102 protein-coding genes and 1 tRNA gene (2 of these 103 only partly in view) are annotated in these 114,516 nt (G+C 59.2%); 52 read left to right on the top strand and 51 right to left on the bottom strand.

Features of this window, described 5'->3' with window-relative positions; translation table 11 throughout:
- Positions 1-466, top strand: partial view of a GNAT family N-acetyltransferase gene (locus Q4481_RS07485; protein WP_304375707.1) — the 3' portion only. Its footprint begins 707 nt before the window's first position; the window shows 466 of its 1,173 coding nt (coding positions 708-1,173); its start codon lies beyond the left edge, outside the window; its stop codon occupies positions 464-466.
- Positions 467-473: 7 nt separating this feature from the next.
- Here Q4481_RS07485 and Q4481_RS07480 read toward each other — a convergent pair whose 3' ends face one another.
- Positions 474-2,684, bottom strand: a complete 2,211-nt coding sequence (locus Q4481_RS07480; protein WP_438269959.1) for a GumC family protein — start codon at positions 2,682-2,684, stop codon at positions 474-476.
- Positions 2,685-2,987: 303 nt separating this feature from the next.
- Here Q4481_RS07480 and Q4481_RS07475 point away from each other — a divergent pair, with 303 nt between their 5' ends.
- The 5 genes from Q4481_RS07475 (at position 2,988) to Q4481_RS07455 (ending at position 8,786) form a co-directional block, all read left to right on the top strand.
- Positions 2,988-3,524 carry a polysaccharide biosynthesis/export family protein gene (locus Q4481_RS07475; RefSeq protein ID WP_377353594.1) on the top strand — a complete coding sequence of 179 codons (537 nt, stop codon included), beginning with the start codon at positions 2,988-2,990 and terminating at the stop codon, positions 3,522-3,524.
- A 3-nt stretch (positions 3,525-3,527) separates the two neighbouring features.
- Positions 3,528-4,670, top strand: coding sequence for a glycosyltransferase family 4 protein (locus Q4481_RS07470; protein ID WP_304375704.1), 1,143 nt, complete (start codon positions 3,528-3,530; stop codon positions 4,668-4,670).
- Between the two features lie 152 nt (positions 4,671-4,822).
- Positions 4,823-6,391: an undecaprenyl-phosphate glucose phosphotransferase gene (locus tag Q4481_RS07465; protein ID WP_304375703.1), complete on the top strand. Its 1,569-nt coding sequence runs from the start codon at positions 4,823-4,825 to the stop codon at positions 6,389-6,391.
- Complete coding sequence (locus Q4481_RS07460) at positions 6,388-7,638, top strand: O-antigen ligase family protein (protein WP_304375702.1); 1,251 nt, start codon at positions 6,388-6,390, stop codon at positions 7,636-7,638. Before Q4481_RS07465 ends, Q4481_RS07460 begins: the two co-directional genes overlap by 4 nt.
- A complete protein-coding gene (locus Q4481_RS07455) occupies positions 7,635-8,786 on the top strand; it encodes a glycosyltransferase family 4 protein (protein ID WP_304375701.1) in 1,152 nt (383 codons plus the stop codon). The genes Q4481_RS07460 and Q4481_RS07455 overlap by 4 nt, the downstream gene beginning before the upstream one ends.
- Before the next feature lie 82 nt (positions 8,787-8,868).
- Here the strand turns inward: Q4481_RS07455 and Q4481_RS07450 are convergent.
- From Q4481_RS07450 to Q4481_RS07420, 7 genes are all read right to left on the bottom strand, one after another.
- Positions 8,869-8,945: transfer RNA gene (locus tag Q4481_RS07450), tRNA-Pro, on the bottom strand.
- A gap of 110 nt (positions 8,946-9,055) precedes the next feature.
- Positions 9,056-9,604, bottom strand: a complete 549-nt coding sequence (locus tag Q4481_RS07445) for a MerR family transcriptional regulator (RefSeq protein WP_304375700.1) — start codon at positions 9,602-9,604, stop codon at positions 9,056-9,058.
- 169 nt (positions 9,605-9,773) lie between these two features.
- Entirely contained in the window at positions 9,774-10,097 is a 324-nt protein-coding gene (locus tag Q4481_RS07440) for an integration host factor subunit alpha (RefSeq protein ID WP_304375699.1), read from the bottom strand.
- A 125-nt stretch (positions 10,098-10,222) separates the two neighbouring features.
- Positions 10,223-11,194, bottom strand: coding sequence for a beta-ketoacyl-ACP synthase III (locus tag Q4481_RS07435; protein ID WP_304375698.1), 972 nt, complete (start codon positions 11,192-11,194; stop codon positions 10,223-10,225).
- Positions 11,195-11,200: 6 nt separating this feature from the next.
- Complete coding sequence (gene plsX / locus Q4481_RS07430; protein ID WP_304375697.1) at positions 11,201-12,259, bottom strand: phosphate acyltransferase PlsX; 1,059 nt, start codon at positions 12,257-12,259, stop codon at positions 11,201-11,203.
- Between the two features lie 85 nt (positions 12,260-12,344).
- Entirely contained in the window at positions 12,345-12,902 is a 558-nt protein-coding gene (locus Q4481_RS07425; RefSeq protein ID WP_304375696.1) for a YceD family protein, read from the bottom strand.
- Positions 12,899-13,450, bottom strand: coding sequence for a ubiquinol-cytochrome C chaperone family protein (locus Q4481_RS07420; RefSeq protein WP_304375695.1), 552 nt, complete (start codon positions 13,448-13,450; stop codon positions 12,899-12,901). The genes Q4481_RS07425 and Q4481_RS07420 overlap by 4 nt, the downstream gene beginning before the upstream one ends.
- A gap of 215 nt (positions 13,451-13,665) precedes the next feature.
- Between Q4481_RS07420 and Q4481_RS07415 the strand changes: the two genes are divergently transcribed.
- On the top strand, positions 13,666-14,139 hold the full coding sequence (locus Q4481_RS07415; protein ID WP_304375694.1) for an outer membrane protein assembly factor BamE: 474 nt from the start codon (positions 13,666-13,668) through the stop codon (positions 14,137-14,139).
- A 118-nt stretch (positions 14,140-14,257) separates the two neighbouring features.
- Here the strand turns inward: Q4481_RS07415 and Q4481_RS07410 are convergent, their stop codons facing one another.
- From Q4481_RS07410 to Q4481_RS07395, 4 genes are all read right to left on the bottom strand, one after another.
- Positions 14,258-16,393, bottom strand: coding sequence for a sodium-translocating pyrophosphatase (locus Q4481_RS07410; RefSeq protein ID WP_304375693.1), 2,136 nt, complete (start codon positions 16,391-16,393; stop codon positions 14,258-14,260).
- Positions 16,394-16,595: 202 nt separating this feature from the next.
- Positions 16,596-17,816, bottom strand: a complete 1,221-nt coding sequence (locus tag Q4481_RS07405) for an MFS transporter (RefSeq protein WP_304375692.1) — start codon at positions 17,814-17,816, stop codon at positions 16,596-16,598.
- Between the two features lie 11 nt (positions 17,817-17,827).
- Entirely contained in the window at positions 17,828-18,307 is a 480-nt protein-coding gene (nusB, locus tag Q4481_RS07400; protein ID WP_304375691.1) for a transcription antitermination factor NusB, read from the bottom strand.
- A 3-nt stretch (positions 18,308-18,310) separates the two neighbouring features.
- The gene (locus Q4481_RS07395) at positions 18,311-18,769 is read right to left on the bottom strand and encodes a 6,7-dimethyl-8-ribityllumazine synthase (protein ID WP_304375690.1); all 459 of its coding nucleotides are present in this window, start codon (positions 18,767-18,769) and stop codon (positions 18,311-18,313) included.
- Between the two features lie 555 nt (positions 18,770-19,324).
- On the opposite strand from Q4481_RS07395, the gene Q4481_RS07390 reads away from it, so the two are divergent.
- Positions 19,325-19,762 (top strand): hypothetical protein, encoded by a 438-nt coding sequence (locus tag Q4481_RS07390; RefSeq protein ID WP_304375689.1) that lies wholly within the window; start codon positions 19,325-19,327, stop codon positions 19,760-19,762.
- 66 nt (positions 19,763-19,828) lie between these two features.
- Here Q4481_RS07390 and Q4481_RS07385 read toward each other — a convergent pair whose 3' ends face one another.
- Genes Q4481_RS07385 through nrdR form a run of 3 tightly spaced genes read right to left on the bottom strand, consistent with a single transcriptional unit; the run spans position 19,829 to position 22,037 of the window.
- Complete coding sequence (locus Q4481_RS07385) at positions 19,829-20,434, bottom strand: riboflavin synthase (protein ID WP_304375688.1); 606 nt, start codon at positions 20,432-20,434, stop codon at positions 19,829-19,831.
- Between the two features lie 4 nt (positions 20,435-20,438).
- Positions 20,439-21,554, bottom strand: coding sequence for a bifunctional diaminohydroxyphosphoribosylaminopyrimidine deaminase/5-amino-6-(5-phosphoribosylamino)uracil reductase RibD (ribD, locus tag Q4481_RS07380; protein WP_304375687.1), 1,116 nt, complete (start codon positions 21,552-21,554; stop codon positions 20,439-20,441).
- A 3-nt stretch (positions 21,555-21,557) separates the two neighbouring features.
- On the bottom strand, positions 21,558-22,037 hold the full coding sequence (gene nrdR / locus Q4481_RS07375) for a transcriptional regulator NrdR (RefSeq protein ID WP_304375686.1): 480 nt from the start codon (positions 22,035-22,037) through the stop codon (positions 21,558-21,560).
- A gap of 225 nt (positions 22,038-22,262) precedes the next feature.
- On the opposite strand from nrdR, the gene Q4481_RS07370 reads away from it, so the two are divergent.
- On the top strand, positions 22,263-24,110 hold the full coding sequence (locus Q4481_RS07370; RefSeq protein ID WP_304376073.1) for a methyl-accepting chemotaxis protein: 1,848 nt from the start codon (positions 22,263-22,265) through the stop codon (positions 24,108-24,110).
- A 74-nt stretch (positions 24,111-24,184) separates the two neighbouring features.
- On the opposite strand, the gene Q4481_RS07365 is transcribed toward Q4481_RS07370, so the two are convergent.
- Together Q4481_RS07365 and Q4481_RS07360 are read right to left on the bottom strand one after the other, a co-directional pair.
- A complete protein-coding gene (locus tag Q4481_RS07365) occupies positions 24,185-25,261 on the bottom strand; it encodes a D-alanine--D-alanine ligase family protein (protein WP_304375685.1) in 1,077 nt (358 codons plus the stop codon).
- Between the two features lie 11 nt (positions 25,262-25,272).
- The gene (locus Q4481_RS07360) at positions 25,273-26,136 is read right to left on the bottom strand and encodes a DMT family transporter (RefSeq protein WP_304375684.1); all 864 of its coding nucleotides are present in this window, start codon (positions 26,134-26,136) and stop codon (positions 25,273-25,275) included.
- 109 nt (positions 26,137-26,245) lie between these two features.
- Between Q4481_RS07360 and Q4481_RS07355 the strand changes: the two genes are divergently transcribed.
- Positions 26,246-27,697 carry an aminotransferase-like domain-containing protein gene (locus Q4481_RS07355; RefSeq protein ID WP_304375683.1) on the top strand — a complete coding sequence of 484 codons (1,452 nt, stop codon included), beginning with the start codon at positions 26,246-26,248 and terminating at the stop codon, positions 27,695-27,697.
- Between the two features lie 50 nt (positions 27,698-27,747).
- Here Q4481_RS07355 and glyA read toward each other — a convergent pair whose 3' ends face one another.
- Both glyA and Q4481_RS07345 read right to left on the bottom strand, forming a co-directional pair.
- Entirely contained in the window at positions 27,748-29,037 is a 1,290-nt protein-coding gene (glyA, locus tag Q4481_RS07350; RefSeq protein WP_304375682.1) for a serine hydroxymethyltransferase, read from the bottom strand.
- Positions 29,038-29,204: 167 nt separating this feature from the next.
- Entirely contained in the window at positions 29,205-30,038 is an 834-nt protein-coding gene (locus Q4481_RS07345) for a calcium-binding protein (protein ID WP_304375681.1), read from the bottom strand.
- Between the two features lie 205 nt (positions 30,039-30,243).
- On the opposite strand from Q4481_RS07345, the gene Q4481_RS07340 reads away from it, so the two are divergent.
- Positions 30,244-31,551 carry a glycosyltransferase gene (locus Q4481_RS07340; protein WP_304375680.1) on the top strand — a complete coding sequence of 436 codons (1,308 nt, stop codon included), beginning with the start codon at positions 30,244-30,246 and terminating at the stop codon, positions 31,549-31,551.
- Positions 31,552-31,578: 27 nt separating this feature from the next.
- Here Q4481_RS07340 and Q4481_RS07335 read toward each other — a convergent pair whose 3' ends face one another.
- From Q4481_RS07335 to gcvA, 3 genes are all read right to left on the bottom strand, one after another.
- Positions 31,579-32,547, bottom strand: coding sequence for a calcium-binding protein (locus Q4481_RS07335; RefSeq protein WP_304375679.1), 969 nt, complete (start codon positions 32,545-32,547; stop codon positions 31,579-31,581).
- A 131-nt stretch (positions 32,548-32,678) separates the two neighbouring features.
- A complete protein-coding gene (locus tag Q4481_RS07330; protein WP_304375678.1) occupies positions 32,679-33,986 on the bottom strand; it encodes a L,D-transpeptidase family protein in 1,308 nt (435 codons plus the stop codon).
- 277 nt (positions 33,987-34,263) lie between these two features.
- On the bottom strand, positions 34,264-35,181 hold the full coding sequence (gene gcvA / locus Q4481_RS07325) for a transcriptional regulator GcvA (protein ID WP_304375677.1): 918 nt from the start codon (positions 35,179-35,181) through the stop codon (positions 34,264-34,266).
- Positions 35,182-35,304: 123 nt separating this feature from the next.
- Between gcvA and Q4481_RS07320 the strand changes: the two genes are divergently transcribed.
- On the top strand, positions 35,305-35,529 hold the full coding sequence (locus Q4481_RS07320) for a YjiS-like domain-containing protein (RefSeq protein ID WP_304375676.1): 225 nt from the start codon (positions 35,305-35,307) through the stop codon (positions 35,527-35,529).
- Between the two features lie 127 nt (positions 35,530-35,656).
- Here Q4481_RS07320 and ldtR read toward each other — a convergent pair whose 3' ends face one another.
- Positions 35,657-36,169, bottom strand: a complete 513-nt coding sequence (gene ldtR, locus Q4481_RS07315) for a transcriptional regulator LdtR (protein ID WP_304375675.1) — start codon at positions 36,167-36,169, stop codon at positions 35,657-35,659.
- 147 nt (positions 36,170-36,316) lie between these two features.
- Positions 36,317-36,751: a DUF6163 family protein gene (locus tag Q4481_RS07310; RefSeq protein ID WP_304375674.1), complete on the bottom strand. Its 435-nt coding sequence runs from the start codon at positions 36,749-36,751 to the stop codon at positions 36,317-36,319.
- 130 nt (positions 36,752-36,881) lie between these two features.
- On the opposite strand from Q4481_RS07310, the gene hemB reads away from it, so the two are divergent.
- The 5 genes from hemB to Q4481_RS07285 all read left to right on the top strand — a co-directional run bounded on the left by hemB (position 36,882) and on the right by Q4481_RS07285 (position 42,942).
- Entirely contained in the window at positions 36,882-37,892 is a 1,011-nt protein-coding gene (gene hemB, locus Q4481_RS07305; RefSeq protein WP_304375673.1) for a porphobilinogen synthase, read from the top strand.
- A gap of 406 nt (positions 37,893-38,298) precedes the next feature.
- On the top strand, positions 38,299-40,551 hold the full coding sequence (locus tag Q4481_RS07300; protein ID WP_304375672.1) for an Ig-like domain-containing protein: 2,253 nt from the start codon (positions 38,299-38,301) through the stop codon (positions 40,549-40,551).
- A gap of 168 nt (positions 40,552-40,719) precedes the next feature.
- Positions 40,720-41,193: an RDD family protein gene (locus Q4481_RS07295; protein WP_304375671.1), complete on the top strand. Its 474-nt coding sequence runs from the start codon at positions 40,720-40,722 to the stop codon at positions 41,191-41,193.
- 88 nt (positions 41,194-41,281) lie between these two features.
- Positions 41,282-42,043: an arginyltransferase gene (locus Q4481_RS07290; protein ID WP_304375670.1), complete on the top strand. Its 762-nt coding sequence runs from the start codon at positions 41,282-41,284 to the stop codon at positions 42,041-42,043.
- A gap of 5 nt (positions 42,044-42,048) precedes the next feature.
- Positions 42,049-42,942: a DMT family transporter gene (locus Q4481_RS07285; RefSeq protein ID WP_304375669.1), complete on the top strand. Its 894-nt coding sequence runs from the start codon at positions 42,049-42,051 to the stop codon at positions 42,940-42,942.
- Positions 42,943-42,991: 49 nt separating this feature from the next.
- Here the strand turns inward: Q4481_RS07285 and Q4481_RS07280 are convergent, their stop codons facing one another.
- Positions 42,992-45,304 carry a methyl-accepting chemotaxis protein gene (locus Q4481_RS07280; RefSeq protein WP_304375668.1) on the bottom strand — a complete coding sequence of 771 codons (2,313 nt, stop codon included), beginning with the start codon at positions 45,302-45,304 and terminating at the stop codon, positions 42,992-42,994.
- Between the two features lie 187 nt (positions 45,305-45,491).
- Between Q4481_RS07280 and Q4481_RS07275 the strand changes: the two genes are divergently transcribed.
- Together Q4481_RS07275 and Q4481_RS07270 are read left to right on the top strand one after the other, a co-directional pair.
- Positions 45,492-45,713 carry an AbrB/MazE/SpoVT family DNA-binding domain-containing protein gene (locus tag Q4481_RS07275; protein WP_304375667.1) on the top strand — a complete coding sequence of 74 codons (222 nt, stop codon included), beginning with the start codon at positions 45,492-45,494 and terminating at the stop codon, positions 45,711-45,713.
- Positions 45,710-46,093: a type II toxin-antitoxin system death-on-curing family toxin gene (locus Q4481_RS07270; protein ID WP_304375666.1), complete on the top strand. Its 384-nt coding sequence runs from the start codon at positions 45,710-45,712 to the stop codon at positions 46,091-46,093. Before Q4481_RS07275 ends, Q4481_RS07270 begins: the two co-directional genes overlap by 4 nt.
- A 5-nt stretch (positions 46,094-46,098) precedes the next feature.
- On the opposite strand, the gene parC is transcribed toward Q4481_RS07270, so the two are convergent.
- Entirely contained in the window at positions 46,099-48,348 is a 2,250-nt protein-coding gene (gene parC / locus Q4481_RS07265; RefSeq protein WP_304375665.1) for a DNA topoisomerase IV subunit A, read from the bottom strand.
- A 178-nt stretch (positions 48,349-48,526) separates the two neighbouring features.
- Between parC and Q4481_RS07260 the strand changes: the two genes are divergently transcribed.
- Together Q4481_RS07260 and Q4481_RS07255 are read left to right on the top strand one after the other, a co-directional pair.
- Positions 48,527-48,931 carry a hypothetical protein gene (locus Q4481_RS07260; RefSeq protein ID WP_304375664.1) on the top strand — a complete coding sequence of 135 codons (405 nt, stop codon included), beginning with the start codon at positions 48,527-48,529 and terminating at the stop codon, positions 48,929-48,931.
- 192 nt (positions 48,932-49,123) lie between these two features.
- The gene (locus tag Q4481_RS07255) at positions 49,124-50,311 is read left to right on the top strand and encodes an aq_1923 C-terminal domain (protein WP_304375663.1); all 1,188 of its coding nucleotides are present in this window, start codon (positions 49,124-49,126) and stop codon (positions 50,309-50,311) included.
- Positions 50,312-50,398: 87 nt separating this feature from the next.
- On the opposite strand, the gene Q4481_RS07250 is transcribed toward Q4481_RS07255, so the two are convergent.
- The 3 genes from Q4481_RS07250 to creD all read right to left on the bottom strand — a co-directional run bounded on the left by Q4481_RS07250 (position 50,399) and on the right by creD (position 55,495).
- The gene (locus Q4481_RS07250; protein WP_304375662.1) at positions 50,399-52,645 is read right to left on the bottom strand and encodes a calcium-binding protein; all 2,247 of its coding nucleotides are present in this window, start codon (positions 52,643-52,645) and stop codon (positions 50,399-50,401) included.
- A gap of 161 nt (positions 52,646-52,806) precedes the next feature.
- Entirely contained in the window at positions 52,807-53,913 is a 1,107-nt protein-coding gene (locus Q4481_RS07245; protein WP_304375661.1) for a helix-turn-helix transcriptional regulator, read from the bottom strand.
- Between the two features lie 157 nt (positions 53,914-54,070).
- Positions 54,071-55,495: a cell envelope integrity protein CreD gene (creD, locus tag Q4481_RS07240; RefSeq protein WP_304375660.1), complete on the bottom strand. Its 1,425-nt coding sequence runs from the start codon at positions 55,493-55,495 to the stop codon at positions 54,071-54,073.
- 248 nt (positions 55,496-55,743) lie between these two features.
- Here creD and Q4481_RS07235 point away from each other — a divergent pair, with 248 nt between their 5' ends.
- Positions 55,744-56,937 carry an acyltransferase family protein gene (locus Q4481_RS07235; RefSeq protein WP_304375659.1) on the top strand — a complete coding sequence of 398 codons (1,194 nt, stop codon included), beginning with the start codon at positions 55,744-55,746 and terminating at the stop codon, positions 56,935-56,937.
- A 50-nt stretch (positions 56,938-56,987) separates the two neighbouring features.
- Here the strand turns inward: Q4481_RS07235 and aspS are convergent, their stop codons facing one another.
- Positions 56,988-58,778 carry an aspartate--tRNA ligase gene (gene aspS / locus Q4481_RS07230; protein WP_304375658.1) on the bottom strand — a complete coding sequence of 597 codons (1,791 nt, stop codon included), beginning with the start codon at positions 58,776-58,778 and terminating at the stop codon, positions 56,988-56,990.
- Between the two features lie 273 nt (positions 58,779-59,051).
- Here aspS and Q4481_RS07225 point away from each other — a divergent pair, with 273 nt between their 5' ends.
- From Q4481_RS07225 to rnd, 6 genes are all read left to right on the top strand, one after another.
- Positions 59,052-59,690 carry a TetR/AcrR family transcriptional regulator gene (locus Q4481_RS07225; protein ID WP_304375657.1) on the top strand — a complete coding sequence of 213 codons (639 nt, stop codon included), beginning with the start codon at positions 59,052-59,054 and terminating at the stop codon, positions 59,688-59,690.
- Positions 59,691-59,702: 12 nt separating this feature from the next.
- Positions 59,703-60,161, top strand: coding sequence for a cupin domain-containing protein (locus Q4481_RS07220; protein WP_304375656.1), 459 nt, complete (start codon positions 59,703-59,705; stop codon positions 60,159-60,161).
- A 54-nt stretch (positions 60,162-60,215) separates the two neighbouring features.
- A complete protein-coding gene (locus Q4481_RS07215; RefSeq protein WP_304375655.1) occupies positions 60,216-60,590 on the top strand; it encodes a hypothetical protein in 375 nt (124 codons plus the stop codon).
- Positions 60,591-60,752: 162 nt separating this feature from the next.
- Positions 60,753-62,588, top strand: coding sequence for a calcium-binding protein (locus Q4481_RS07210; RefSeq protein WP_304375654.1), 1,836 nt, complete (start codon positions 60,753-60,755; stop codon positions 62,586-62,588).
- Positions 62,589-62,706: 118 nt separating this feature from the next.
- Positions 62,707-63,846 carry an MFS transporter gene (locus Q4481_RS07205; protein ID WP_304375653.1) on the top strand — a complete coding sequence of 380 codons (1,140 nt, stop codon included), beginning with the start codon at positions 62,707-62,709 and terminating at the stop codon, positions 63,844-63,846.
- 154 nt (positions 63,847-64,000) lie between these two features.
- Positions 64,001-65,146 carry a ribonuclease D gene (rnd, locus tag Q4481_RS07200; RefSeq protein WP_304376072.1) on the top strand — a complete coding sequence of 382 codons (1,146 nt, stop codon included), beginning with the start codon at positions 64,001-64,003 and terminating at the stop codon, positions 65,144-65,146.
- Between the two features lie 95 nt (positions 65,147-65,241).
- On the opposite strand, the gene Q4481_RS07195 is transcribed toward rnd, so the two are convergent.
- Positions 65,242-66,735 carry a calcium-binding protein gene (locus Q4481_RS07195; protein ID WP_304375652.1) on the bottom strand — a complete coding sequence of 498 codons (1,494 nt, stop codon included), beginning with the start codon at positions 66,733-66,735 and terminating at the stop codon, positions 65,242-65,244.
- A gap of 223 nt (positions 66,736-66,958) precedes the next feature.
- Between Q4481_RS07195 and Q4481_RS07190 the strand changes: the two genes are divergently transcribed.
- Positions 66,959-67,858, top strand: coding sequence for a calcium-binding protein (locus tag Q4481_RS07190; RefSeq protein WP_304375651.1), 900 nt, complete (start codon positions 66,959-66,961; stop codon positions 67,856-67,858).
- A 46-nt stretch (positions 67,859-67,904) separates the two neighbouring features.
- Here the strand turns inward: Q4481_RS07190 and ppx are convergent, their stop codons facing one another.
- The 6 genes from ppx to Q4481_RS07160 all read right to left on the bottom strand — a co-directional run bounded on the left by ppx (position 67,905) and on the right by Q4481_RS07160 (position 75,536).
- A complete protein-coding gene (gene ppx, locus Q4481_RS07185; protein ID WP_304375650.1) occupies positions 67,905-69,431 on the bottom strand; it encodes an exopolyphosphatase in 1,527 nt (508 codons plus the stop codon).
- Positions 69,432-69,442: 11 nt separating this feature from the next.
- The gene (locus tag Q4481_RS07180; RefSeq protein ID WP_304375649.1) at positions 69,443-71,638 is read right to left on the bottom strand and encodes an RNA degradosome polyphosphate kinase; all 2,196 of its coding nucleotides are present in this window, start codon (positions 71,636-71,638) and stop codon (positions 69,443-69,445) included.
- An 81-nt stretch (positions 71,639-71,719) separates the two neighbouring features.
- On the bottom strand, positions 71,720-72,424 hold the full coding sequence (gene hdaA, locus Q4481_RS07175; protein WP_304375648.1) for a DnaA regulatory inactivator HdaA: 705 nt from the start codon (positions 72,422-72,424) through the stop codon (positions 71,720-71,722).
- 25 nt (positions 72,425-72,449) lie between these two features.
- Positions 72,450-73,577, bottom strand: a complete 1,128-nt coding sequence (locus Q4481_RS07170) for an AI-2E family transporter (RefSeq protein WP_304375647.1) — start codon at positions 73,575-73,577, stop codon at positions 72,450-72,452.
- 126 nt (positions 73,578-73,703) lie between these two features.
- Positions 73,704-75,098 (bottom strand): calcium-binding protein, encoded by a 1,395-nt coding sequence (locus Q4481_RS07165; protein ID WP_304375646.1) that lies wholly within the window; start codon positions 75,096-75,098, stop codon positions 73,704-73,706.
- Positions 75,099-75,221: 123 nt separating this feature from the next.
- Complete coding sequence (locus tag Q4481_RS07160; protein ID WP_304375645.1) at positions 75,222-75,536, bottom strand: hypothetical protein; 315 nt, start codon at positions 75,534-75,536, stop codon at positions 75,222-75,224.
- A gap of 35 nt (positions 75,537-75,571) precedes the next feature.
- Here Q4481_RS07160 and purM point away from each other — a divergent pair, with 35 nt between their 5' ends.
- The 4 genes from purM to Q4481_RS07140 all read left to right on the top strand — a co-directional run bounded on the left by purM (position 75,572) and on the right by Q4481_RS07140 (position 79,215).
- Positions 75,572-76,645, top strand: a complete 1,074-nt coding sequence (purM, locus tag Q4481_RS07155) for a phosphoribosylformylglycinamidine cyclo-ligase (RefSeq protein WP_304375644.1) — start codon at positions 75,572-75,574, stop codon at positions 76,643-76,645.
- The gene (gene purN / locus Q4481_RS07150) at positions 76,642-77,259 is read left to right on the top strand and encodes a phosphoribosylglycinamide formyltransferase (RefSeq protein WP_304375643.1); all 618 of its coding nucleotides are present in this window, start codon (positions 76,642-76,644) and stop codon (positions 77,257-77,259) included. The genes purM and purN overlap by 4 nt, the downstream gene beginning before the upstream one ends.
- A 150-nt stretch (positions 77,260-77,409) precedes the next feature.
- Positions 77,410-78,231, top strand: a complete 822-nt coding sequence (locus Q4481_RS07145) for a hypothetical protein (protein ID WP_304375642.1) — start codon at positions 77,410-77,412, stop codon at positions 78,229-78,231.
- A gap of 51 nt (positions 78,232-78,282) precedes the next feature.
- Positions 78,283-79,215 carry an omptin family outer membrane protease gene (locus tag Q4481_RS07140; RefSeq protein ID WP_304375641.1) on the top strand — a complete coding sequence of 311 codons (933 nt, stop codon included), beginning with the start codon at positions 78,283-78,285 and terminating at the stop codon, positions 79,213-79,215.
- Between the two features lie 30 nt (positions 79,216-79,245).
- On the opposite strand, the gene Q4481_RS07135 is transcribed toward Q4481_RS07140, so the two are convergent.
- Together Q4481_RS07135 and Q4481_RS07130 are read right to left on the bottom strand one after the other, a co-directional pair.
- Positions 79,246-79,839: an NUDIX domain-containing protein gene (locus Q4481_RS07135; protein ID WP_304375640.1), complete on the bottom strand. Its 594-nt coding sequence runs from the start codon at positions 79,837-79,839 to the stop codon at positions 79,246-79,248.
- A gap of 64 nt (positions 79,840-79,903) precedes the next feature.
- Positions 79,904-82,018, bottom strand: a complete 2,115-nt coding sequence (locus tag Q4481_RS07130; RefSeq protein ID WP_304375639.1) for a molybdopterin-containing oxidoreductase family protein — start codon at positions 82,016-82,018, stop codon at positions 79,904-79,906.
- Positions 82,019-82,102: 84 nt separating this feature from the next.
- Here Q4481_RS07130 and Q4481_RS07125 point away from each other — a divergent pair, with 84 nt between their 5' ends.
- Positions 82,103-82,954 (top strand): 23S rRNA (adenine(2030)-N(6))-methyltransferase RlmJ, encoded by an 852-nt coding sequence (locus Q4481_RS07125; protein ID WP_304375638.1) that lies wholly within the window; start codon positions 82,103-82,105, stop codon positions 82,952-82,954.
- 3 nt (positions 82,955-82,957) lie between these two features.
- Here the strand turns inward: Q4481_RS07125 and Q4481_RS07120 are convergent, their stop codons facing one another.
- Entirely contained in the window at positions 82,958-83,764 is an 807-nt protein-coding gene (locus Q4481_RS07120) for a metallophosphoesterase (RefSeq protein WP_304375637.1), read from the bottom strand.
- 230 nt (positions 83,765-83,994) lie between these two features.
- On the opposite strand from Q4481_RS07120, the gene Q4481_RS07115 reads away from it, so the two are divergent.
- From Q4481_RS07115 to Q4481_RS07105, 3 genes are read left to right on the top strand one after another with little or no spacing between them, the layout of a single operon-like run.
- Positions 83,995-84,417 carry a hypothetical protein gene (locus tag Q4481_RS07115; protein WP_304375636.1) on the top strand — a complete coding sequence of 141 codons (423 nt, stop codon included), beginning with the start codon at positions 83,995-83,997 and terminating at the stop codon, positions 84,415-84,417.
- Entirely contained in the window at positions 84,389-85,072 is a 684-nt protein-coding gene (locus Q4481_RS07110; RefSeq protein WP_304375635.1) for a ribonuclease T2 family protein, read from the top strand. The genes Q4481_RS07115 and Q4481_RS07110 overlap by 29 nt, the downstream gene beginning before the upstream one ends.
- Before the next feature lie 7 nt (positions 85,073-85,079).
- Positions 85,080-85,676, top strand: a complete 597-nt coding sequence (locus tag Q4481_RS07105; protein ID WP_304375634.1) for a glutathione S-transferase family protein — start codon at positions 85,080-85,082, stop codon at positions 85,674-85,676.
- A 69-nt stretch (positions 85,677-85,745) separates the two neighbouring features.
- Here Q4481_RS07105 and Q4481_RS07100 read toward each other — a convergent pair whose 3' ends face one another.
- Complete coding sequence (locus Q4481_RS07100; RefSeq protein ID WP_304375633.1) at positions 85,746-86,384, bottom strand: outer membrane protein; 639 nt, start codon at positions 86,382-86,384, stop codon at positions 85,746-85,748.
- Between the two features lie 354 nt (positions 86,385-86,738).
- Here Q4481_RS07100 and Q4481_RS07095 point away from each other — a divergent pair, with 354 nt between their 5' ends.
- Together Q4481_RS07095 and uvrC are read left to right on the top strand one after the other, a co-directional pair.
- The gene (locus Q4481_RS07095; RefSeq protein ID WP_304375632.1) at positions 86,739-87,506 is read left to right on the top strand and encodes an SDR family oxidoreductase; all 768 of its coding nucleotides are present in this window, start codon (positions 86,739-86,741) and stop codon (positions 87,504-87,506) included.
- A complete protein-coding gene (uvrC, locus tag Q4481_RS07090; protein ID WP_304375631.1) occupies positions 87,503-89,527 on the top strand; it encodes an excinuclease ABC subunit UvrC in 2,025 nt (674 codons plus the stop codon). The genes Q4481_RS07095 and uvrC overlap by 4 nt, the downstream gene beginning before the upstream one ends.
- 663 nt (positions 89,528-90,190) lie before the next feature.
- Here the strand turns inward: uvrC and Q4481_RS07085 are convergent.
- Entirely contained in the window at positions 90,191-91,564 is a 1,374-nt protein-coding gene (locus Q4481_RS07085; RefSeq protein ID WP_304375630.1) for a PleD family two-component system response regulator, read from the bottom strand.
- A gap of 11 nt (positions 91,565-91,575) precedes the next feature.
- Entirely contained in the window at positions 91,576-91,947 is a 372-nt protein-coding gene (locus tag Q4481_RS07080) for a response regulator (RefSeq protein ID WP_304375629.1), read from the bottom strand.
- Positions 91,948-92,068: 121 nt separating this feature from the next.
- Between Q4481_RS07080 and Q4481_RS07075 the strand changes: the two genes are divergently transcribed.
- The 6 genes from Q4481_RS07075 to Q4481_RS07050 all read left to right on the top strand — a co-directional run bounded on the left by Q4481_RS07075 (position 92,069) and on the right by Q4481_RS07050 (position 98,096).
- On the top strand, positions 92,069-92,386 hold the full coding sequence (locus Q4481_RS07075; protein ID WP_304375628.1) for a DUF3572 domain-containing protein: 318 nt from the start codon (positions 92,069-92,071) through the stop codon (positions 92,384-92,386).
- Positions 92,383-93,033 (top strand): HAD family hydrolase, encoded by a 651-nt coding sequence (locus Q4481_RS07070; RefSeq protein ID WP_304375627.1) that lies wholly within the window; start codon positions 92,383-92,385, stop codon positions 93,031-93,033. The genes Q4481_RS07075 and Q4481_RS07070 overlap by 4 nt, the downstream gene beginning before the upstream one ends.
- Before the next feature lie 98 nt (positions 93,034-93,131).
- A complete protein-coding gene (locus Q4481_RS07065; protein WP_304375626.1) occupies positions 93,132-94,436 on the top strand; it encodes a DNA polymerase IV in 1,305 nt (434 codons plus the stop codon).
- A gap of 101 nt (positions 94,437-94,537) precedes the next feature.
- Positions 94,538-95,347, top strand: coding sequence for an SDR family oxidoreductase (locus Q4481_RS07060; protein ID WP_304375625.1), 810 nt, complete (start codon positions 94,538-94,540; stop codon positions 95,345-95,347).
- Between the two features lie 133 nt (positions 95,348-95,480).
- The gene (locus Q4481_RS07055; RefSeq protein ID WP_304375624.1) at positions 95,481-96,584 is read left to right on the top strand and encodes a tocopherol cyclase family protein; all 1,104 of its coding nucleotides are present in this window, start codon (positions 95,481-95,483) and stop codon (positions 96,582-96,584) included.
- A 267-nt stretch (positions 96,585-96,851) separates the two neighbouring features.
- Complete coding sequence (locus Q4481_RS07050; RefSeq protein ID WP_304375623.1) at positions 96,852-98,096, top strand: L,D-transpeptidase family protein; 1,245 nt, start codon at positions 96,852-96,854, stop codon at positions 98,094-98,096.
- A 65-nt stretch (positions 98,097-98,161) separates the two neighbouring features.
- Here Q4481_RS07050 and Q4481_RS07045 read toward each other — a convergent pair whose 3' ends face one another.
- From Q4481_RS07045 to Q4481_RS07035, 3 genes are all read right to left on the bottom strand, one after another.
- Positions 98,162-99,136, bottom strand: coding sequence for a magnesium transporter CorA family protein (locus Q4481_RS07045; RefSeq protein ID WP_304375622.1), 975 nt, complete (start codon positions 99,134-99,136; stop codon positions 98,162-98,164).
- Positions 99,137-99,630: 494 nt separating this feature from the next.
- Positions 99,631-103,125 carry a DNA polymerase III subunit alpha gene (gene dnaE / locus Q4481_RS07040; RefSeq protein ID WP_304375621.1) on the bottom strand — a complete coding sequence of 1,165 codons (3,495 nt, stop codon included), beginning with the start codon at positions 103,123-103,125 and terminating at the stop codon, positions 99,631-99,633.
- 370 nt (positions 103,126-103,495) lie between these two features.
- The gene (locus tag Q4481_RS07035) at positions 103,496-104,170 is read right to left on the bottom strand and encodes a hypothetical protein (protein ID WP_304375620.1); all 675 of its coding nucleotides are present in this window, start codon (positions 104,168-104,170) and stop codon (positions 103,496-103,498) included.
- A 286-nt stretch (positions 104,171-104,456) separates the two neighbouring features.
- On the opposite strand from Q4481_RS07035, the gene pgsA reads away from it, so the two are divergent.
- The 3 genes from pgsA to Q4481_RS07020 are packed head-to-tail and all read left to right on the top strand — an operon-like array spanning position 104,457 to position 105,778.
- On the top strand, positions 104,457-105,044 hold the full coding sequence (gene pgsA / locus Q4481_RS07030; RefSeq protein WP_304375619.1) for a CDP-diacylglycerol--glycerol-3-phosphate 3-phosphatidyltransferase: 588 nt from the start codon (positions 104,457-104,459) through the stop codon (positions 105,042-105,044).
- Entirely contained in the window at positions 105,041-105,298 is a 258-nt protein-coding gene (gene moaD / locus Q4481_RS07025) for a molybdopterin converting factor subunit 1 (RefSeq protein WP_304375618.1), read from the top strand. Before pgsA ends, moaD begins: the two co-directional genes overlap by 4 nt.
- Before the next feature lie 3 nt (positions 105,299-105,301).
- Entirely contained in the window at positions 105,302-105,778 is a 477-nt protein-coding gene (locus tag Q4481_RS07020) for a molybdenum cofactor biosynthesis protein MoaE (RefSeq protein WP_304375617.1), read from the top strand.
- Here Q4481_RS07020 and Q4481_RS07015 read toward each other — a convergent pair whose 3' ends face one another.
- A complete protein-coding gene (locus Q4481_RS07015) occupies positions 105,779-106,528 on the bottom strand; it encodes a class I SAM-dependent methyltransferase (protein WP_304375616.1) in 750 nt (249 codons plus the stop codon).
- Between the two features lie 113 nt (positions 106,529-106,641).
- Entirely contained in the window at positions 106,642-107,538 is an 897-nt protein-coding gene (locus Q4481_RS07010) for a branched-chain amino acid ABC transporter permease (protein ID WP_304376071.1), read from the bottom strand.
- 57 nt (positions 107,539-107,595) lie between these two features.
- Here Q4481_RS07010 and Q4481_RS07005 point away from each other — a divergent pair, with 57 nt between their 5' ends.
- Together Q4481_RS07005 and Q4481_RS07000 are read left to right on the top strand one after the other, a co-directional pair.
- Positions 107,596-108,153 carry a CGNR zinc finger domain-containing protein gene (locus Q4481_RS07005; protein ID WP_304375615.1) on the top strand — a complete coding sequence of 186 codons (558 nt, stop codon included), beginning with the start codon at positions 107,596-107,598 and terminating at the stop codon, positions 108,151-108,153.
- The gene (locus Q4481_RS07000) at positions 108,150-108,644 is read left to right on the top strand and encodes a hypothetical protein (protein WP_304375614.1); all 495 of its coding nucleotides are present in this window, start codon (positions 108,150-108,152) and stop codon (positions 108,642-108,644) included. Before Q4481_RS07005 ends, Q4481_RS07000 begins: the two co-directional genes overlap by 4 nt.
- A gap of 95 nt (positions 108,645-108,739) precedes the next feature.
- On the opposite strand, the gene ndk is transcribed toward Q4481_RS07000, so the two are convergent.
- The 3 genes from ndk to Q4481_RS06985 form a co-directional block, all read right to left on the bottom strand.
- On the bottom strand, positions 108,740-109,162 hold the full coding sequence (ndk, locus tag Q4481_RS06995) for a nucleoside-diphosphate kinase (protein WP_304375613.1): 423 nt from the start codon (positions 109,160-109,162) through the stop codon (positions 108,740-108,742).
- Positions 109,163-109,330: 168 nt separating this feature from the next.
- Positions 109,331-110,548 (bottom strand): hypothetical protein, encoded by a 1,218-nt coding sequence (locus Q4481_RS06990; RefSeq protein ID WP_304375612.1) that lies wholly within the window; start codon positions 110,546-110,548, stop codon positions 109,331-109,333.
- A 159-nt stretch (positions 110,549-110,707) separates the two neighbouring features.
- A complete protein-coding gene (locus Q4481_RS06985; RefSeq protein ID WP_304375611.1) occupies positions 110,708-111,388 on the bottom strand; it encodes a glutathione S-transferase family protein in 681 nt (226 codons plus the stop codon).
- Positions 111,389-111,719: 331 nt separating this feature from the next.
- Between Q4481_RS06985 and Q4481_RS06980 the strand changes: the two genes are divergently transcribed.
- A complete protein-coding gene (locus Q4481_RS06980) occupies positions 111,720-114,134 on the top strand; it encodes a methyl-accepting chemotaxis protein (RefSeq protein WP_304375610.1) in 2,415 nt (804 codons plus the stop codon).
- 177 nt (positions 114,135-114,311) lie between these two features.
- Positions 114,312-114,516 carry the 5' portion of a DinB family protein gene (locus Q4481_RS06975; RefSeq protein ID WP_304375609.1) on the top strand. It continues 311 nt past the right edge of the window, so the window shows 205 of its 516 coding nt (coding positions 1-205); its start codon is at positions 114,312-114,314; its stop codon lies off the right edge, out of view.

Genomic DNA, 114,516 nt, shown 5'->3' with positions numbered 1-114,516 from the left:
GCAACTGCCGCAAAGCGAGGGGCGTTTTGCGCTCAAGCTGCACTATCTCGAAATGACCGGCGGCGATCACAAGGGATCGATCCCGGCGATTGCCGGCCTGTCACGCAAGGGCGATCACGTCATCGTGCAATTCTGCTCGATCGGCGAGGATGCGCTGCTCTCGGCGAGCCCCGGCGAGTTGCTGTTCCATCTGATGATCGAGGATTACAACAGCCGCAACATCAAGCTGTTCGATTTCGGCATCGGCGACATGCCGTTCAAGCGCTCCTGGTGCAACATCGAGACGATCCAGATCAACGTCGCCCTGCCCCTGACGTCACTCGGCCGGCTCGCCGTGCTCAAGGAGGAAGCGGCCACGCGGCTCAAATCGACGATCAAGCAGAATCCGGCGCTTTACGGCTTCCTGCAGAAGATCCGCTCCCGCAACAGCCATGGCCGCACCGAAGAGACGGAAGACGCCGACTGATCGGATATCAGGCGGCGTGGCGGCCATTGCGCGGCTGGTCAGGACGATCCGACCCGAGAAGCAGGACGACATCCTCATATCCCGCCTCGATGAAGGCGTTGGCCACCGCTTCGATCTGCGCGTCGGAGGCAGTCCCGGCCGAAAGCACGATTTCAGCACGACCATTGCGCGCGAGGCGACGCACCCCATCGACATTGGCCGGACCGCATTCCACGATCACATGATCATAGGCCTCGGCGAGCGCATCAACGATCATCGACAGGCGATCGGCGCCGCGCATCGCGCGTTTGGCATCGGCATTGCCCTGCGGCAGGATATGGGCATCGGAATAACGATCCCCATGCAGCGTTTCCGCAATCGAAGCATCGCCGCTCAGGAGATCGGTGATGCCGGGCAGTCGGGCACTTTCGGCCATCATTCCCGTGGGAAGTGCCGAACCGGTCATGTCGATCAAGAGCGTGCGAAGGCCATGTTCCGCAATGGCGCGGGCAAGCGCAACGGTCGCATTCGAACCCTCGTCACCAGTCGGTGAAATGGCAAGCGCGACGCCGACATTGTTGTCGATCAGATGCCTGGCCACAGCCTCAACGGAGAATTCCTCTCCCGAAAGTTCGGATGCTGGCTCGGCATCCGTCGCCATAGCCTGATCGTTATCCTCGAAGGCCATCGAAAGGAGGCTGGCAACCGGCTTTTCAGCCTTTGCTTCCTCAGCTGCGGGTGCGTTGACGACAGCAGGCACGGCAACGGTGCGAACAGCCGGCTCGCTCACCGGAACCTCTTCGCCTTCAGCATCTTCATCCTGCCCGTAATCGACCGGGCGCAGGGCGCGGCCAGAGAAAAGTTCGGCCAGCATGACGAACACCGAACTCATGAGAAAACCGGCAAGTGCCGCGACAATGGTAATCGGCAGGACCTTCGGAAAATAGGGTTCGGACGCAACGGTTGCCTGCGAGACGACGCGTGCATCGGCGGGCGTGGCATTCATGTCCTGCTTGGACACGGCCTCGCGATAGCGCGCCAGATAGGTTTCGAGAAGCTGGCGCTGGGCTGTGGCTTCGCGCTCGAGCGCCTTTAGCCCCACTTCCTTTTCTTCACCATTGGCATTGTCGGCCTTCACGGAATTGAGTTGCTGCAGCAACTGCTGCTCGCGCAGCTTGGCGACATTGGCCTCGCTTTCGAGGCTCGCAAGAATTTTCTGCGTCTCGCGGCGGATCTGTTCGGCAATACCCTGCCGCTGCGAACGCAGCGCCTTCAGTTTCGGATGCCCGTCGAGAAGCGAGGTCGACAGATCGGCGATCTGCCCCTCGATGCCGGACTGGGTTTCCTTCAGCCGCTGGATCATCGGCGAACCGACCACTTCGGCGATCGTCTCGACATCGCGGCCCGATTTCAGGGCCGAACGAACGCTCTCGGCCCGCGCTTCCGCATTGGCGCGCTCGCCGCGAACCCGCGCCAGCTCTTGCGAAATGTCATTCAGCTGGGTTTCGGAGAAAGTATTCTGTTCGCCGGTGCGGAAGATGTTCGAAGAGGCGCGATAGCTCGCAACCTTGGCTTCCGCCTCCCTCACCTTCTCGCGCAGATTGGCAATCTCGGGTTCAAGCCATTTGGCAGCTTCCGACGTCGTGTCGAGTTTGGCGCCAGCCTGCAGCGAAAGATAGACCTTCGCCATCGCATTGGGGATTTCGGCAGCCAGCCGCGCATCCTTCGACGAGAACTGGATGGCGATGACGCGCGACTTCTCGACCTGATAGACCTGCAGCTTGCGGACGAATTCGTTGAGCACCCGTTCCTCGGGCGGCACATCAAGCGGGTTCTTCATCAACCCCACCATCACCATCAGGCGTGTGACGATCGAAGGATCGCCATAGGGGTCAAATTCACGCAACTCATCGAGCTTGAGGTCGCGGGCCACCTGCTTGATGAGGTCGGCCGATTGCAGGAGCGCCACCTGGGAAGCAACGCCAGCCTCATCGAGCAGCGGCTCGGCCTGCGGTGTCGCATTCTGGTTGCGGGCAAAATCCGGCGTCCTCGTTTCGATCAGAATGCGGGATTCACTCTGATATTTGGGCGAAACGACACTCGCACCGGCAAAGGCCAGACCACCGAGAACCACTGTGGACAATAGGATGAGGCGCTTGCGGCGCCAAAGCGCGGAAATCAGGCCCGCCAGATCGATATCTGCGTCCCGCTCGTCCAAATGTCCGCCTGCCATACCCATTACTCCACAAAGATGAACGACGAAAAACTAAACAAACAAGGTAAGAGAAGAGTTAATTCCCAGCCTATTCATGCCAACCGTCAAAATTGGCTTCAAAATCCGTCAAACATCTCCGGCACTTTACCAGCTGTTAACCTTAATCGTTCGATAACAGCAGCATGCGGTCGGCCTGTTCGCGAGACTGGCGCGACTTTTCATTAAGGAATTTCGGTGGCTGGCCACATCCATGGCGCGTCACCCAACCCGCGGAGATCAAAATCGATGGCCACCGTCAGAAAGCGGCGTTTCGTTTCGATTGCGCTCATGGTCGCGGCTACTTCCGCCCTCGCCTCCTGCACATCCTACCGCCCTGCCCCGAAGGCATTCAGCGAGGCCACGATCCAGCCCTATCGCGTCGATAGCGGTGACCGGCTGCGCCTGACGGTGTTCGACCAGAAGGATCTGACCAACACCTATTCGGTCGACCAGGCCGGCTATATCGCTGTCCCCCTGATCGGAGCCGTTGCGGCGCGCGGCCGTACCGTTCAGGAACTGGAAGGTCAGGTCGCGGCCAAGTTGCGCCAGGGCTATCTGCGTGATCCGGACGTGACGATCGAGATCGATCGTTACCGCTCGATCTTCGTCATGGGCGAAGTGGGTCAGCCGGGCCAGTATGCCTATGTTCCGGGCATGACCGTTCAGAATGCCATCGCCGTCGCCGGCGGTTACAGCCCGCGCGCCAACCAGGCCAATGCCGACATTACCCGCAAGATCAATGGCGAGGTGATGACCGGCCGCGTGGTCATTTCCGATCCCGTGCTTGCAGGAGACACGATCTACATTCGCGAACGGCTGTTTTAAGCGATGGCCGATGATCGACCCTTGCGCATTCTCCATTGCTTCCGGTCGCCGGTCGGCGGGATCTTCCGCCATGTCCGCGACCTTGCAGTCGAGCAAAGCCGCGCCGGTCATTCCGTCGGCATCCTTTGCGACAGTTCCACGGGCGGTGCCCATGAGGACAAGCTGTTCCAGTCCATCATGCCCCATCTCAAACTCGGCCTCACGCGCATGCCGATCGATCGCTCGATCTCATTGCGCGACGCGCCGGTTTTCTGGCGGGGTTACAAAGAAATCAGAAGTTTGCGGCCGGATGTGTTGCACGGTCATGGCGCCAAGGGTGGCGCGATGGCCAGGCTCGCCGGCACAGCCTTGCGGGTGAACAGGTATCGCGTATCCCGCCTTTATTCGCCGCATGGCGGCAGTCTGCACTTCTCGCCGAACGCGCTGTCCGGGAAGGCCGTTTTCTGGCTCGAATGGATGCAGATGGCGCTGAGTGATGCGTTGGTCTTCGTCTGCGCCTTCGAGCGCAACACGTTCGCCGCCAAGGTCGGGCGTATCCGGGTCAGGAACGAAGTGATCTACAACGGTGTCGGCGAGGCGGATTTCGAACCGCTGCAAACCGACCCCGAAGCGGTCGATTTTCTCTATGTCGGCATGTTGCGCGACCTCAAGGGGCCGGACGTCTTCATCGAAGCTTTTGCCAAGACCGAACGGCGGCTCGGCCGCCCCCTTCGCGGCATGATGATCGGCGATGGTCCGCAAGAGCAGAAATATCTCGACATGATGACGCGCCTGGGGCTCGGCCGGCGTATCAGCATGTTTCCCGCCATGAACATCCGCGACGCCTTTCAGCTGACCCGGGCCGTGGTCGTGCCATCGCGTGCGGAATCCATGCCCTATATCGTTCTGGAGGCGCTCGCGGCCCGCAAGACGGTCATCGCCTCCGATGTGGGTGGCATTTCCGAAGTTCTCGGCAGCGACAGCCAGGCGCTGGTGCCTGCCGGCGACAGCGACCGGATGTCGAAGGCCATGGCAGACAGCATGACCGAGCCCGGCTGGGCGGCGGCCAACCTGCCCGAGCCCGGACATTTTCATGACCGCTTCAGTGCCGTAACCATGGCACGCAGGATCACGGCTCTCTATCAGGAAACCCTCGCCAAGGGTTGATCTGCTCGTCCGGACGCTTTGCCCCGTCGCCGTAAGCGTTTCTTTATCCATTTGGAGTATCGGTGGACCCAGGGTCAAAACCCAATCAGGTCTCGCGCCACGCCCGAAACCTGATTGCGTCTTGACCCGAAACCGCTGACCGGAAGAATGGCATGGAACAGGCAGATAGAAACGAAGAATTCGATATCGAGCGTCTCAGGCGCCAGGTATCCGAAATCCGCACGATTTCGGAAGACGAAAGCTCCGAGGGTCGTCGCCCGAGTGAAAGCGTCGAGCTCAATCCGTTTGCCAAGCGCGTTGCTGCGCAGTTCCGTGAGGAAAAGTTCTCGCCCTCGATCATGACGGGCATGATCCGGCTGATCGATTTCCTGGCACTCTTTGCCATCGGCCAGCTGATTAATGTCTATTATGTGCAGGATATTGGGCTCGCCGCATTCTACATGATCATTTTGAGCAGCGGTTCCGCGCTCGCGGTCCTGTTCCTGCAGGTCTCGGATTGCTACCAGATCCCGATGCTGCGCACCCCTCGCCGGGCGCTTCTGCGCATCCTCGGCGCCTGGCTGGGTGCCTTTGCCGTCATGGCGCTCGCGCTGTTCTTCTTCAAGACCTCCCAGACCTATTCGCGCGTCTGGTTTGCGGCCTGGCTCGCCATCGGCTGCATCTATTTCATCGCCGAACGGTATCTGCTCGCCTGGGGCCTGCGGCACTGGCTGCGCAATGGCGTGCTTGAGCGCCGCGCCGTCATCGTATGTGGCGGCAAGCCGGCACAGGACCTGATCCGTTCGCTCGAAAGCCAGCCGGACAACGATATCCGCATTCTGGGCGTGTTCGACGATCGTCTCGACCGCCGCTCGCCGGACCTCATTGCCGGTTATCCGAAACTCGGCACAGTCAGCGAGCTGGTCGAATTCGTCCGCGCTGCCCGCGTCGACATGCTGATCATCTCGCTGCCGATGACGGCCGAAAAGCGCATTCTCGATCTCTTGCGCAAGCTCTGGGTGCTGCCGGTTGATATCCGGATTGCGGCCCATGCCAGCAAGCTCAAGTTCCGGCCGCGCGCCTATTCGCATGTCGGCCGCATGGCGATGCTCGACGTGTTCGACAAACCGATCACGGACTGGGATTCGGTTGCCAAGCGCGCCTTCGACCTGTTCTTCGCGACAATGGCGCTCTTGACGCTGTGGCCGATCATGCTCGGGGCGGCGCTCGCCGTGAAACTGACCTCCAAGGGTCCGGTCTTCTTCGTGCAGAAGCGGCATGGCTTCAACAACGAGATCATCAACGTCTTCAAGTTCCGTTCGATGTATACCGACAAGCAGGACCTGACGGCCGCCAAGGCGGTGACCAAGGGCGATCCGCGCGTAACCCCCGTCGGTCGCTTCCTGCGCAAGAGCTCGATCGACGAATTGCCGCAGCTCTTCAACGTGCTGCGCGGCGATCTCTCGCTCGTCGGCCCGCGTCCGCATGCGGTTCTCGCCCAGAGCCACAACCGCATCTATGCCGATGTGGTCGAAGGCTATTTCGCCCGCCATCGCGTCAAGCCGGGTGTCACCGGCTGGGCGCAGATCAATGGCTGGCGTGGCGAGATCGACAGCGACGACAAGATCAAGTTCCGCACGGCCTACGACCTCTATTACATCGAGAACTGGTCACTATGGTTTGACCTCAAGATCCTGTTCCTCACGCCGATACGCCTTCTGAATACGGAAAACGCCTATTGACCGCGATTGAGACCCTACCGGCTCAGCCTTTCAAGCCTGGACGCGTGATCGTTCGCAAGACCAGCGCCGGGCTTGTGGCTTTCGGGGTGTTTCTCTCGGGTTTCGTGATTGCCGAACCGGCGCCGTTCGATCTCTTCATGGCGCTCCTGATCGCGCTCTGGTTTCTCTTCGGCCTCAAGCTGTCGCGCACCACCGGCATTCTGCTCGCCTTCATGCTCGTCTATATGGTCGGCGGCTTTCTCTCCATCACCCAGATGGAAAAGATCGGCGATGCGCCGATGTATCTCGCCATCACGCTCTTTCTGGCGCTGGCGGCCGTCTTCTTCGCCGCCATCATCGAGGATGACTGGCATCGCTTGCCGCTGATGTTCAATGCCTGGGCGGCTTCCGCCGTTATTACGGCCATGCTCGGCATCCTCGGCTATTTCAAGGCCTTTCCGGGTGCCGAAATCTTCACACGCTATGACCGCGCCATGGGCGTGTTCCAGGATCCGAACGTCTTCGGCCCCTTTCTGATCGCGCCGGCACTCTATCTCATCCATGGCATCCTGACCGGCCAGTTGCGGCACCTGCCTATAAGGGCAGGAGCGCTTGGCGTCATCACCATCGGCGTACTGCTATCCTTTTCGCGCGCCGCCTGGGCGCTCTATCTTTTCTCGGCCATGATGATGGTCCTCATCATGTTCATCAAGGAACGGTCGGGCGCCTTCCGGCTGAAGATCCTGGTCATCACGCTTGCCGGCATCCTGTTCGGCGTGGTCACCATCATCGTGGCGCTGCAGTTCGATCAGGTCTCGGAGCTTCTGACCAGCCGAACCAAGCTTGTGCAGGAATATGACGGCGCCCGCCTCGGCCGCTTCGAGCGCCACAAGCTCGGCTATCTCAGCGCCATGAGCCAGCCGCTCGGCATCGGGCCGATGGTCTTCTCGACCATCTATCCGGAAGACGAACATAATATCTGGCTGAAATCACTCACCACCTATGGCTGGCTCGGTTTCGTCACCTATATCGGCCTGGTCTGGACCTCGATCTGGTTCGGCCTGCGCTATCTGCTGCGCGACCGGCCCTGGCAGCCCTATCTGCTCATCGGCTGGATCACGCTCTGCGGCCATGAACTGATCGGCAATGTCATCGATACCGACCATTGGCGGCATCATTTCATGCTGTTCGGCATTGTCTGGGGCTGTGCGGCCCTCGAACATCGCTACCTGAAAGGCCGGATCAAATCCGCGCGCCCCTTGCCATGACCCTCCCCGCCACGACCGCCGATCGCCGCCTGACGATTCTGGAAATTCTCGAACCGAGCGGCGGCGGCTCCGGTCGCCATTTTGTCGATCTCTGCGGCGCGCTTGCCGCGCGCGGCCACAAGGTGGTAGCGATCTATTCGCCGGTGCGCGCCGAAGCCCGCTTCGTACAGGAACTCAAGGCGCTGCCGCTGGCGGGCATCCATGCCGTCTCGATGTCGCGCGCGCCCTCCTCCTCCGACATCGCCGCCTATCGAGAAATCCACAGGATCATCGCCGATGAAGGCCCGTTTGATATCGTCCATGGCCATAGTTCCAAAGCTGGCGCACTGGCCCGTATCGGTCTGCCGGGACAGAAGCCCGCCCGGATCTATACGCCGCATGCCTTCCGCACCATGGATCCGACCCTCGGCCGCATCGGCCGGCTGATCTATGGTGGCATCGAAGCAGTTCTCGGGCGTTTTTTCAGCGATGCCGTAATCTGCGTCTCCGACGACGAGAAGATCCATGCTGAGCGGTCGCTTCATATTCCAGAGCGCCTGCTCCACACCGTGGTCAATGGCGTCGTGACACCGCCATCCGGCAACCGCGATGGCATTCGTCAGAAATTGGGTGTCGACCCGGACCGGTTCCTGTTCGGCTTTGTCGGCCGGCTTTCAGCCCAGAAGGCGCCCGAGCGGCTGATCGAGGCCTTTGCGCGGATCACGTCGACCGATGCGGCGCTTGCCATCATTGGCAGCGGTGAGTTGGAAGCAGAGATGCGCACCCTTGTCTCGGCGAAAGGCTTGCAGAACCGCGTCCATTTCGCGCCCGAAATTCCCGGCGCCGAAGCGATGCAGGCCTTCGATTGCCTCGTCATGCCGTCACGCTACGAGGCGATGTCCTATGTGATGCTGGAGGCTGCCGCAGCCGGTCTGCCGATGATTCTCACGACTGTCGGTGGCGCGTCCACCGTGCTCGACGATGGACGCAACGGGATCCTCGTTGAGAATGCGGACGATCCGGCAGCGCTCGCCGCCGCCATGGATCGGATGCTCGACAAGAGCGCTTTCGCAGCCTTCAGGACCGTGGCCTCTGCGCGCCGTGATCGCTATTCGCTTGACCGGATGGTCGAAGCAACCGAAGCCGTCTATCGCATGGTTTTGCGCTAAATCCCGCAAGCGACGCACAATGGACGCGGACGCGTCCGAATACCAAATTCTCACATATCTCGATAAAAGCGGGGGAAGAAAATGGTCGGAGTGGCGGGATTCGAACCCACGACCCCTTGACCCCCAGTCAAGTGCGCTACCAGGCTGCGCTACACTCCGACCCATGCCCGAAGGCCTGCTCCGATTAGTCGTTTCGCCTATTCAGCGCAAGCGCTTTTTTGCGAAAAGTGGCGGTTCCCGCAAACGTCTTCCGCGCGGTGCGTCTCCCCTCACCGCACCTGATCGAGCAGGCGCTTGCATTCCAGAAGATCGAACAGTGCCTCCTGCAGCAGGGCGCGATCCTCCTTGCCGATACCACCACCGGACATCGTGGGTTCGCGCGCCTCCTCCCCCGGACCGATGAGTCCGAAAAAGCGACGGGTCGATGGCGCCTTCGGGCGACCGACCAGTTCGTCCTCGTCGATCGATGGCGGAGCGACTTTGGAGGTGACCGGTGCGACCGGTTCCTCCTCGGCCTGCGCGGCCAGCGCTTCCATGGTCGCGAGATCGCCGCTGGCGGCAGCCTGGACGAACTTGTTGCCGTTGGTCTTCAGGAGCTTCTGCACGCCCTTGATCGTATAGCCATGATCGTAGAGCAGATGACGGATGCCCTTCAGCAGTTCGACATCGTCCGGACGATAGTAGCGCCGGCCACCGCCACGCTTCATCGGCTTGATCTGCGGAAATCGCGTCTCCCAGAAGCGCAGCACATGTTGCGGCAGGTCGAGATCGTCGGCCACCTCACTGATGGTGCGAAATGCGTCCGGACTTTTTTCCATTGCAAGAAACTCCACCCTCACGGGACCGAACAAGGCGAGCGTCCGGCACGCCCTGTCGGGCGCCGGATTGCGGCTCTATCTATCAAAGGCCATTCGAATCAAAACGATAGTTCACGTTTTTAACGTGGACAAGCGTCTCTATGGGAAAATTGGAAGAGAGAGGTTACCCTCAGGCCTTGGCTTTCAGCTTGCGCGCGACGTGGCTCTTGAGAATGCGGCTCTTGAGCACGTTGGATGCCTTGAACGTCATGACCCGACGCGGCGAAATCGGAACTTCCTCGCCGGTCTTGGGGTTGCGGCCGATACGTTCATTCTTCGAACGCACCTGAAACGTGGCGAAGGACGAAAGCTTGACGCTTTCGCCACGCACGATCGCGTTACAGATTTCGTCGATCACGGTTTCGACCAGCTGCGCAGATTCCGTCCTCGAAAGACCGACCTTACGGAACACTGCTTCCGCCAGATCTGCACGCGTCACTGTTTTGCCGCTCATGATCCCCGCCTGTTTTGTTTTGCCAACAGATTGCTCGCAAAGACTATTTGGGTTGTCAGCGCCGGTCAAGCATATCAAGGCCTTGCGGCCAACCTTTTATGCATCCCCTATAGGTGAGGCTGCTGTTACCAGCGCAGAAGAACCGATCCCCAGGTGAAACCGCCGCCCATGGCTTCCAGCATCACCAGGTCGCCCTTCTTGATGCGACCGTCAGCGACTGCCACCGAGAGAGCGAGCGGAATGGAGGCTGCCGAAGTGTTGCCGTGCTGATCGACGGTCACCACCACCTTTTCAAGCGGCATGCCGATCTTCTTGGCGGACCCTTCGATGATTCGAATATTGGCCTGGTGCGGCACCAGCCAGTCGAGATCGTCGACCGTGATGTCGGCAGCCTTGAAGGCATCGTAAATGACATCGGTGATCATGCCGACCGCGTGCTTGAACACTTCGCGGCCTTCCATTCTCAGATGACCGACCGTGCCGGTCGATGACGGACCGCCATCGACATAGAGTTTTTCCTTGTGGCAGCCATCCGAGCGCAGATGCGAGGTCAGAACCCCGCGATCGGCCTTGGTCCCCTCGCCTTCGGCTGCTTCCAGAACGAGCGCGCCGGCGCCATCGCCGAAGAGGACGCAGGTCGTACGATCGTTCCAGTCGAGAATGCGCGAAAAGGTTTCGGCACCGATGACCAGAACGCGCTTGGCCATACCGCCGCGGATATAGAGATCGGCAGTTGCCATGGCATAGACGAAACCGGAGCACACGGCCTGCAGATCGAAGGCGGCGCCACGGGTGATGCCGAGCCGCTTCTGGATGCTGACGGCGGAGGCCGGGAATGTGTTATCCGGTGTCGATGTCGCCAGAATGATGAGATCGATGTCGGACGGTTCGAGACCGGCATTGGCAATGGCTGCACGTGCCGCCGCCTCGCCGAGCGATGCCGTCGTTTCGCCTTCGCCGGCAATGTAGCGCTGGCGAATGCCGGTACGCTGCACGATCCATTCGTCCGTTGTATCGACGAGCGTTTCCATTTCGCGATTGGTGACCACTCGGTTCGGGAGCGATGCCCCGATGCCGCGAACGATAGACCGGATCATATGCGATTACCCCGTCGCTTTGTCGTCCTGCGTTGCCTGTTCTTCCAGGTGCAGGTCCTTATATTTTTTCAAATCGGCTTCGATTTTTTCGAGCAGCCCGTTTCGGACCATGTCATAGCCGACCTTGATGGCGGCGGCATAGCCCTCGCCGTCGGTTCCGCCATGACTTTTTATGACAATACCGGTCAATCCGAGAAACACGCCGCCATTGACCTTGCGCGGATCCATCTTCTCGCGAATCCGGTCGAAAGCGCCCTTGGCGAGAATATAGCCGAGCTTGGACAGCCAAGAACGCGACATCGCCATCTTGAGATATTCGGCAATCTGACGCGCTGTCCCCTCGGCGGCCTTGAGCGCGATATTGCCGGTAAAGCCCTCGGTGACCACGACATCGACGGTACCCTTGCCGAGATCGTCGCCCTCAACGAAGCCGAAATAATCGATCGTGTCGAGATTGGCCTCACGCAGCAGGCGACCCGCCTCCTTGACCTCTTCCTGGCCCTTGATCTCCTCGACGCCGACATTGAGGAGACCGACGGTGGGGCGTGCCACTTCAAACAGCGCCCGCGCCATCGCGCCACCCATCAGCGAGAAATCGAGCAACTGGTTGGCGTCGGCGCCAATGGTTGCGCCGATATCGAGAACGATGCTCTCCCCTTTCAGCGTCGGCCATATGCCGGCGATCGCCGGACGTTCGACGCCGGCCATCATGCGCAGGCAGAATTTCGACATCGCCATCAGCGCGCCGGTATTGCCGGCCGAGACGGCAGCATGCGCTTCGCCGGTCTTCACTGCCTCGATGGCGAGCCACATCGACGAGGTGGAGCGGCCCCGGCGCAGCGCCTGGCTCGGCTTTTCATCCATGCGGATGGCCACATCGCAATGATGGAAGACCGATTTGTCCTTCAGCCTCGGATATTTCTCGAGGACCGGGCGGCAAATTTCTTCCTGGCCATAGAGCAGAAAATAGATATCGGGCTGACGCTCCAGCGCCTTGTCGGCGCCGGCCAAAGTCACTTCCGGCCCGAAATCGCCGCCCATAGCGTCGACTGCAATTTTGATCACGCGGTCCTGATCCTCGTCTTCGGGGGAAAGGTTGGCGTCAAAATAGCTTTTTTACTGCTACTGACAAGATTTTTCCCCGCCATGCTCATTTTTCGACCTTCAGACCCTTCAGAACAGCGAAGGGCGAAGGCTTGCGGTCATCCGCGGCTGTCGTCTCGATATGATCGGAAAAGGCGGCATCCTTGCGGCGCGGATAGGGATTGAGGCCGAGTGCAGCAAATTCTGCAGCGATCGCACCCGCATCGATCGAATCGCCGCTGAAGATATCGGGCAGATCCGGACCTTCGGGATCGATCACCATCTCGCCTTCGTCATTGGCGGGAATCCGTGCCAGCGCCGAGCCTTCGGGAACGAGAATATGATCGATCTCCTCCTCGATGACATCTTCGACCGGCTCCAGCGTCACGACACAGCTCTGGGTCACCTTCGCGGAGACATGGCCGATGACCTTGACGCCATCCTTCTTGTAGCGCCGGATCTTGAGATCGGCGGTCAGGGCTTCGACGCTCACGATATCCCAAAGACGCGCCAATCCCTTTCTTTGTTCGGCATCGGCCTCGATATGGAGTTCGATCGGCACATGCGAGATCGTCCCCACCTTCACCGGGTAGCTAAAGGGCACATCATCACTTGCGTTGCTCATCCCTGGCTCTCCTCTTTCGGTGCGGTGATCGTGACTTCACCACGAGCCACGACGTCATCCGGAACCGTCTTCAGGTTCGCTTCGATCTCCAGCATATAATGTGCGAGTTTTTGCATAGAAAGCGCGGGATCGGCGTTTTCCGGATGAAAATTGCGCCGAAGGGCGGCTTCAAGTTCGACAAGATCACCGGAATCGAGCGCGCGGCCATAAGAATCACCGCGACCATAGAACATGGAAGCGAATTTCTTCATCCGCTTCGGAACACCGTGATCGCTGATTCCGAGCTCGCGCATGGAATGGTCGATATCTTCGAAGAAGGCCTCGACAATGCTCTGCGCCAGCGCCTTAGAACTATCGGAAGCGCTCTGCGTGCGGCGAAAATAGAGAATGAGCACCGTCGAGAGCATCTCGAAACGGCCGATGACCGTGTCGGGCACGGCATAGCTGCGATAAAGCTCCGGCTCGCGTGCTGCGGCGGTCAGGACCGCATATTGCCGCTCGACGATTTCCTGATTGCGGCTATTTTTGCGGAACAATCCAAATATCATCAATTCGCCCTGATTTCGCGATTTGAAATGACAAGCAATTCAAGCCGCCGTGTTGCATCCTATTTAAAGCTGGTTTACCGAAGCAGGGATGAAATGCAATGGCGCGCTGTCAATTGCGTCAGGGCAACCACATATCGCCGGGTTCCGGCATCGATTCCCGTCGTCAGACTGGAACTGGGGAGACTTCGTTGAGCATGCAATATCGGTATTCCCGTATGAGAAGCGGTGCAGTCATCGCCGTGCTTCTTTCCTCGATGGCGTTGTCCTCCTGCACGACAAGCGAAGTGATCCAGAACGGCTATGTCGTTGACGAGCAGACCCTGGCGCTGGCGCCGGTCGGCTCCAGCCGCGAGCAGATCATGCTTTCGCTGGGCACCCCTTCTGCAACTGCGACCTTCGACACCGAAGTGTTCTATTACATCTCGCAGAAACGGAAGCGCGTTGCCGCCTTCATGAAGCCTTCCATTGTCGAGCAGAGCGTTCTGGCGGTCTATTTCAACAAGGATGGCGAAGTCGAGCGGTTGGCCAATTACAAGCTGCAGGATGGCCGCGTCTTCGACATGATTTCGCGGACCACCCCGACCGGCGGCGTCGAAAAGACCTTCCTCATGCGCCTGCTCAGCGGCGGCGTGAACCCGGCAGCAGCGGCCCAGTCGCTGCTTGGCCGTGGCGGACCGGGCAACAACTGATCCCGCAGCAATTCCGATGAAAACGAACAAAGGCGCGCTGGAACCCGGCGCGCCTTTTCTGTTGGGCAGTTTTGGTGATGAAGGGCAAGGCGCGCGCCCTGCCCTTCCCGATATCTGATCAGGCAAGGACCGCCAGCAGCAGCAAGGCCACGATGTTGGTGATCTTAATTGCCGGATTGACCGCCGGGCCGGCCGTATCCTTGTAAGGATCGCCGACCGTATCGCCGGTGACAGATGCCTTGTGCGCATCCGAGCCCTTCATGTGACGCACACCGTCCTTGTCGACAAAGCCGTCCTCGAAGCTCTTCTTGGCATTATCCCAGGCACCACCACCCGAGGTCATGGAGATGGCCACGAACAGGCCGTTGACGATGACACCCAGAAGAGACGCACCGAGCGCGGCGAAGGCAGACGCCTTCGACCCCGACACCAGCAGGACGCCGAAATAGACGACCAGCGGTGCGAGCACCGGCAGAAGCGATGGCACGATCATTTCCCGGATCGCGGCCTTGGTCAGAATATCGACCGCGCGACCGTAATCGGGTTTGTCCTTGCCTTCCATGATGCCCGGCATTGCCTTGAACTGGCGGCGCACTTCCTCGACGATCGAGCCGGCGGCACGACCGACGGCGGTCATTGCGATGCCGCCGAAGAGGTAGGGAATGAGACCGCCGAAGATCAGGCCGGCAACGACATAGGGGTTGGAGAGATCGAACGAGATCGCGCCCATATCCTTGAAATAGGGATATTTGTCGCCATTGGCGGCGAAATAGGCCAGATCGTTCGAATAGGCTGCAAACAGAACCAGCGCGCCGAGACCGGCAGAGCCGATGGCATAGCCCTTGGTGACGGCCTTGGTCGTGTTGCCGACAGCATCGAGCGCATCGGTAACCTTGCGCACTTCCGGCGGCAGATGGCTCATTTCGGCAATGCCACCGGCATTGTCGGTGACCGGACCGAAAGCATCGAGCGCCACGATCATGCCGGCAAGGCCAAGCATGGCAGTAACGGCAATGCCGGTGCCGAACAGGCCAGCCAGCTGGTAGGTGGCGATGATACCGCCAACGATCACGATCGCCGGCAGCGCTGTCGATTCGAGCGACACGGCCAGGCCCTGGATGACGTTGGTGCCGTGGCCGGTAACCGAAGCCTGAGCAATCGAATTGACCGGACGCTTGTTGGTGCCGGTATAGTATTCGGTAATCACGACGATCAGCGCCGTGACGACGAGACCGATCAGGGCGCAAAGGAACAGGTTGGTTCCCGTGATTTCCATGCCGTTGACGGTGCCGAGCGAACCCCAGCCGACGGTCAGCGAGGTTGCGCCGCCAATGGCCAGGATCGACAGCAGAGCGGTAACGATCAGGCCCTTGTAGAGCGCGCCCATGATATTGTTATCCGAGCCGAGCTTGACGAAGAAGGTGCCGATGATGGAGGTGATGATCGAACCGCCGCAGATCGCCAGCGGATAAAGCATCGCGCTTTCGAGAATCGGCGCACCGGCAAAGAAGATCGCCGCCAGCACCATGGTCGCGACCACCGTCACGGCATAGGTCTCGAACAGGTCTGCCGCCATGCCGGCGCAGTCACCGACATTGTCACCGACATTGTCTGCGATTGTGGCCGGATTGCGCGGATCATCTTCCGGAATGCCGGCTTCGACCTTGCCGACGAGGTCGCCACCAACATCGGCGCCCTTGGTGAAGATGCCGCCGCCGAGGCGGGCGAAAATGGAAATGAGCGAGGCACCGAATCCGAGCGACACCAGCGCGTCGATGACGTCGCGACCGCCACGGTCAAGGCCGAGCACATCGGTGAGCACCCAGTAGTAGACCGCCACGCCGAGGAGTGCCAGGCCAGCCACCAGAAGGCCGGTGATCGCACCGGACTTGAAGGCGATATCAAGACCGGCAGACAGGCTCTTGGAGGCTGCCTGCGCCGTGCGCACGTTGGCGCGCACCGACACGTGCATGCCGATGAAGCCCGCTGCACCGGACAGAACCGCGCCGATGAGGAAACCGAATGCCGCCTCTTTCGACAGCAGGAAGAATGCGAGGATGAAAACGACCACCCCGACGGCCGCAATCGTCTTGTATTGCCGCGTCAGGTAAGCCTGCGCGCCTTCGCGAATATAACCGGCAATTTCTTGCATGCGGGCATTTCCCTGGTCGGCGGCAAGCACCGTCTGGGTTGCCCAGATCGCATAGGCCACGGACAGCAGTCCGCAGACTATAACGCCAAACATTATGCTCATTCCAATCCCTCCACATGAAAACCGGCGGGCCAGAACGGTCCACCAAGAGGCTCATCGTGGCGGAAAGGCATCTCTCCTCCTGCCTTTCAACCACGGACAATCGAGCCGAAGGCGAGATTGATCGTGGACTCACGCGACGTCAAGGGTTCAGCGGCAGGAATGATCGCTGGCAACCGAAAGATTTAACGAAATTTGAACTCTTTTAACTCTGGGCAGATTTCCGTCCAAAAAGCGCCAACAGCACCAGGCCGAGAATGGCGAGCGGCCAGACCGGAAGGATCATCGCATCCCAGCCGAAGGCGCTGTAGATCTGCCCCGAAGCGAAGGAGGATAGCGCGACCAGTGTGAACAGAATGATGTCGTGGTAGCCCTGCACCTTGTCGGCTTCGTTGGGACGATAGCTGGAGGCGACGATGGCCGTCGATCCGATGAAGCCGAAGTTCCAGCCCAGTCCGAGCAGAACCAGCGCACCCCAGAAATTCCAGAGTTCAATGCCGAGATGGGCAATGAACGCGCAGGACATCAGGATCACGAGACCCGCTGCAACGATCTTCTCGGCGCCGAAACGGGCAATCAGCCGGCCGGTGAAGAAGCTGGGGGCGAACATGGCCAGCACATGGAACTGGATGCCACGGGTGGAAAGATCCGAGGAATAGCCGCAGCCATAGACCATCGCGAGCGGTGCACCCGTCATCATGAAGGTCATCAGCGCATAAGAGGAGATGCCGCAATACATGCCGGTGAGAAACCGCGGACGCAATACGATGGCGCTCAGCGGCCGCGGCGGTTCAACAGCAGTGCCGCCGTGATCGCCTAGCGCCGGCAGACGCAGGAAGGCCAGAATGAGCGCCGCGATGATCCCCATCGGCACGAATGCAACAAAGGCGCCGGCAAACATGACAGGCGTGAAGAGATCACGGGTATAGATGGCAATCTGCGGACCCAGGACGGCGGAAACGATGCCGCCCGCCAGAATCCAGGAAATCGCCGTTCCCTTGTAGAAGGACGGCGACGCATCGGCTGCGGCGAAGCGGAACTTCTGGGTGAAGCCACTCGAAATGCCGGTGAGCAGCAGACCGCCGACCAGCATCCAGAAATTGTTCTGGAACAGGGCGATTGCCGCAATCGTGCCGCCGATCGTCGACAGAAGCGCACCGATGATAAAGCTCGTGCGGCGCTGGAGCAGACGCGACAGGATCGCAACGATCACGGCACCGGCCGAGACACCGACATTGAAGCCGGTCAGCGGTGCGGTTGCCAGCGACTTGTCGTCGCCCAGCATCTGATAGGCTGCCAGTGCACCGACGGAAAAGGCGATCGGCGGCGCGCAACCGAGAATTGCCTGCGCGCATGTCAGCAGCGCCACATTCAGGCGCGCCGTTTTCAGTTGCGCCTCAAGCCCTTCCACCGTGCCTGCCGACATGCCTAACGATCCTATTTCCTGTCGCCGCGCACCTTGCGGGCAACGGCATCGAGCACGGCATTGACGAGTTTCGGCTCGTCATCGGAGAAGAAGGCGTGTGCGATCTCGACATATTCGTTGACGATCACCGCCACCGGCACGTCCTTGCGTTCGCGCAGCTCGAAAACGCCGGCGCGCAGGATGGCACGGATCGTGGCATCGAGGCGCGAGAACGGCCATCCTTCGATGAGGCTGTCGGCGATCAGAGGATCAAGTGCGGTCTGGTCGCGCACCACGCCGGCGACGATCGAGCGGAACCAGGACGGATCCGCCTTCAGATACTGGTCGCCGTCGAGTTCCTGACCCAGGCGGTAGTTCTCGTACTCGCTGACGATCTCGAGCACACCGGTTCCGGACAGCTCCATCTGATAGAGCGCCTGAACGGCGGCGAGGCGCGCAACGCCGCGCTGGTTCGCCGGCTTGACTTCCTGGTTACGGTCTTCCTTCGACATGGTTCAGGCGCCGAATTTCTGCTTGAGTTCGATCATGCTCAAAGCGGCGCGGGCGGCAAAACCGCCCTTGTCGAGCTCGGAGCGACGCGCGCGGGCCCAGGCCTGCTCGTCGGTTTCGCAAGTCAGGATGCCGTTGCCGATCGGCAGCGATTCACTGACCGCCAGATCCATGAGCGCGCGCGAGGATTCGTTGGCGACGATGTCGAAATGATAGGTCTCGCCACGAATGACGATGCCGAGCGCGACGAAACCGTCATATTCGGTTCCTTCATCATCGGCAGCATCGAGCGCCATGGCAATGGCGGCCGGGATCTCGAGCGCGCCCGGAACCGTCACGACATCGTAGCTGGCACCGGCCTGCTTGAGCGCCTCGGTGGCACCATCGAGCAGTGCATCCGACATATCATCGTAAAATCGTGCCTCGACGATCAGCAGGTGAGGCTTGGGAGCAGACTTGGACATGGTATCCTCTGGGAATTCTTTGGCACCCGCATCGGGGGGCATGACATGGGCCGGTCAAACCACGGACGGGCCAGAATGGCAAGCGAATTTTCCCGCCTTTGCCCAATCACGCTCGGAGGTGGTCGACCGCGAGATTTCCGGGCCGTGCAGCGATGCATCCTCAAAACCGGAGCCCTCTGGGTCCGAATTGACAAAAACCAGGGAGCGAACGCCCGTAAAAAGGCAAATTCCGGACAGGGAAACCTAAATTATTCTTAATGTTTTTCAATGGCTTATTGGCATTATTTTGCCGCAATCGCGGCCCAGACCAAGCCTCGTAAGCGACGGTGGACCGGACATGATACCAAGCGTTGATGATAGGAGCCAATTGCGCCGGAGCGATTTTGGTTTCCGGCGCGGAGAAAACCACAGTCGGACCAAAAGGTCCGGCGCGTATTTTCGACGACGTCCGGAGGGCAAAAGCGCCCGGCCCCACGCAATCGGTTTCTATCATTGACGCTTGGTATCCGCTCCTCGCCGCAAGTAATGGCTTCCATTTGAGAAAGGAGAAAAGCCATGAACCGCTTCCTCAAAATCACCCTCGCCACTACTCTGTCGGCCGCCATGCTGGCCGGCGCCGTACTCAGTGCCGATGCCCAGCCCAAGGGCTCGCCCCTCGGTCGACATGACACAATGACATCCGATCAGGCAGTTGGCAGCGGCAATGCCATCGATCTCGTGGCCTACAAGGTGAAGGACGAACAACAGCTCCTCAAGGGCTGGCAGGGCGGGCCGATGAACGTTATGCCGCTCGGCGAGCTCGATCGCGGCGACGTCAAGCAGGCGCTGTCCTCACGCAAGACCGACGAGCCGAAGGTGGTCGCACAGCTGCAGCAGGCGGTGCGCGGCAACGAGAAGCTCAGCCATGCCCTTGGAAAACAGGGCGTCGAGATCGACAATATCATCGGCGCCGAACAGGCTGCGGATGGCGGACTGACGATTTACATCCAGTAGCGCAACAGGACCGACGTAACCCCGAAGACCTCCAGCGAGCCCCCGCTTTCCCCGGCGGGGGTTTCGCTATTCGAATTCGCGCAAGCGCGCGGCATAACGCGCCATCGTATCGGCCTCGAAATTCACCTTGTCGCCCACCGAACGACGGCCCCAGGTCGTCACTTCGAGCGTATGGCGGATCAGCAGAACATCGAACAGATCTCCATCCACCTTGTTGACGGTGAGCGAGGTGCCATCGAGCGCAACCGATCCTTTCTGGGCCACGAATTTCGCGTGACCGGCGGGCGCCTGCAGGGTGAAGCGCGTCGCATCGCCCTCCTGCCCGATCTTGACGATCTCGGCCATGCCATCGACATGACCGGAAACGATATGGCCGCCGAGTTCATCGCCGATCTTGAGCGACCGTTCCAGATTGACCGGCGTGCCTTCGGTCCAGCTGCCGATCGTCGTCAACCGCAGGGCCTCTTCCCAGGCCTCGACCTCATGCCAGCGTTCGCCACTTGCAGGATCGGGAAGCGCCGTCACCGTCAGGCAAACGCCGGAATGAGCAATCGAGGCGCCGATATCGATCGTTGCCGGATCATAATGGGTCTCAACCCGCAGGCGGATTCCTTCGTTGAGTTTCGTGATGCTGGTGATCTTGCCGATATCGGTAACGATGCCTGTAAACATGAGACTATCCTGACTGGGCCGGCACACCGGCAATTTCGCTTCCGCTCGTCCGTATATAGTCAAGGCAACGGTCCTTGCCATAGACATGACGGCTTGTGAGGCGATAGGCTTCGGGAACGGTCTGTTCGGTAATCGGCGCTGGGATGCCATCGGTGCCGACCACGATATCGGATTGAAAGAGCATGATGCGGTCGACAAGGCCTTCATCGAGAAAGCGGCTCGCGACACCGGCGCCACCCTCGACGATCAGGGACGAAATGCCGCGTTCAGCGAGTGCGCGCAGAAGTGCATCGAGCCCCCCAGCTTCAAGCACTTCGGCACCGGCGGCGACAAGCGCCTCCTTTCGGGCCGCATCGGCCCTGGGACCGGCCACGACCAGCAGGCCGAAACCATCCGCAATCGTTTGCACCAGCCGGCTCGACAGCGGCAGCGCGAGATCGCGATCGAGCACGATGCGCAAAGGCGACCGCGATTGCATGCCGGGTAGACGGCAGCTGAGTTCCGGATCATCGGCAAGAACAGTGCCAATGCCAACGAGGATGGCATCGCTTTCGGCGCGCAGAATATGGCTCTGCGCCCGGGCCTGAGGCCCCGTGATTGCCAGTTGCCCCTCCCCCTTGCGACCCACCATGCCATCGGCGGAAACGGCAAGTTTCAGAATCACTTGCGGCGTCTTCCTGCGTTGGCGATTCAGGTAGGCTTGAAGTTCTGATTCCGCTTCTTCGCGCAGAACATCAACATCCACTTCAATTCCCGCCGCATTAAGCATGGCAATGCCGCGGCCCGAGACGCGCGGATCCGGATCCGGGCAGCCGACGACCACGCGCGCGATGCCGCTTGCGATCAGCGCGTCCGCGCAGGGCGGTGTCTTGCCGTGATGAGAGCAGGGTTCGAGCGTCACGTAGGCGGTGGCGCCGCTTGCGAGCGCGCCCGCTTCGGCCAGCGCCTGGGTTTCTGCATGCGGACGGCCCGACTTCGCCGTCACCCCGCGTCCGACGATCACACCATCACGGACGATCAGGCAGCCAACGGAGGGGTTGGAACCGGTCAGGCCGAGATGCCAGCGCGACAGGCGGATGGCGGCGGCCATATACCGATCATCGATGCGCCGCCCGGGCATCGGTCAAACGTCTCCCACCGACTCGCGTGAGAGTTTGGCGTTGATCTGAGCGATCGCCTCGGCAAAATCCTCGATATGGGTGAAGTCGCGATAGACGGAGGCATAACGGACGAAGGCCACGTCATCGAGCGCCTTCAGCGCTTCGAGAACCTGCAAGCCGATATCTTCGGACGTGATTTCGGTTTCACCCGAGCTCTCGAGGCGACGGATGATGCCGGAGACGGCGCGATCGACGCGGTCGCGGTCGATATTGCGCTTGCGGAGCGCAATCATGAAGGACTGCATGAGCTTTTCGCGATCGAACAGTACCTTGCGGCCCGACTTCTTGATCACCATCAGCTCGCGCAGCTGTACGCGCTCGAAGGTCGTGAAGCGGCCCCCGCAATCGGGGCAGATGCGACGCCGACGGATCGAGGTGCCGTCTTCGGCCGGGCGCGAATCCTTGACCTGGGTATCTTCGGAACTACAGAAGGGGCAACGCATGAAAGACCTTCGCAATTGGCGTCTGAACGATGCAATATCCGTCCAGAAGCTTGCGAACAAGCAAAAACATATCGCCGTTGAAATCAGTAGCCACGCTGGTGTGCACCTCTTAGGTAAAGCGTCACGCAACGGAAAAGCGAATATTTAAATTTCACACTTCACTTAATCATTATTCAACTTTTAAGTTTAATTATGATTCACATGCACCACGGAGGGCTGCTTGTGATGTCCCTGATACCATTTCTGCATAATGATGCCCGCGATACGCTGTTCGCCTTGAGTAGATCGCAAGCGATCATCGAATTCGATCTCAACGGCAAGATACTGGCAGCAAATGAGAATTTTTGCGCCACGATGGGCTATTCGGCGGCGGAATTGATCGGCCAGCATCATTCGATGTTCGTTGATAAAGAGTACGCCGGCTCCAGCGCCTATCAGGAATTCTGGGCGAACCTCAGGGCCGGAAAATTCGATCGCAGACAATATCGACGTTTTGCAAAAGGCGGTCGCGAGGTCTGGATCGAGGCATCCTACAATCCCGTCTGTAGCGGGGGGAAGCCGTACAAGGTCGTAAAGGTAGCGGTCGACATCACCGAGGATAAGAAGCGGAACATCGACTTCGCGGGAAAGATCACGGCTGTTACACGGGCACAGGCCGTCATTGAGTTCGACACCAACGGCACGATCATCGACGCGAATGAGAACTTTCTCAACGTGACCGGATATCAGTTGAAAGAAATCATCGGGCGGCCGCATTCAATATTCTGCGAGCCGGCCTATGCCAAATCGGAAGAGTATCAGCAGTTCTGGAAAACGCTCCGGGCTGGGCAACTCGTATCGAGCGAATTCACCCGCATCGACAAGTCCGGTGCGAAATTCTATATTCAGGCGTCCTACAATCCGATCTTCGATGAAGAAGGTCGTGTCATCAAGGTTGTCAAGTTCGCAACAAACGTGACCGGTCGTGTCAAGGCCGTCGAGGCCCTTGCCGGCGGGCTTGAACGGTTGGCGCAATGCAATATCCGCATCACGCTCGATGAACCCTTCACCCCGGAACTCGAACGGCTCAGACGCGATTTCAACACCGCCCTCTCGGAGTTTCAAAGGACCCTGGTCAGTGTCCTTGGTGAAACTTCAGCACTAACGGAAAAAAGCCAGACACTCAGTGACGACGCAAAATCCCTTGGCCAGCGAACCGAACAGCAGGCGGCAGCGCTTGAACAGGCGTCGGCAGCACTTGAGCAGATTACCGCCACCGTAAAGGAGGCATCCTTACGGGCGACAGACACCCGCGACCTTGTTCGTGACGCGCGCAAAGCCACAAATGACTCAGTGAGCGTGGTCAAAAATGCCATCGAATCCATCGGCAGGATCGCCGGCGCATCGAAGGAAATCAGTAGCATCAGCGACGTGATCGATCAGATTGCCTTCCAGACCAATCTGCTCGCGCTTAATGCAGGTGTTGAAGCCGCACGAGCTGGTGAAGCGGGCAAGGGCTTTGCCGTCGTCGCTCAGGAAGTCCGCGAACTGGCCCAGCGTTCGGCCGGAGCCGCGCGCGAGATCTCGGCGCTCATCACCAAATCGGCGCGCGAAGTCGATGACGGTGTCAGACTGGTGAGCGATACCGGCCAGGCCCTATCCAACATCGAAACCTTTGTCGACTCGATCAGCGTCAACATCGAGGCAATTGCGACCGGAGCGAGGGAGCAAGCCACAAGCCTGAGCGAAATCAACATGGCGGTCAACCAGCTCGACCAAACGACCCAGCAAAATGCATCGCTTGTCTCGAGCATCAGTGACGCTGGGTTTGTGCTGCGCGATGGCGCTGGCCGAATGCAGGAACTGGTGGAACTGTTCAAGCTCAACCGTCGTTCGGCGATCCGCGAGCCGGGTTCGCAGGCAGCAGTAGGCGGTCCCCATATGCGCCGCCCGCAGGGACGACAGGAGCCGCATGCGATCAGCCAGCCCGTTGAAAGATCAACAAGGGAAAGGCCTCTGCCGGCGCACAAAATGAGTGCACCCGCACCTGTTGTCCGCGCGGCAGTTGCAGGTGGATCCTGGGAAGAATTCTGAGCGCTAAAGACAAGTGATCCGGTCAAAACCCGAGAACCGTATTGGAGGAGGCAGAGGCATCTCGCCTCCTTCACCTATTGTGGCAAGGGATGCCGCTTCTTTGCATGGCGAATGAGGCGCGCGATGAGTTCGGACATGTCGATGCCACTGGCCGCAATCGCCATCGGATACATGCTGATATCGGTAAAGCCCGGAATGGTGTTGACCTCGTTGACGAGAAAGCTGCCGTCCGGTTTGAGGAAAAAGTCCACCCGCGCCATGCCATTGCAACCGAGCGCCCGGAAAGCCCGTTCGGCCATCACGCAGATTGCGGCTTCGGTTTCTGGCGTAAGATCGGCCGGCACCTTGAGGGTGGCGCCGTGTTCGTCGATATATTTGGCGTCAAAACTATAGAAGCCGTGGCTTTCGGCCGGGATGATCTCGCCGGGGTGCGAGACGAACAGGCTGCCATCACCATCCTCGATCACCGCGCATTCGATCTCGCGTCCGTTGATCGCCTCTTCGGCAAGAAGCCTGGCATCATGGCAAAAGCCCTCCTCTAGCGCCGGGCCGAATTCCTGACTGCCCGAGACCCGACGCACCCCGACCGAGGAGCCGGACCGTGCCGGTTTGACGAAGAATGGCAACCCGAATTCGGCGTCCAATTCGGCAAACGAAGAAGACCGCTCCTCCGTCAGAAGCCGCCAGCGCGCCACCGGAACGCCAGCCGCCAGCATCAGCCGCTTGGCGACGTCCTTGTCGAGCGCTGCCGCAGAACCCTGAATGCCGCATCCGAGATAGGGCACCAACGCAGCCTCGCAGAGGCCCTGGATGGAACCATCTTCGCCGCCGAGCCCATGCAGGACAGGAAAAGCGAAATCGATCTTCGGCACCTCGTAAGGCGTCCCCTCTTCCGGCGATGCCAACAGACGACCACAGCCGCCAGGCAGAAGGCAGAGGCTTGGCCCGGCCAGTGGCGTTTCAAGATGGGTGCCATCGAACGTCGCCGGCAGCCAGTGCCCTTTATGGGTCACATAGACCGGAACCGGCTCGTATTTCGCCGGGTCGATGGCGCGCAAAACGTTGGTGGCGGATTTGATCGACACATCATGCTCGGAGGAACGACCACCGAAAAGCACCAAGATCCGCGGCCGGGACGTTTGAAATGGCATGAGAGGCTCCTTCAGCGGGAAAAGCGGCGCGCACCGGCGACGCAGAGAATGACGCCGGCCGTCACGGCCAGCATGCTCCAGCTGACGGTTTCTCCAAGCAGTAGCGCAGCAAGCGCGAGACCGAAGAACGGCTGCAGAAGCTGCAACTGCCCAACTGCCGCAATGCCGCCCTGAGCCAGGCCGCGATACCAGAAGATGAAGCCGATCAGCATCGAAAACAGCGACACATAAGCGAGTGCGATGAGGGCCGGCGCTTCGACAGAGGCAAAGGAAACCGGCCTTGTTGCCAGCGCAGCTACCAGCATGAGCGGCAAGGACAAGACGAGCGCCCAGGAAATCACCTGCCAGCCACCGAGCCGCCGCGACAGGCGCGCACCTTCAGCGTAGCCAAGCCCGCACACGATGATTGCGGCCAACATCATGAGATCGCCTACCATGGATGCCGCTGCTCCCTGCTTCCATGCGAATCCCGCCACCAGAAGGCTGCCGAGGACAGAAAACAGCCAGAAGGCCGGCCTTGGCCGTTCGCCCGCCAGAAGCACGCCGAAGATGGCGGTCGCGAGCGGCAGCAATCCGATGAAAACGATCGAATGGGCGGAGGAGACATGTTTGAGGGCAAAGGCCGTAAGCAGCGGAAAGCCCACCACCACGCCAAGCGCAACGACACCGAGTGACAAAAGATCGCGCGGTGCAGGGCGCTTTTCGCGGAACAGAAGCAGCAGGGCTGCAGCCAGTATCCCCGCGACCGTTGCACGGGTGACCGTGACGAACAACGGATCGAGCTGCAGCACGGCCAGACGCGTGGCAGGCAGCGATCCGCTGAAAATGATGACGCCGATCAATCCGTTGATCCAGCCCGCCGTTGCTTTTTCCATGGTGCCCTCCGGCGTTCGCCGCTCCGTCTCTGGCAATCGATTTGCCTCTTATCAACCGGAGGCCCTTGGCTGGGCCAGACACAGCGTGATACAGTTTGACAAAACTGTTATGGTGCAAAGATCAGTACAGATGGATCAACCCGTTGAAAATCCAGCAACGCGTGTTGCTGCGGTCATGAGTGCGATCCGCAACAGGATCGCCAATCGCACCCTCACGCCGGGCGCCCGCCTGCCATCGGTGCGGCAAGCGGCAACGCTCTTCAAGGTCTCGACATCGACGGTGGTGACAGCCTATGAGCGGCTGGTGGCGGAAGGTGCGGTGCTGTCGCGTCCCGGTTCGGGCTTCTATGTCGCCAATCAGGCTGCCCCTTTCACGCTGTCAGAGGTCGGACCGCGGCTCGATCGCGCCGTTGATCCGTTCTGGGTGTCGCGACAGTCGCTGGAAGCCGGCGACAGCGGTCTCAAGCCCGGCTGCGGCTGGCTGCCGCCTTCCTGGTTGCCGGAGGATGCCATCCGTCGCGCCATCCGCCAGCTGACACGCTCCGAGGCACCGGTTCTCGTCGCCTATGCGTCACCGCTCGGACTGCCGCAACTACGGCAACTGATCGCCCGGCGCATGGCCGATCGCGGTATCGAGGTCTCGCCCGAGCAGATCATGCTCACCGAATCCGGCATCCAGGCGATCGATTTTCTATGCCGCTTCCTGCTCGAACCCGGTGACACGGTGCTGGTGGACGATCCGTGTTACTTCAATTTTCATGCGCTCTTGCGGGCGCACCGGGCCAATATCGTCAGCGTTCCCTATACGCCGACCGGGCCCGACATGGAGCGTTTCGCCACCGTTGTGGCAGAGCAGAGGCCGCGACTCTACATCACCAACTGCGGCATCCATAACCCGACCGGTGCCGTGCTGTCGCCGGTTGCTGCGCATCGCATCCTCAAGCTCGCCGAACAGCATGACATGATTATCATCGAAGACGATATCTTCGCCGATTTCGAACATGTGCCGGCCCCTCGCCTCGCCGCCTTCGATGGTCTCGATCGCGTCGTCCATATCGGCAGCTTTTCCAAGACCCTGTCGGCTTCCGTCCGTTGCGGTTTCATCGCGGCCCGGCCCGATTGGCTCGATGGGTTGACCGACCTCAAGATCGCCACCTCCTTTGGCGGTGGGCGACTTGCGACGGAACTGGTCTGGACGGTGTTGAGCGATGGCAGCTACCGCAAGCATCTCGACAGTCTGAAAGTGCGGCTGTCCCAGGCAATGATCACCGTCGCCGGGCAATTGCGGTCCCTCGGTATCGTTCCCTGGTTCGAACCGCAGGCCGGCATCTTTCTCTGGTGCCAGTTGCCGGACGGCATCGATGCCGCCGATGTGGCACGCTTTGCGCTCGATCGCGGCATCGTGCTGGCGCCTGGCAATGCCTTCAGCCTGTCGCAGAGCGCCACCCAGATGATGCGTTTCAATGTCTCGCAGATGCAGGACCAGACGATCCTGCCGGTCCTGAAACAGGCTCTCGACCATGCACGACAGTTAAACCGGGCGAGCAGCCAGGCAAAATAAAACCCTCCCCGTTTCCGGGAAGGGTCCAGATCTCTGCGATGACGCCGATCTTAGAGGTAGGAATACATCGGGAAACGGTCGGTCAGCTTGACCACCTTCTCGCGAACTGCTGCCTCGACGGACGCGTTGCCTTCATCCGAGTTGGCAACCTTGAGACCATCGAGAACTTCGACGATGAGATTGCCGATTTCCTTGAACTCGGCTTCCTTGAAGCCGCGCGTCGTGCCAGCCGGAGTGCCGAGGCGGATGCCCGAGGTGACGAAGGGCTTTTCCGGGTCGAAGGGAATGCCGTTCTTGTTGCAGGTCACATAGGCGCGGCCGAGCGCTGCTTCGGCGCGCTTGCCGGTGGCGTTCTTCTTGCGCAGATCGACCAGCATCAGGTGGTTGTCGGTACCGCCCGAGACGATATCGAGGCCGCCAGCGATCAGGGTGTCGGACAGGGCCTTGGCATTCTTGACGATCTGGGCTGCATAGTCCTTGAAGGACGGCTGCAGCGCTTCGCCGAATGCAACAGCCTTGGCGGCGATGACATGCATCAGCGGGCCACCCTGCAGGCCGGGGAAGACGGCCGAGTTGAACTTCTTCGCCAGTTCTTCCTCGTTGGTCAGGATCATGCCACCACGGGGGCCGCGCAGCGACTTGTGTGTGGTGGTGGTGGCAACATGGCAGTGCGGGAACGGCGACGGATGCTGGCCACCGGCAACGAGACCGGCGATGTGGGCCATATCGACCATCAGGTAGGCACCGACTTCATCGGCGATCTCGCGGAAGCGCTTCCAGTCCCAGATGCGGGAATAGGCGGTGCCGCCGGCGATGATCAGCTTCGGCTTGTGGGTGCGGGCCTTTTCGGCAACGGCATCCATGTCGAGAAGGTTGTCGCCTTCGCGCACACCATAGGAAACGACGTTGAACCACTTGCCGGACATGTTGACCGGCGAACCGTGCGTCAGATGGCCTCCCGAGTTCAGATCGAGACCCATGAACGTGTCGCCCGGCTGCAGGAGCGCGAGGAACACGGCCTGGTTCATCTGCGAGCCGGAGTTGGGCTGAACGTTGGCGAAGTTGACGCCGAACAGCTTCTTGGCGCGCTCGATGGCGAGTTCTTCGGCAATATCGACGAACTGGCAGCCGCCGTAATAGCGCTTGCCCGGATAGCCTTCGGCATATTTGTTGGTCATGATCGAGCCCTGCGCTTCCAGAACGGCGCGGGATACGATGTTTTCGGACGCGATGAGCTCGATCTCATGGCGCTGGCGACCAAGTTCCTTCGTAATGGCGCCGAAGATTTCCGGATCGGAGTCGGCAAGGCTACGGGTAAAAAAGGCGTCTGTGGCGCTCATGGTTCATCTCTCCGGCTGGGTGCAATGTCGCAATGCCTATTAGCGACACCAGCGGAAAGGAGCAAGACCGTTTGCGCCTCCCTGTGTGACACTTGCGGCGTCAAGACCCGTAAAACGACCGCCGCCCGCGCGAACGCCGGTCCGGCGGTCACAATGCCGCAGGACCATCAAAGCCGGAACGCGAAATCATCAAGACCGAGACTGCCAAAGTCGATCGTCGAATCCTGGAAGCGCGCCACCGCGTAAAGTTCGCCGCTGTCGGTGCCGTTGGCATCGAACCAGAGGCGCGCAGCATCGCCTTCATAAATGAACTGTGCGTTCGTTCCGATCGCATCGACGGTGTTGCTGTTGACGATTTCGTTGATGTCGAGCGAGTTTCCAAGGCCGAATTCGGAGAGATCGACAAAGATCTTATCCGATCCTTCGACGAAATTCTTGATGTAGTCGTACCCTTGCGCCTTCTGAACCCAGGCAGCGGTATCGCCGTAATTCATGTTGAGCGTATCGTTGCCGGCATCGCCACGGATCTTGCCGCCATTTTCGCTGCTGCCCAGGCTCCCGCCTCCGAAAAGCGTGTCGTCGCCCTCGCCGCCATAAGCCGTACCGCCGCCCGAATTCTGCAGAAAATCGTCGTAGATCGTGCCGATCACATTCTCGACGCTGACATATTGATCGCCGGCAGCAGCATAAGCGGATTGGTTTGCATCGAGATAGGCCTGAACAAAGGTCGCGGCCCCGGAATAATCGACCGTATCCGAGCCGCCGCCGCCACGGAACAGATCGCCGTCTGCGCCACCGATCAGAATATCATTGCCGCCACCGCCGTAGAGCGTGTCGTTCCCGGCGCCGCCGAAAAGATGATCTCTCCCCTTCCCGCCATCCAGGAAATCGTCACCGTTACGGCCATAGAGCCAGTCATTGCCACCCTTGCCATAGAGGAAATCGTCATTCGCGCCGCCATTGAGCGTATTGTCGCCAGCCGTCCCGTATTTCGTTGCCATTGCATCAATCCTTCCGATCCGGTTTCTGAGCAAGTGCGGGTTGGACCTGCCCTGTCGCTGCGGCAGGATAAACCGATCGCACGCCGAGCGCTGTTACCCGCAGAACAACTGTCAGCACCAGTCCGTCAAACAGCCGTCACAAATCTGTGATCTGGCGATGTCCGGCGCCGGATCGAACGGCAGAGGACAGCATGTGGGCGTGAACATGAAAACACGGACGGTCGAGATCTTCTATTTCGATGCTGGCGGCGGCCATCGCAATGCGATGCAGGCACTGTCCCGTCAGATCGGAAAAACCTATCCCGACTGGACCGTCGTGCCTGTCGATTTGCAAAAGCTGCTTGAACCGATCGATCCGGTCTATCGCCTGACAAAGAGAGTGACGGGCTCGATCAAACGATTGCTGAAACCCGTCGCACCCGACCTCGATATCGAACCGATCCAGGCGCAGGAGATCTACAATACGGCACTCAGGCGCGGCGTGACCCATGGTCTGGGGACGATCCTGCCGATCCTGCAGGCCTATATCCGCCGCTACTCCGGTGAGATCGAAACGCTGCTTGCCGCACGCTGGCAAACGGCAGAACGGCGTCCGGATCTGGTCGTTTCCGTCATCCCGAACTTCAATGCCGTGATGTTCGATGCGCTGCGCCAGGTTTCCGAGACCATCCCCTATGTCACGGTGATGACCGACATGGTCGATTGTCCGCCGCATTTCTGGATGGAAGACCAGGATCAAGTCATGATCTGCGGCACCACCAAGGCCTTCGGCCAGGCGCTGGCAACCGGATTTTACGGCCGGGCGAACGTTTTCGAAGTGTCCGGAATGATCCTCAAGGAAAGCTTTTACGCACCGGCGAACGAAGATCGGCCCAGCCGCCAATCACTCGGTCTTGCTAAAGATCGGCCGGTAGCGCTCATCATGTTCGGTGGCAATGGCTCCTACCAGGCAACCCAAACCATTCTGGAACAGCTTGCAGCGTCCGACAGCAAACCGCAATCAATCGTCCTGTGCGGCAAGAATGCCAAACTGCTGGAAAGCCTCGCAGACAAGCCCGGATGCCATGCCGTGGGCTTCACCAACAATGTCGCCGATTACATGCGACTTGCCGATTTCTTCATCGGCAAGCCCGGCCCCGGCTCGATCAGCGAAGCCATCCATATGGGTTGCCCGGTGATCGTCGAGGGCAATGCCGGCACGATGCCGCAGGAACGCCCCAACCTCGACTGGATCGTCGATAACGGCGTCGGCATCGTCGTCAAAAGCTTCGCGCGCGACATTGCCGCCGCGACCGATGCCATGCTCGCCGAACTGCCCCGTTTTCAGGCGAATATCCTCAAGAACATTCCCGAAAACCGGGCGGTGTTCGAAATTGTCGATCTGCTCGCGGAAATCCTCGAACGACCGGCCACGCCGGCGGTCCGGCACAACCGCCAGCGGCAGCCGACGAAACGCTATCCATACTGGCCGGCAGGCACCCTTCTGCGAAAATATCGGAAGCCTCGGCGATAAAGCGTTGTTTGACCCGATCGGGCAAACTCAGAGAACCAGGCAATCCCCCAAGGTCGCAAAGGTCAGCTTGTTCGCTTCGATCTCCGCTGTCAGGTAGAAGTCGACGTTGCCATCGCCATTGGTATCGCCTGAGAGCTTGACGTTGTAATCGTAGCCAATATCGATGATCTTTGCCTGCAACTCGCCGGCTTGACCACTCAGATTTCGGACCAGATCGAAGGCCTGATTGCCCTTGCTGGCGCGGTTGGCATCAATGGCTGAAAAATCCAGCACATCATGGGCGAACTCGAAACCGGCAACCTCATCGGCATGCGCCTTGGTACTGTCACCCACCGCCGTGTAGAAGACGGTATCGCCCTTGCCATCGCTGCCCAGAATGATGAAGTCGGCGCCACTACCGCCAGTGAACTGGTCGCGGCCCTTGACGACCATCCCGAGATCGCCGGTCAAGCGATCATCGCCGCTGCCGCCGAACAGCTTGTCATTGCCGTCGTCGCCATAAATTTCGTCATTTCCGGCTCCGCCACGGATTGTATCGTTGCCTGTTACCCCGACGAGTTCGTCGGTATCGCCATAGAGGAAATCATTCTCCTTGCCGCCCGTGATCACGTCATTGCCAGCGCCCCCGACGACCAAGGCCCCCGGCCCTGGCGACGAACCATAATCTGCCGGCAGGCTATCGGCGATCCTCACCGTGTCCGCACCACCGAAGGTACGTATCTCGATCACATAGCCGGAGAGCCAGTTTGCACTGTCGGCCAGCGAATAGGCGAGATCAAGATTGTCACCATTGTTCGACGTATAGATCCGCTCGATGCCGACCAGAGTATGCCCCCGATTGTCGGTGAAGGAGAACGTGCCATCCCCTTGGGCCGTCTTGTGCACATCAACGGCGGGAATGTTCAAAGTATTCGCACCGCCCATGGCAGTAAGATTGCCGGTGCCGTCGATCAGACCGGACGGAGCAGACCATTTGTATTGGGTAACCGAAGCCATAGAAACCTCCATGAGTAATATGGAAATAGTCTAGGCGCTCTCGCTGACGGTGCATTGCGCGCAATCAACCCCAATACGAAAAACCCGAGCCAGGAGCCCGGGTTGATCGATGTTCGTAAATGAGACGCGGTTCAGTTGGCGACGACCGGTTCCTGATTGAGGCCCGATTGCAGCACCAGCTCCTGGGCGCCGTCCATCTCGTAGATATCGTCGCGGAACTGCACGATCCGGTCCTTCGCAGACCAGGCTGTGACATATTTGAAATAGACCGGAACTTCGACGGCCAGCTTGATCGGCGTGTTGCGACCGGACTTGATGGTCGCTTCGATCTGCTTGCGGCTCCAGCCGGGCGTCTCCTTGAGCAGCCACAGTGAAAGGTCGCGCACATTCTGCACGCGCACGCAGCCGGACGATTCGAAGCGCGCGAGTTTGTTGAACAGGCCCTGCTGCGGCGTATCGTGCATATATTCGTTGTTCGGGTTGTGGAAGTTGATCTTGGTCGAAGCCATCGCGTTGGTCTTGCCCGGATCCTGACGGAAGGTCAGGTTCGGGGCCTTGTCGGCAAACCAGTCAATCGTTTCCGGGGCCACTTCGTTGCCGTTGCCATCGATCAGGCGGATCGAATTCTTCTTCAGATATTCCGGATCCTTGCGCATGAGCGGAACGATGTCCTTCTCGACGATCGAGCGCGGCGAGGTCCAGTAGGGATTGAGGATCACTTCATAGATCTTGGAATCGATGATGTGCGTCGGGCGACTGGCGCGACCAACGACAGCGGTGTGGCGCTGCACGACCTTGTTGTTTTCGACAGCCTCGATATAGGCGGCCGGAATGTTGACCATCACATAGCGCGAACCGAGATCGGTGGTGATCGCCTGAACGCGCGTCAGGTTGGTACGAAGCTGCGCCAGGCGCGTGTCGGCCGGCACGTTCATCGCCTTCAGCGTATATTGGCCGAGAACACCATCGAGCGGCAAGCCGTGACGGGCCTGGAAGCGCTTCAGCCCCTCCTCGACGAGAGAATCGAACGAGTTGGACAGGCCGGCGGATTTCGACAGGTCACCGGAAATCATCAAACGCTTGCGCAGCGTGCTCACGGCCGGATCGACGACGCCGATCTTGAGCTTGACATTGGTGACCACCTGCGGCCAGCCGCCATTGGCGACGATGGCTTCATAATCGAAGATCGCCTGCTGCAGGTTGGCAGCGGCATCGGCACCGAAGATCGGATTGTTGGTGGCAACCGCAGCAGCCGTGCGCGAAGCACGGGCATCGAACTGGTCGTCCCAGTTTCCGCGGCGCGGCGCATTGATAATCTCGTCAATCGCAACATCCTGCGCGAATGCCGAACCGCCTGCGCCGAGTGCACCGAAAGCAACGGCAGTTCCGAGAAAACGGCGACGCGACACCAGGCTATTGAGATCTTTCTTTTCCGACATTCCTTGAGCCTTTGTATTTCCCTGACATTGAAACCCGAAGGTTCCGCCTAGCACAACATGGTTAACTTTGGGAAAATGCTGATTTCGTCTCCGCTTAGGCGCGGGTTGCAAAAGGCGCAACTCCAAACCAGCCAAGATCGAACCCCGGCCTGAAACGGCCACCCCGATGTTGCGGAGATGACACGATAATGTGGCCGTTTTGTGCCACCGGCAAGTCACGAGACGGTGAACGGAGATCACGAAACCGCTGAAATTTCCGTGAAAAGCGACTGCCCTCCTATATCTGGACCGCCCTCGCCTCCTCGGTGATCCAGTCCCGGAATGCCACAATTCTGGGATCGTTCGCTTGTCCGGCCGGATACACCAGATAATAGGCGAATTCCGATGGCACCCGGATGCTGAGTTCGAAAGGCCGGATCAGGCGCCCTTCTGAAAGATCGCTCGCGACCATGGCAAAATCGGCTAGCGCCACCGCCTCGCCCGCCAGTGCCGCTTCGACCGCATCCGAGGAGGAGCCGAAGACGATCGTGCGGCTATCGTCAAAATCGGCAACGCCGGCTGCTGCCATCCACATGCGCCAGTTCGGCCAGGTCACACCCTGGCGCGACCATTCGATATGCGCCAGCGTATGTTCCTGCAAATCCCGCGGCTCTAGGAGCGGCTTGCCATGCGTGAGCAGTTTGGGGCTGCAGACGGGAACCACGACATTGTCGAACAGCCTGTCCGCCTTGAGGCCGGTATAGCGCCCGGTGCCGAACCTTATCGCCACATCGACATCATCGAGTTCGAAATCGCGCAGCTCGTATGTCACATCGAAGCGCAGCTCGATGCCGGGATGGCGGCCGCGAAACAGCTCCACTCGCCGCATCAGCCATTTTGTTGCGAATTGCGGATCCACCGTCACGCGCAACTGCTCACCCCCGCGCGACATCTTGCGCACCCGCGTCATGGCGCGGTTCAAACCTTCCAGCGCTTCGGACGCCGCATCGCAGATGACAGTGCCTGCTTCGGTCAAACGGATGTGGCGGCTCGTCCGTGTGAAGAGCTGCACCCCAAGCTGATCTTCAAATTCCTTGATCTGATAGCTCACGGCAGCGGGCGTCAGGCCGAGCTCGTCGGCCGCCCGGGTGAAGTTGAGGTGCCGCCCGGCGACAACCAGGGTTCTCAACGCTCTCGTTCCCGGCATAACGCGCATGGCGACCTTCAAAATTTCCTTGATGATGATGCAAGAATTATCGATTTCCTCTTTTTGCGTCAATGCGGCATAAGCAAATCATCCAAACAAGATCAAACATGCCTTGAAACAGCCGGTGATACCATGACGGACTTCGCAACCATCCTCCCAAGCCATAGTGTCCTTGAAACGCTTGAATCCTACGTCCATGGCGTGACGGCAGCCATGGCACGCTATCTGGCGGCTCGCACGGCGGCACACCAGCTCGCGCGGCTTCCGGATACGCTTCTTGCAGATGTCGGCATTGAAGCACGCTTGCTCCGCGACACCCAGGCAAAACCAGCATTCGCAGGAAACCATTGGCTCTGAGCGAGCCCTGCGGGCTGTTGGCCCGCAAGAATTTCGCAAGCGAAAGCGCCGTGTTGCCCCATACAACACGGCGCTTTTCGTTTGTCAGGCAGACTGGAGGAAATGCCTGGCTGTTCGGGAGATCGCCTCAGAGGCGGTAGAGGATCTGGTCGTTCCAGAAGCGATCGAGGCGCTGCAACAGCTTGTTGAGGCTGTTGAACTCGTCCTGGCCGATGCCGCCAACCTTGTCGATCGAGCCGACGTGACGCTGATAGAGCTTGGCAACGGTTTCGGCCACATCCTGTCCACGCGGTGTCAGCGAGATCCGGACCGAGCGGCGGTCGATGCGCGACCGGGCATGGTTGATGAAACCGAGATCGACGAGCTTCTTGACGTTGTAGGATACGTTCGAGCCCATGTAATAGCCACGCGAGCGCAGTTCGCCGGCGGTCAGTTCCGATGTGCCGATATTGAACAGCAGAAGCGCCTGCACGGCATTGATATCGTCGCGACCCTGACGGTCGAATTCATCCTTGATCACATCCAGGAGACGGCGGTGAAGCCGCTCGACCAGATGGACGCTTTCGAGATAAAGGGAATGGATCGCCTGTTCTTGGGGGTCGATCGCCGGTGCGGCCGGGGCCTTGAGCTTCGCGTTCATTTTCTGCCTCACTGTTTGACTGGCGGTGTTGGTTTTTATTCCCGCCTTATGTGAGCCAAATTACCCGCGACGTCTAAAATTCTACTTAAATCACAGGATTAACAGCATCTTACCTTTAGCGATCCGCACAACAGAGTGAACAATCGCTTACCGACGCGGCAAGGAATGCTCGTATTCGTTCTGCCGCCCGACACGGATAGCGATGCGCAAGGCAATATAAAGAAGGGCGGTCGCCGCGATCACCAGAACCTTGATCCGGTCGGCGCCGAAGATTTCGCTATAGACTTCATGCTTGACGATCTCGACCATGGCCGCGACCACCCAGATCACCGGTCCCCAGGACCCGCGCAGCCATAGGCCTATGGCCGCAACCGGATAGAGGATCGCAAGGGTTGACGCCGCCGCCTTCATATCCGATCCCAAAAGGTCGAACCGATCGGCACCTCCGTTGGCGTAACCAATCAGCCCGGACCAGACATTTAAGGCATACCAGAGGCATGCGAGCGCGACACCGCGCAACAGAACGGTCATCAGCAGATCGGGGAGAAACAGTCGCTTGGTCGTCAACGGCTCATCGGTCATGCGCCTCTTCTAAAAGATTGCCGGCCAGATTGGAAGTTCGCCGACAGTTTTTGCAAAGCGGGCGATGGCATGCTAGGGCCGGAGTCATGAGAGGTTCCTTCATCTCCGTCACGGCTTTCAGGACAAGAACATGACAGACCGCACCCATCTCGTTGACGAAATCACCGGACATCGCCGCATGCGCCGTTTGCGCAAGGCCGACTGGACCCGTCGCATGGTGCGCGAAACCCAGTTGACGGTGGACGATCTGATCTGGCCGATCTTCATCGTCGAGGGTAGCGGCATCGTCGATCCGATCGCGGCCATGCCCGGCGTCAACCGGCTCAGCATCGACAAGGCGGTGGAGGCTGCACGAATGGCAGCCGATCTCGGCATTCCTGCGCTTGCAACATTCCCGAATGTCGATCTCGACCTGCGCGACCAGACCGGCTCGAATGCGCTTGAAGCCAACAATCTCATCAATCGCGCGACAGCGGCGATCAAGAAAGCGGTGCCGGAGATTGGTGTCATCACCGATGTGGCGCTCGATCCCTTCACCAGCCATGGCCATGACGGAATTCTGCGCGAGGGTGAGATCGTCAACGACGAGACTGTCGATGCGATTGCGCGTGCCGCCGTTCTGCAGGCCGATGCCGGTTCCGATATCATCGCCCCTTCCGATATGATGGATGGGCGCATCGGCGTCATCCGTCGCGCGCTCGATGCGAGCGGCCACCAGAATGTCGGCATCATGAGCTATGCGACAAAATTCTCGTCATCGCATTATGGACCCTACCGCGAGGCGATCTCGACCGCTGGCCTGCTCAAGGGCGACAAGAAGACCTATTATGTCGACCCCGCCAACGGCACGGAAGCCCTGCGCGACGCTGCCCTCGATGTCGAGGAAGGCGCCGACATGTTGATGGTCAAGCCCGGCCTTCCCTATCTCGACATGTGCTGGCGGCTGAAACAGGAGTTCGGCCTGCCCGTGTTCGCCTACCAGGTGTCCGGAGAATATGCGATGGTGAAAGCAGCCGCAGCCAATGGCTGGATCGATGGCGAACGCGTGATGATGGAACAGTTGCTCTGCTTCAAGCGTGCCGGCTGCGATGGAATCCTGACCTATTTTGCACCCGAGGTCGCCAGGCTTCTGGCGCGGTGATGATGGCTCGCCCGATCCCATCGTCGGTGATGCATCAAACAATTTCCCGGCCTCGGGCAGCGGCGTGAACCGGCAGCGATTAACCACGCAGGCTATCACAAGACATTTTCCACGACCGTAATTTCAACGGGCGCAGACGCATAACGTCCGTCATTATCTGACCCCTGGGAAAACTTCTCGCAGGAATGCCGCCTATTTTATAAGTGCATAATATATCTATTTTCGGAAAAATTGCGGAATGCAATTTTAGGTAAACAAGATCTACAAGAATCCACAGCAAAAAATAGTAATACCTGTTTAAAATCGTATTCATTGTCGCTTTGGATAGTCCCTCCTGATCCGAAACGCTGGGTTTGGCGCCAATCAATTGGGGATCATGAAACCAGGGCGGACAATCGGATTTCCCATGACCTACACAATCACTTCGACCACTTCAGGCGTATCCACCACCACGATCACCAGCGTCTATGATGCCGAAAGCAACAATGAGGGCAGCGCCACGCTCGCCAATGGGTCGACCGTCACCTTGAGCTTTTTATACGACGCAGAGGGTTCCGACCTCGCGCAGACACTGACGACGTCCGACAATGTCACATTGCTCTCGAATGTACTCGTCGGTGCAGACAAAGGTGATGACTCTGATTTCGAGGCCTATTCCAAAGCCGTCGCTCTGCCGGATGGCGGCTACGCGATTGCGTGGAGGAGCTTTGGGACCACAAACGAACTTTATGTCGCAGTTTACGACTCGACCGGCAATCAGATCGGCGATGATATCCGCATTGATACCGGCGATAGCAATTCTGAAGAGCTTTATGGCATCACCGTCGGCACCGATGGCACAATTTCCGTTCTTTGGCAGGACGGCAGCACCTACTATGAAACCCTCTTGAACAACGGACCGCAGTCGAGCGATTTCACCGCCGATCTCTCGGAAGATGGTTCCTACACTTTCTCAATCGCCGATTTCGACTTTACCAGTTCGACCAATGCGACGCTGGTCTCGGTCAAGATCACATCGGTTCCGACCAGCGGAAGCCTCCTCCTGAACGGCGTCGCCGTCGAAGCGGACACTGTGATTGCGATCGACGATGTCACCAAGCTCGTCTGGACGCCGGATGCCGATGCCAATGGCAACGGTCTCGACGGGCTGGAATTCCAGGTCATCGACAGCGATGACGTCGCTTCGACCACCTATTCGGTCACCTTCGACGTTGCCGCAGTTGCCGATCTGCCAACAGCCGAGAACAACACTGTCACGCTCGACGAAGATGGCTCCTACACCTTCTCTGCTTCCGACTTCGGCTTTGCGGATGTTGACGGCGACACGCTGGCCTCGATTACCATCACAAACCTTCCGACGGCCGGCACACTTACACTCAATGGCAACGCCGTCGAAGCGGATGATGTGATTGATGCGGACGACATCGCCAATCTGGTCTATACGCCGGATGCGGATGCCAGTGGGCTCGATGGTCTCGATTTCAAGGTCACGGATTCCGACGGCGATACGTCGGCGACCAACTACACGATCACCTTCAGTGTCAATGCGGTTCAGGACGAGCCGACCACCGAAGACACGACCGTTACGGCCATCTACAACACGACCTACCAGTTTACCGGCGACGAATTCCCCTTCGCCGATGTCGATGGGGATTCCCTCTATAGCGTGGTGATCACCAGCCTGCCGACCGCCGGCGCACTCTATCTCGACAATGTCGAGATCACCGATATCATCGAAATCGACGCCGCCGATCTCAGCAAGCTGACCTGGGTTCCGCCGACCGACTGGCTTGGCGATGATGCCGCCGTGCTCGAATTCAAAGTCTGGGATGACGAGGACCAAGTCTCGGAAATCCACCAGATGACCTTCGATATCGTCAGCAACAACACCGCTCCAGTCGCTGTCAACGACAAGGCAAGCCTTGAAGAAGGCAAGACGCTGAATGTCAACGTTCTCGCCAACGATACCGATGGCGACGATGACAACCTCTATATCTCGGACGCTGTCGTCACCTCCGGCAACGGATCGGTCGATGTCGTCAACAGCGTCGATCTGTCTATGGTCGGCAACAGGCTGCAGGTTCGCTACAACGGTGACGATCTCGATCCGGGTGAGAAGGCGAAGATCACCATCAACTACACGATCACCGATGGATCCGATGAGGATCAGGGCAAGCTGACCGTCACGGTCACAGGTGTTGCTGAACCGGGCGACGACATTCTTGGTACGAACAAGGCCGACCGGCTCAACGGCACCAACGTCGGCGAAATGATCAACGGCCTGAACGGAAAGGACAGCATCAACGGCAATGGCGGTGACGACCGCATTTATGCCGGCCTTGGCAACGATGTTGTCGATGGCGGTGCCGGCGACGACAGGATCTTTGGTGCCGGCGGCAATGATGATCTGACAGGTGGCAATGGTGCTGACTCGTTCATCTTCCGTCGACTTGGTGGCATCGACACGATCAGCGACTTCACCGTTGGCACCGATAGCATCAACATCGAACCGTTCAACCAGTACTCCTCGCTCAATGACCTCAAGAGCGTGATGAGCGAAGTCGGCGGCGACGTTTTGATCGAACTCGGCAGCAAGACATCGATCCTCATCGAAGACATGAAGATCAAGGAACTGAACGCAGACTGCTTCCTGTTCTGATCTTTCGGAGAGCAGACAGCAGAGATTTCGGTTCATTCGACCTCTGCCCGGCGGGCTCATCCCGCCGGGCATTTTTACGTTGAAGGAAGTCTTGATCCTGCCACTTGAAGCAGCATGGACACCATCACCATATGTCTGACTGGCCCCTCGGAGAAGAAAGGCTCGTCCATGTCCGACATCATCAATCCGTCACCGGAAACCTCCCCCTATGCCTATGACGGCCTGCTGACGCGGCGTGTCATGGCCTTCATCATCGACTATATGATCATTCTTCTGTTGATGATCCCGGCTGCCGTGATCGTGTTCGTTCTGGGGATTGCGACCCTCGGCCTGGCCTTCTATCTCTTCCCGATCCTGTTCTTTATTGTCGCCGGCCTCTATTTCGGCCTGTCGCTCTCCGGGCCGTTTCAGGCCAGCCTCGGCATGCGCACGATGGATGTCCGGATGATCCGCGACGATGGCGGTCCGATCGATTTTGCGACGGCCATCCTGCACCTTGTTACCTTCTGGATCCTGAATTCGCTTCTGACGCCGTTCATCCTGCTCGTCGGCCTCTTTACCGACCGCAAGCGGCTTCTGCACGACATCCTGATCGGCACAACCACAATTCGCGCCAGCCGCATGGGTGTTGCACGCTACTGAACGGGTGAAAGTCGTTCTTGGGAGTTGATCTTTTATAAAGTTCCGCCATGCTTGGCGAGAATCCGACGAAAGAGATCAGCTCCCGGGCATGAACACACAGGCCTACCCATCCCCCCAGTTCTTCATGACGGCCCCTGCCCCGTGCCCCTACCTGCCCGGCCATGTGGAGCGCAAGGTGTTCACCCATCTCGTCGGCCAGCGCGCCTCCGAGATGAACGACCTCCTCACCCAGGGCGGGTTCCGTCGATCGCAGAACATCGCCTATCGCCCGGCCTGCGAAACCTGCCGGGCCTGCATTTCGGTGCGCATCCTCGTCGATGCGTTCGAGCCGACCGGTTCGATGACCCGCGTCCTCTCCCGCAACGCCGATCTTTTGGCAAAGGAGTATGAGGCGGAACCCTCGTCGGAACAGTTTTCGCTTTTCCGGCGCTATCTCGACAGCCGCCACATCCAGGGCGGCATGTCCGACATGACGGTTCTCGACTATGCGATGATGGTCGAAGACACGCATGTACCGACACGCATCATAGAATACCGGCTGCGCGAGGAAGGCGACGGGATTGCAGAAAAGCCCTCTGGCCGCCTGATCGCAACCGCGCTCACGGATATGATGTCGGACGGATTGTCGATGGTCTATTCCTTCTACGATCCGGATCTCGAGCGTCGTTCGCTCGGCACCTTCATGATCCTCGATCACATCCGCCGGGCGCGCGCGCTCGGCCTGCCGCATGTCTATCTTGGCTACTGGGTCAAAGGCTCGCGCAAGATGGCTTACAAGACCCGCTTCCAGCCGCAGGAGCATCTGCTCCATCAGGGCTGGACTCGCTTCCGCCCAACGGATGGATCGTAATCCTGATGCCCTTCAAAAATCTGTCGCCGCACGCTAGAGGCGTGCTGATCACCTTTCTCGGCGGTTTTGCCCTGTCGTTCGACATTCCCCTGGTCCGTCTGGCGTCCGGCGAGGTCTGGTCCATCCTGACGGTTCGGAGCCTCTGCACCATGCTCCTGGTCGCGGCACTCTGGATCGGCCTCAGGCTTCGTGACGGCAAGGCCCCCGTGATGCTTCCTGGGCTGCCGGGCATTGCCGTGGCACTGCTCTATGCCATCTCCACGGTCTTTTTCCTGCTGTCGGTCTTTAACACCTCGACCGCCAATGTCGCTTTCATCCTCGCCTTCAACCCCATGTTCGGCGCCCTCCTGTCATGGATCTTCATGGGTGAGAAGCCGCGACCGATCACCTTTGCGGCGATGGCCGCGATGACGGTTGGCGTCGTCATCATCGTCGGCAGCAGTCTCGAAGGCGGGCATCTGTTCGGTGATGCGATGGCTGGCTGCTCTGCGCTCTGCATCGCGGCGGCGCTGACACTCAGCCGCGCATCCGGCCGCGATTTCGGCTATACGCCGCTGGTTGCCACCGCGATCTCCGCAATGATCGGCGGCCTCCTGATCGTTGATACAGGATTCGTCATATCGAACCCGTTCTGGATCATCCTCAACGGCCTCATCGTCACGCCGTTTGCCTTCTGGGCGCTTGCCGTTGGCCCGAAATATCTATCAGCAGCAGAGACAGGCATGTTCTATCTGCTTGAAACCGTGCTTGCCCCAATTTGGGTGTGGCTGCTGTTTGCCGAACAGCCCCCGGTCGCCACACTGATCGGCGGCGGGATCATTCTTGCCGCTCTTGTCTGGCACTCGCTGGCGTCGGTTTCGACGACCGATCCAGCACCAACCTCACCCGATACGGCATGAAAAAGGGCGCCACCGGCGCCCTTTCCATAGGTCTGAAGAACCTTAGTTGTCAAAACTCTTCCCAATTGTCGCTTGCTGCGGATGGAGCCGCTGCGGCGGCAGACGCCCGGCGCTGCGCCGGCTGACGCTGCGGGGCTGCCTGAACGTTTCGAGCCGGTGCCGCCGGAGCGCTCGCGCGCCGCATGGTTTCCGCCATCTGGCGTAGAGGCTGGGCATCCTGTCCAAGCCGGAAGGTCGCCAGAAGATTACGCAGCTGCGAGCTTTCCGTGGCCAATCCGACGCCGGCCGCATTCATCTCCTCGACCATGGCGGCATTCTGCTGCGTTGCCTGGTCCATGTGATTGACGGCCGAATTGACTTCAGCAAGACCGGTGGCCTGTTCCTGGGCCGCCGCCGCAATCGCTTCCATATGATCGTTGATCTCATGAACAAGGCGCTCGATTTCGGTCAGGCCCTCGCCGGTCTCGTTGACCAGCTTGACGCCCTCGCCAACCGCAGCGGCAGAGTTCGAAACCAGCCCCTTGATTTCCTTGGCCGCGTTGGCGGAGCGCTGCGCAAGTTCGCGCACCTCCTGCGCCACCACTGCGAAACCCTTGCCGGCTTCGCCCGCGCGGGCTGCTTCGACGCCGGCATTGAGAGCGAGAAGGTTCGTCTGGAAGGCGATCTCGTCGATCACGCCGATGATCTGGCCGATCTGACGCGACGATTCCTCGATCTTCTGCATCGCCCCGACCGCATTGTTGACGACGATGCCCGACCGGTCAGCACGGCTGCGCGCCGTATGGACAACATTGCGCGCGTCCGCCGTGCGGGACGAAGTCGCGGTGACATTGGAGGTGATTTCTTCCAGCGCGGCTGCAGTTTCTTCCAGGGCTGCGGCCTGCTGTTCGGTCCGCTTGGAGAGGTCGGTCGATGCGCTCGAGATTTCCGAGGAGCCGTTGTCGACTTCCACAGCAAGCCTTCCGACCGAGCTCAGCGCTTCGCGCAATTGCCGCACCGAGGTATTGAAATCTTCGCGCAGGCGTTCGAATTGCGGTTCGAAAGGCACATTAATTTCGCAGGTCAGATCACCAGCTGCAAGTTTCTGCAGGCCGCTGCCGAGAGCCCCGGTTGCCTCCTGCAGGCGACGATCAGCCTCTTCTTCAGCCTGACGCTGATGGGCAAGACGCTGACGCTCGGCATCGGCCTGCAGCGCCGAGGCGTTAGCTTCGAGGCGAGCCTTTTCCAGTGCAGCATCGCGGAAATGGGCAACGGCATTGGCGATCTCGCCAATTTCGTCCTTGCGGTCCTGATAGGGAACCGGCGACGAGGTATCGCCGCTTGCAAGAGCCGTCATACGGTTGACGATGTTGCGCAGCGGCCGTGCGATGCCGCCGACGCAGGCAAGTGACAGGACGATGGCGGCAAGCAATGCGGCACCAATGACCCCGGCCAGGAAAATCATCGAATTCCAGGCCTGTGCCAGACGCGCATCGGACATGGCCTTCAGTGCGTCGGCGGACTGAACCAGAGACGCTTGGAGAATGCCTAGGCGCTTTCCGGAAGCCTGCAGCCATCGTTTTCCCGCTTCGGCATCGGGTTTCTCGAAGGTCGTGGAGACATACATTGCCTCACGGAACGGCTTCATGAACGCGTTGTCATCACTGGCAAGAAAATCCGCGTAGGGTTTGGTGATATCGCCAGGAAGGAATTCGAACATCGGGTTCGTATAGGTTCCGAACAGGCTGCGCGAATGGACGGCAAACGACTGTTGAACCGGAGAAATCGATCCGGATGTAATGAACTGTCCGCCGGACGACATCTCGATCAAGCCGGCATCATTCACCTGCAACAGCGCGTGGTATCCCTGGATCAGGCGCGACAGTTCGAGATCCTCGATCAGGGCACCAGACCTGCGCATGAGATCGATACCAGCGGCAGAGACGGGTTGCAGCATCAGTCCGGCAGTGCGGCTTTCGGGCGTTTCGCCACCATTCGCCGCATCCATGATCGAGCGGTACTTGGCCAGCGTCGCCAGGTTGGTTTTGATGAAGTCGACATCCTTGGCGATCGTTGCATCCTCGATGCCCTGGTTACGCGCTTCAGCGAAAGCCGCTTCGATGGCTGCGAATGCGGCATCCGTGCGTTTACGCGCTTCCGGCCGCTGCTCTGCCGGGCCAATCGCTTCTCCCGGCAAGGCCTGCGCCAACTCTCCGCCGGCACTTGCGAGGCTACCGACATATTGCGCCTTGCCAAGCTTTGCATAAGCGTCATAGCTGGACGAGAGATCGCCCGACGCCAGCACGACGACACCGGCCAGCGGCAGGATCATCGATGTGTAGAGAAGTGTGCGGATCGAAAACCGCTCGGCAAGTTTGCTCATTCCTGTCCCCCGATGGAATTACGCCACGCGAGAGCGCAGCAAATCCATCAGAGTATGCGCATATAAGCTTACCAATTGGTTAGCTGGCCAAATAGGATGCGTGATTTCGGTACAGCGACAAGACCTTGTCGCTAAATTGACATTGCCACCCACAATGTTATAACTTGTTATAACAAGGAGACGGATCATGAACCTCGTACTTCGAAAGATCGGCAATTCCGTTGGCGTTATTCTGCCCAAGGAAATCCTGGATCGTTTTGGGTTGAAGGAAGGGGATAGCCTCAACCTCGACACGACTGAAGGAATACTGGAGCTACGTTCGTCGGAAGATGAGTTTGCGCATCAGGTCGAGATCGGGCGAAAATTCATGGACAAATACAAGGTTGCACTGCAGAAGCTCGCGGAATGAGCATTGAATTCATCCATCAAGAGCTTATTGTTACCCTGCATCGGATGCAGATCGAACATTTTGGCGGATCCTATGGCTTGCGCGACGAAGGCGCCCTGCAATCTGCCATAGGAAGGCCGCTCAACAAGGCCGCCTACGGCGAAAAAGACGTGATCGTTTTGGCCTCCGCATATTTGTTCGGGCTTGCTAAAAATCACCCATTTATTGACGGCAACAAGCGCATTGCCATTGTCACTGCCGGCGTATTTCTTGAATTGAATGGACTTTCACTCAACACGAGCGACGTCAATCTCTACAATTTTGTTATGGGTATCGCCGCCGGTGAAATTGATGAAGAGGGAGCGACACGGTTCATACGCGACTTCACAGTCCCGCTTTAGCCAACCTACCCCGAAAACTTGCCGGATCGCGGAAAGCCCTTCGGCACCGTTCGGCCCGCTGCGGCGCGGTCGCCGAGCCATTCGGTGAGTTCATCCTTCTTGCGGATGAAATTGCGCCCGGCAGAATCGTCCCAGGTCAGCCCATCATCAATGGCAAAGGTCTTGATATCGGAAATGCCGCCGTCCTTGTAGCGTTGCAGCCGCACGCCTTTTCCGCGAGCCATTTCCGGCAATTGCGCGAGCGGGAAGACCAGCATCTTGCGGTTCTCGCCAACGATCGCGACGTGATCGCCCTGAACCGGAACCAGAAGCTTGGCCTCGTCCGGCATGGCGACATTGAGGATCTGCTTGCCCTTGCGGGTATTGGCCAGCAACTCGCTTTCGGCCACCACAAAACCGTAACCGAGATGGGAAGAGATGATCAGCTTGCGGTTCGCATCGTAGGTGAAGGCGGTCAGCACATCCTGCTCGGTTTCCATATCCACCATGATGCGCAAGGGTTCGCCATGACCGCGACCACCCGGCAACTTGTCGGCGCCGAGCGTAAAGACCTTACCCCCGGTGGTGACGATCATCACCTTGTCGGTGGTCTGCGCATGGAAAGCAACCTTGAGATTGTCGCCTTCCTTGAACTGCAGCGTCGAGAAATCGGCAAGATGCCCCTTGAGCGCTCGGATCCAGCCCTTTTCGGAGACGACGACCGTCACCGGCTCCTTTTCGATCATCGCCTGTTCGATGGCGGCGCTGTCGGTCGAGGGCGCATCAGCGAAATCGGTGCGGCGGCGACCGATCGCGGTTGCCTTGGCGAATTTCTTCTTCACCTCGCCGATTTCCCAGGAAATCGTCGCCCACTGCTTTTCTTCCGATGCAAGCAGCGCCTCGATGCCGGCCTTTTCCGTCGAAAGTTCATCGAACTCCTTGCGGATCTCGAATTCTTCCAGCTTGCGCAAGTTGCGCAGACGCATGTTGAGGATGGATTCTGCCTGCAGATCGGTCAGCGTGAAGGTCGATATCAGCACCGCCTTCGGCTCATCTTCCTCGCGGATGATGCGGATCACCTCATCGAGATTGAGATAGGCGATGAGGTAACCGCCCAAAATCTCCAGGCGGCGATCGATTTCAGCAAGCCGATGGCGGGAGCGTCGCACCAGCACGTCGCGGCGGTGGCTAAGCCATTCGCTCAGCACGTCCTTGAGCGACATGACCTTGGGCACCTTGCCCATCGACAGCACGTTCATGTTGAGCGAAACGCGCGATTCAAGCTCGGTCAGGCGGAAGAGCGATTCCATCAGGAGTTTGGCATCGACGGTGCGGCTTTTCGGCACCAGCACGATGCGGATATCCTCGGCGGATTCATCGCGCACATCTTCGAGAAGCGGCAGTTTGCGGGCAATCAGCAGTTCGGCAATCTTTTCGATCAGCCGCGACTTCTGCACCTGATAGGGAATTTCGGTGACGACGATCTGATAGCCGCCGCGACCGAGATCTTCCTGTTCCCATTTGGCCCGGACACGGAAGCCGCCGCGACCGGTCCGATAGGCGTCGAGGATCGACGAACGCGCTTCGATGATCGTGCCGCCGGTCGGGAAATCCGGCCCCGGCACAAGCTCGACCAGTTCCTCGATCGAGGCCTCGGGTTTGCGGATCAAAAGCAGCGCCGCGTCGCAGATTTCATGGACATTGTGCGGCGGGATATTGGTGGCCATGCCCACTGCAATGCCGGACGAGCCGTTCGCAAGCAGGTTCGGGAACGCGCCCGGCAAGACGACAGGTTCTTCGTCTTCTTCATTGTAGGTCGGACGGAAATCGACCGCATCTTCGCCGATCCCCTCCAGCAGAAGCGCGGCGACTTCGGTCATACGCGCTTCGGTATAGCGCATGGCAGCCGCATTATCGCCATCGATATTGCCGAAGTTGCCTTGGCCATCGACGATCGGGTAGCGGATGGCAAAATCCTGCGACAGGCGAACGAGCGCGTCGTAGATTGCCTGGTCGCCATGCGGATGGAACTTACCCATCACGTCGCCGACGATACGGGCGCATTTCTTGTAGGCACTGTTGGGACGCACACCCATTTCGCTCATCGCGTGGATGATGCGGCGGTGCACCGGCTTCAGGCCGTCGCGCACGTCGGGAAGCGCACGATGCATGATCGTCGATAGCGCATAGGCGAGATATCTCTCCTCCAGCGCCGACTTCAGATCAACCGGTTGAATATTGTCCCCGCCATCGGGCGGCAAAGTGCTCTGTCCCATGGACTTCCCTTATCGCAACGCAGCGTAAGCGGCAACAAGCCCGGCGGTTCATGTTGTGGACAGGCAGCAACACCTGACAAGATAGTCTTGAAATGAAGCCTATCCCTTGATTGTAAGATCACACGCATTCCGATAGGGAAATTCTGCTCTGATATTGCGGAGTTTAAAAGAGGTTTACATGCGTTCTCATTTTCTCGGTATCACAATCGCCGCCGCAACCCTGCTTGCTCCGTTCGCCGCACTGGCCGGTGAAACGCTGTCGGTGCCGGCCGGCAGGTCATCGGTCGTCGGTGGTTTCAACGTCTATAATCCCAACACTTGCGGCACAGCCGGCAAGCCGCAGATGAAGGTTCATTCCGCGCCTGCCCACGGCAGCGTCAGCTTCAAGTGGGTTTTGACCAAATTCTCGGACGAATTCACCGTCTGCAAGGGCAAGCCTGCGCATTCGATGCTGATTATCTACACACCCCACAAGGGTTTCCACGGTCAGGACAGCTTCACCTGGGGTGCCCGGTTCGAAAGCCACGAAGTTGGCTCACAGACCGGTTACAAGACCGCCGAGATCACCGTGAACGTCAAGTAATCACGTCAATTGCCGTTCAACGATGCCGGAGCAACCAGTTTGCTCCGGCATTTTTAACTTTACATTCCACGACGCTAAAAAAAATCCTGGCAGTTCGTTTTTTTGTCTAAGAGATCTGAATATAGTGCGCCGACCAAGCGTTTAGGCTTCGAACTCGATTACCAACGATCTGCCTGCAGAAAGGGACGACATATGAAACTCAACCGCACTTTCGGCATCTTGCTTGCCAGCACTGCCTTCTTCGGCCTCGCCAATTCGGCTTTCGCGCTGGACGGCAACGAAGTCCTCGCGAAGATCAATGCCGCCCTCGAAATGAGCCAGGCCAAGCTTGCCGCTGCCTCGGTCGAGGTCGATGGCGACAATGTTACGCTGACGGGCGCCACCCTGACCGTATCCTCCGCCCCGCAGCCGCTGTCGCTCGGCGACATTTCGCTCGAGGAAGTTGCCGAAGACGAAGGCAGCTATGACATCGGCAAGGTGACCTTCCAGGATCTGAACGTCGACAAGGACGGGACCAAGGTCACGGCAAGCGATATCTACATGACCAACATGCATGTGCCGGCAACGCCGGACCTGAGCACGGTCTCCAACATGCTGCTGGCCGAAACCTTCCATGTCGGCCCGTTCTCCGTGGCCGCCAATGGCAAGGAAGTGTTCTCGGCTTCCGAAACCAATGCCAACTATTCGATCGACGATGACGAAACCAAGGTGGATTTCGACATGGCGATCACCGGGCTCAAGGCCGATCTCTCGACCGTTCCGGATCCGAAGTCGCAGGAAGCCATCAAGGCGCTTGGCCTGGAAACCGTTGCCGGCGAGATCACCATGAAGGGTGACTGGACCATGGCCGACGGCAAGATGACGATCTCCGAATATGCCTTCGACTTCAACGACATCGGCCGGATCGACCTCAACATGTCGCTGAGTGGTTACACCCCTGCCCTGATCAAGTCGATGCAGGAAGCCGTCAAGACGGCCGAGCAGAACCCCGACAAGGCTGCCGGCCAGCAGGCGCTCGGCATGTCGATGATGGGCCTGATGGCACAGCTGAGCTACAATGGCGCTTCGATCCGCTTCGATGATGCCGGCATCACTGCCAAGGTCCTCGACTATGCCGGCAAGCAGCAAGGTGTCGACGGCAAGCAGTTCGCCCAGTCGATCAAGGGCATGCTGCCGATGATGCTCGGCCAGCTCAACATGCCTGACCTGCAGACGCAGATCGTGTCGGCTGCCAACGCCTTCCTCGACGATCCCAAGAGCCTGACCGTTTCGGCAGAGCCGGCCCAGCCGCTGCCCTTCCCGCAGATCATGGGTGCCGGCATGGGCAACCCGGCCGATCTCGTCAAGACGCTGAACGTGAAGGTCACCGCGAACGATTGATCGATCGCAAGGGCGCCAATCCCTGGACATGCAACCGGCGGCCAATGGCCGCCGGTTTTTTGTTGCTTCATCGCGCTGTCGCAACAGTCAGCCGATCAGGCTGCCGCTGCTGAAACTGCTCAGTCCGGTCAGGTGGAATTCCATGTCCTCGCCCGATGTCAGCGCGCCGTCGTGGTTGATATCGACATAGAGCGTGTGGTTGCCCGTATTGAAGAAGCCCACCGTGTGATTGGTCGAAAGGGTCGACATGCCGGCATTGTTGCTGGCGACATTGCCGCCAAAGCTCGCAGACGAGACGAGATCGGAGATATCGATGCCGGTGAAGATGTTGAAGCCGGCGATATTGTCGCCCGAATTGTAGGCGCACTCGCTGAAGTCGCGGAAAATGAGCATGTCGAGACCGCCGCCGCTGAGATCGACACTGTCGATGCCAAGGGAGCCATAAACCGTGTCGTTGCCAGCACCCGTCGAGATCGTGTCTGCGCCGACGCCACCGACCAGCACATCCGCCCCGCTGCCGCCGTTGATATCGACGCCGGTGGATGCGAGCGCCTTGTTGCCATCGAGCAGGCCCAGCACATCGGCGCCTGCAGTGTTGGTGATGTTGATTTCGTCGATGAAACTGGTCGAACCGTTGGAGGCGAGCAATGTCAGTTTCGCATTGCCGGTAATGTTCAGTGTCGCTAGGTCAGAGTCATCGCCGACCTCGGTGATATACATCGTATGGGCATTTGTCTGGCTCTGGATCGTCAATTCGGACAGGTGCGGCGCGATCAGACCAAATGTCGAGTTGCCGAAATCTGCGGTTCCTTCGAGATCAAGTGTAAAGCCTTCGGTGTTCGAACTGTCGGCATTATTGATATTGACCGTCGTGATCGTGGTCTGCGTTGCCAATATCTGGACAAGGGAACCGCTTGCCAACCCGTTGATCGTCATGGCTCCTGTCGGAATGCTGCCGAAGACGATACCGGTCACGCCTGATCCCGCGAAGTCGTAAGTGCCGGACATATTGTACATATAGGCATATTCGAAATTCTTGAAGAGCGCGCCGACATTGTCGACGTGACCCCAGATTGCAAAGCCGTCATGGCCTTTGCCGCCATCAATCCGCTGTGTCGTGGAATCGAGCGCCAGCTGGTAAGTACGAACCATATCGTCGCCCGTTCCCAGACGAACTTGCGCCTTATGCGCGGCCGTCCCGCCGAGGTCGCTTATGTCGATATAGTCATTGTCGGTGCTGCCGACGATTGTCGCCAGCGAAGTTCCGCCCGCGATCGTCACCTGATCGGCTGAGGTCGTCGCGCCAAAGAGCTGAACCTTTCTCCAGTCATTATCCAATGTGTAGGTGCCAGACATGCTCTCAAGCGCCAGAATTTCGAATCTGCTGAACGCAGAGAGTTTCCCGGAATCCTGACCGTTGTAATGCACGGTGTCGGTGCCAGTGCCGCCATCCAGAACCGCCGTGTTTTGATTCATGACGAGGTGAGCTATGTAAACCACGTCGTTTCCAGCGCCCATATTGATCTGGGCTTTCTCGATGCTCTTCGGCACCAGTTCGTAGATTTCAAAAGAATCGTTGCCGGAGCCGCTCTGAACCGATGTTAGCTTGTCGCTTTGCAGTTGGGTATCAAGGTCTCCCTTGAATTTCGAGGCATCGAGTATCGTCAAGGAACGGAACGCGGCGGTCTGGCTGATGTTCAAGTTCAGGTCGGCGTTGCCGTCAATGGTGACCTTCTGAATAGACTCCAGGCTCCCATCCGCGGCATAACTCAGTGTGCTGGGCGCTTTGCCATTCGAATGAACGGCAAGTTCGATTGCAGAAATGTCGCCGTGCAAATAAACATCGCTGGCTCTCAGCGAGACATCCAGCGTGTGTGGCTGCAGGTTGCCCAGTGCGTGGTATTCGATTGCTGCATTGTGGACATTGTTGACCGAAAGGTGCTGTGTCAGCGACTTACTCATATCGACGTCGAAGATATCGACATCATGCCCATCGAGATTGGTGACCGTTAATGTGTTGAGGGCTGCGGCGTTGCGAACGACGACCTCCGAGTGCAGGTCCTTCAGGGTGACGTTCCTCATCTTCTCTGCATGGGCCAGGCTGATCTCGAGCTGGCTGTTGCCCGCATGCGTGAACACGCCTTTCTCGATACTCTTCATCACCGGTGCGAGATACTTGCCGCTGACGACCGCCGTGATCGTGTCAAAGCCAGCGCCGCCGTTCAGCATGTCATTGTTGCCAAGTTCGCCCTTGGTGCCGATGAAAAGATCAGTACCCGCCTTGCCGGTGATCGTATCCTTATGGGTGGTGAGGTTATGCTTCTTCGTTGCCATGTTTCTCTCTCGCAATCCGTCTGCCGTTTGCGCCGGAACAGAATTGTCGGCGCTTGCATGTATGGATCAGGCGATAGCATGGGGGCGGAGGCGCATTCCCCCCAAGGTCTTGGGGGTTTTGCAGGAAGTCGGTTTGTCTGCGCGTGGAGGATGTGAGAGCGTCAGTGCGACGATAGCAGGCTGATCATCAGCTTCTCGCGGCTGTTGACCTCGAAGCGCTGGTAGAGCGAGGTCACGTGGCCGAGCACCGTATGGGTGCTCATCGAAAGGCTCGCGGCAATTTCCGGCACACTGATGCCTTCGGCGAGCTTGAGACAGACATCCTTTTCCCGCCGGGGCAGCTCATGCACGGCCGGGTGGCGCATCAGCCTGAGTGCCAGCGGGATATGGCGTGTCAGCGTAATGCCGACCGTTTCCGTCTGCCCTGTCTCGGCTGCGGAAAGGCTGTAGGCGCGCGCCGAGAAACCGCCCCACTGGTTGCGCCGGTAAAGTGCCGGCGGACGGCTTGTCCGCTTGGCAAAGGGCATCAGCGTGTGGCGCACCAGCGGATAGAGCCAGGCCTTGGCCTCGCGCGCGAAGTTGCGGTGGATGACGTCCATCGAAAAGCTCGGCGCAAAGATATAGTTGAGGAATTGCCGGGCCTCGTCGCTGACATGCAAGAGGTCGCCGCGATTGCCGCAAATGACGAGCGCGGTATCGCTGACCGGCACCAGCTGGCTCTCGTCCTGCATGGCGTTGCGGGCCATCGCGTGGGTGAGCAGATCTTCGACGGTTTTCAGCCGCTGTTCGTCCTCCGATGAAAAGGCTTTTTCGCCGACGCCGCGCATCAGGGTCAGAAAACCGATCGGCCGATCAGGCCCCCGCAGCACCAGCCTGAGCGCATGGCGAAAGCCGAGCGGGTGCATGATGGTCCAGTAGAGTTCGGAATCGTAGAAACCTTCGCCGTAGCGGTGGCAATTGTCGACGGTGCGGGCCCCACGCAGGAGATCGCGTGACGAGACGACCGCATCGCTTTCGACATTGTTATAGAAACGGCTGTGGAACACTTCGAGCGACTGGGTGCCTGCCTGCATGTCGGGCGAGACGTGCCAGACGGCGGCCGGCCTGTCGTTTTCGTCCGTCCAGGTCATCTTGATCCCGTCGAAACGGACATAGCCGCGCAGGATTTCGACAAGGTCCGGCAGACGATACTCCGCCGGGCCTGCCAGCGCTGCCAAGGCCCTGATATTGGCAACCGCAATCGAGGGCTTGGTCTCGCAATATATCATGAATGAAAATCCGACTTTCAGAAGATATCTCTTACAAGACGGATCAGCCTAGCATTCCAATCAAGATAAAACCACAGGATGAAGAAAAAACACCAGAAACAATCTTACGTTTATCACCCAGCCGGTGGTGTTGGTCTTTAGAGCGTAGATCGGCCTGTCAGTCTTTCAGGCCCCTGCCCGACCAGTCGATATTGCGGGTGAAATACATGGTCGCGGCAATCGTGACGAAGGATATCAGCGCGCCGGCCAGCAATGCATATTCGTCCTCGCGCATCACCAGATAGAGAACGCCATAGGAGAGACCAAGCACTGTCGCCAGCGACAGGCCGCTCTTCCTGCTCTGGGTCACCGATCCGACATAGAAGGAGATGAGCAAGGTGGTTGCACAGGCGGCAACCGCATAGCCCGGGCCGAAACCGACATGTTCGGAAAGCGCCAGCAACAGAATGTAGAAAATAATAAGCGCCAGACCGGTCAGGACATATTGCACCCAGTGGACGGATCGCCCGCCCTTGAGTTCGAGAATGAAGACCGCAAAGAAGACCAGCGAGACGAAGCCGATCGAATATTTGAGGGTTCGCGACACAAGCTGGTAGAACTTGACCTGCTGGACGAGGCCGATCTGCATGACATTGCTCGAAAACGGCATGACGTCGCCAGCTGAGATCTTGGCCACGCCGCGTGCCAGATAGGGAATGGTCCAGTTCGCCTTGAACCCCTCGGCGCTGATGGTCTTCGTCTCGGGGAGGAACTGGCCCTCAAAACCGGGATCGGCCCAATTGGCGGCCACCGCAAGCGAGGTCGTCTGACCGGCAGGCGCGACCGACAGACGCGACGAGCCATTCAATGAGAGATTCATCGCGAAGGAGAAGCCCTTTTCGATTTTCGCCTGTTCGACGGCGCCATGAATGCCGGTGTCGGTCTTGTCGTAATCCGACACGTTCACCGAATTGTAGAGACCTGGCCGCAATGCAAAAATGCTTCGCATTCCCGGCTCGAAAGGCTGAACGGCAACACCATCAATCATGAGATCGACATTGGAGCGCACCCCGGTAATGTCAGCGATATGCATGACGAGGAAGGCACGCGTGAAATCCGGCGTGCCATCCATCTCCGCCAGAGCGGTTGCCGGATTTGGCTGGAAGCGGCCGCTGATCTTGACCTTCGCATTATAGACCGGCAGCGAATAGATCGACAGTTTACGGTCTTCGACCTGCAAATCCGCTTTCACATCGAGGGTTTCCGGCATCAGCAGCACCCAACTTGTCTGCTTGTAGCGAGAGACGACGCCGCTTGCCGATGTCTCTTCCAGGTCGCGGATCATCGGAACGGCGAGATAGGGCCCATTGATCGTCTGTTTCTGGCCCCAGCCATTGGCGATACGGCTCGCCACCTCATCCGCTCGCTGGGCCCGCTCTTCCACCAACGCCCAGACCAGCAAGGTCGGGACGAGCAGAAGCATGGTGATGATGCCGATGAGAACGAACTTGACGCCCGGAAGGCGCATGAAGGCTGCAAAGCCTTGCGGTCGCGACGGTCCCTTGAGGGCCGGATCGGCCCCGATCTCTTGATTATCAGTCATGACTTCCCCTGTCTGGCTGTGAATTACAACCAGAACAGGGTGTTTCGCCTTTGTGGCTCAATCACCGCCGGATCAGGACGGCCCGTTGGCGATATTGAGGCAAATTGGTGGATCAATCCGCAGTTATCGTCATCAGCATCATCGATGACGCACATTCACCAACGCAATTAAGAATACTTTCCATTTCCATTCGTTTTTAAACTTTCGCCATGCATAGTAAGTCGATGTAAAGCGTCGGAATAGACCTGATGGAAAAAGCCCAATCGCAACCCGCCCGGTTCACGGCCCTCGATGGTTTGAGAGGACTGTTGTGCCTGCTGGTGGTGCTCGCGCATTTTCCGGGATTGACCTTCATTCACGGCACGGCCTTTCACATGTCCGGAGATCTGTTCGTGGATCTCTTCTTCGTGTTCAGCGGATTCGTGATCGTTGCTGCCTTCGAGGCGCCGCTGGCCAATGGCTATGGCTTGCGACGCTTCCTGATCGAGCGCCTCGGACGGTTCTATCCGATCCATGTGGCGGTGCTCGCCCTGTTCGTCGTGACGGAACTGGCGATGGCGCCGTTCCTCAGCACCTATGGCCAAACCGGGCGCGAGGCCTTCACCGGCACCAATACGCCGGAAGCAATCATCACCAACCTGTTGCTGATCCACAGCATCGGCCTGCATGACACCATCACCTGGAACTATCCGGCCTGGAGTCTCTCTACGGAATGGTTCGCCTATCTCTATTTCGGTTTTGCCGTCGTGTTCGGTGGCCGGAATTTCCTGCCCTGGGCTATCGGCGGCGCCATTGTTTCGGCCTCGATCCTCATCTTTTTGGCGCCGCAGCATATGCATTCCAACCATGATTTCGGCGTCTTCCGTTCGATCCTCGGTTTTTCCGTCGGCGCAATCGCCTTCCGGGTCTTCAGCGAACTCCGGCGCAGGATCGATTTCACGGCGGTACCGACAAGCGCGATGACAGCGCTCGAAATTGCCGTGTTTGCAGCGATGATCCTGGCGCAGATCGCCTGGGCGACATCACCCTATGGCGCCTTTGTTCTGGTTTTCCAGTTCATGGTTCTGGTCGTCTTCTCGATCGGCGGCGGACAGGTCTCGCGGTTCCTGTCCATAAAACCTCTCGTCTATCTCGGCACGATCTCCCTTTCCGTCTATGTCATCCATGCATGGATCCTGCTGCGCTTCATCAACCTCGCATCGATCCTCGAGCGGTTTACCGGTATCGATCTCGTCCGGATGGAAATCGTGGCAGGCGAACGGATGACATTCTTCAACGTCTCTCGGCTGGAAGGGACTTTTCTGGCGATCGTGATGATTGCGCTGATCGTCGCGGTCAGCCACTTTACCTACAAATATATCGAGGTGCCGGGCCAACGGCCTTTCCGCCAGTTCGCAAAGCGGATCGCCACCCTGCCCGTGGCCATGAAAAAACCGGCCTGATATTATCAGGCCGGTTTCAACAATAACATCCGATCGGTCTTCTTCGCCGATCAATCCTTCTTCATCGGCGGAATGACGCGCAACGACAGTTCCATCAACTGCTTCGGCGTTGCGGCGGACGGCGCGTTCATCAGGAGATCCTGCGCCTGCTGGTTCATCGGGAACAGCGAGATTTCGCGCAGGTTCTTGGCACCGACGAGCAGCATGACGACACGGTCGATCCCGAAGGCGCAGCCGCCGTGCGGAGGCGCACCATACTGGAAGGCGCGATACATGCCGCCGAAACGGTCTTCGACATCGGCCTGCGACAGGCCGACCTTTTCGAAGGCCTTGACCATCAGTTCCGGCGACTGGTTACGGATCGAGCCCGAGGCGATTTCGAAACCGTTGCAGACCGCATCATACTGATAGGCCTTGAGGCTGAGCGGATCCTGGCTTTCAAGCGCTTCAAGACCGCCCTGCGGCATCGAGAACGGGTTATGGGCGAAATCGATCTTCTTTTCGTCCTCGTTCCATTCGAAGAAGGGGAAATCGACGATCCAGCACATTTCGTAGCGGTCGCGATCGACGAGGTTGAGTTCCTCGCCAGCGCGGGTGCGCGCTTCGCCGGCAAACTTGTAGAACTTGGCCGGTTCGCCAGCGACGAAGAAGCAGGCATCGCCCGCCTCAAGTCCAAGCTGGGTGCGGACGGCTTCGGTGCGCTCTTCGCCGATATTCTTGGCGAGCGGACCCGAACCGCCGACCTTGCCGTCTTCTTCCTTCCAGAAGATGTAGCCGAGGCCCGGCTGGCCGAGCGACTGCGCCCAGGCATTCATGCGATCGCAGAAGGCGCGCGAGCCGCCGGTCTTGGCGGGGATCGCCCAGACTTCGACCTTCGGGTTCGATGCGATCATGTTGGCGAACACCTTGAAGCCGGAGCCGGCGAAATGTTCGGTGACATTTTCCATCACGATCGGGTTGCGCAGGTCCGGCTTGTCGGAACCATACTTGCGGATCGCCTCGTCATAGGGAATGCGCGGCCATTCCTTGGTGACCGGCTTGCCATCGGCGAACTTTTCGAACACCGAGGTCATCACCGGTTCCATCGTGGCCCAGACATCTTCCTGCGTCACGAAGCTCATTTCGAGGTCGAGCTGGTAGAATTCGCCCGGCAGGCGGTCGGCGCGCGGATCTTCGTCACGGAAGCAGGGGGCGATCTGGAAATAGCGATCGAAACCAGCGACCATCAGAAGCTGCTTGTACTGCTGCGGCGCCTGCGGCAGCGCGAAGAACTTGCCGGGATGGATGCGGCTCGGCACCAGGAAGTCGCGCGCGCCTTCCGGCGACGAAGCGGTCAGGATCGGCGTCGTATATTCGGCAAAGCCGGCGCCGTTCATCTGGTTGCGCATTTCAGCAATGATCTGGGTGCGCTTGACGATATTGCGGTGAAGCGTTTCACGGCGCAGATCGAGGAAACGGTACTTCAGGCGGACGTCTTCCGGGTAATCGGGTTCGCCGAACACCGGCAGCGGCAGTTCGCGTGCAGCAGAGAGAACTTCGATCTCCTTCGCATAGAGCTCGATCTCGCCGGTTTCCATATTCTTGTTGACGGTCTCGTCAGACCGGGCCTTGACCACGCCGTCGATGCGGATCACCCACTCGCCGCGCACGGTTTCGGCCGCCTTGAAAGCCGGGCTGTCGGGATCGACGACGACCTGGGTCATGCCGTAGTGATCGCGCAAATCGATGAAAAGTACGCCGCCATGGTCACGAACGCGATGCACCCAGCCGGAAAGGCGGACGGTCGCGCCAACATCGGTTTTACGGAGGGCGGCACAAGTGTGGCTGCGGTAGCGGTGCATGGTCGGTTCCTGCATTCTCTCTTGAAATCATCCCGCGAACACGCGGAATCTCGGCTTTGGAATTGGGCGGACAAGCGCATGAAGAGCCAGATTTGTCAAGGCTGAAGGCAGGCAAACCACCGGCGGCAGCGGACCACCGCAAGCAAATGCCACCATCCGTAGGCCAATGGTGAGCCAATCCAGATACCAGCCAATCGTTCATCAAGGGGAGATGTTGACAGTCTCCAAATTTAATGTCACTAACAGTGACATCAATACATAAAGAGAGACATCATGTCAGACACAAGCAGCAACCGCAGATATTCGTCGCCGCTCAGGCAGTCTCAGACTCAGGAGACTCGCGAACGCATTTTGCGAGCGACGTCGGAACTGCTGAATCTCAATCCGTTCGGTGACGTTTCCATGGATGAAATCGCCAAATCGGCTGGCGTGGAACGGCGAACCGTCTTCAGACACTTCCCCACCAGGGAAGCCTTGTTCGACGCCTTCTGGGTCTACATCAACGAAGAAATGGGGGCGAGCACGCTGCCCTCGACGCTTTCGGAGCTCATGCACGCGCCGCTGACGACATTCCCGCAGTTTGACAAGAACCAGGGCATCATCCGGGCAAGCCTCCACACTCCGGCGGGTCATGCGATGCGTTTGCGCACACTTGCCGCGCGCCGGAAAGCGTTCGAGGCCTGCATGGGCTCGGCCCCGGTCGAGCTGGATCCCGATAAAGGAAAAATCGCCGAAGCTCTTTTCCATCTCCTGTACAGCGCAGGCGCGTGGGAACTTCTCAAAGACTATGCCGGCATGACCGGCAAGGAAGCCGGAGAGGCAGTGTCGTGGGCGATGCAGACAATTCTGAAAGCTGCAGAAACGGCGCCGGATGATCAGAAAAATGCTGACGAACACAATCCCAAAACTTGAAGGAGAGATGAAATGGGTATTGCATTCAACACGAGAGAGAGCGCCGAAGTTCTCTGGGTGATCCGCGATAAAGTGCAATTCATGGGTGAAGTACCAGAGAAAGGGTTGACCGTGCTCGAGGTCACCGTTCCGCCCGGGTCAGGCACACCGCCGCACAAGCACGAGTCGATAGAGATTTTCCGTGTTCTGGGCGGAGAAATCACCTTCACGCTCTTCGACTCCACGCCGCCTTCGCAGGTCGTTGCCCATGCGGGCGATGTGCTGACGCTGCGCTCCTATCAACCGCATAACTATGTCAATTCGGGCGACGTGCCAGCGCAGATGCTCTCGATCGTGGAGGCTTCCATGGGCAGCTTTTTCCGTGATCTTGGCAGCAAGGACGTTCCGCCAGCAGGCCCGCCATCCGCTGAGGAAATCGGCGCCGTTATGGCTGCATGCGAACGCCATGGCATTGAAGTGCTTCACGGCTGATACGACAGTGACCGAGATGTCGGTCACTCTTCTTCCTTTAACAGGTGAGATAAAATGCTTTCACAGACCTTTCTAAAACTGGGTGTCAGCTTTGGATTGATCGGGATGGCCATGGGTGTCTACATGGCGGCTTCGCACGATCATACACTTGCGCCGGTTCATGCGCACATCAACCTGATCGGCTGGGTTGGCATGTTCTTGGCGGGCCTGTTCTATGCGCAGAGACCGCATGCCGCGGCAGGCAGGATGGCGCAGGCACAACTGATCTCGGCAGTCTTGGGATTGCTGATCCTGACGCCTGGCCTTGCGGGCGTTCTGCTTGGCTTTTCATTCGGCGAACCGATGGCCGCAATCGGATCAATCCTCACCATCGTGGCGATGCTGATCTTCGCCATCGTGGTCTTCCGCACCAAAGCCTCCATGATCTGACGCTTAGGAAACCGCTTAGTCAAAATTTAGGAAGCCTCGCGGTTGAAAGCGCGCTAACGCCAGCGCCATTCGAACGCCCGACGACGGGCAATGTCAAACAGAACCTCCATCGATCCGCAAGCGCATGCTTGCGGAAACGATGACCTATGTCCGGAGCTTGAAATGTCTTCCCATGCAACAGCCGCAGAAACTGCCCTTATCCAAACAACCTTGCTGGATTTGCGCTACGTAACCACAACAGCCCTTTCCGATGGCGGCTGGCTCAATGTCTGGTCTGTCAACGAAAATGATGTCACCACGGTTTACCAGCAGCGCCACGGCGCAGACGGGGCCACGATCGGGTCGGCAACCGTCATCGACACGCCCACGTTCGAATATGTGGATGGAACCGCTGCCATTGGCCTAGCTGACGGAGGATGGGTCACGACCTGGGCAGCTAGCACCGAGGACGGCACATCCGAGATCTATCAGCAACGTTTCGATGCGGCTGGATCAGCGATCGGTGATGTCCAGATGGTCAACGATTTCACCGACAACGAGCAATACACGCCGAAAATCGCCACCCTTTCGGATGGCGGCTGGGTCGTTGTCTGGCAGTCGTCCGGCCAGGACGATGGCATTGACATCTACCAGCAGCGCTACGCAGCGGATGGAACGGCGGTCGGCGGCGAAATGCGGGCCAACGTCGAGCCGGCCGGTCTGCAATATGCGGCCGATGTTGTTGGTCTTGCCGATGGTGGCTGGCTCGTCACCTATCAGGGCTATAATGGCACAGGAGACGCTTTCGCCCAGCGTTTCGACAAGACAGGGGCTGCCGTTGGCGACGAGATCCGCCTTCATGACAGCACCAACGGGGACCAGATTGTTCCCGCCATAACGGCTCTTTCCGATGGAAGCTGGGTTGCGACCTGGCATTCATCCGCTGTCGATGGAAGGCCGGCCGGGGTCTACCAGCGCCGCTTCGACCAGGATGGCAACCCTCTCATGGCGGAAACGCGGGTGAACGATCAGTCGACCAGCTTCTACATGGCCGCCGTCACCAGCCTGCCGGATAACGGCTGGGTCACGGTTTGGGCCGGATCCGACGAAGACCACACGCTTGGCGTCTTCCAACAGCGGTTCGATGCAAGCGGCAACAAGGTGGGAACCGAGACGCTCGTCAGCGACGAGACCGGAGCCAATCAGATGCTGGATATTGAAATTACAACGCTCTCTGACGGCAGCTGGATCATCAGCTGGAACACCTACAAGGAAGGCCGTGGCTATGAGCTCGAGCAGCGGCATTATGCGCCCGACATTGAAGGCGACAGTCAGGCCGATCGCCTGGTCGGCACGGTCTGGGGCGAAAATCTGTTCGGCTTTGGCGGCAATGACCGGATCGATGGCGGTAAAGGCGCCGATATCATGGCGGGCGGTTTCGGCAACGACATCTATCTCGTCGACAATCGGCGCGATGAAGTGCGGGAATTTGCCCTGCAGGGCACCGACAGCATTTCCGCAAGCATCAATTACAGCCTCGCTGCACTTGGCAATGTCGAGAACCTGACCCTGAGCGGCACAGCCGATCTGAATGGCACGGGAAACCTGCTCGCCAACAAAATCAGCGGAAATCTCGGTGCCAATGTCCTGTCCGGCGGCGCGGGCGGTGACACGCTTTCCGGGAATGCCGGCAAGGATCGGTTGAATGGCGGCGCGGGCGACGATTTGCTGAGCGGCGGTAAGGATGATGACCGTCTCGCCGGCGGTTCTGGCAGCGACGTTTTTCTGTTCAAGGCCGGAGACGGGCACGACCGGATACTCGATTTTCAGGCCTCGGGTGAAGAGACCGACAGGATCGATCTGAGTGCAATCCGTGCGATTACCGATTTCGACGATCTTTCCGCCAACCATCTCCGCGTGTCGGGCCACGATGTCCTGATCCGGGTCGCAGATGGCCAGGATATCCGCCTCGCGAATGTGGCAATTGCGGATCTCGATGCCGGCGACTTCCTGTTCTGACCGGTTATCGCCATTCGGAAAGCCGCCACTGACATTTTGGTGCATGGCGGCTTTTCTTCGGAGACGGGACTGCGTTTCGCGGCTAGGATCGCGTGAGTCCCGCCCCTGTGCCAGCCCCATGAAAAAACTCGTACCGTTGTTTCCGCTCTTCGCCTCGGCCTCCATGCTGATTTTCGGCAATGGATTGCAGACGACCCTGCTTGCCTGGCGCGGCACGACGGAAGGATTCCCACTATCCCTGATCGGTCTGATCACGGCGTTTTTCTATGTGGGATTCGCGCTCGGCTGCATGCATGTGACCCAGCTTCTGCGTGCCATCGGTCATATCCGTGCCTATGCGGCGATGGCTGCCATCGTTGCCGTCACCATCCTGATGACGGCGCTCATCATCAATCCATGGTTGTGGATGGCGATGCGCCTCATCAACGGCTATTGTCTCGCGGTGCTGTTTGCCGCCATCGAAAGCTGGATCAACTCCCGCGTCGATAATTCGATCCGGGCCCGCACGCTTTCGATCTACCGCTATATCGACCTGAGCTCGATGACACTCGCGCAGTATTTCCTGCCCTGGTTTGGCGGCGAAGGGTTCACGCTGTTTGCGATTGCGGCCATCGCCTTTTCGCTGTCGCTGACACCGATTTCGCTCGCCGACAAATCGAGCCCGGCGCCGCCCGACAAGATGAATTTCGACCTGCGCTTCCTGTGGAAGATCTCGCCGCTCGCCGCCACGGGATGCATTGCCGTGGGTATGACCAACACGGTCTACCGCTCGCTCGGCCCCGTCTATGCGCGCGAACTTGGGTTCGACACGACCATTACCGCCTGGTTTCTCGCCGCCGGCATCATTTCGGGCGTGATCCTGCAATATCCGCTCGGACATTTCTCCGACATCAAGGACCGGCGCAGCGTGATTATGGTCGCCACGGCAGGCGCGCTGTTTGCGTCCCTTTTTCTCGTTCTCGTCGCCGGCAGCACCATCTGGGGCAATATTGTCGGCGTCTTCATGCTCGGCGCCTTTTCGATGCCGCTCTATTCACTCTGCTCGGCCCATGCCAACGACCGTGCCGGACCGGGACAATATGCGGTCATTTCGGCCGGCATCCTGTTCTTCTGGTCGCTTGGCGCCATCATCGGCCCGTCACTTGCGGCCACATTCATGGGTTGGTACGGGCCGAAGGCACTGTTTGTCTTCACGGCCTCGGTTCAGATCATCTTTCTGAGCTATACATTAAGCCGCGTGGTCCGGCGGCCCGGCTGACTGTGGCTTTAGAAAGGCAACCGTGACGGTTTTCCCGGGATAACCTGACAACTCCTGCTCCCAGTATTGATTTTTAGCGACTAACGGGTTGATAACGGAACATGACGTTTTTGGCCGACCGCCAGGTCCTGCTAACATTGGCACTTTGATGAAAATCATTCTCACGACAGAAGAACTGCAAGAGGCCTGCGCGCTTCTGGCGCAAAGCCCATTCGTGGCAGTCGATACAGAATTCCTCCGGGAAACCACCTTCTGGCCGCAACTCTGCCTGATCCAGATGTCGGGTCCCGAACTCGACGCCATTGTCGATCCGCTGGCCCCAGGCATCGATCTCACTCCCTTCTTCAAGCTGATGGGCAATGCCGATGTGGTGAAAGTGTTCCATGCGGCTCGCCAGGATATCGAAATCGTCTTCCATCTTGGCGGCCTGATCCCGCATCCGATCTTCGACACGCAGGTTGCGGCCATGGTGTGCGGCTTCGGCGATTCCGTCTCCTACGATACGCTCGTGCAGAAGGTCTGCGGCATCCAGCTCGACAAATCCTCGCGCTTCACCGACTGGAGCCACCGGCCGCTTTCAACGAAGCAGCTTGACTATGCGATTGCAGACGTAACCCACCTCAAGGATGTTTACCTGACCATCAAGGCCGAACTCGAACGCGAGGGCCGGACCGAATGGCTGGGCGAGGAAATGGCGGTTCTCGAAGCACGCGAAACCTACGACCTTCATCCGGACGATGCCTGGCAGCGGCTGAAAATGCGCATCCGCAAGCCGATCGAACTGGCGGTGTTGCAGCGGCTCGCCGCTTGGCGCGAACGCGAAGCGCGCAGCCGCGATGTCCCGCGCGGACGCGTTCTGAAGGATGATGCCATGTTCGAGATCGCCCAACAGCAACCGAAGGACACCGAAGCACTCGGACGGCTCCGCACGATCCCGAAAGGGTACGAACGCTCACAGGCAGGACAGGCCATTCTGGCACAGATCAACGCGGCACTTGCCATTCCCAAGGCCGACCTTCCGAAAGTGCCAAAGCCGCAGAACCTGCCAGAAGGTAATGGCGCGGCGGTGGAAATGCTCAAAGTTCTACTGAAACTCATCGCCGAAAAGAATGGCGTCGCCGCCAAGATCATTGCTTCGACGGACGATCTGGAATCGATTGCCGCCAAGGGCGAGGAATCAGAAGCCGCAGCCCTGCATGGCTGGCGGCGCGAACTGTTCGGTCTTCCCGCACTCAAGCTAGTGCGTGGCGAAATCGGGCTGCGCTTCGTCAACCGCAAGGTCGATGTCGTGGACCTCTGACCTCTATCCCCGCATATGAAAAGGCCGGTCCACCATCAGTGAACCGGCCAATCGGATCGTCAGAAAGGCCCGCCATCCGCGGGCCTTTTTGGTTATCAGAACAGGAAATCCGAAAGATCGACATCCTTCAACCGGACATGATCGAAGATCAGATGGTCGCCATTGCCGAGATCGATATCGACCGTGTCCTTGTCGACCTTGGAGACCCCAATATTGTCGTAATCGTACTTCTTGCCGAAACCGCTGATGGATAGCTTGTCTTCACCGGTGGCGTTGAAATCGGTGATCGTGTCGCTTCCGTCACCGCGCTTGTAGACAAAGATGTCGGCGCCTTTACCGCCGGTCAGCGTATCATCGCCGAGACCGCCGGCGATGACGTTCTTGCCATCGTTGCCGACCAGGATGTTGTCGAACTTGTCGCCGGTCAGGTTGAGCTTGGCGCTGCCGAAGAGAAACACATCCTCGATCCCCTTGTATTCATTGAGATCGATCGCGATCGTCGCATTGATCTTGTCGTGGCCGCCATCCTTGGCTTCGGTGATCTCGTCCTTGGCGTTGTCGATGACATAGGTGTCGTCACCCTTGCCGCCAATCAGTTCATCGGCACCCTTGCCACCATCGAGAATGTTCTTGCCGCTATTGCCGTAAAGCTTGTTGGCAAATTCATCGCCGGTCGCATTCACATTGCCCGTGCCGGTCAGGCGAACCGTTTCGATGTAATCGAACTTGTTCAGATCAATGCTCACGCCGGACTGGATCTCGTCATCACCCTGCCCTTTGAGCTCGGTGACGGTATCCTTGGCATTGTCGACGACATAGGTATCGTCGCCCTTGCCGCCGGCCATCTGGTCGGCACCCTTGCCGCCATCCAGGAAGTTGTCGCCCGAGTTGCCGGTCATGGAATTGGCAAGATCATCGCCTGTAATCTTGGCATCTGCCGAGCCGGTCAGAATGACGGATTCGACAAAACCGAGATTGGCGAACGAGACACTGACCGATGCCTTGACGATATCGGTGCCCTGCCCCTTCAGTTCGATCACGGTGTCTTTCGAATTGTCGATGATGAACGTGTCATCGCCCTTGCCGCCGGTCATTTCATCGTTGCCGGTGCCGCCATCGAGAAGGTCGTTGTCATCGCCACCATTGAGCTTGTCCTTGCCACCGAGGCCGAAGAGCTTGTCGTTGCCAGCAGCGCCGTCCAGCGTATCAGCGAGGTCGCCGGTCGCCAGCGTGTTCGCCTTGGCATTGCCGTTCAGGATGAAACTGTTGCTTGCGAGGTAATCGGCAAAGGTACCAGCACCCTTAACGTCAGCTCCAACAATCCCAGCGTTGGTGACAGTGTAGGAGACTGCGCCATTCTCCACCACTTTATAGCTGCTGATACTTTTTACAGCATTTTCAGGCTGGGACGCCATCTTGAACGAACCTTGCAGTTCGACATAGTTATTCTTGTTCTGCTTCAGTGTGAGCGTCTTGAAGAAATTGGTGAAGGACAAAGAGTAGTCTTCACCCATCACCTGCTTCAGATCGAATTCCGAAATCTCGAAATTGTTCTGCGTCGAATTTGCACCCAATGTAATCGTGACCATGCCCGGTTCCCGCCAGCTCTGCGTTAAGTCTGGGCGGAAGATATCAGCAACTTCTTACCAATCTCCCTGTTGAGATGGTAAATATGTATCAAACAAAGCATTCTCGCGCCATTTCCGCACAATTTCCGATCATTAAAATTATTCCCGTCCCGTTTACGTACATTTGAGGCCTTAGGTCTAAATGTCTGTTTCGACGGAGCCTATGGTTGAGCGGAGAAGACATATGCAGGGTGGCTGGAACGACTGGAAACATGATCGCGATGACGATGACCGCGATCACTATGATGACGACCATCATCATCACCATGACGATGATGAAGACGAGAACGAGGATTTCGACTTCAGTTTCGATGTTCCCGACACGTTCAAGATCGATCTCGAAAACCTCGATCTGACTTCGTTCGGCAAAATCTCGGATTTTGAAGCCGGCCGTAAGCATTTGAGCGTAACCTTCGGCAACAACTGGACATTCGCCATCGATGGCTCCGGTTTTGACATCGCGCTCAAGAGCAACGGCCTCCCGATCATCAAGGGCGGTACCGTTGACAGTTTCTCGATTGATGGCCCGGGCAAGGCCGACTGGTCGATCTCTGACCTTGATATGTCCCTCAAGGCCTTCGTGAAGGCTCTGGTGAGTTTTGATACCGAAGCTGTTCTCGACCTGGTCCTCGGCGGTGATGAAACCATTTCAGGGTCAGGCTTCGGCGATTACCTGTTCGCCGGCAAGGGGGACGACACGCTTCTCGGCAATGCCGGCGCTGACAAGCTTATGGGTGGTGTCGGCGACGACACGATCTCCGGCGGCAAGGGCAACGACTTCCTGCTCGGCGGCAAGGGCAGCGACACGTTTACATTCGAGGCCAAGTCCGGTCTCGATGTGATCGACGATTTCGATGCTTGGTCCGATGTGATCGATCTTTCGGCGCTCGGGCTCGATATCGATATCGAGGATTTCCTCGACGCCAATATCATGACCGAAGGTGGTCGCGGTCATCATGGTGAGCATCGCTGCGGTGGCGGCGGCGATCGGGGCGACGTGATCGTGGTTCTGAGCGATGGCAATGCTTTGAAACTCGATGGTGTCGAACGCTGGGAGATCACCGAGGACAATTTCATCCTCTGACCCCCCGCAGTTCAGCTTCCAGCATAACGGGCCTTCGGGCCCGTTTTCATTCGAAGCGGAAGGCAAGCTTGCGACCAGTCAGCTTGGCCAGCTGTTGCAGACGCCCTTCGATCCGCTCGCCTGCAAACTCCCGATAGGCGGCGGGCACGACGAGTTCCAGATCCGTCGCGGATTCCGGCGCAGCCGCCGGCTCGAAACGCAGGTTGCGCACCACACCGGGCATCGATGCCGAAAACAGATAGACGACGCGCAACAGCCCCCCCAGCAGTTTTGCCAGTTCGAGCAGGCGCGGCGTGGCGATCGACGTCAGTTCGCCGGTCGCGCTGTCATCATTCAGTCCTTCAAACCGATAGTAATTAGCGAGTGCGATATAGGCGCGGCCCGGATGGGTAATGCCGATGAAGGACGAATGGGCGATGATGTTGAGGGCCTGAAGCCCGCGATAATCCGGATGCGCTCGCCAGGAAATATCGGCCAGCAAGCAGGCGGCCTGGCGGTAACGGCCCTCCTCGACGGTCTCGCGAATACCGAAGACGGGCATCATTTGCCCGGTCCAGTCGGCAAGTTCGCGCGCATGTTCCGGCGAACGGGCACGCAGAACGGCCAGTTCCCCAGCGGCCGACAACAGCGGATCCTGCTTGCGGATCGATTCCGGCAACAGCGAATAAAGATAGCCCTCGCGTACGCCCTGAACGGAAAAGGAAATCCGTGCGGGCCGCATTTCAGCGAGAACCTCACGCATGGCAACGGCGCCGTAGGGAAGCAGTGACCGGCGCGAACGGGTAATTGCCTGCCAGGCCGGATCCTTCTGATCCTTACCGCGAATGACATCCTCAAGGAAAATCAGCGTTTCATCGAGGCCGAGGCGATAATCCTGCACCATATGCAACGGGTAGTTCCGGAGTTGCATATGCAGTTTCGCGATCGAACGCCAGGTGCCGCCGACTGCATAGAAGGTGCGACCATTGCCATCCTTCAAAAAATCCACCGACCGCAGGGTCTTGCGGGCGATGTTGGCCGCTTTCGACAGCGAGCCATCGGCCTGTTCTGACAAGCGCAGGCTGCCAAGCGGCGTCGTAAGACCGCTGCTATAGGCCTTACCGCGGATATCGATGAGTTCGAGGGAACCACCGCCGAGATCGCCGCAGATTCCGTCGGCATCATAGTAGCCGGAGATGATGCCCAACGCCGAGAACTTCGCCTCTTCCTCTCCGGAAAGTAAGCGAATATGGCGTCCGAGAATGATCTGCGCCTTTTCGATGAACTCCGGCCCGTTCTTGGCTTCGCGTGCTGCTGCCGTCGCAATCACATAGACGGTGCGGGCACGAGCCTGATCCGACAGCGCCTTGAACCGGTGCAGGGCCGCAAGCGCACGCGCAACACTCTCCTCGTCCATGCTCCCGGTCTGTGCAAGGCCTTTGCCGAGGCCGCACATAACCTTTTCGTTGAACAGAACGGCGGGGGCACGATTGAGCCCCTCATAGATCACAAGGCGAATGGAGTTGGAGCCAATGTCGATAATCGAAACAGGCTCGATGCCGGGCAAGCGCCCCTGGGCCTCTGATTCAACCATAAGAGTCCGATTTACTTCCGTCCGGAAGAAAGCCTTCCGGCAATCAGCGTTGGCATGCTCGATTTCAAGGCTTCACCACGACCGGAAAGGCTGGGATTGGTCATGAAATACAGCTGCGCGTTAAACGGTTCATCCCCTTCACGTGCCGAAAGGCGCCTTGAGGTTCCGTCGGGAAGTATCTCGTAGGACTGCTGGTTGTCAATCAGGTTGGCCAGCATGATCTGGTTAAGCACCTGCTCGTGCACAGTCTTGTTGATCAGCGGCACCAGGGTTTCGACACGTCGATCGAGGTTGCGCGGCATCATGTCGGCCGAGCCGATATAGACGAGCGCCTTCTCGTGCGGCAGGCCGTGACCATTGCCGAAACAGAAGATGCGGCTATGTTCAAGGAAGCGTCCGACGATCGATTTGACCCAGATGTTTTCGGACAGTCCCGGCACCTGCGGCCTCAGGCAGCAGATGCCGCGCACGACCATCTCGATCTTGACGCCGGCGGCACTGGCCTCATAGAGCGCATCGATGATTTCGGGATCGACCAGCGAATTCATCTTCATCCAGATCGCCGCCGGCTTGCCAGCCTTCGCGAACTCGATTTCCTCGCGGATATGCTTGAGGATGCGCGGACGCAGCGTGTTGGGCGAAACCGCGAGTTTCATGCCGGCTTCCGGTTCGCCGTAACCGGTGATGAAGTTGAAGACATTGGCCATGTCATGGCCGATCACCGGGTTGCAGGTGAAATAGCTCAGATCGGTATAGATCTTCGCCGTCACCGGATGGTAGTTGCCGGTGCCGAGATGGCAGTAGGTTCTCAGGCGGCCATCTTCCTTGCGGACGACCATGCTCATCTTCGCATGGGTCTTGAGTTCGATGAAACCGAACACGACCTGCACGCCGGCGCGTTCAAGGTCCCTCGCCCAGCGAATGTTGGCCTCTTCATCGAAACGGGCCTTGAGCTCGACCAGCGCCGTGACTGATTTGCCGGCTTCCGCCGCATCCATGAGTGCGCGCACGATCGGGCTGTCGTTGGAGGTCCGGTAGAGCGTCTGCTTGATCGCCACCACATCCGGATCGCGCGCGGCCTGGATCAGGAACTGCACGACCACATCAAAGCTCTCGTAGGGATGATGGACGATCATGTCCTTTTCCCGGATCGCGGCCAGGCAATCGCCGGCATGTTCGCGCACCCGCTCCGGGTAGCGGGCATTATACGGTTCGAAGCGCAGATCGTCGCGCGGCGCCTTGGCGATCTCGGACAGGGTGTTGAGCGCCAGAAGACCGGGCAGAACGGCGATCCGGTTTTCCGGCACGCCAAGTTCGTGGGTCACGAACTGGCGCAGCGATTGCGGCATTTCACTGTCGGTCTCGATGCGGATGACCGAACCGCGACGGCGGCGCTTGAGCGCTGTTTCAAAAAAGCGCACCAGATCTTCGGCCTCTTCCTCCACTTCGATATCGCTGTCGCGAATGATGCGGAAGGTGCCCGAACCATCGACCTTGTAGCCCGGAAAGAGCTTGTCGATGAACAGGAGCACGATATCTTCAAGCGTGATGTAACGGAGCGTGTTTTCGTGATCCGGCAGCCGCACGAAGCGGTCGAGAGCCGGCGGCAGACGGATAAGCGCCGTCATCGGCTCCTTGCCGGTGAGGCTGGTCAATTGCAACCCGATCGAAAATCCGAGGTTGGGAATGAACGGAAACGGATGCGCCGGATCGATGCAGAGCGGCGTCAGCACCGGAAAGATCTGCTCGGAAAATTCGCGATCCAGCCACTTCTTGTCTTCGCGGCTCAGGGCCGCGGGGCGGACGATGAGAATGTCCTCACGCGCGAGATACTGTTGCAGAACGGCAAGTGCAGCCTGCTGTTCCATCTGCAGATTGTTGATTTCGCGGAGGATGAAATCGAGCTGCTCGGCCGGCATCTTGCCGTCGGGGCTCTTGATCGCGATACCGGCCCGCACCTGCCCTTCAAGACCCGCGACGCGAACCATGAAGAACTCGTCGAGATTGTTGGCCGAGATCGACAGGAAGCGGACACGTTCCAGCAGCGGATGACCGGTGTTGAGGGTTTCCTCAAGCACACGCCGGTTGAACTGCAGCCAGGAGAATTCGCGATTGATGAAGCGTTCGGGGCTCTCCATCAGCGACTGAACCGCTGGCTCGGCGGCCGGATTTGCGTTTTCTTGGGTCTCGGGAACGATCGTATCCATCCAATTTCATCCAGGCTCATGCATCAGTCGGCTATGTTGTGGGCCGGCATTATTACACAATGACGACAGTTAGATGACAGTTCAATCCTGATCTTCGCCGGCGACCTCATCGAGCACTTCGGCCACCAGTGACCGCGTGATGCGGGTGCCACGCGCAAGTGCCAGCAGATCCAGCCTTTCGACGATCGCCTGCGCCGAGGCGAGCGACCGTTCCATGCGCGAAACCATGTAGGCAACCAGCCGCTCATCGATCACCAGCTGGCGATCGGCAAACAGCTTGAAGAAGATCTGCGTCAGCAGAAGATCGTCGGGCGGACCGATTTCGACCGTCGTCGCCGCCTTCAGTCGCGAGGACAGGTCCGGCAACCTGACGCCCCAGGAGAGCGGCCAGGCGCGGGCCGTCACAAGCAAGGTGGTGCCGGCACTCCTGACCGCGTTGATGACATGGAAGAATTCGGTCTCGTCGAAGCCCCTGCGATCGGCATCCTCGAACAGAACCGGGCCGGCGCCGGCAAGCGGCACCGCCTCCCCCGATCCGTCCGGATGGATCGCGACGGCATGGCTGAAATCCTGCCAGACCTGCGCAAGATGCGTTTTGCCCGAGCCCTGCGGACCGGTGATTATGACGACCGGCGACGGCCAGTCCGGCCAGCGATCGATGATTGCAGCAGCGGCACTGACAGGATCGGACACAACGAGATCCTCGCGCCCCGCCGCACTTTCGACAGGAAAGGCGAGCGGTAACTGGTCGGGCCCCTTTTTACCGGAACGATGGGAATGCGTCATGCTTGTCCGTCACCTGAAAGGCGGCTCATTTCTCGACCGAGATGACGATGGTGGTCTTGTCGTCATCCCGCTCCGAGCCGCCATAATAGAGATCGCTCTCAAGATAGCGCGAAATCGCAAAACGGACGAGAACCGCAATCGAGGCCGAAACCGGTACGGCCACCATCAGCCCGACGAAGCCGAACAGCGCGCCGAAGGCGAGAAGGGCGAACATCAGCCAGACCGGATGCAGCCCCACCTTTTCGCCGATCAGTTTCGGCTGCAGGATGTAGCCGTCGACGATCTGGCCAAAGAAGAAGATGCCGCCAATCAGGATCACCCAGGGATAATCCGGCCAGAACTGCACCAGTGCTACGCCGACCGAGAGCACCAGTCCGAGCAGCGAGCCCAGATAGGGAATGAAGGAGACGAGGCCGGATACGAGGCCGATGAGCAGGCCGAAATTCAGGCCCACGATCGAGAGGCTGGCACCGTAGAAGATCGCCAGGATGAGGCAGATCGAGCCCTGCCCGCGCACGAAGCCGGCAATCGCATCATTCATCTCGTTTGAAAGCTGGCGCACCACCTTCAGCCAGTCGCGCGGCACCCAGCTGTCGACCTTGGCGACCATATTGTCCCAGTCGAGCAGGATATAGAAGGCGACGACCGGCGTGATGACCAGAAGCGACAGGATATCGACGAGCGCCATGCCGGAATTCCAAATCTGGCCCAGAAGCGAGGCAACGAAGCTCACGCCCTCGCCGAGATATTTCGACAGGTTTTCCTTGAGCGTCCCCATCTGCCCTTTCAGCCAGTCCGGTAGGTAATGCGCATTGGCATCGGTGACAAGCGACTGGAGCTGGGTGATGTAGCCCGGCAGCTTGACGGCAAAATCCGACGCCTGCGTGACCAATAGCGGGATGATGATGATGAGCGACAGCGCAAAGATGAAGACGAAGGACAGAAGGATCAGCGATGTCGCCATCATGCGGCTCAGGCCGCGGCGCTCCAGCCAATCCGCCACCGGATCGAGAAAATAGGCCAGCGCCATGCCCGAAACGAAGGGCAGCAGGATGGAGCGGAACAGGAACAGGAAGCCTACGAAGAGGACGAGCACGACCAGCCAGAAATAGATCTGGCGCCGGAGACTTTGACCGGAAATATGTGTCGTCATTTCTGGAACCCGTAATTGATGCTTCATCGCATGGAGATAGGCCGCTTCCTCAATCACGGTCAAGTGCGCAGGCGGCGCGATCGATCATAGGGAGCCCCCTCATGGCCGATCGCGCTACAGCGGCCATCAGAGATCGAAATCCGACCGAACCAGATTGATAGCGCCCTCGAGTCTGATCGAAAAATCAGCAGTTCCATCGCCATTCGTATCGCCATAGACGAATGTGTCACCGTTGGCTTTTTCGAACCGCAATTCGCCTGCCTGATCCTGGAAGCCTTGAGTGCCGATGAAGGTGAAATCCTGATCCGCGGCTTTGCGGCTGTTGGCATCGATGGTATCGAGGTTGATGATATCGTTCTGGCCGGCCCGAAAATCGGTAATCGTATCGCGGCCGACTACGCCAACAGTGGAATCGGCAATCGATTTGAAAAGAAACTGATCAGCGCCACCATTGCCTGTCAGGCTGTCCGCACCACCCTTGCCAAAGATCTGGTTGGCTGCGGCGTTACCGGCGATGATATTCTTGCCGTCATTTCCGGTGGCCTTGATCGCCGTCGGCCCGGTGAGGGTCAGGTTTTCCTGATAGTCACCCAATGCCCAGTTGACCGAAGCTTTGACGAGATCCCGGCCAGTGTCCGAATAGTCCCAGACCATCAGATCCTGGCTGTTATCGATGATGTAGGTGTCGTTTCCAGCGCCGCAGTAAAACGAATCCGCGCCAGCGCCGCCATCGATGAGGTCATTGCCCTCATCGCCGTAGAGCTTGTCAGCATCAGCGCCACCATAAAGGCTGTCATCGCCACCCTGGCCGAAGATCGTATCGCTGCCGGCTTCGCCATACAGAATGTCGCCGCTGTCATTCTCAGAGGAGAAACCTCCCCCTTCGATCCGGTCGGAGCCCTGGCCGGCATAGACGAGGTCTTCGCCATCGCCGCCTTCTATATCGTCATCGCCATTATTGGCCCAGATCGTGTCGTTGCCGGCATCACCGAAAAGGCCGTCAAATCCGTTGCCGCCGTAAAGCTTGTCCTGGCCATTGCCGCCATAAAGATTATTCGTGGCGGATTGCGCGCCAGTGGACGTGTTTTCAAGATCCGCCCACAGAATATCGTTGCCGCCGTCGCCGTGCAGATTGTCGCCGCCGAGGCCGCCGACGAGTGTGTCGCCGTCTGCGCCGCCCCATAACTGGTCAGAACCATACTGGCCATAAAGCTTGTCGTTACCGGCATCGCCGTGGAGGGCATCGGAACCACCATTTGTGGTGATCGTCCAGTTCGGCTCGTCCGTCCCGCAATCGCCGTAGAGCGTGTCGTTGCCGGTGCCACCATGGATGACATCGCCCTCGGTAAAGTCATCTCCATTATGATAGATGTCGCCGAAGATAATGTCGTTGCCGCCAAGACCATTCAGGTCATCATCACCATAATTGTCGAGGGACCCATCGCCGAGAACAAATGCCGTTCCCCAGAGCACGTCATCGCCGTTGGTCCCCGTCGTATTGCCATCCGGATCTCTTGCCATTCTGAGCCTCCAAGTTTTCGATGTAGAGCCTTGACTCTACTAAAACACCCCTCCTCTGCTAAGAGAGGCGATAGGATTACGTCGCAAATCGGAGCTTTATTCTTTGCGTGAATGCCGGAGATGTTAAAAAATCCGTTGACCCGATCGATAAATATTACCTCTTTCCTGCTCTGACGCACAGATTTTCTGGGGCACCCAAAAGCGCGATGAAAAACGCCGCGTTTTGCGCGCGCCGTCGAACGCGGCTTTGACCTGCAGGTCCTGCAACTGCCCTTTCTGCCGCCACATCCGGACTGGGGGCCGCTCGATGCGACGGAGACCTCCGATGCGCGCGGCACCGATCAGCAGGTGGCTGCGGAGTGAATGCAGGCTGCGCGCCAAGCGGAAATCACGGGATTTCTGGCAAGAAAGCTTGAACTTCGGCGGCCATCGTGCCATTGCGCGCGCAGGACATGAACCGAACGGAGAGCGCCATGAGCGAGCACGGCAAAAACGGCCTGACCTACTCGGATGCCGGGGTCGATATCGATGCCGGCAATCTGATGGTGGAAAAGATCAAGCCCTATGTGCGCTCCACCCGCCGCCCCGGCGCCGATGTCGAGATCGGCGGTTTCGGCGGCCTTTTCGATCTCAAGGCCGCAGGCTTTACCGACCCGATCCTGGTGGCAGCCAATGACGGCGTCGGCACCAAGCTCAAGGTCGCCATCGAAGCCGGCATCCATGACACGGTCGGCATCGACCTCGTCGCGATGTGCGTCAACGATCTCGTGGTGCAAGCGGCCGAACCGCTTCTGTTTCTCGACTATTTCGCAACCGGCAAGCTCGATCCCGACCAGGGTGCTGCGATCGTTTCCGGCATTGCCGAAGGTTGCCGCCAGGCCGGTTGCGCGCTGATTGGCGGCGAAACCGCCGAAATGCCCGGCATGTATCGCGAAGGCGATTATGACCTTGCCGGATTTGCCGTGGGTGCGGCCGAACGCGGCCAGCTGCTGCCGGCCGGTGACATCAATGAAGGCGATGTGATCCTGGGCCTGGCGTCGTCCGGCGTTCATTCGAACGGTTACTCGCTGGTCCGCAAGATCGTCGAACTGTCGGGCCTGAACTGGAATTCGCAGGCGCCCTTCAACAGCGACCAGACGCTCGGTGAAGCGCTTCTCACGCCGACCCGCATCTATGTGAAACCGCTTCTGAACGCAATCCGCAAGACCGGTGCCGTCAAGGCCCTTGCCCACATCACCGGCGGTGGCTTTCCGGAAAACATCCCGCGCGTTCTGCCCAAGACCCTTGCGGCGGAAATCGATCTCGGCTCGGTTCCCGTCAAGCCGGTCTTCTCGTGGCTGGCCAAGGCCGGCGGCGTTGCCGAACGCGAAATGCTGCGCACCTTCAATTGCGGCGTCGGCATGATCGTGGTCGTGCCCGACGACAAGGCCGATTTCGTGGCCGAAGTGCTTGCCGAGTCGGGCGAAACCGTCATGGCTCTCGGACGCATGGTGACGCGCGAAGCCGACGGTCCCGGCGTTATCTACCGGGGCAAGCTCGGCCTATGAGCGGACGCAAACGCGGCGCGATCCTGATTTCCGGCGGCGGCTCCAACATGGTGGCGCTGCTTGAGGCTGCCCGCGATCCGTCCTTCCCGGTCGAATTCGTTGCAGTCGTCTCCGACAAGGCGAATGCAGGCGGACTGGCGAAGGCCGAGGCGCTTGGCGTCAAGGCAACCGTCTTCGAGCGCCGGACCTATGGATCGAAAGCCGACCATGAACAGGCGATCCTCGATCACCTTGCGGCAGAGGGCGTCGAATTCCTCTGCCTCGCCGGCTATATGCGGCTGGTTTCGGGAAGCTTCATCCGGCCGTTCGAGGGAAGGATCATCAATATCCACCCGTCGCTCCTGCCGCTCTTCCCCGGCCTCCACACCCATCAGCGGGCCATCGATGCCGGCATGAAAGTGTCGGGCTGCACGGTTCATCACGTGACCGAGGGTATGGATGAAGGTCCGGTGATCGCACAGGCCGTGGTTCCCGTTCTGACGGGCGACACGGCCGAAGCCCTGGCGGCGCGGGTGCTGACCGCCGAACACAAGCTCTACCGCACGGCCGTGACGCGGCTGTTCGGCGCCGGCACGGCGACCGACGATCGCCAGATGCTGATCTCGCTCGGTTGATCCGTTTCGGCACAGTGCGTGCCGAAGCGATAACCTGAGCGAAAGGCAAACTCCAATTGCCTGCCCCTTCTGCGCTCCAAAACCGGAAAATTAAGACCCGATTAACGAGCCTGCGCGTCAATGACATCCTATCGATCGGGTGGGATGCGCATGAAGTCTTGGTTTTCGCATTTTCAGGCTTTGAGCAAAGGGCAACGCGCCTTTCTCATCGCTTTGGGCGTTCTCGTGCTGTTGCCTTTCACGGTATTGACCCTGTTGCAGACCTATAGTGCCGCCAACCTTGCCATTCTATCCACCAAGGCGGTAGCAAGCGAACGGACCTGGAAAGACGAGGCCGAAACGCTTGCCAGCGATGTCGATCCCGCGAGCCTGGCCACCGCCAGCCAACGGTACGCCTATCGTCTCATGATGGGTCACGCAGCCATCATGCCGGAACGGCTTGCCGTGATCAGCATCGAAGTGCCGCTCGGCGATATGCGCGCGAAGAAGAAGGCGCTTTCGCCCGAAGCCCTGATCGACCTTGCCGCATCGCGCACCCAGTCGCTCGCCGAAGAGGAATGCCAGCGGCTTCTTGAAACGCTCGCAGCCGATTGTGCCATAATGTCGGCGATGGGACGGCCATCGGGCAGCCAGTCCTACGAATACCAGTTCCAATTGGCCTTCGCCGAAAAGGCGGCCTTCGGTGCGACACCGCCGGGACGGCAGACCTTTGTGATCACCAAGGCCAGCCCCGGCCGTGCTGCAATCGGCCAGCGGCTCTATTTCGAAAGGACAGGCCTCCAGCGCGACAGGATCTATCGCGATATCGCGGCAACCTGCATGCGGATCCGCAAGGATGCCGGTAATTGTTCGATCGCCAACCTCTCGATTGCCGGTCGGCTCGATCGCGGTACACCGATGATCCGGCTTTCTGCTTCGGCAACCTATGGCAGCCTGGTCGCCTCGACCGACGTCGCAGAGAACCGCCATTGATCGCAGGCAGCGATCTGCCTATTCTCCTAATATACTTGGCGGGAGGGACACATGACGGGCAGACGATTCGCGCTTTTTACGGCAGGTTTTATAGTATCGGTCACGCCAGCTGCCGCAGCCGACATGGTGCTGCAATCGGTTGATGGCGCCGTCACCTTTTCTGGCAGCTACGGCATCACCTCGCTGAGGGCCAACGAATTCGTCTATGAAGGCAAGGCGAAGGTGTCGCAGCTGATCTGGAAATCGGACTGGGTGCAGACCGTGACGGGCGATGTCGCGATCGATCTCGAGAAGGATTTCTACGTCAGGATCAAGGCCACCGCGGGTTTTGCCGGTGACGGCTTCATGACCGATTACGACTGGTTCTATATCGGTCGCCCCTGGTCGCACCGCTCTCAACATCCCGACACCCGCCTCAACCATTATTTCACCGGCGATATCGAGCTTGGCAGGACCGTTCTCGAACGGGGCGGCACCGAAATCGGCCTTGGTGCCGGTGTAAGTTATACCGATGTCAAATGGGCGGCCTATGGCGGTTCCTACATCTATTCCGATACCGGATGGCGGGCAGATCGCGGCGATTTTCCCGACGGAGAGAAAGGCATTTCCTATCGCCAGCAATGGCCGGCGCCTTTCCTGGCCGCCAACTTTACCCATAGTCAGGGCCGCTGGAGCCTGACGGGCGGTTTGAAGGCCGGCCTGGCCTTTGATGCCAAAGGAACCGACGATCACTGGATGCGCGACCTGCGCTTCATCGATCACTATTTCACGACCCCGACCGTCGGCCTTGATGCATCGATCGGCTACGCGTTGCGGGACAATATCCAGCTCTACGCGTCGGGCAGTTTCGACCATATGGCACGTGTGAAGGCCGACACGAGGATGATCGACACGGTCACGGGTGACAAGAGCTGGTTCCGTAATGGAGCAGGCGGCGACTTCACCTCCGCCACCATCAGCTTCGGCCTGAAGGGTCGGTTCTGATCGAAGCGCCAGGGCGCTGCCTGATAGGATTCAGGCTGCAAGTCCGTATTTCATCACCGCCCATTGCAACAGAATGATGGTCTTGGCGTCGCAGATTTCGCCACGTCCGATCATGGCGAAGGCATCAGCGAGCGGCAGTTCGAGGATCTCGATATCCTCGCCTTCCTCATCGAGACCACCTCCCTCGCCAGCACGTTTACTGGTGTCGATTTCGGCTGCGAAGAAGGAGACGCGCTCAGTGACCGCACCAGGCGACATGTAGGCGTCGAACAGATAATCCGCCTTTTCGACCCGATAGCCGGTTTCTTCCATGGCCTCGCGGCAGATCGCCACGTCCGGATGGTCGCCATCGAGAAGGCCCGCCGGTGTTTCGATCAGCCAGCCATCATGGCCGTTCATGAACACGGGGACGCGCAACTGGCGCACCAGCACGACCGTCTTGCGCACCGGATCATAGAGCAGGATCGTCGCGCCATTGCCATGGTCATGCACCTCGCGCTCGACAGTCTGGCGACCGCCCTTCATGGTCGCATGCTCGATTTTCATTTTCTGCAGATGCACGAACCGCCTATGCAGGGTTTCCGCCGAAACCACGGTGACGCGCGGCAGCACTTTCGAATCCATGTTCCTATCCTGACGATTGTTGGCGACCACGCTCTGGCATGCAATCAAGACCGTCTCGTGACGGTCAGGGCTTGAGCCAGACGCGATTGTCGTGCAGGCCGACGCCGCCGAACGGCGCCACCGAATCCGCTCCGGTCAGGGTGTTGATGCCTTCGCCATCGAGATGATCCCGGTTGGGCCAAATGCCCTCGGCAATAAGCACGCCCTTGCGGACCGTATCGGTGATACGCGCATGGATGCGCACCGAACCGCGTTCGTTGCCAATCGTCACCACATCGCCGGTCGCAATGCCGAGCGCTTCCGCATCAGCATTCGACAGCATCAGTTCCGGTCGGCCTTCCTTGCTGCGAGACGATTTCGTCTCGGTGAAGCTCGAATTGAGGAAATTGCGCGCCGGCGGCGTGGCAAGGCGATAGGGATGGGCTTCATCCACCTCTTCGACCACTGCGCAGTAATCCGGAAAAACCGGCAGCGCGGCAACCGGCCCCATCGGCTCCATGTTGGCGGGCGGGCTCATCGGGTTGGCGGGATCGGTCCAGTTCGGCCGGAAATGGAACTTGCGGTCGGCATGGCCGAACCCGTCCAGGAAATGCGCCGTGCGGAAATCCGGTTGGCGATCGACCCATTTGTCGGCGAGCAGTTCGTCATAGGTCGGCAGGCCGGGACCTGACAGGATCTCCTCGATATGCTCACGTTCCGTCATTCCAAAGCCGGGCCTATCGGCAACGCCGAGACGCTTGGCCAGTTCCTCGATGACGAACAGGTTGGTGCGCACATCCTCGGGCGGCTCGACCAGTTTCGGCCCGAGTGTGATGTGGCTCTGGCCGCCACCGCGATAGATATCGTCATGTTCGACGAACATGGTCGCCGGCAGCACGAGATCGGCAAGTTCGGCCGTCTCGGTCATGAACTGCTCATGCACGGCAACGAACAGGTCCTCGCGCAGGAAACCCTGCCGCACCAGCCGCTGTTCGGGCATGACATTGACCGGATTGGTGTTCTGGATCAGCATTGCGGTCACCGGCGGCCCGTTCCGCAGCGACTCAGCGTTGCCGGTCAGGATGCGGCCGATATGGGACTGATCGAGATTGCGAATCGTGGGATCGATGAGGCTCTTGCCGGTCAGAAGACCGTTGCGCATGCCGAAGATCGAGGAATTGGTGTGGAACGCGCCGCCGCCTTCATGCTGCCAGGAGCCCAGAACCGTCGGCAACGACAGCGCCGCATGCATGGAAACCGTGCCGTTGCGCGAGCGCGAGAAGCCGTAGCCGAGCCGGAAGAAGGTCTTTTTCGTCGTGCCGACGATGCGGGCGAACTCCTCGATCGCCTCAACCGAAAGGCCGGTGATTTCAGCGGCCCAGGCCGGCGTCTTGGTCTGAAGATGCGCTTCGAGCCCAGCAGGATCGTCTGTATAGGCGGCAAGATAGGCACGATCGGCATAGCCGTCGCGGAAGGCGACATGCATCGCCGCGCAGGCGAGTGCCGCATCGGTGCCCGGACGCAGAACGAGCGCGATATCGGCCTGCTTCATCGTCGGATTGTCGTAGATATCGATGGCGATGATCTTCGCACCGCGCTCCTTGCGGGCGCGGATGGCATGCGTCATCACATTGACTTGGGTCACGACCGCATTGGTGCCCCAAATCACGATACAATCGGACTGGGTCATCTCGCGCGGATCGACGCCGCGCAGATTGCCGGTGCCGAGCGCATAGCCGGTCCAGGCCGGGTTGACGCAGATGGTATCGAAGAACCCTGAATATTTCTTGGCATGCCGCAGGCGATCGATGGAATCGCGCTGAACCCAGCCCATGGTGCCGGCATAGTAATAGGGCCAGACCGCTTCGGTCCCATGCCGGGCCTCCGCCTTCAGAAAGGCCTCGGCAATCTCGTCGAGGGCATCATTCCAGTCGATCCGCTGCCAGGTACCAGCGCCCTTCGCACCCTTGCGGCGCATCGGGTGCATCAGCCGGTCGGGATGATAGAGGCGCTCGGCATAGCGCGCCACCTTGGCGCAGATGACGCCGGCCGTATAGGAATTGTCTTCGGCGCCGCGAACGCGGCCGATGCGTCCATCCGCTCCGATTTCGATATCGAGCGAACAGGTGGAGGGACAGTCATGCGGGCATGCCGAATGGCCGATGGTGTTTTTTTGGAGAGTGCCGGTCGCAATGTTCATGCATTTTCTATAGGACAAAGCGAGCGACGGGCAAAGGTGCGCCCTCGCCTATTGATAAAAATCATCTGAGCATCACCGGACATCATGAACTATCGCCATATCTACCATGCCGGCAATTTCGCGGACGTTCTGAAACATGCCGTCCTTGCCCGGCTCATCGACTATCTGAAGCTCAAGGACAAGCCGTTCCGCGTGATCGACACCCATGCCGGCATCGGTCTCTACGACCTGTCGAGCGAGGAAGCGCAGAAGACCGGCGAGTGGCATGATGGGATCGGCAAACTGTTCGGAAAACCGCTGCCTGCCGCCATTGCGCCGCTTCTCTCCTCCTATTTCGAGACGATTGCGGCGCTCAATCCCGATGGGCGGATCCGCCATTATCCCGGCTCGCCGAAGATCGCCCGCCTGCTTCTGCGCAAGCAGGACCGGCTGTCCCTGATGGAACTGCATCCCGCCGATGCCGAAACGCTGAAAGCCAATTTCGCCGACGATTTCCAGACCCGGGTGACCGAACTCGATGGCTGGCTGGCGATGAACGCCCATGTGCCGCCGAAGGAGAAGCGCGGCATCATTCTCGTTGATCCGCCCTTCGAGCTCGATGGCGAATACAAGCGGCTCGTCGATGGGCTCGGCAAGGCCTGGCGGAAATTTCCGGGCGGCATCTACTGCCTCTGGTATCCACTCAAGCAGGGCGCGCCGATCAGGTATTTCCTCAAGGATCTCCATGATCTCGAAATCCCGAAAATGCTGCGGCTCGAACTGTCAGTGAAGAGCGATCGCGACACGACCGGCCTTTCCGGATCGGGTCTCATCGTCGTCAACCCGCCCTATACGCTGAAGGGCGAGATGGATGCGCTTTTGCCCTTCCTGCGGACGACCTTGGCACAGGATCAAGCGGCTTCTTTCGTCAACGAATGGATCCGCCCCGAAGCCTGATCCTCAGTCCAGCCGCCACTTCACCTTCGCTTCGTCGAGATAATCGATCGAATGGATGGTGCTATGGTCCGGCGTCAGGAAACAGACATTGTAGTTGGGTGCGAGATCGCCATAGCCCATGCGATCGACGATGCCGGAGAAGTCCGGCCAGCAGGTGTGGTTGGTCGAACGCGGTGCCGAATAGGCAATACCGTCCACCACGCCGCTCAGCGTGAAATGGCAGTGGCCGAAGAAGATGTGGCGAATGGTTCCGGCATGGCGCTTGAAGATCGCCCGCAGATCCGCCTCGTCGACGATGCCGATCGCATCGGCATTGGCAACATGGATCGGCACCGGATTGTGGTGCAGGAACAGGTAGGCGGCCTTTCCGGCATCGCTCGCCGCTTCGAGTTCGCGCTCGAGCCACTGGCGGCGGGCCGAACAATAGCGGCCGCTGTCGACACCCTGGTCGACTGAATCCATATAGATGAACCGGCCGGCCGGCTGGTCTTCGCTCCATTGCACGAAACCGTCCGTATCGCGCCCGGAATCGGCAAAGACGGAGAGAAAGACATCGCGCCGATCGTGATTGCCGATCAGCAGGCGGGGCGTCAACCTACCCTTGAGCGGCGAGACTGCCAGTATGTCCGCCAGCATTTCATAGCTCTCGCGATCGCCACGGTGCGTCAGGTCTCCGGTGATGACCACGCAATCGGCATCCGACTGGTATTCGGCGACATGCGCCAGACATTGGCGGAACCGGTCGACCGGATCCTGATCGAGAATGGGCTGCGGATGGATATGAATGTCGGAAATATGGACGAGTTTCATGTGCCGGATGCCTGCGCGGAAAGAATGGTGCCGAGGCCTCTTCCCTGCGGCAAGAACGGCGGTGATGCAAGCCCGTTCGGCATAAGCAATCAACCGTTGCATCGGCCGAAGGACGGCAAAACGGTCCCAGACAGTGGATCAAGGTCTTTGTTGGTTTCCCTGTGGCCGTTTTGCACTTGACCAGCCGGAAACATCTGGACCAAATTGCGGCAAATTCCGGGAGTTTCATCATGTCGCCGATCAAAGTCATTCTTGCCGCCCTCATTGCCGCAGCGCCGCTTTCCGCCCCGACCGCACAGGCCGGCTGGCTGCCGAACTCGGAAGATTTCTGCGACACCGACTGGGTCCTGCAGGCGCTCAAGATCAAGGTCGACAGCAAGTACCGCAATTATATCGGCAAACGCCTGTTTCTGGTCGATATCGAAAGCCCCAAAATGAGTCGCGAAGTCACCCGCGACGAGGAACACAGCGTCGGCCGCAAGTTCTGCCACGCCCGTGCGGTTATGAACGACGGCCAGACCCGCGACATGTGGTATCTGCTTGAAAGCAACTGGGGCTTTGCCGGCACGCCGCCGCTCTCGGGCCTCGAATTCTGCATCTCGGGCCTCGACCCCTGGCATGTCTATGGAAAGAACTGCTCGACGGTCCGCTGAGATGGGCCTTTCGGCCATTTTCAGAACGGTCCTGGCCGCCGTCATCCTTGTGGCGACCTCTTTTTCCGCCCGGGCCGAAAGCCCGGGCAATTTCGATTTCTACGTCCTCTCCCTGTCATGGTCGCCCACCTGGTGTGCGGACAATGATCCGGGCGGCCGAACCCGGCAGTGCGATGGGTCGCGCCGCTACGGCTTTGTGGTTCATGGGCTCTGGCCGCAGAACGAGCGGTCCTGGCCGGAATTCTGCGACAGCCGCGAACCGGACCGTGTGCCCGAAACGCTTGTGCGTCCGCATTTCGATATCATCCCCTCGATGGGGCTTGCCGGGCATGAATGGCGCAAGCATGGCACCTGTTCGGGCCTCGGCCAGGCTGCCTATTTTCGCCTGATCCGACAGGCCTATGACGGGATCCGGCTGCCGCCGCTGCTCTTCAAGGGCGATATCGCCCGCAACGTCGCCGTCAAGGATCTCGAGACACAATTCATCCGCAGCAACCCCGGCCTGACGCCGGAAGCCATCGCCGTCGGGTGCGATGGCGGCAAGCTCAGCGAAATCCGCATCTGCATGACACGGTCGCTGAAATTCCGCGATTGCGACGAAGTGGATCGCAAGGGCTGCCGCATGCGTACCGTTTCCATTCCCCCCATTCCGTGAGAGAAAAATGAAAATTCTTTGCTCCCCCGCCTCCCCCTATTCGGCAAAGGTCCGGATGGCGGCCCGTTATCTCGATTTTCCCGCCACGTCCGAAATGGTCAAGACCGACGAAAAGCCGGACCTGCTGATCGCCAACAATCCGCTCGGCCGTATTCCCGTGCTGGTGCCCGACGAGGGCAAGGCGATCTACGACAGTGTCGTGATCATGCAATATATGAACCGGCAGTCAAAGGGCCGTCTTTATCCGCGCAACGCCGAAAAGCGCACGGAGGCAGAAGTGCTCGAAGCGCTCTGTGACGGGATCATCGACAGCCTGATCGCCATCATCTACGAACGCCGCTATCGGCCGGAGGAAACGATCCACCAGGGCTGGATCGATCGTCACTGGGAAAAAGTGACCCGCGGGCTCGACTATATCAACGACAACATGCCGAAGACCGGCAAGGCGCTGCATGGCGGCCATTTTGCGCTCGCCGCATTGATCGGCTATCTCGACCTGCGTTTTGCCGGTCAGTGGGAAAAGGGTCGCCGCAAGCTGAAAGCCTGGCCTCAGAAGTTCGAACGGTTCTTCCCCGATTATGTCGCGCTCAAGCCGCAGGCCTGATCTCTAAAATGCCAAACGCAAAAAGGCCGGGTGCGCGAACACCCGGCCTTTCTTTCAGATTGCCTAATCTCAGAAGCGAACGCCGAGACCGAGGTTGATCTGGTGTTCCTTCAGGCCACGATCGGTTGCACCGCTGTCGAGGTTGAAGGTCTGGGTCTGGTAGTTGTTGAAGCGATATTCGGCGCGGGCCGTGATCGATTCGGTGATCTTGGTTTCGACACCGGCACCGACCGTCAGACCGAGAAGGTTCTTGTCGGTCGAGGAGGTCGCGTCGCTGGCCTTCAGGTTGGTGGCGGCAAGACCGGCCGTACCGTAGACGAGTGCCGGCTCGAGGTCGTAACCGATACGGCCACGGACAGAGCCGTTGAGGCGCTGCTTGGTGGTCACGCCGGCATGGGTAGCGTCGATGCCCGAATAGTTCAGGTCGGCTTCACCACCGTAGACGATCTGGCCGTTCTGCATGTTGTAACCGCCATAGAGACCAGCGCCGAGGCCCTGGGCGTCATAATCGGCGCCGGACTTGACCTTGCCCCACTGGTAGGTGGCCTTGCCGCCGACATAGGCGCCATCCCAACCGCCGGGAGCGGTTACGACATCGTTGGCTTCCGGAGCAACCGGCACTTCATCGATAGCGTCGGCAGCATGAGCGAAGCCAGCAGCACCTGCGATCAGGACAGTGGCAGCGAGGGTTTTGATCAGGTTACGCATTTCTACACTCCTAGTTTTCCAGAACCCGCCCCGGGAGAGAGCGATGGCTCTGTGCGATCCTTAATCCCGTTCGGATTGAAAGCATTTGTGACGTGAAAATACGGAAATGAAGTTGTCGAATTATGAATTTCTCAAGGAAATCTTGCGGCAATTGAGAGAATTTTATTAATTTTCGAACGAATTTTGTTCACCATATCAATTATTATTTCATTAAGCATGATTGCTTGCTTTATTCAATCTAAAATATACTTATGTAAATTATGGTAAAAAAATTCTTTAATTAACATTTGCGACCTGATTTCAGTGCATTATATATTTCAGCATCTTAAAAACAACGAAGCAGAAAGCCAGACATTGACTGAAGTTGCACCAAGGGTCGCCCTCGTGACCGGAGCCGGACGCAGAATTGGCGCGGCCATCGCCATGGATCTCGCCCGCCATGACTTTGCGGTCGCGGTCCATGTACATAGGTCCCTAATGGATGCCGAGCGACTGGTGTCCGAAATCAAAAATAACGGCGGCAAGGCCACAATTGTCGAGGGCGATCTGCTTTCGGAAGAGGATTGCCGGCGAATCATGGCGGAGGCCGAATCGGCCTTTGGGCCGGTCGGGCTTCTGGTCAACAACGCCTCGATCTTCGAAGACGATTCGGTGCTCGAATTCGATACGGCGCGCTTCGACCGCCACTTCGCCGTCCATGTCAAAGCGCCGTCGATCCTGACGTCGGAAATGGTGGAGCGCCTGCCGACGCATGCGCGCGGCCTTGTCGTCAATATCATCGACCAGCGCGTCTGGGCGCTCAATCCACGCTTCTATTCCTATACCTTGTCGAAAGCCGCGCTCTGGACCGCGACCCAGACGCTCGCGCAGGCGCTTGCCCCGCGCATCCGGGTCAACGCGCTCGGGCCGGGCCCGACCTTCAAGAGCATTCGCCAGACGGACGCGGATTTCCAGGCCCAGATCGATGGACTGCTGCTCAAGTCCGGCCCTGCCCTTGAGGAATTCGGCCGCAGCATTCGCTTTCTTTTTGACACGCCGTCGATTACCGGCCAGATGATTGCCATCGATGGCGGCCAGCATCTTGCCTGGCAGACGCCCGACGTGACGGAGATTCCCGAATGACGCCCAGAAGCCCTTCCGATGGAGGGATTCTCTATGACGAGACGATAGTCGAGGATGAGGACGACGAAATCGTCGCCGAACCGGCTGCTGGCCCCGCCATCGCCTGGCGCGAAACGCCGTTGCCGGAAACCGGCCTCGTGGGGCAGGATCTGATCGCCGAGTTCGTCAAGCAACTGCCGAACTCACCCGGCGTCTACCGCATGCTCAATGCCGAAAACGAAGTGCTCTATGTCGGCAAGGCGCGGTCGCTGAAGAAGCGCGTGTCGAACTATGCGCAGGGCCGCGTCCATTCCAACCGCACGGCGCGCATGGTGCGCGAAACCGCGAACATGGAATTCGTGCTCACCCGCACCGAGACCGAAGCGCTGCTGCTCGAAGCCAATCTCATCAAACGGCTGCGCCCCCGCTTCAACGTTCTGCTGCGTGACGACAAGTCCTTTCCCTATATCCTCATCACCGGCGATCATCGCGCTCCGGCCATTCTCAAACATCGCGGCGCCCGCTCCCGCAAGGGCGACTATTTCGGCCCCTTTGCCTCAGCAACCGCCGTCGGCCGCACGATCAATTCGCTGCAACGTGCCTTTCTTCTGCGCACCTGCACGGACTCCGCATTCGAGAGCCGCACGCGCCCCTGCCTTCTCTACCAGATCAAGCGTTGCGCCGGCCCCTGCACCCATGAGCTCAGCGATAGCGATTACGGGCAGCTTGTGGCAGAGGCACGCGATTTCCTGTCCGGCCGCAGCCAGAACGTCAAGGCATCGATCGCAGGCGCGATGAACCAGGCGGCGGAAGATCTCGATTTCGAGCGCGCGGCCGTCTTTCGGGATCGCCTTGCCGCTCTTTCCCATGTTCAGGGCCATCAGGGAATCAACCTGGCCTCGATCGAGGAAGCCGATGTCTTCGCGATCCATCACGATGGCGGCCTCTCCTGCATTCAGGTGTTCTTCTACCGCACCGGCCAGAACTGGGGCAACCGCGCCTATTTCCCCAAGGCCGACCCGGCAATGACCGCCGAAGAGGTTCTCAATGCCTTTCTGGCGCAGTTCTATGACGACAAGCCCTGCCCGCGGCAGATCCTGCTCTCGGAGCCGATCGAGGAAATGAATCTCCTGTCGGACGCTCTTACAGAGAAGTCCGGCTATCGGGTGCATATCCATGCGCCGCAGCGGGGCGAAAAGCGCGAGGTCGTTGATCACGCGCTCGACAATGCCCGGGAGGCGCATGGCCGCAAGCTGGCTGAAACATCGTCGCAAGCGCGGTTGCTCAAGGGCTTTGCCGAAACCTTCGCCCTGCCCTACGTGCCGACCCGCATCGAAATCTACGACAACTCCCACATCATGGGTACAAATGCCGTCGGCGGCATGGTCGTGGCCGGGCCCGAGGGCTTCGTCAAGAACCAGTACCGGAAGTTCAATATCAAGTCCGAAGACCTGACGCCTGGTGACGATTTCGGCATGATGCGCGAAGTCATGACCCGGCGCTTCTCCCGTCTTCTCAAGGAACAGGGCAAGCCGGACCGCACACAGCCCCCGTCTGAAGATGCGAACTTTCCGGCCTGGCCCGATGTGATCCTGATCGATGGTGGCCAGGGGCAGATGACGGCCGTTCGCGCTATCCTGGCCGAACTGGGAGTCGAGGATTGCGTGGTCGCGATCGGCGTTGCCAAAGGTGCGGATCGTGAAGCGGGCCGCGAACGGTTCTTCCAGCAAGGCAAAGCCAGCTTCACCCTGCCGCCGCGCGATCCGGTTCTCTATTTCATCCAGCGCCTGCGCGATGAGGCGCATCGTTTCGCCATCGGTTCACACCGGGCGCGGCGGAAGAAGGAAATGGTCAGCAACCCGCTCGATGAGGTCGCGGGCATCGGTCCGACGCGGAAGCGCGCGCTGCTCCAGCATTTCGGAACCGCAAAGGCAGTCTCCCGCGCCGCCATCGGCGATCTCATGACCGTTCCGGGCATTTCGGAAGCCGTAGCCAAGCAGATTTATGCCCATTTCCATGACAATGCCGTGCTCGAAAAATAGCCGTTCCGAAAAACAGCGTAGTTTTGGAATGGCACAGAATCGAAAACGCCACCGACTTCAAAAGCCGGTGGCGTTTTCAAATGGGGGTCGGCCAACCAATAACTGCAGAACGAGGACTCCGCTAAATTTACCAATCGACCGACCGGCCCCACGACCCAGGAGATGCGGCGGACCTGAGCATCATGGGGAACCGAACTTTTTGATGGGTTTCCCTTTGGATGAAAGAAACATTGCTCAATTTTGGGAGAAAATCAACGGGTTGTTAACCAGCCTCCTTTGTATCAGGAAGAATGGTTAACGCTTCAATCGTGCACGCCGCGGCCCTGCCATGCCGGCAAAGCCACTTGGACAACAGGGTAAATATTGCCATTAAAGGTTGATTTTTGTGAGGCCTCTCGCAAAAAGATGGTTTCCGGCGATCAATTTTCCATTTTGCGACGTCGCATCCATCTATCTGAAAACAAATGACTATTTAATACACCTAAAATAAATGACAAATATTAGGAGTGGACATTCAAGCGCAGCGGTTCATTATGCGCGCTCGTGATTTTATTGCGTTTTTTCAAACCAATTGCATGCCGCAAAACGAGGCTGCGATGCTTTTTTGTTCATCCGACAAACCTGTGGATAACTCTGGTTTGCGAGGGCTGATCCAGCCTCGCATCAGGCTGCGGCAGCCACGACTCGGTTCCTGCCGCCGTGTTTTGCCTCATAAAGCGCCTTGTCTGCCTGTTTGAGCAGCTGTTCAGGCGACATTGCCCCCCAAACGGTCGATGAAATCCCGATCGACGCCGTCAACGGAATCGCGAGCCCTTCTTGCTTCAGCACGAACGGACGCGACTCGATGGCGATCCGCAACCGTTCAGCAACGGCTTCCGCCGTATCCGGCAAGGTGTCCGGCATCACGACGACGAATTCCTCGCCACCGAAACGGCAGGCTAGATCGGCGCCACGGACGGTCGAGCGTATCCGCGCTGCGAATTCCCGCAGCACCTCATCGCCGGCGTCATGGCCGTAGGTGTCGTTCACCGCTTTGAACCGGTCGATGTCGGTGATGCAGAGCGAGAGCGGCCGGCTCCGCGCCATTGCGCGCTCGAACAACATCTTCATATGCTTGTCGAGATAGCGACGGTTGTTGAGCCCGGTCAGCCCATCGGTAACGGCAAGCTCGATCGTCTGCTGCACGCTGTCGCGCAGCTGATCGTTGAAGCGCTTGCGGCGGATCTGCGTCAGGCAGCGCACCAGAAGCTCGTTCGGATCGATCGGGCGCAGGATGTAATCGTTGACGCCGAGTTCCAGCGCGCGCACCACCATCGGTTCGCCGCCCTGGTCGACAACCAGAAGCACCGGGATGAACCGCGACCGTTCGAGCGACCGCAGCTGCGAACACAGTCTCAGCGGATCGTAATCATCGAAATTCGAATTGACGATGATCAGATCGTAATAGCCTTCGGCGGCTTCGAACACGGCAGCCTGCGGATCGTTGATCGGCTTGACCTCGGCGATCGGCTTGAGCGCCTTGGTGATACGTTCCTGCGAATTGGCACGGCCATCGACCAGCAGGATCGAAGCCGGTTCGTCGCTCAGTTCCGGCAACGCATTCGAAGTTTCCGAAAGTCCGATCGATCGCGCCGTTTCGGCGCGCAGGCGCAGCTCGTCGCTCAGGAACTTGAGGCGCACCAGGCTCTTGACGCGCGCCATCAGCTGCATGTCGTTGACCGGTTTGGTGAGGAAATCGTCGGCGCCGGCCTTGAGACCGCGGACGCGGTCGGCGGGCTGATCGAGCGCGGTTACCATGACGACCGGAATATGGGCCGTGCGCGGGTTGGATTTCAGCTGCTCGCAGACCGTAAAGCCGTCGATGCCCGGCATCATGATGTCGAGCAGGATGACATCGACCGGTGTCTTCGCGCAGATTTCAAGGCACTGGTAGCCATCGGAGGCGGTCAGGACTTCGAAATACTCGGCGATCAGCCGCGCTTCGAGCAGCTTCACATTGGCAGGAATATCGTCAACGACAAGAATTCGCGCGGTCATGATCGGTTCCGTCAGGCGTCGCCAAGATAGGTTTTGATCGTCTCGAGAAACTTCGGCACCGAAATCGGTTTGGACACATAGGCTTCGCAGCCGCCCTGCCGAATACGTTCCTCATCGCCCTTCATGGCGAAGGCGGTAACGGCGATGACGGGAATGACATGCAGTTCGTCATCTTCCTTCAGCCATTTCGTCACTTCGAGCCCGGACACTTCCGGCAATTGAATATCCATGAGAATGAGATCGGGCCGGTGTTTGCGGGCGAGGTCGAGGGCTTCCATCCCATTTCTGGTCTGGATCGTCTTATATCCGGACGCTTCGATCAGGTCGCGGAAGAGCTTCATATTGAGCTCGTTGTCTTCGACAATCATTACCTGCTTGGGCATATCGCCTCGCTCAAACCCCGATTTTGCATGTCATACCACTTGTATATAGTGTGGCGAACATTCAGATTCTCTTGCTTTTCAAACGGCAAGGTTAGTGCGATTAGGTTTAAAAAGACGTAATATGCGAGAAAGATTGGGCGAGACCCGTAAAATACCCGTGCTCGACAATGAGAGTGCCGAAGCAATCGCGATTGCGATCCTCGGCTGGCTGTCCGAGCATGGCGATCTCATGGGCCGGTTTCTGGCCCTTTCCGGGCTCGAAGCCAGCGCGCTGCGTCAGCTTGCCGGCGACCACGGTTTTTATGGCGGCCTCACCGGTTTCCTCATGAACCATGAACCCACCCTGATTGCCTTCTGCGCCGATACCGGCACGGAGACTGCGACTGTCGCGGCCTGCCATCAGTTCTTCAATGGCGCCGGAGAAGGAGCCTGGCTGTGATCGAACCCGTCATCGAAACGCTGCGCCACTCGCGCAAACCTTTGCTCGTCAGCGATATCGACGAAGTCGTGCTGGATTTCCTCGATCCATTCCAGGACTATCTGCAGTCGGAAAACCACTGGCTGAACGCGACCTCGTTCCGGCTCAACGGCAACATCCTGAGCACGGTCGATGATGCGCCGGCCTCGCCGGAAATGGTCGACAATTTTCAGGAGCGCTTCTTCGAGGGGCAGGATCGCTGGCAACGCCCCTCGCCCGGCGCCCATCATGCGCTCAACCTGATTGCCCGCCATGCGGATATCGTGTTCCTCACCGCCATGCCGCCGCGCCACAGCGCCGTCCGGCGGCAGTTGCTCGACCGGCACGCGCTTCATTTCCCGATGATCGCGACCGAGGAAGCCAAGGGGCCGGTGGTGCGGGACTTGATCGGCGGCCGTGGCGTGCCCGCAGCCTTCATCGACGACATTTTCTACAACCTGCATTCCGTGCGCGAAAATGCGCCGGAGTGCCTGCTTGTGAACATGATGTCGAACGCCACCTTCCGGGCACTCGCGCCCGAACCCGGCCATGGCATCGCGAAGGCCGAGAACTGGCAGCAGGCAGCGACGATGATCCTCGATCATTTCGGTGTCGATGTTCACCTCTGACAGCACAGTTGCTGGATGCACAGGCTGGCCTTCTCTTCCGGCTTGAATGGCGCCCGGATTGAGGATAGCGTCGGGATGTTCAATTTTTGTTCCGGCCCATGTCTCACACCGCTTCCCCTGCCGGCTTCTGCCGGGATTGTCTGGCGCCGGCCGCTGCCGAGGCGCGACGCTGTCGCAAATGCGGCAGCCCGCGGCTTATGCGGCATCCGGAACTTGACCGCCTGACGATTGCCCACATCGATTGCGATGCCTTCTATGCCTCGGTGGAAAAGCGCGACAATCCCGAACTCGCCGACAAGCCGGTGATCATTGGCGGCGGCAAGCGCGGCGTCGTCTCGACCGCCTGCTACGTTGCCCGCATTCGCGGCGTGCGCAGCGCCATGCCGATGTTCAAGGCGCTCGAAGCCTGCCCGGATGCCGTCGTCATCAAGCCAGACATGGAAAAATATGTGCGGGTCGGGCGCCAGATCCGCCAGATGATGTTCGACCTGACGCCGCTCGTGCAGCCGCTATCGATCGACGAAGCCTTTCTCGATCTCGCCGGCACCGAGCGCCTGCACCATTCCTCACCGGCCTTGACGCTGGCGCGCTTTGCAAGACGGGTCGAGGATGAGGTCGGCATCACCGTCTCGGTGGGCCTGTCCTACTGCAAGTTCCTCGCCAAGGTGGCATCCGACATGAACAAGCCGCGCGGCTTTTCGGTGATCGGCGAAGCCGAGGCGGTCGAATTTCTCCGCACCAAGCCGGTCGGCCTGATCTGGGGTGTGGGCAAGGCCTTTGCCGCCACGCTGGCACGCGATGGCATCACCGAAATCGGCCAGTTGCAGCAGATGGACGAGATCGATCTCCTGCGTCGCTACGGCACGATGGGAAAACGGCTCTATTTCCTGGCGCGCGGCATCGATGACCGCAAGGTTCATCTCGATGACGAGGCCAAGAGCGTTTCGGCAGAGACCACCTTTTTCGAAGATTATGCCTCGATGACGGAGCTTGCCCCGGCGCTCCGGGCCCTTTCCGAACAGGTGGCGCGGCGGCTGAAGAAAGCTGCCATCGCCGGCCATACCGTCGTTCTCAAGCTCAAGACGCAAGATTTCAAGCAACGCACCCGCAACCGCAGGCTCGATGCGCCCTCGCAATTGGCAGATCGCATTTTCCGCGAGGGCCTGTCGCTGCTCGAACGCGAGATCGACGGCACCAAATTTCGCCTGATCGGGATCGGCGTCACCGATCTTTCGGATGCGGCCGATGCCGATCCGCCCGATCTCATCGACGAGGGGGCGGAGAAGCGCAAGGCGGCGGAAGCGGCGATGGACAAGCTACGAGACAAGTTCGGTACCCGCAGCATCGAGACGGGCTATACATTCGGCAAGGGCAAGCGCGGCCATGGAAGCAATCAGGGCTAGAGTCTCGATTGTCACCATTCGGTGATATTTCGTCACTGAGTGGTGACTTTGATATTCGAGCATATCCCGGCTTGCGACAATGACACGGAGGGGATCCACAGATGAAAGTGATCGTGCTGACCGGTGCGTCGGAAGGGATTGGCCGCGAGATGGCGCGCCAGCTGGCGAAGCGCCATGGCGCCGATCTCGGGCTCGTCATGGCGGCTCGGCGCGTTCAGCCGCTCGAAGAACTGGCCGAGGAATTACGACCCACAGGCGCAAGGATCGAGGTGATCCCAACCGACGTCACCGACCGGGATCGCTGCCGGAACCTGATCGACGAGACCATCGCCCGCCTCGGCCAGATCGACATCCTGATCAACAATGCTGGCATGTCGGCGCATGCCAATTTTGCCGACACAACCGATACGGATCTGGAATGGTACGAGCGGCTGATGGTGATCAATTACTGGTCTGTCGTCTGGTTGACGCGGGCAGCGCTGCCCCATCTTCTCGCAAGAAAGGGAATGGTTGTCGGCATCAGCTCGGTGGCCGGCCTGTTCGGCGTGCCGGGGCGAACCGCCTATTGCGGCTCGAAATTCGCCATGAACGGCTTACTCGAAGCGTTGCGCGCCGAACTCGGACCGAAGGGCCTCAGGGTCATGATCGCCTATCCGGGCACCATCGATACCGATCTGCGCAAGCATGGTTTCGGCCCCGGCGGCCAGCCCGCCGGCGTTTCGATGATCCGCGACGATCGCGCCATGCCGGCGGCAACCTGCGCCCGCATCATCCTTGACGGGATCGACAAGGGCAAACGCGATGTGCTGATGACGCCGAAGATGGCCTTCGGCCGCTGGCTCAGGCTGATTGCGCCCGCCATTCTCGACCGACTGGCGATGAAGGAGGTCAAGGAAGAGTTCCGGCCTTGAGCTTGTGGTTGTGCGCCTGACGAAACAAGTCCTTTATCGATCGGTATTATCGTTGCCGCCAGACAAGCTGTTTTGCAACAAGAGGTCATTCGCGTTGAAGCCATTTCCTGCCGCACCACATCGCAACAAATTCATGCTGACCGGTGCACTTGCCCGCAAAGGCTATGACTGGTGGTGGCACAGTTTCACGGCCCGCCATGCGAAAACCGGCGAAGAAAAGGCCTTCTTCATCGAGTATTTTATCTGCAATCCCGCGCTCGGTGGCGATGCACCCGTTTTCTGTGACCCGGAGAGCGCAGCAAGAGGCGGAAGACCTACCTATGGCCTTGTGAAGGTCGGCTGCTGGGGAGCCGATGCCCGGCAATTGCATCGCTATTGCGGCACGCATTCGATCACAATCGGTTCGGGTTCTCTGGATATAACAATGGCGGATTGCCGCCTCAGCGAAACGGCGATGACGGGTTCGGTCTCGGTCTCGTCCAGCGAACGGGATGCGCATCCCGAGTGGGCTTCGGATGCCGGTCGCCTGGTTTGGGATCTCCGGATCGACAAGAAGCTTCATTACTCGGTGGGTGCAGGTGCCGGCAGCTTGGCGCGTGCCCTCAACCTGTTTGAAATGTACTGGCATGCCGAAGGAATCCGGACAGACTATTCGGGCTGGCTGGAGCTTGATGGCGAGCGCTACATTGTCGAGCCCGCTTCCTGCTACGGCTATGCCGACAAGAACTGGGGTGAGAATTTCACATCGCCCTGGCTTTGGATTTCAAGTTGCGATCTCGTGAGCAAAACCAGCGGAAAGCGGCTGGACAATTCGGCCCTCGAGATCGGCGGCGGGAAGCCGCGCATACTTGGTATCCCCCTGCCCGATCGCCTCCTCGCCTATCTCGCCTATGAAGGCCGTGGCTACGACTTCAACTTCTCAAAAGTCTGGCAAGGCGCCGATGTCACGTTCGCTTTCAAGGAGGGCGCGGACGACAATGTCTGGTCCGTGATCGCCCGCAATCGAAACGCGGTGATGGAAGTGGATCTGAGCTGCGCCAAGGCGGAGATGCAGCTCATGCGCTATCAGGCGCCCGATGGAACGCGCCTGCATAAGAGGCTCTGGAACGGTGGCACCGGAACCGGAGAAATCCGGCTTTTTGCGCGCAAGGCAGGCACAGTCGAACCGATCGATACGATAGCGATCGGCCATGTCGGTTGCGAATATGGCGAATACCAGCGCTCCGAACAGGAATAGCGCGCAACTCGTGCCGGCAAACCAGATGGCATGTCTTTGCAGCGCGCCGGGTTTCTTAACCTATTGATGGCCGGGCGCCGGTCCGGACTGATGGGTTCTCCCCCAGGGCCTCCCGCAAGAGGTGCCGGGATTTCCCGCTCCGTTTACGATCAATTAACCGTGATTGGGGATGGAATAGTGTTCCACCGGGAACAGCCAATATTGAAAAGCTTCATTAAATATTGAATTCTAAACTTGGGCTTCAAAAGTATTGCGTGGGGAATGACAATGTTGGTTCGCCTGACTGCCAGCCTGGCCTTGGCTTCGACGGTTCTTTTCGGGACAGGGGCCCGAGCCGCCGAGGATCTCAATCCGTTGCAGATTTTCGTGTCCAAGGACACACAGTCGCTTGTCGTTTACGAAGGTGACCGGGTGGTGACAACCTCCAACGTCTCCACCGGCAAGTCGGGGCATACGACGCCTTCCGGCATCTTCTCGATCCTCGAGAAGCGCAAGACGCATTTCTCCAACCTCTATGATTCCGCACCGATGCCGTGGATGCAGCGCCTCACCTGGTCCGGCGTCGCCCTGCATGAATCGCGTCATGTGCCGAGATATCCCGCCTCGCATGGCTGCGTGCGCATGCCGGCTGCCTTTGCCAAGCAACTGTTCGGCATGACCCAGCGCGGCTTCCATGTCGTAATCACCGATGCAGAAGTGCAGCCGCGCCGGATTGCCACAGATGGACTTCTCATGCCGCGCTATCCGTCGCCACCTGCCGACCTGATGTCGGATGCAGAGTTGCGCCCGACGATGAGCGCGGACAGCAAGGTGGAGCTCGCCTCAGCCGAAGCTCTTCCCAAGGCCGGTGCGATTGCGGTGGCGGAACTTCCGAAGGCAGAGCCGCCGGTGCGCATTCTCATTACCCGCGAAAATGACGGCGAAAAGCGCAAGCAGGTCGAGGCCTTCCTCGATCGGCTGAGCTATGAGCCAGGCCCGGTCGATGGCAAGATCACCAAACAGAGCCAGGCGGCTATCAAGAGCTATCAGGAGCTGCATGGGCTGAAGACCACCGGCACCATCACAGCGGAATTCACCCGCTCGATCTACCGGGTCATGAACCATGCCGAACCGACCGGTCGCATCTATGTCCGGCGTAATTTCAAGCCGGTGTTCGACGCACCGATTGCCATTGCCGAACCGGAAAAGGCACTCGGTACCCATTTTTACCAGGCGCTGAATGTGAACACGGCCCAGAACAGTGCCGACTGGTTTGCCGTGACGCTGGCCAATCACGTTCCGGAAAAGACCATGGCGCGGCTCGGCATCACCCTGCCGGCTGACGATGGCCCGCAAGCCGCGGAGGCAACTTTTGCCCGCATCGCGATCAGTGCGGATCTGCGCGCCCGTCTCGAACCGATGCTCGGAAACGGTTCGTCGATCACGATCACCGATACCGGGACGGAAAGCGAAACCGGCCAAGGCACCGATTTCATTACCATCCTGAAGAAGGGACCCGCCAACGCCGGCTGATTTCTTGATGCCGACAAGACCGAAATCTGGCGCCGCCCGAATCTCTGCGGGCGGCGCCTTCGTTTTCAGAGCCAGCCCCGGCGCTTGAAATAGAGATAGGGCATCAGCGCCGACAGGATCATGATGCCGATCGACAGCGGATAGCCGAAGGACAGGCTGAGTTCCGGCATCATCTCGAAATTCATGCCATAGATGGAGGCGACCAGCGTCGGCGGCAGGAAGGCGACCGAAGCGACCGTGAAGATCTTGATGATCTGGTTCTGCTCCAGATTGATGAGGCCGAGCGTGGCATCGAGAAGAAATGTGATCTTGCCCGAAAGAAAGGTCGCATGTTCCCCGAGCGAGGCGGCATCGCGCTGCAGCAGTTTCACCCGCTGGCGAGCCTCCTTGCCCGGCTTGCCTTCATCTGCCGCAAGCGCCGCGTGATAGGCGACGAGCCGCGAAATCGATACCAGGCTTTCGCGCACCGCAGTGACGAAATCACCCTTGCCGCCGATCTGCTCGATCAGCGCCTGCAGGTCTCTGGTCTTCTTGCTCGCCTTGGCGACCTTGGAGCGGAAGACTTCACGCGAGATCGCATCGATCTCGAGACCGAGCCGTTCGAGCACATCCGCAAGCCGGTCGATGATCGCTTCGAGCAGGCCCAGCATCACCATTTCACCGCTCGACCATGTGGCGCCATTGGGGCGGTTGGCCCGATGGGTGAAAGCGTCGAAGGGCGAGGAATCCCCGTAGCGAACCGTCACCAGCGTCCGTCCGCGCAGGATGAAGGTGACCGGCGATTTCACCGGATCCTCGGCATCGAGCGCCGTCAGCATGGTGGCGGTCATGAAGGTGGCGCCATCCTCCTGGTAGAGACGGGCCGACAGTTCGATATCCTCCATCTCGTCGCGGGTGGGGATCTCGATGCCGAATTCGTTGCGAATGGCAACGGCTTCGCTGGGCGTCGGCGAAATCACATCGATCCAGCAGGGTGCAGTCGTGGCGGCCTCACCGGCGAGCGCCAGGTGGTTCAGGTTGTGAACATAATTGCGCAGCATGGAAACTCCTTCCGGCCACCGGCCGGCGGAGATCCCGAAAGGATATCAGCCCGACAAGCGGCAACCTAATGTTTGCGTCGAACTTCGACTGTCGGGGTTCATCTCGATTGTCCTTGGTTGTCGCGGCGACAGAGGCGCCACGCTTTGCAGATGGTCCTGATGAAAACGAAAGTCAAGCCGGATTTCGCGCGCCGTGCAGAGCGCGTTTTGCCCTTGCAGACAGGTCATACCAAGTGTCGATGATAGAAACTGATTGCGTGGGACCGGACGCCGTCATCCGACGAGGAGCATACCGGAGAGCGATGCAAAGGCATCGGTCGAGGATTGCGACAAAGTCGGGGAAGGATGTCCGGCCCATCCGAAGGACCGGGCGCTTTTGCCCTCCGGATATCGTCGAAAATCCGCGCCGGACCTTTTGGTCCGACTGTGGTTTTCTCCTCGCCGGAAGCCAAAATCGCTCCGGCGCAATCGGTTCCTATCATCGACGCTTGGTATCACACCAGTTCCACTTCCACCACGCCCGGCGTTGCCCTCAGCGCCGCGGCGATCTCGGGTGAAATGCGGTAGCGTTCGGGAAGTTCCACCTCGATTTCGCGTCGGCCTTCATCCTTGATCATGATGAAGGAGACGAGCCCCTCCCCGCGCGCGCCGAGATGCGAGGAAACCGTGCGCAGGGGGGCCGCATCGCGCAGGTAGATGCGCATGGCCTTCTGCATCTGCACCGACTTCTCCTCCAGCGACTGGACGGAATTGATGCGCAGCGAAATGCCTTCGGGACGCTCTTCGGCTTCGACACCGATGACGAAGCTTTTGCCGGTTTCCAGAATGTCGCGATACTGGTTGAGCGTTTCGGAGAACATCACCGCCTCGAACTGGCCCGAGGAATCCGAGAAGGCGACGATGCCCATCTTGTTGCCGGTGCGCGTCTTGCGCTCCTGCTTGGAAACGACGGTTCCGGCAAGCCGTCCGGGCGCCTTGCCCTGTTTGACGGCATGGGAGAAGTTCGCATAGGTCTGGACGCGCAGCTTCTCCAGCACCTTGGCGTAATTGTCGAGCGGATGCGCCGTCATGTAGAAGCCGAGCGTCTGGAATTCGCGCATCAGCTTTTCGGACGGCAGCCAGGCCGGCACCGGCTGCAGCAGGATCTTTTCAGGCCCCGAGGCAGCCGAGCCGAACATATCGCTCTGGCCGCTCACCTTGTCGGAGACGGCACGCTGGGCGTAGGCGAGCAGGCGGTCGATGCCATTGACGAGAATGGCGCGGTCGATGCCGAAACAATCGAAGGCACCAGCCATGATCAGGCTTTCCCAGACGCGACGGTTGACGAATTTCGGATCGGTGCGCAGGCAGAAATCCTCAAGGCTCACGAAGGGCTTATCGCCACGCGCCTCGACAATATGCTCGACCACCGCCTCGCCGACGCCCTTGATGGCGGCGAGCGAGAAATAGATGCAGTTGTCGCCGGTCTCGAACTGGCGGAACGACGTCTGCACCGATGGCGGAATGACCTTGATGCCGAGCCGCTGCGCATCCTGCCGGAAGTCGTTGACCTTCTCGGTATTGGCCATGTCGAGCGTCATCGAGGCGGCGAGGAATTCAACCGGATAATGTGCCTTCAGGAAGGCCGTCTGGTAGGAGACGACGGCATAGGCGGCCGCATGCGACTTGTTGAAACCGTAATTGGCGAACTTGGCCAACAGATCGAAGATCGTATCGGCCTGCGCCTTGGAAACGCCATTCCTGATCGCACCCTCGACGAAACGGGCCCGCTGCTTGTCCATCTCCTCCTTGATCTTCTTACCCATGGCGCGGCGCAGCAGGTCGGCTTCGCCGAGCGAATAGCCCGACAGAACCTGGGCGATCTGCATGACCTGCTCCTGGTAAACGATGACGCCCTGGGTTTCCTTGAGCAGATGATCGATCATCGGATGGACGGATTCGATCTCCTCCTCGCCATGCTTGCGGGCATTGTAGACCGGAATATTCTCCATCGGGCCCGGTCGATAAAGGGCCACGAGCGCAATGATGTCCTCGATACAGTCGGGCCGCATGCCGATCAGCGCCTTGCGCATGCCCGCACTTTCCACCTGGAACACGCCAACCGTTTCCCCGCGCGACAGCATGTCATAGGTGAGCTTGTCATCGAGCGGCAGCGCCGAAAGATCCACCTCGATAGAACGCTTGCGGATGAAATCGACCGCTACCTTCAGCACCGTCAGCGTCTTGAGGCCGAGGAAGTCGAATTTCACCAGGCCGGCCTGCTCGACCCATTTCATGTTGAACTGGGTGACCGGCATGTCCGAGCGCGGATCGCGATAGAGCGGCACCAGTTCAGCCAGCGGCCGGTCGCCGATCACGATACCGGCAGCATGGGTCGAGGCATGGCGATAGAGACCCTCGATCTTCTGGGCGATATCGAGCAGGCGGGCCACGATCGGCTCGCGCTCGGCCTCTTCCTTGAGGCGCGGCTCCTCCTCGATCGCCTTCGATAGCGGCGTCGGGTTGGCCGGATTGTTCGGCACCAGCTTGCAGATCTTGTCGACCTGGCCATAGGGCATTTCGAGCACGCGACCGACATCGCGCAGCGCCGCACGCGCCTGCAGCGAACCGAAGGTTATGATCTGGGCCACCTGCTCGCGGCCATATTTCTGCTGCACGTAGCGGATCACCTCTTCGCGACGATCCTGACAGAAGTCGATGTCGAAGTCCGGCATCGAAACGCGCTCGGGATTGAGGAAGCGTTCGAACAGCAGCGAGAAGCGCAAGGGATCGATGTCGGTGATCGTCAGCGCATAGGCGACGAGCGAACCGGCACCCGAACCGCGGCCCGGCCCAACGGGAATATCGTGCGCCTTGCCCCATTTGATGAAGTCGGCCACGATGAGGAAGTAGCCGGGAAACTTCATGCGCTCGATGATCGAGAGTTCGAATTCCAGCCGCTCGCGATAATCCTCCTCGGTATAGCCGTTCGCAAGACCGATGGTGCGCAGCCGCATCTCAAGCCCTTCCCAGGCCTGGCGACGCATCTCGTCGGCTTCGGCCTTTTCGGCGGCGGCCTGATCTTCCGAAGCACCGGTAAAGCGCGGCAGGATCGGCGCCCGCGTCTTGAGCACGAAGGCGCAGCGACGGGCGATCTCGACCGTATTCTCGATCGCCTCAGGCAGATCGGCAAAGAGTGCCGCCATTTCGGCGCGGCTCTTGAAATAATGATCCGGGCTCAGACGGAACCGGCTGTCATCCGACACAAGCGCACCATGTGCCACCGCCATCAGCGCATCATGCGCCTCGAAATCACCCGCGGTCGGGAAGAACGGCTCGTTTGTGGCAACGATCGGCAGATCATTGTCATAGGCAAGCTCGAGCATCTTCGTTTCATGCGCCCTGTCGAAGCGGCCATGCCGCTGCAGCTCGACATAGAGACGGTCGCCGAACAGCGCCTTGAAATCGAGAAGCCGCCGCAAGGCCAGAGCCGCATGTCCATCGCGCAAGGCGATATCGATCGGGCCGCCCAGGGCTCCTGTGAGCGCAATGACGCCGGGCATATTGTCGCCCAGCCAGGAGCGCTTGATATGGATCGAGCCATGTCCGCCCTCGCCGTCCATATAGGCGCGGCTGACAAGCGCGGATATGCTCTGGAAACCATCGGCGGTCATGGCCAGAAGCACGATCGCCGGCAGCTTGCGGGACAGGCCGGCCTTGCCGCCGCGCTCGTCCGCACTGTCGTCCTCCATGTCGATGGAGAGCTGGCATCCCATCAGGGGCTGCAAACCCTCACCGGTCGCGGACTTGGAGAATTCGAGCGCCGCGAACAGGTTGTTGGTGTCGGTGAGGCCAAGCGCCGGCTGTTGGTCGGCCACAGCCTTGGCGATCAACTTCTTGACCGGCAAGGCCCCTTCGAGAAGGGAAAAGGCGGAATGGGTACGCAGATGCACGAATTGCGGACTGTCGCTCAGGCCATCCAGTGCCGAAATATGCGTTTCTGATTCCATGTGCCATGCCTCGCTTTGCGCTCTTTTTTACGCCGCGCATGGACAGGCGTCCAGCCGAGAACCAGCCCCTCCCCACCCTTCTGGCGGAAGAAAAACGATCGATTTTCAGAATGATATTGCAAAGACGGCGATGCTCGCCACAAACATGATGATGGAAGTGAATGCGGCCATGTCACGAAGAAATTCAGTCATTGACGCCTCCTGTTCTTTGATAATTCTATTTATGTTCTATTTATGTTCTTTTGTCAACGACATCCACAGCCGAACGGTGAATCAAGGGTTAACGAGAAAGGAGGGGGGATGGTCGCGCAGTAAGGCGATCACGGCGCCTGGAGCGCCGCGCATGGCATCACGGTCGTTTGCGATAGAGTCAGAAGCGGATGTTCAGGCCGACCTGAATGACCGGATAGACCTGGAAGGGCGAGATCCGGTCTTGATAGCGGGCGGTTTCCCGCTCGATCTGCCGACGGGTGAACCCGTAGCGATAGGCGCGTGATTTCACATCGAGATCCGGCTTGCCGCTGTAAAGCAGACCAAGGTCGAAGTTCAGCGACACACGCTCCTGCAGCTTGATGCTGTAACCGCCACCGAGATAGGGCTGCACCGGGTTTTGCGTCACCTTGAAGGTTGTCAGCGGGTCGTCGACGAAAACCATGACCTCACGACCGCCGAACTTCACCTTGCCGCGCAGGTTCTTGACGCGACCGCGGATTTCATTGGCCGACAGCCGGACGCCGCCGGAAAGGCGCCAACCATCGGACCACGGATAGTAATCGACGGTGGCACCGCCATTCAAAAGCGTCAGCGTCGATTCGAGATCGGCCTTCTTGTCGTGATAGACATAGGAATAGCGCAGGCCGTTGATACCGGCGCGCAGGCCCCAATGGTCATCGAGACGGAGGCCGGCTTCAATGCCGGGGCCCAGCGTGCTCACATTGGGCGTTACGAAGAACTCGTCGCCGGGAAAGCCCTCTCCCGCATGCGCCACTCCCGCAAGGCTCAGGCCGAAAGCAATGCACGATCCGATCCAGCAATGCAGGCGCATGAATGAAACCTCTCCGACCGATTCTCCCACGGAAGGACAAGTCTAGGCGATCAAAGTTGCATAAGCGCTAATAGCCGGGCCAAATCTGTCTGTTAATGGGCCTTCCAGCGTCGAAAATTGCGGTTCCGGCGACCTTTTTGATCGTCTGTCACGAAATTTCGCTAGCGTGTCGCGAATTGATTTGAAAGGGGCATGGGCGCTGCCTATGTTCCCGTAACCGTTCGGGCTGAGGACTGACGTTGATCCTATTGTCCGGAGTGGTGGATCTGATTTTGAAACGGTGATTATGGCAAAGCGCGCATACAACATTCCGAACATGCTGACATATGGGCGCATCATCGCTGTGCCGCTGATCGTCTTGCTTTTCTATATCGAAGGTCGGCTCGAAAGCACGTATTTTGCCCGCTGGGCGGCCTTCTGGCTGTTTGCGGTCGCGTCCCTGACCGATTTTCTCGATGGCTATCTGGCGCGTATCTGGAAGCAGACGTCCAATATCGGTCGGATGCTCGATCCGATCGCCGACAAGCTACTGGTTTCCTCGGTACTGCTTCTGCTGGCTGCCGACGGGACGATTGCCGGCTGGACGCTCTGGGCCGCCATCATCATCCTCTGCCGCGAGATTCTAGTGTCTGGTCTGCGCGAATATCTCGCGGCGCTGAAAGTTTCGGTCCCGGTCACCCGCATCGCGAAATGGAAGACAACGGCACAGATGGTGGCGATCGGCTTCCTGCTCGTGGGCCCCGCCGGTGAAGCCATCCTGCCGAATACGACACTGATCGGCATTGTCCTTCTCTGGATCTCGGCCCTGCTCACCATCTATACCGGCTATGATTATTTCCGCGCCGGCTTGAAACATGTGGTGGACGAGGAATGAAGGTCGATCTCGTCTATTTCGCCTGGGTGCGCGAGCGGATCGGAAAGCCGGGCGAGACGCTTGATCTGCCCGAGACAGTCAAGACCGTCGGTGATTTGCTGAATCATCTGAAGGGTCTCGGCGAGGAATATGAGATCGCGCTTGAGCATGATCGCGTGATCCGGGTGGCGATCAACCAGGAACATGCCACCCATGACGAACCGATTGCCGGCGCGCGCGAGATCGGCATCTTCCCGCCGATGACCGGAGGCTGAGACGTGACGGCCTCTCCGGTCACGGCCAAGGTGCGGATCCAGGCCGAGGATTTCGATCTGGCGGCAGAGATGGCCGACTTGTCGCAAGGGCGGGCCGACATTGGCGCCATCGTCTCCTTCTTCGGGCTATGCCGTGATGAAGGCGGACGACTGGCCGCTCTTGAGCTCGAACATTATCCCGGCATGGCGGAGGCCGAGATCGGCCGCATTTGCGCAGAAGCAATCGCGCGCTGGCCGCTCAAGGGTCTGGTTGCGATCCATCGTTATGGCAGAATCGCACCGGGCGGCAATATCGTGCTGGTGCTCGCCGCCTCGCCGCATCGGCAGGCCGCGTTCGATGCTGCCAACTTTGTCATGGACTATCTCAAGACCTCGGCGCCCTTCTGGAAGAAGGAGCATTTTGCCGATGGCAGCAGCGGCAACTGGGTCAGCGCCAAGGATGCCGACGACGAAGCGCGGCTGCGCTGGCAGAAAGCCTGATCACATCCTGTAGAGGAAAAGCTTGGTCTGGCGCCCGTCGGTGACGGCAATGATCTGGTCCGGCTCGCGATTGGGGATGGCAAAGCTGTTGGAGACAAGCAACGTGCCTGGACGCATTTCCGCACGGGCCTTCTCATACATGCGCGGCATCGGGGCCGGCGAGAGGAAGCAATAGACGAGATCATGGCCAGACAGGTTCTCGTCCCAGATCGAGCGGTAGCGGAAACGCGCATTCGGCAGGCCGGCGAACAGGGCCTTGATCCACGCGGCGGCAAAGACGAGCGGTGCCGTTTCGACGCCGGTCGCAATCAGACTTTCATTGCTGCGCGCCATCTGCAAGACCACGCCGCCCAATCCGGAGCCGAGATCGACAAAGGAACGGCAATTGTTGGCGCGCGCCAGTTCGGCGAGTGCATCCGATGTTCGGCGGTTGGTCAGGTAGAGCGGCACCTGCTCGGACGCGCTGTTCCAGTAGATGAGAGCAAAGAGCACGAAGGCGGCGAGAAACAGCCAGGCCGGAACGAAGGAACTGTAGGCCGCCACGATCGGGATGGCGACCTGGGCCGGAATCCAGAACGGTTTCAATCGCAATCCATAGCCGATAGCGGCGGCAATCACCCCCTCCGCGAGAAACCGCAGGGGACCGAGCGACAGCACCATTTCGCCAAGCGACAGCATCAGCGCGAGCGCGAGCGCCTGACTCAGGATCACCTTCAACCAGGGCAGGATCTGGCGGCTGAGCGCGTGCATGGTTCGGCCTTCGAACGGGGGTGGTGTCGCGAAATGATATGATCAGCAATAGGCGGTTGGGCCCAAACGGGTCAATTCGGCAATTCACCCATCCACCGGCGATCGCGGGTCGCTCACACCACCTGTTCGCGTTTGCGGAAGAGGACGGCCAGCAGAACAAGGCCGGAAAAGAGTGCCGCATCGCGCCATTCGAATGGAAGATAGGCACCCCAAAAGGTTTCGATCGCGCCATAAAGGGCCGCACCGAGGGCCGAGCGAATGGGCGATGTCTGTTCGCCGAGACTGGCGATCATCACAACCTTGAGGCCGAACAGGAGGCCGGCGCCAAAATCCATATTGCCATAGTAAGCAGTGCCGAAAATGCCGGCGATCGCCACGAGGGCTGCCGTCGCCATACCGGTCAGCATCACAAGGCGTGCGTCATCGACGCCCATCAGCCGAGCCGCCAGCCGATCATCGGCAACCGCCCGCCAGTTTCGCCCGGCCCGGGTCCGGCTGAGGAGAAAGGAACCGAAGAGAACCACGCCGCCCATGATGAGCGCATTGAGGATCTGCAGTTTCGTCAGAACCACGGCCGCGACGCCCTCGCCCGCGAAGATGATCCGCTCGTTCAGAACCGGCGAGATCCAGAGCGAGCGGCTCTCGGCGGCAAGCCGCACCAGCTCCATGAGAATGATCATCACCGCCAGCGATGCGACGATGAGCGCATTGGGCGCGCGTGCAAGAAGCGGCCCGGTCACCTGACGACCGATGAGCCGCGCAACGACGAGCGTATAAATGAATGCGGCAATGCCGCCGAACGCCAGCGCCGCCGGATAGATGAGCCAGAGCCGGTTCCAGCCGAAGGCGGTAAGGAGCACGAAGAGCTGGCCGGAAAAGGCGAAGAGCGCACCGGCGGTGAATTCTGCCCGGCGGGTCAGCCCGAATGTCAGCGCATAGCCGAAAGCCAGCAACGCATAGAGCGCAGCCAGCGGCACGGCATTCAGCGCCTGTTGACAGGCATAGGCAATCATCGACATGGAGAAATTATAACTGGCTATTTTGGTTTTACCAGTTATATTTCCCACATGACCTTTTCCTGGACCCCTCACCGCTTTGCCGGCGGCGCGCTTGCGCTTGATGTCGCCAACAGCGTCATTCTTCGGCATGATGCCAAACGCAGCCTCGACCGGTTTGCCGTGCCATCGCAACTCTCCGCCTTTCCGGCGGCAGCCGAAGTCCTTTCAGAGGAGCGGATGGATTTCGGGTCGCTCCGCGATGCGGACGACAAAGACAGGCTGATCCGCCTGCGCGAGGCCATCGATCGTCTGTTCCGGCTCCGGATTTCAGAGGGGCGCGACGACAATCGCCTGCTGGCGGATCTGCTTGAAGCGCTGGCTGCTGTCTTTGCCGCCTATCCGGCGGCGACGTCGCCCGTTCCGCTCGATCTCGCGGCGGCCCGATCCGCGCTCAAGCTTCTCTCCCAGCCCGAACCGGACCGGATGAAGATCTGCGGCAATTGCGGCTGGCTGTTCATCGATCGCAGCAAGAACCGTAGCCGCACATGGTGCGACATGGCGGTCTGCGGCAACCGGGCCAAGGCAAGGCTCCATTATCAACGCAAGAAGAAGGCAGATACGGCATGAAGCCAGTTCTGATGCTCCTGTTCACCGCTCTTTTTGCGCTTTCGGCAGGATGCCAGCGCGAAGACGCAAACTACATTTCCATCAACGGCAAGGTTTTCATTTTCAATATCCGGCTGGCCCGCGCCTACTATACCCTGACGCTCAACCGGCTTGAAAACGTTCCGAACGGATCACGGGTCGTCGTCCATTTCGAAAATCCGGCAGGCGGCGCGGATCTGGTTTCCGAACAGAAGGTCTTTCCCGGCATGAGCCGCATCGATCTGCAGAGTGCCGACCTCGAATGTATCGTTGCCGACAGGCCTTACAAGATCGCCATCACGCTTGTCGATCCGGAGGGCAAGGTGCTGCAACAAATCGACACGACCCTAGCCTCGACGGCGAACCAGACCGTGATGCCCGCCAAATCCTTAGTGGTTGGCGCAGCCTACGACAAGAACCCCGATGCCTTCGGCAAGGATGGCAAGATCAAGTTCCGCACCGCCTGCCCTTGAGATGGTCGGCAGCTTCTCAGAATGTGATTCAACAAAAACCGGGGCGTTTCCACCCCGGTTTTCAATCATTTAACACCGAAAGGCGTGAAAATGAATCAGCCGACGATTTCGGTGTCGGAGAACCAGTACTTGATTTCCTGGGCTGCGGTTTCCGGAGCATCCGAACCGTGAACCGAGTTTTCGCCGATCGACAGGGCGAAGGTCTTGCGGATGGTGCCTTCGGCAGCCTGGGCCGGGTTGGTGGCGCCCATGATCTCGCGGTTCTTGAGGATGGCATTTTCGCCTTCCAGAACCTGAACCACGGTCGGGCCGGAGGTCATGCCGTCAACGAGTTCACCGAAGAACGGACGTTCCTTGTGAACGGCGTAGAAGCCTTCGGCTTCGCGGCGGCTCATCCAGACGCGCTTGGAAGCGACAACGCGCAGGCCGGCTTCTTCCATCATCTTGGTGATGGCGCCCGTGAGGTTGCGCTTGGTGGCATCCGGCTTGATCATCGAAAAGGTGCGTTCAATCGCCATTGTCTTATCCTCTTTGCTTGGAAAGTGGGCGGTTTCTATCCGCGAAGTGCCGGGAAAACAAGGGGGTGCGGTGAATTTCGCAAGAACGTCACATTGCGATGGTGCAAGCCCACAAGGCATTCCTGCAGGTGTCCGCACTATTGCCTTTCGAGCCCCTGTAACGATCGGCTAGTTGTTGTTTGCCTTTTGGGCGAAGGCCGCAAGGCGTGTCTCGACTTTGGCAATGTCCGCCTCCACCCGCAACAGGATCGGCGTTTCGGGGAACGATTGACGGACAAGATCCGTCAGGTTGCGCGCTGTCGCCACAAAGACAGACGCATTCTGTCGGTTGCCCCGCGCTTCGGCGCGCTCGCTGAAAGCCAGCTGCATCTGCGCCTCGTTGACCCAGTTTTGCATCACCAGGCGATCGACCATCGCTTTCAGGTAAATCGGGATCGGTTCGGTAAGATGCAGTTTCTCAAGGTTGCCCTTCTCGTCGAAGCGCCCCCAATCCGGTTCGAGATCCTCTGGCCGGATCGATGGCCAATGATCAAACAGCTGCCGGTTGGATGAAGCGAAATTCGCCTGCAACGCCTGCGCCATGTCGCGCGGCAACCGGATCGTCTCGATGACCGGCATCATATCCAGAAAAGGCACCGGATGGCGGGTCAACCGGCCCGGCAGAATATGTGGTCCGACTTCGATGGCATTCAGTAGGGCAATCGTGTTGACGTCAAGCGCGGAATTGCTGCGTTGGTTGGCAATGGACTGCCATTCGGCAACCCCGATGCGGCGCGCGAAATCGGCGGCCGGATTGGAGAGCCCCTTGAAGGCAACCGGAACGATTGCCGCCTCGCCGAAACAGTTGGCCCAGCGTTCGAGCAAGGCGTTGAAATCGTAATAGAGCGAGCCCTTTCCGATCCGGGTGAAGAATGTCGCGTCAACCCGTTCCTGCCTCGCCGAGGTCGAGGCCAGCGAGATTGCAAGATCGACTTGCGGTCGCAGATAGCAAATCACGTCGATCCGGTCGAATAGGCGCGAAAGCAGGCCATGGACGCGCGCCACCTCCTCCTGCTTGAGCAGGCGGCTGTGGCAATGTTCGTTGCTGATGACATAGGTGTGGCAACCGGCTTCTCGCGCAGCCTCTACTTCTGCCTGGAGTTCCGCTTCGACACGGCGCTTGAACTGCGCGTGGCCCGCCTCATCGTGAATATCGCGATGTAGGAAAAAAGGCTGGGTCGGCTTGAGATCCATCCCGTAGACCGCAATATCGATATTGTTCGGCCGGCCAAGGCATTTCGCATAGAAAATCCCCTTGGCCTCCAGCGCCTTGGAGTTCTGGTGGAGATATTTCTGGATCGTGGTCGTGCCGGTCTTTTCGGTGCCGATATGTAAAACGAGCTTCACTCTGCCTATCCCGGATTCCTCGCGGCACGAACCGCGAGCCCCACATGAAAGAAGCCTATAAGTGATATTTCAGAGGCTGCAAGATGGGTTTGGCGTCCTGAACAGCATCGTGCGGCATCGCGGGCCCTGTGGCGCGATATCGCACGGGTCAAAGCTATATCACGATGCGGCAGCCCGCCCGATCCCGTCATAAAGATCGAGGCAGCGCTCGAACCAGTCGGAAACGGAATCGCCCGGTGTCAGGATCGGCTTGGGTGACACCACCCGCGCCCACTGGAAGGCGCCGAACAGGATATAGTCGGCAAACAGCGGCGAGGCGCCGCCGAGAAAGGGCCCGAACTTCAGCGCATGCCGGATCGGTTCGAGCTTGGCAGGAAAGGCTCGAAGCTCGCTCTCCCAATTTTCCACCAGCGCCTCAAGGCTCATGCCAAAGCGCTTCTCACGGCTTTCGCGATAGTAAGACTGGTCTTCCGGCGCCAGGCAGTCGTGAATATCCTTGCCGATGATCCGCATCAGCGCAGGCTGGACAATCCATTGGCTGTAGCCCTCGATCGTACGGCTGAGCGCGCGGCCACCCTCTCCCTTGAACAGGCTGGGCCGGTCGCCATAGGTCTCCTCGAGATAGAGCGCGATTTCGAAACTGTCGCGCACTTTCTGGCCACCATCATCAAGCACCGGCACCGTCGGCGAAAAACTGCCGACCACATTCGGGATTGCGGTAAAGGCGGTCGGATATTCCTCGAATGCCAGCCTCTTGTGGCTGAGCGACATGATGACCTTCCAGGCATGGGGCGAAAAGCGCTGCTTCGGATCGGCGCCACAGAGCGTGTAGAGTTTCATCGTCGGCTCCCATATTTGACGGAACAACAATGAGGCGCGCGGAGGTCCGCGTCCAATCAATCCTTGTCATGTCATTCGTCAATAAATCTGCATCAGATGCGAAGAATTTCCGCGCGTCATCTGCGGCCATGTTTCTGCGGCGAACCTCCGAAAAAAGAAGGCATGCGCCGGCTTTCTTGCGGGTTTTCTGCATTCTTCCGCAGTGTATCGCAATTCTGCGACACATGTCCGGCAGCACTTTATAATATTAGGACTCTCTTAACCGTATCCTCGCGGAATGGCCTCGACACCTCGCGCTACTCCCGGCGCTCGAGGCGAGAAAGGGGCTCAAATGCAATTCAAGTCCATACAGCAGAGGATCACGCTTCTGTCGGGTCTATGCGTGATCGCGGCAACAGGCGCCGTGGTTGCCTACAACATGATGACAACCGCACAAAGTCAATCCTTCGTCACCGAACGGGTCGGACGACTGACGGAGGATCTGACCAAGGACAAGCTGAAGGTGCTTGCCTCGGCGCAGGCGGGGTCGATCGAGGCCACACTCAACGGGGCGTTCGATGCAGCCCGCACGATGGCGCGCGGCTTTGAGGCTCTGGCGGCGACCGAAACCAGGGGCGGCGTCCCATCATCGATCCGGCGAACTCTTTTCAACGAGATCCTTCTGAACGTGCTGGAAGACAATCCCGGCTTCAATGGCACCTATAGCGCCTGGGAACCGAATGCGCTTGACGGGCGCGACAGCGATTTCACCGGCAAACGCGACCTCGGCTCGGATGCGACGGGCCGATTCCTGCCCTATTGGACCCGCGATGCCAACGGCAAGATCGCGTTACAGCCGCTTGTCGAATATGACAGCCGCGACCTGCATCCGAACGGCGTCATGAAAGGCGGATGGTACATCGGACCGCAGGAGGGCAAGGGCGAAAGCATTCTCGATCCGTTGCCCTATATCGTCCAGGGCAAGAATGTCTTTCTGGCGACCATGTCGTCTCCTCTTACGATCGACGGAACCTTCCGGGGTGTGGTCGGCGCCGATTTCGACCTCGCCTTCGTGCAAAAACTGGCCGAAAAAGTGCAGGCTTCGCTCTATGGCGGCAAGGTTTCCGTCGAAATCATCAGCCATATGGGGCTGATCGTTGCCTCCAGCGAACGACCCGACGCAATCGGCCGACCGTTCGATGAGAACCGACCCGAACTCACCAGCTTCCTGAAAACGGCCCAGAGTGCCCGCAACAGCGTCGAGCTCGACGATCAGGCCTTCCGCGCTTTTGCCCCCATCCAGATCGGCCGGACGAAAACACCCTGGTCCGTGATGATCTCGGTTCCGAAGCCGGTCGCGCTCGCCGACGCCATGGCGCTTGATTCCGAACTCGCCGAGCGGAACGGTTTCGACACATTGATGCAGGCCGTCGTCTCGGCGGTCATCGTTCTTGCCGGCATGCTCGGCATGTGGCTTGTCGCCCGCAGCATTTCGGGTCCGATCAGCCGCATGACCGGGGCGATGCGCCGTCTGGCCGATGGCGACACGTCCACCGATATTCCCGGTATGGATCGCGTCGATGAGATCGGTGGCATGGCCGCAACCGTTGCGGTTTTCCGCGCCAACGCCATCGAAAAGAACCGTATCGAACAGGAAGCAGAAGCCAACCGCTCGCTCAGTGAAAGCGAGCGGCTGGCCCGCGAAGCGCAGAAGGCAAAGGAAGCTGCCGACAGCCAGTTCGTCGTCGACCAGCTGGCCGAAGGGCTCGCCAAGCTCGCCGATGGCGATGTCGCCTATCGGCTCGACCGGCCATTCGTGGACCATCTCGACAGTCTGCGCCACGATTTCAACAACTCGGTCGGCCGCCTGCAGTCTGCATTGCAGAACGTGGCGGAAAATGCCCGCGCCATCGATGGTGGCGCCAATGAGATCCGCTCAGCCGCAGACGATCTGTCACGCCGCACCGAACAGCAGGCATCGTCACTCGAAGAGACGGCTGCTGCCCTTGAGGAAATCACGACGACCGTCAAGGATTCGGCGCGACGCGCCGAAGAGGCTGGCGCGCTGGTGAACCGCACCCGTAAGGGCGCAGAAAAGGCCGGCGACATCGTCCGAAGCGCCGTGGCCGCCATGAAACATATCGAGAAATCCTCGCTTGAAATCTCCAACATCATCGGCGTGATCGACGAGATTGCCTTCCAGACCAATCTTCTGGCGCTGAATGCGGGAGTAGAGGCTGCGCGCGCCGGCGAAGCCGGCAAGGGCTTTGCCGTCGTCGCCTCGGAGGTGCGCGAACTCGCCCAGCGTTCGGCGAATGCGGCAAAGGAGATCAAGTCGCTGATCATGACGTCGAGTGACCAGGTCCGCCATGGCGTCGCCCTTGTCGATGATACCGGCCAGTCGCTGGAAGCGATCGTCGATGAGGTGAAACAGATCAACCGCCTTGTCGAGGCTATCGTGGAATCTTCGCGTGAACAGTCGAGCGGCATTCAGGAGATCAACGGCGCGGTCAATCTGATGGATCAAAGCACCCAACAAAACGCCGCCATGGTGGAACAAAGCACGGCGGCCAGCCACAGTCTTGCCAAGGAGGCTGCAGCGCTCAATGCCCTGATCGGGCAGTTCCGGATCGAGGCGGACAACGGAAAGCGGCGCTCAGAACCGGCTTCTGCTGCTGCAGCGCCCTCACCTGCGCGCCGCCTCGGGCGCAAGGTCGCCGCGGCTTTCGGCGGCCAGCAGGCCGCTGCCAGCTGGGAAGAATTCTGAAGCAATTTCAAGCCAGAACGGCTGAAGTTTCGAGCGGGGCCGGATCACATCCGGCCCCGCTGCACGTTCAGATGCCGACGGTTCTATCATCAGAACAATTCATATCAGACCCTGCTTCTTTCTGATGGGTTTTGACCCTAGTCTCGCTTCCCAATGACCGAACTGGAGGCAAGCGCCATGAAAAACACCTTTCTAATGTTCGCCGATTACAATCGCTGGGCCAACCGCAAGGTTTACGAGACGGTCGCGACGCTCAGCGAGGAAGAGCAAAACCGCAATCTCGGCGCTTTCTTCCCGACACCGATGGCGACCCTCAACCATATTCTGGTTGCCGACCGGATCTGGATGAAACGTCTTACGGGTCAAGGCGAAGCGCCTAAGG

This window comes from Fluviirhizobium alvei (assembly GCF_030551875.1).
In the GTDB taxonomy this organism is placed as follows: Bacteria; Pseudomonadota; Alphaproteobacteria; order Rhizobiales; family Rhizobiaceae; genus Rhizobium_E; species Rhizobium_E alvei.
Note: the sequence above shows the minus strand (reverse complement) of the source record. Positions and strands in the feature narration are given on the sequence as shown.

What these genes read in the sequence shown, in the direction of transcription:
- Q4481_RS07480 (WP_438269959.1), bottom strand. Translation starts at nt 2,684, where the DNA reads ATGGGTATGGCAGGCGGACATTTGGACGAGCGGGACGCAGATATCGAT.
- Q4481_RS07475 (WP_377353594.1), top strand. Translation starts at nt 2,988, where the DNA reads ATGGTCGCGGCTACTTCCGCCCTCGCCTCCTGCACATCCTACCGCCCT.
- Q4481_RS07470 (WP_304375704.1), top strand. Translation starts at nt 3,528, where the DNA reads ATGGCCGATGATCGACCCTTGCGCATTCTCCATTGCTTCCGGTCGCCG.
- Q4481_RS07465 (WP_304375703.1), top strand. Translation starts at nt 4,823, where the DNA reads ATGGAACAGGCAGATAGAAACGAAGAATTCGATATCGAGCGTCTCAGG.
- Q4481_RS07455 (WP_304375701.1), top strand. Translation starts at nt 7,635, where the DNA reads ATGACCCTCCCCGCCACGACCGCCGATCGCCGCCTGACGATTCTGGAA.
- Q4481_RS07445 (WP_304375700.1), bottom strand. Translation starts at nt 9,604, where the DNA reads ATGGAAAAAAGTCCGGACGCATTTCGCACCATCAGTGAGGTGGCCGAC.
- Q4481_RS07440 (WP_304375699.1), bottom strand. Translation starts at nt 10,097, where the DNA reads ATGAGCGGCAAAACAGTGACGCGTGCAGATCTGGCGGAAGCAGTGTTC.
- Q4481_RS07435 (WP_304375698.1), bottom strand. Translation starts at nt 11,194, where the DNA reads ATGATCCGGTCTATCGTTCGCGGCATCGGGGCATCGCTCCCGAACCGA.
- Q4481_RS07425 (WP_304375696.1), bottom strand. Translation starts at nt 12,902, where the DNA reads ATGAGCAACGCAAGTGATGATGTGCCCTTTAGCTACCCGGTGAAGGTG.
- Q4481_RS07420 (WP_304375695.1), bottom strand. Translation starts at nt 13,450, where the DNA reads ATGATATTTGGATTGTTCCGCAAAAATAGCCGCAATCAGGAAATCGTC.
- Q4481_RS07415 (WP_304375694.1), top strand. Translation starts at nt 13,666, where the DNA reads ATGAGAAGCGGTGCAGTCATCGCCGTGCTTCTTTCCTCGATGGCGTTG.
- Q4481_RS07410 (WP_304375693.1), bottom strand. Translation starts at nt 16,393, where the DNA reads ATGAGCATAATGTTTGGCGTTATAGTCTGCGGACTGCTGTCCGTGGCC.
- Q4481_RS07405 (WP_304375692.1), bottom strand. Translation starts at nt 17,816, where the DNA reads ATGTCGGCAGGCACGGTGGAAGGGCTTGAGGCGCAACTGAAAACGGCG.
- nusB (WP_304375691.1), bottom strand. Translation starts at nt 18,307, where the DNA reads ATGTCGAAGGAAGACCGTAACCAGGAAGTCAAGCCGGCGAACCAGCGC.
- Q4481_RS07395 (WP_304375690.1), bottom strand. Translation starts at nt 18,769, where the DNA reads ATGTCCAAGTCTGCTCCCAAGCCTCACCTGCTGATCGTCGAGGCACGA.
- Q4481_RS07390 (WP_304375689.1), top strand. Translation starts at nt 19,325, where the DNA reads ATGAACCGCTTCCTCAAAATCACCCTCGCCACTACTCTGTCGGCCGCC.
- Q4481_RS07385 (WP_304375688.1), bottom strand. Translation starts at nt 20,434, where the DNA reads ATGTTTACAGGCATCGTTACCGATATCGGCAAGATCACCAGCATCACG.
- ribD (WP_304375687.1), bottom strand. Translation starts at nt 21,554, where the DNA reads ATGCCCGGGCGGCGCATCGATGATCGGTATATGGCCGCCGCCATCCGC.
- nrdR (WP_304375686.1), bottom strand. Translation starts at nt 22,037, where the DNA reads ATGCGTTGCCCCTTCTGTAGTTCCGAAGATACCCAGGTCAAGGATTCG.
- Q4481_RS07370 (WP_304376073.1), top strand. Translation starts at nt 22,263, where the DNA reads ATGTCCCTGATACCATTTCTGCATAATGATGCCCGCGATACGCTGTTC.
- Q4481_RS07365 (WP_304375685.1), bottom strand. Translation starts at nt 25,261, where the DNA reads ATGCCATTTCAAACGTCCCGGCCGCGGATCTTGGTGCTTTTCGGTGGT.
- Q4481_RS07360 (WP_304375684.1), bottom strand. Translation starts at nt 26,136, where the DNA reads ATGGAAAAAGCAACGGCGGGCTGGATCAACGGATTGATCGGCGTCATC.
- Q4481_RS07355 (WP_304375683.1), top strand. Translation starts at nt 26,246, where the DNA reads ATGGTGCAAAGATCAGTACAGATGGATCAACCCGTTGAAAATCCAGCA.
- glyA (WP_304375682.1), bottom strand. Translation starts at nt 29,037, where the DNA reads ATGAGCGCCACAGACGCCTTTTTTACCCGTAGCCTTGCCGACTCCGAT.
- Q4481_RS07345 (WP_304375681.1), bottom strand. Translation starts at nt 30,038, where the DNA reads ATGGCAACGAAATACGGGACGGCTGGCGACAATACGCTCAATGGCGGC.
- Q4481_RS07340 (WP_304375680.1), top strand. Translation starts at nt 30,244, where the DNA reads ATGAAAACACGGACGGTCGAGATCTTCTATTTCGATGCTGGCGGCGGC.
- Q4481_RS07335 (WP_304375679.1), bottom strand. Translation starts at nt 32,547, where the DNA reads ATGGCTTCGGTTACCCAATACAAATGGTCTGCTCCGTCCGGTCTGATC.
- Q4481_RS07330 (WP_304375678.1), bottom strand. Translation starts at nt 33,986, where the DNA reads ATGTCGGAAAAGAAAGATCTCAATAGCCTGGTGTCGCGTCGCCGTTTT.
- gcvA (WP_304375677.1), bottom strand. Translation starts at nt 35,181, where the DNA reads ATGCGCGTTATGCCGGGAACGAGAGCGTTGAGAACCCTGGTTGTCGCC.
- Q4481_RS07320 (WP_304375676.1), top strand. Translation starts at nt 35,305, where the DNA reads ATGACGGACTTCGCAACCATCCTCCCAAGCCATAGTGTCCTTGAAACG.
- ldtR (WP_304375675.1), bottom strand. Translation starts at nt 36,169, where the DNA reads ATGAACGCGAAGCTCAAGGCCCCGGCCGCACCGGCGATCGACCCCCAA.
- Q4481_RS07310 (WP_304375674.1), bottom strand. Translation starts at nt 36,751, where the DNA reads ATGACCGATGAGCCGTTGACGACCAAGCGACTGTTTCTCCCCGATCTG.
- hemB (WP_304375673.1), top strand. Translation starts at nt 36,882, where the DNA reads ATGACAGACCGCACCCATCTCGTTGACGAAATCACCGGACATCGCCGC.
- Q4481_RS07300 (WP_304375672.1), top strand. Translation starts at nt 38,299, where the DNA reads ATGACCTACACAATCACTTCGACCACTTCAGGCGTATCCACCACCACG.
- Q4481_RS07295 (WP_304375671.1), top strand. Translation starts at nt 40,720, where the DNA reads ATGTCCGACATCATCAATCCGTCACCGGAAACCTCCCCCTATGCCTAT.
- Q4481_RS07290 (WP_304375670.1), top strand. Translation starts at nt 41,282, where the DNA reads ATGAACACACAGGCCTACCCATCCCCCCAGTTCTTCATGACGGCCCCT.
- Q4481_RS07285 (WP_304375669.1), top strand. Translation starts at nt 42,049, where the DNA reads ATGCCCTTCAAAAATCTGTCGCCGCACGCTAGAGGCGTGCTGATCACC.
- Q4481_RS07280 (WP_304375668.1), bottom strand. Translation starts at nt 45,304, where the DNA reads ATGAGCAAACTTGCCGAGCGGTTTTCGATCCGCACACTTCTCTACACA.
- Q4481_RS07275 (WP_304375667.1), top strand. Translation starts at nt 45,492, where the DNA reads ATGAACCTCGTACTTCGAAAGATCGGCAATTCCGTTGGCGTTATTCTG.
- Q4481_RS07270 (WP_304375666.1), top strand. Translation starts at nt 45,710, where the DNA reads ATGAGCATTGAATTCATCCATCAAGAGCTTATTGTTACCCTGCATCGG.
- parC (WP_304375665.1), bottom strand. Translation starts at nt 48,348, where the DNA reads ATGGGACAGAGCACTTTGCCGCCCGATGGCGGGGACAATATTCAACCG.
- Q4481_RS07260 (WP_304375664.1), top strand. Translation starts at nt 48,527, where the DNA reads ATGCGTTCTCATTTTCTCGGTATCACAATCGCCGCCGCAACCCTGCTT.
- Q4481_RS07255 (WP_304375663.1), top strand. Translation starts at nt 49,124, where the DNA reads ATGAAACTCAACCGCACTTTCGGCATCTTGCTTGCCAGCACTGCCTTC.
- Q4481_RS07250 (WP_304375662.1), bottom strand. Translation starts at nt 52,645, where the DNA reads ATGGCAACGAAGAAGCATAACCTCACCACCCATAAGGATACGATCACC.
- Q4481_RS07245 (WP_304375661.1), bottom strand. Translation starts at nt 53,913, where the DNA reads ATGATATATTGCGAGACCAAGCCCTCGATTGCGGTTGCCAATATCAGG.
- creD (WP_304375660.1), bottom strand. Translation starts at nt 55,495, where the DNA reads ATGACTGATAATCAAGAGATCGGGGCCGATCCGGCCCTCAAGGGACCG.
- Q4481_RS07235 (WP_304375659.1), top strand. Translation starts at nt 55,744, where the DNA reads ATGGAAAAAGCCCAATCGCAACCCGCCCGGTTCACGGCCCTCGATGGT.
- aspS (WP_304375658.1), bottom strand. Translation starts at nt 58,778, where the DNA reads ATGCACCGCTACCGCAGCCACACTTGTGCCGCCCTCCGTAAAACCGAT.
- Q4481_RS07225 (WP_304375657.1), top strand. Translation starts at nt 59,052, where the DNA reads ATGTCAGACACAAGCAGCAACCGCAGATATTCGTCGCCGCTCAGGCAG.
- Q4481_RS07220 (WP_304375656.1), top strand. Translation starts at nt 59,703, where the DNA reads ATGGGTATTGCATTCAACACGAGAGAGAGCGCCGAAGTTCTCTGGGTG.
- Q4481_RS07215 (WP_304375655.1), top strand. Translation starts at nt 60,216, where the DNA reads ATGCTTTCACAGACCTTTCTAAAACTGGGTGTCAGCTTTGGATTGATC.
- Q4481_RS07210 (WP_304375654.1), top strand. Translation starts at nt 60,753, where the DNA reads ATGTCTTCCCATGCAACAGCCGCAGAAACTGCCCTTATCCAAACAACC.
- Q4481_RS07205 (WP_304375653.1), top strand. Translation starts at nt 62,707, where the DNA reads ATGAAAAAACTCGTACCGTTGTTTCCGCTCTTCGCCTCGGCCTCCATG.
- Q4481_RS07195 (WP_304375652.1), bottom strand. Translation starts at nt 66,735, where the DNA reads ATGGTCACGATTACATTGGGTGCAAATTCGACGCAGAACAATTTCGAG.
- Q4481_RS07190 (WP_304375651.1), top strand. Translation starts at nt 66,959, where the DNA reads ATGCAGGGTGGCTGGAACGACTGGAAACATGATCGCGATGACGATGAC.
- ppx (WP_304375650.1), bottom strand. Translation starts at nt 69,431, where the DNA reads ATGGTTGAATCAGAGGCCCAGGGGCGCTTGCCCGGCATCGAGCCTGTT.
- Q4481_RS07180 (WP_304375649.1), bottom strand. Translation starts at nt 71,638, where the DNA reads ATGGATACGATCGTTCCCGAGACCCAAGAAAACGCAAATCCGGCCGCC.
- hdaA (WP_304375648.1), bottom strand. Translation starts at nt 72,424, where the DNA reads ATGACGCATTCCCATCGTTCCGGTAAAAAGGGGCCCGACCAGTTACCG.
- Q4481_RS07170 (WP_304375647.1), bottom strand. Translation starts at nt 73,577, where the DNA reads ATGACGACACATATTTCCGGTCAAAGTCTCCGGCGCCAGATCTATTTC.
- Q4481_RS07165 (WP_304375646.1), bottom strand. Translation starts at nt 75,098, where the DNA reads ATGGCAAGAGATCCGGATGGCAATACGACGGGGACCAACGGCGATGAC.
- Q4481_RS07160 (WP_304375645.1), bottom strand. Translation starts at nt 75,536, where the DNA reads ATGGCACGATGGCCGCCGAAGTTCAAGCTTTCTTGCCAGAAATCCCGT.
- purM (WP_304375644.1), top strand. Translation starts at nt 75,572, where the DNA reads ATGAGCGAGCACGGCAAAAACGGCCTGACCTACTCGGATGCCGGGGTC.
- purN (WP_304375643.1), top strand. Translation starts at nt 76,642, where the DNA reads ATGAGCGGACGCAAACGCGGCGCGATCCTGATTTCCGGCGGCGGCTCC.
- Q4481_RS07145 (WP_304375642.1), top strand. Translation starts at nt 77,410, where the DNA reads ATGAAGTCTTGGTTTTCGCATTTTCAGGCTTTGAGCAAAGGGCAACGC.
- Q4481_RS07140 (WP_304375641.1), top strand. Translation starts at nt 78,283, where the DNA reads ATGACGGGCAGACGATTCGCGCTTTTTACGGCAGGTTTTATAGTATCG.
- Q4481_RS07135 (WP_304375640.1), bottom strand. Translation starts at nt 79,839, where the DNA reads ATGGATTCGAAAGTGCTGCCGCGCGTCACCGTGGTTTCGGCGGAAACC.
- Q4481_RS07130 (WP_304375639.1), bottom strand. Translation starts at nt 82,018, where the DNA reads ATGAACATTGCGACCGGCACTCTCCAAAAAAACACCATCGGCCATTCG.
- Q4481_RS07125 (WP_304375638.1), top strand. Translation starts at nt 82,103, where the DNA reads ATGAACTATCGCCATATCTACCATGCCGGCAATTTCGCGGACGTTCTG.
- Q4481_RS07120 (WP_304375637.1), bottom strand. Translation starts at nt 83,764, where the DNA reads ATGAAACTCGTCCATATTTCCGACATTCATATCCATCCGCAGCCCATT.
- Q4481_RS07115 (WP_304375636.1), top strand. Translation starts at nt 83,995, where the DNA reads ATGTCGCCGATCAAAGTCATTCTTGCCGCCCTCATTGCCGCAGCGCCG.
- Q4481_RS07110 (WP_304375635.1), top strand. Translation starts at nt 84,389, where the DNA reads ATGGAAAGAACTGCTCGACGGTCCGCTGAGATGGGCCTTTCGGCCATT.
- Q4481_RS07105 (WP_304375634.1), top strand. Translation starts at nt 85,080, where the DNA reads ATGAAAATTCTTTGCTCCCCCGCCTCCCCCTATTCGGCAAAGGTCCGG.
- Q4481_RS07100 (WP_304375633.1), bottom strand. Translation starts at nt 86,384, where the DNA reads ATGCGTAACCTGATCAAAACCCTCGCTGCCACTGTCCTGATCGCAGGT.
- uvrC (WP_304375631.1), top strand. Translation starts at nt 87,503, where the DNA reads ATGACGCCCAGAAGCCCTTCCGATGGAGGGATTCTCTATGACGAGACG.
- Q4481_RS07085 (WP_304375630.1), bottom strand. Translation starts at nt 91,564, where the DNA reads ATGACCGCGCGAATTCTTGTCGTTGACGATATTCCTGCCAATGTGAAG.
- Q4481_RS07080 (WP_304375629.1), bottom strand. Translation starts at nt 91,947, where the DNA reads ATGCCCAAGCAGGTAATGATTGTCGAAGACAACGAGCTCAATATGAAG.
- Q4481_RS07075 (WP_304375628.1), top strand. Translation starts at nt 92,069, where the DNA reads ATGCGAGAAAGATTGGGCGAGACCCGTAAAATACCCGTGCTCGACAAT.
- Q4481_RS07065 (WP_304375626.1), top strand. Translation starts at nt 93,132, where the DNA reads ATGTCTCACACCGCTTCCCCTGCCGGCTTCTGCCGGGATTGTCTGGCG.
- Q4481_RS07060 (WP_304375625.1), top strand. Translation starts at nt 94,538, where the DNA reads ATGAAAGTGATCGTGCTGACCGGTGCGTCGGAAGGGATTGGCCGCGAG.
- Q4481_RS07055 (WP_304375624.1), top strand. Translation starts at nt 95,481, where the DNA reads ATGCTGACCGGTGCACTTGCCCGCAAAGGCTATGACTGGTGGTGGCAC.
- Q4481_RS07050 (WP_304375623.1), top strand. Translation starts at nt 96,852, where the DNA reads ATGTTGGTTCGCCTGACTGCCAGCCTGGCCTTGGCTTCGACGGTTCTT.
- Q4481_RS07045 (WP_304375622.1), bottom strand. Translation starts at nt 99,136, where the DNA reads ATGCTGCGCAATTATGTTCACAACCTGAACCACCTGGCGCTCGCCGGT.
- dnaE (WP_304375621.1), bottom strand. Translation starts at nt 103,125, where the DNA reads ATGGAATCAGAAACGCATATTTCGGCACTGGATGGCCTGAGCGACAGT.
- Q4481_RS07035 (WP_304375620.1), bottom strand. Translation starts at nt 104,170, where the DNA reads ATGCGCCTGCATTGCTGGATCGGATCGTGCATTGCTTTCGGCCTGAGC.
- pgsA (WP_304375619.1), top strand. Translation starts at nt 104,457, where the DNA reads ATGGCAAAGCGCGCATACAACATTCCGAACATGCTGACATATGGGCGC.
- moaD (WP_304375618.1), top strand. Translation starts at nt 105,041, where the DNA reads ATGAAGGTCGATCTCGTCTATTTCGCCTGGGTGCGCGAGCGGATCGGA.
- Q4481_RS07015 (WP_304375616.1), bottom strand. Translation starts at nt 106,528, where the DNA reads ATGCACGCGCTCAGCCGCCAGATCCTGCCCTGGTTGAAGGTGATCCTG.
- Q4481_RS07005 (WP_304375615.1), top strand. Translation starts at nt 107,596, where the DNA reads ATGACCTTTTCCTGGACCCCTCACCGCTTTGCCGGCGGCGCGCTTGCG.
- Q4481_RS07000 (WP_304375614.1), top strand. Translation starts at nt 108,150, where the DNA reads ATGAAGCCAGTTCTGATGCTCCTGTTCACCGCTCTTTTTGCGCTTTCG.
- ndk (WP_304375613.1), bottom strand. Translation starts at nt 109,162, where the DNA reads ATGGCGATTGAACGCACCTTTTCGATGATCAAGCCGGATGCCACCAAG.
- Q4481_RS06985 (WP_304375611.1), bottom strand. Translation starts at nt 111,388, where the DNA reads ATGAAACTCTACACGCTCTGTGGCGCCGATCCGAAGCAGCGCTTTTCG.
- Q4481_RS06980 (WP_304375610.1), top strand. Translation starts at nt 111,720, where the DNA reads ATGCAATTCAAGTCCATACAGCAGAGGATCACGCTTCTGTCGGGTCTA.